The following is a 111,874-nucleotide window of genomic DNA, read 5'->3' as shown; positions in this document are numbered from 1 at the left end:
TCGCCGCCCGCTCGGCTGCATCTGGCCCGAGGGCGACCCCTCCGTCCACGAGGGACGGCTGATCCTGTGGGTCGGTGACAAGGACCTGTCCAAGACCATCGTGCGGTCTCCGCTCAAGCGGGCCAGCTCGCACGACGTGTTCAAGGGCGTCCCGTTCGGCAACGACCCGCGCGGACGCCTGGTCACGGTGCCGCTGATCCAGCACAACGTGCTGATCGGCTCCCAGCCAGGCCAGGGCAAGACCTCGTCCATCCGCGAGCTGGCCGCCGGCGTCGTGCTCGATCCCACGGTGGAGGCGTGGTTTCACGAGCTGAAGGGCACCGGCGACCTGGACCCATACGACAAGGTGTGCCACCGCTACGTCTCCGGCATCGAGGACGAGGCCATCGCCTACGCCGCCGACTCGCTCACCCTGCTGCGCAAGGAGGTCATGCGCCGCTCGGCCGCGCTCAAGGCCCTGCCCGCGGACCTGTGCCCGGACAAGCGCGTCACCCGTGCCATCGCCGACAAACGCTCGCTGGGCCTGCATCCGCTGATCTGCATCATCGACGAGTGCCAGAACCTGTTCGCCCACGCCGAGTACGGCGACAAGGCAGGCGATGACGCCGAGTTCATCATCAAGCTCGGCCGCGCCCTGGGCGTCGTCCTGATCCTGGCCACCCAGCGCCCGGACCGTGACAGCCTGCCCACCGGCATCTCCGCGAACGTCTCCATCCGGTTCTGCCTGCGGGTGGCCGGCCAGCTCGAAAACGACATGATCCTCGGCACCTCGGCGTACAAGAACGGCATACGCGCCACCGTCTTCGTCCCGGAGAAGGACGCCGGAACCGGCTACCTGGTCGGTGCGACGCCGATGCCCAAGGTGGTCAAGGCCGCCTACCTCAACACCCCGGAGACCCAGCTCATCGCCGACCGTGCGTACGCGCTGCGCAAGGCGCGCGGAACGCTCACCGGGTACGCCCTCGGCGAGACGCCCGAGCAGGCCGCGCCGAGCTTCGACCTGCTGGCCGACATCCTCGCCGTGGTCCTGCCGTCCGAGGCGAAGGTCTGGAACGAGACCGTCGTGGATCGCCTGGCCGAGCTGCGGCCGGACGCCTACGGCGCGTGGGCGGCCCTGGAGGGCGGCGCGAAGACGGCCCAGCTCACCACCGCGCTCAAGCCGTACGGCGTGCGCACGATACAGGTCTGGGGCACGCCGGCGAGCGGCGGCAAGGGAGCCAACCGCATCGGCATCGCCCGCGACGACATCGCCACCGCCATCACTCAGCGCGACAAGGGCAAGGCGTCGTAGCCCTCGCCGATCGCCTCTAGACCTAGAGGCGCACCCCTCTAGGTCTAGAGGCTCCCCTAGAGCCCGAAACCCTGTTCTACCTGGGCTCTAGCGTCTAGAGAACGACCTGCGCAAACCCTGGAAACGGCCCTGGAGGCCCTCATGGCCCACCTCATCGCCCTTCTAGCCACCTGCCTACCATTCGTCACTCTCAGTTACATCATCGTGTGCCTCGCGTCGCCCTGGGGCCGCTGCACCCGATGCCGCGAGGGCCGTAAGAGCCGCACCTGCCGCGCCTGCAACGGCACCGGCAAGCGGCCCCGCCTCGGCTGGCAGCTCTACGTCTACGTCCGCCGCCTGTACCGCGACGGCAACCACTGATGCCCGCTCAGGAGACCCGCATGCGCGACCTCACCCGCTACGCCCTGGCCGCCGCCGCTCGCGGCTGGCACGTCTTCCCGCTTGCCCCGTACGACAAGCGCCCGCTGCCCGGCTTCACCGCCTGGGAGGCCCACGCCACCACCGACACCGCACTCATCCGCCACATGTGGGTGCGCGGCCCGTTCAACATCGGCATCGCCTGCGGCCCGTCCAACCTGGTCGTCCTCGACCTGGACGTGCCCAAGCCCGGTGAGCACCCGCCCGCCGCCTGGGCCCGGCCCGGCATCAACGACGGCTCCGACGTCCTGGCCTCACTCTGCGAGGAGGCCAGCCAGCCACTGCCGCTGGAGACGTTCATGGTGCGCACCCGGCTCGGCGGCACCCACCTGTACTTCACCGCACCCGCCAGCCTCGACCTGCGCAACACCGCAGGCAAGCTCGGCTGGAAGATCGACACCCGAGCCCGCGGCGGCTACGTCGTCGCCCCCGGCAGCACCGTCACCCTGCCGGACGGCACCGGCTCCTACGACGTCCTGCACGACCCGCCACCGGCCCCGCTCCCGTCCTGGCTGGCCGCCCACCTCACCGCTCCACCACCGGCATCCACCACCTCGGCTGCAGCAGTACTGATCGTCTGCGGCGGAGACCGGGCAGCCGGTTACGCCTTGGCCGCGCTACGCGGCGAGATCCAACGCGTCCTGGACGCCGTCCCCGGCACCCGCAACACCACGCTCAACCTGGCCGCCTTCGCCCTCGGCCAGCTCATCGCGGCCGGCCTGCTCCCGCGTGCCCTCGCCGAAGCGTGCCTACTGAACGCCGCCGAGGCCACCGGCCTCGACTTCCGCGAAGCGTTCACCACCATCCGCTCCGGACTCGACAGCGGACTACGCCGACCCCGGAGGACAGCCGCTTGACCACCGCCACTACCGCTGAGGCCATCCTGAACACCTGCAACGCCACCCAACAGCTCACCGACCTGCACCACATATCCGCACCGTGGGAGACACCGGCCCCGCTCGGCCAGCGCGGCGAACTCCCACCCTTCCCGGTCCACGCCCTCCCGGCCTGGGTCGCCGACCACGTCAGCGCCGTCGCCGAGGAAACCCAGACCCCGACCGACCTGGCCGGCTGCGTCGCCCTGGCCGCCCTGTCCACGGCCGCCGGCGGACGCGCCGTCGTCAACGTCCGCGGCTCCTGGATCGAACCGGTCAACCTGTTCGTCCTGGTCGCCATGCCACCCGGCTCCCGCAAGTCCGCCGTCTTCCGCGCCATGACCGCACCACTCCTGCACGCCGAAAGCGTCCTGCTCAACCGGATCGGCCCGCAGATCACCGAAGCCGAGGTAGCCCGCCGCCTGGCCGAGGACCTCGCCGAGAAAGCCGCCCGAGCCGCCAGCTCGGCACACGGCGAAGCCGCCGCCGAAGCGATCGCCGAGGCCCAGAGCGCGGCCTTGGCCGTCGAAGACATCAAGGTCCCGGTCAAGCCCCGGCTCCTGGCCGACGACGTCACGCCCGAGACCGCCTCAACCATCCTCGTGGAACAGGGCGGACGCCTCGCCGTCCTGTCGGCCGAGGGTGGCATCTTCGCCACCCTCGCCGGCCGCTACTCCGGCACACCAAACCTGGACCTGTTCCTCAAAGGCCACGCCGGAGACCCGCTCATCATCGACCGCCGAGGCCGCAGCGAACGCGTCGACCAAGCCGTCCTCACCATGGGCCTGGCCGTCCAGCCCGAGATCGTCTCCGACATCGCCACCATGCCCGGCTTCCGCGGCAAGGGCCTGCTCGGCCGCATCCTCTACAGCCTCCCGAAATCCAACGTCGGCTACCGCAACGTGGATGCGCCCACCGTCCCTGACCACATCGCCGCCCGCTACGACGCCAACCTGCAACGCCTCACCATCGACATGCACGACTGGCACGACCCCGCCCGCCTCGTCCTCGCGCCCGACGCCGCCGACATCTTCACCGAACACCGCCGCACCACCGAACGCCGTCTGCGCCCGGACTCTGGCGACCTCGGCCACATCACCGACTGGGCCGGCAAGTTCGACGGCGCCGTCATGCGCATCGCCGGCCTCATTCACCTAGCCGGCCGCGTCGAAGACGGCTGGCGCCACCCGATCAGCGCCGACACCGTCAACGCCGCCATCGCCATCGGCCAGTACTTCATCGCCCATGCCCTGGCCACCTTCGACGCCATGGGCGCCGACCCCGACCTCGAAGCCGCCCGCGTCGTGCACGCCTGGCTCCACCGCACCGCCACGCAGCGCTTCACCGTCCGCGAAGCATTTACCGCCCTACCCCGCAACCGCTTCCGCAAGGTCACCGAGCTGGAACCCGCCCTCGACCTGCTGGAGCAACTCGGCTGGATCCGCCGCGAACCCGAACCACCCCGCACCGGCCCCGGCCGCCGCCCCTCACCCGCCTACGCCGTCCACCCGACCCTTCACCAGCAGACCGCCTGACAAGGAACCGCCCTTGAAGACAAACACCCGCACCGACGAAAAGCTCACCGTCACCGAAGTCTGCGCCGAACTCAAAATCGCCCGCTCCACCTTCTACGACTGGCGCGCCAAGAAACAGGGCCCGCGCTGCATCACCCTCGCCAACCGCGAACTCCGCATCCGCCGCTCCGAACTCGACCGCTGGCTCATCGAGCGAGAGGACGCCGCCTGATGCAGGACAACTGCTACGACGTACGTATTCACAGCATCGAGAAGCGCAAGAACGCCGACGGCGTGGTCACCTCATACCGCGTCTCGTGGAAGGTCAGCGGCAAGTCCTGGAAGGAACGCTTCTCGACCGCTGCCCAGGCCGACGCCTTCCGTTCAGAACTCATGACAGCCGCCCGGCGCGGTGAGCCCTTCTCACGCCGAACGGGCCAGCCGGTTGCCTGGAAACGGGAGCTACCGGTGATGTCCTGGTACGCCTTCACCCTGGCGTACGTGGATGCCAAGTGGCCTTACGCAGCTCGCAACCACCGGCGCGGAATTGCTGAGGCACTCACCGACGCGACCGAAGCACTACTGACCAACGACGAACATCCGCGAGAGAGCCTGCGCGCTGCCCTGCGCTGGTCCTACAGCGGCAGGATTCGAGACGCTGAGCAGCCTCCTCCAGGCTTGGCGGATACCGTCCGCTGGCTGCATACGCACACCACGCCAATTTCCGCCCTCACCGAGCCAGGCTCTGGGGCCGTGCTCACACGGGCGATCCTGGCCCGCGTCAGCCAGACCAAGGACGGCAACGCAGCCGCCGCCAACACCTCGAACCGGAAGCGCATGGTCCTCAACAACGCCATGGAGTACGCCGTCGAGATCGGAGCCCTTCCCGCCAATCCGCTTAAGGCTGTGAAATGGTCCAAGCCCCGAACCCTAACCACCGTCGACCCGCGTGTGGTCATCAACATCCACCAGGCACGCCGCTTCCTCAACGCCGTCGAAAAGCACAGCGAACGAGGCAGACGGATGAAGGCTTTCTTCGGCTGCATGTACTTCGCCGCCCTGCGCCCAGAAGAAGTAGTGGACCTACGCAAGGAACACCTGGTCAGCCTCCCCGAAAGCGATTGGGGAGAGATGCGGCTCACCAACGCCGAACCGCGCGCCGGCAGTCGCTGGACCAACAGCGGCAAGGTCCGTGAGCGTCGCGAACTCAAGCACCGGGCCAAAGGCGAAACCCGGTCGGTTCCCATCCACCCAGAACTTTGTGCAATGCTCCGCGAACACGTTCAACAGTTCGGCACCGGCCCCGATGGACGCATCTTCATCGGCCCACGCGGCGGTCAGATGACCGACCGCGCCTACCTCAAGATCTTTCACGAAGCAAGAACGCAGGCTTTCACCTCAGTGGAGGCGAAGTCCCCACTCATGGACGTCCCCTACTCCCTCCGACACGCATGCGTATCCACATGGCTAAACGCCGGAGTGCCTGCACCCCAGGTCGCCGAGTGGGCAGGACACAGCGTTGACGTCCTCTTGCGGGTCTACGCCAAGTGCATCTACGGTCAGCAGCGGGACGCCATGCGCCGAATCTGGGAAGCAACTCAATGATGCAACCACCTCTCCTTCGGCCCTCGTCTAATCAACGACAAACTCCGACATCCACATTTGCGCAGGTCACCGATATTTGCCCAGTTCAGCAAGTCTCCTCCCCACGCCCGTGGGGGTGATCCGACGGCGATGTCGCCGACCTCGATGCCCGCCGTCTCCTCCCCACGCCCGTGGGGGTGATCCGGTGCCGCCGGTGCCGTAGTGGCACTCCCACCTCTCCTCCCCACGCCCGTGGGGGTGATCCGTTCTCCAGATAGGGCCGCATCTCGGGGTCGTCCTCCTCCCCACGCCCGTGGGGGTGATCCGATCAGCTCCGTGCCGCTGGTGCCCGCGCTGCCCTCCTCCCCACGCCCGTGGGGGTGATCCGTCGCCGCCGGGCTTCATCTCGCCTTCCTCGATCTCCTCCCCACGCCCGTGGGGGTGATCCGGACGCACTGGACAGCCAGGCTGAAACCATCAGCTCCTCCCCACGCCCGTGGGGGTGATCCGTCGTTCCGTTTCGTTCACCGGCGCCCCGTCTCCTCCTCCCCACGCCCGTGGGGGTGATCCGGACGCACTGGACAGCCAGGCTGAAACCATCAGCTCCTCCCCACGCCCGTGGGGGTGATCCGTTCAACGAGGAGCTGGTCGAGGGCATGGGCGTCTCCTCCCCACGCCCGTGGGGGTGATCCGGAGATGCGCGGCTTCCGGGAGTGGGCGCGCACCTCCTCCCCACGCCCGTGGGGGTGATCCGTTCAAGGACGACGTCGAGAAGGGGTTCTCTGGGCTCCTCCCCACGCCCGTGGGGGTGATCCGCCGAACGCCGGATGCGCGCCATCTTGGCGTACCTCCTCCCCACGCCCGTGGGGGTGATCCGCCCGCGATCACATTGGCGGCCCTGACCCTGCGCTCCTCCCCACGCCCGTGGGGGTGATCCGAGAACAAGAAGGCCACGTACTGGGCCCAGCGCCTCCTCCCCACGCCCGTGGGGGTGATCCGACGGTCGGCATTGGCAAGCTGCTCAGGCTGCTCTCCTCCCCACGCCTGTGGGGGTGACCCGTCCCGCAGGTTACTCTCGCCGCTGGTGAGGTCCTCCTCCCCACGCCCGTGGAGGTGATCCGGCGCACGGCAAGTACCTGCGGGTCGGCGCACCCTCCTCCCCACGCCCGCGGGGGTGACCCGATCGCGATCATGGCTCAGGTGGTGGGCATCTCATCCTCCCCACGCCCGTGGGGGGTGACCCGATGAAGGAGTTTATGGACGCTTGCCACTGAGGCCGTCCCCACGCCCACAGGATCCACCCGTTCGAGCTTTGATCGAATGGGAACGCATTGGGAACGATCAGCCGTAGTCGGCTGGTGTCAGCCGTAGACAGCCGGACACAAAGCGAGAGGCCCGGCACCGCGTTTCCGCTGGTGACGGGCCTCTTGCCGCTGGTGTGGCAGGTGCAAGGTTCGAACTTGCGTAGGCTGAGCCGACGGTTTTACAGACCGCTCCCTTTGGCCACTCGGGCAACCTGCCGTGCCATCCGCTCTCGCGGCGACACACAGAAGGATAGCGGACTTCCGAGGTGTACGTGACACCGGTTTGTCCTGAGCCGGATCACTGGTGCGAGGCGTGCCGAAAGGGGGTTGGGCGGGGCGGGAGGGAGCGTCGTACAGGGGGGCGGTGGCCTGCGCGGCGGGCCGATGCTGGCTAGGCTCGTTCGCTGGGTCCCTCGCGTTCGCGTACGGCGGGGAAGCGGGGTCCGGGTAGTGCTTTCGCAGCTGAGAGGATGGGTGTTTTGGCCGATTCATCTTTCGACATCGTCAGCAAGATCGACCATCAAGAGGTCGACAACGCCCTGAACCAGACGGTCAAGGAGATCGGGCACCGCTTCGACTTCAAGGGCACCGGCGCCGCGATCAGTTGGTCTGGGCAGGAGAACATCGAGATCAGGGCGAACAGTGAGGAGCGGGCTAATGCCGCGCTCGACGTGTTCAAGGAGAAGGTGGTCAAGCGGGGTCTGTCGCTGAAGATCCTTGACCCGGGCGAGCCGAAGCTGTCGGGTAAGGAATATCGCATGCTGGTCAGCCTGAAGGAGGGCATCGACCAGGAGCACGCCAAGAAGATCTCCAAGATGATCCGCGACGAGGGTCCCAAGGGGGTCAAGGCGCAGATTCAGGGCGAGGAGCTTCGGGTCAGCTCGAAGAAGAAGGACGACCTTCAGGACGTCATCTCCCTGCTCAGGGGCAAGGATCTGGACATCGCCCTGCAGTTCGTGAATTATCGCTGACCGCGATATGGGGCTGTGGCCGGGCGCGCGTCGTCCTCGGGGACGCGGGCGACGCGCGGCTTGCCGGCGCCGGTGCGGGCCGGGTCCCGAACGTAGGCTTGGGCCGTGACGATGATCCCCGTGCGCCGGTTCACGGCGCGTGCGCTGCCCGTTGACGATCAAGGACGGGTGCTGTTGCTGCACGGCTTCGACCCAGCGAGGCCTGACCAGCCGTTCTGGTTCACGATCGGCGGGGCCAGGGAGGACGGCGAGACGTTGCAGGAGGCGGCGGCGCGCGAGCTGTTCGAGGAGGTCGGGATCCGGGCGGACGCGGCGCACTTCGCCGGCCCGTACGGCACCAGCGTGACCGAGTTCACCTGGGCCGAGTACGCCGTCACGCAGGATCAGACGTTCTTCGCGATCCGGGTGGGCAACGACGCGGTCGTGTCGTTCGAGCACATGGACCATCTGGAGAAGGACACGATTACGGCCTATCGGTGGTGGAGCGTGGCGGAGCTCGAAAGCACTGAGGAGATCGTGTATCCGGAGGATCTCGTGGCGATGCTGAGGAAGATCAACTCGAGCTCGACGGGTTTCGCTTAGAGCTCCCGTCCGCCGAAGGCGGTTGCCGTGCTCCCCTACTGGGGGCGGAGGACTCGTGTGGCGCCTGCTATGAGGGCTGTTGCCAGGATCCAGCCGGAAACGACCAGTCCGTACGCGAGCCACTGCGTCCACCCGCCCGGGTCGAACAACTCGCGCTGACCGAATGCCGGGATCGGGAGCAGAAGGTCAAAGGTGTAGGCGAAGGCGTTGAAGTCGGGGCTCTCGGTGGGTTTGAGTGGCCTGGGAGGGTTGGCGGCGAAGGCGATGGTGCCGATCGCCAGCAGCAGGGTGAACCACATGCCCGCCAGCCAGGGGCGGTACCCGTACCCGACCGCGACGTCGAGCAGCCGCCCCCACGCCTGGCTGCCCGGTCCCTGCGTCTGCCGTCTGGCGCGAAGTTTGGCGAGCTGGGTGCGGCGGGCGAGCGCGTCGTTGCCGTCGCTGAGGTACCAGGCGGCCAGTTGTTCGTACGGCTGCGGCCGGAAGCCCTCCGGGTCGCGCCGCACCCAGTCGATGCGCTGCGTCACGCCCGAGCCGCGCAGCCGCTGGTAGGTCAGGCCGTTGAGGCGGAGCTGCTCGGGCCAGGTGTCTGGATCGTCGTGCAGCGTGCCGAGTGTGGTGTGTGCGAGGGTGACGACGCCTTCGATGGGTTTCGCGGGCTTGAGGTAGAGCTCGCGGATTTCCATGTTGCTCGCGTGGATGGCGTAGTTCGTGTCCGGGCTTCGTACGGTGCCGTCGAGCGAGAGCGTGCCGTTGATGCGGGCGCCGCGTAACCGTAAGCAGCCCCATGCCTGGAATCCACCGGTGCAGCGCATGACGTTCTCGACGACCATGTTGTCGGCGGCCAGTGCGTTCTTGCCGGGATTGCGGAGAACCGCCCCGTCCAGGAAGAGTCCGCCGTTGAGGCGGGAGCCGATCAGTCCGACTCCTCCGGTGAAGTCGGCGTTGCGCATGTACGCGCCGGAGTCGACGACGGCGGCGTGCGCGTAGAACGCCCATTCCTCGCCGTCGGCCACCGTCACCTTGGTGCCGCCGAGCCACAGGCCGCTCTCGAACTGGGCCCGGCTGAGGCGGACCGGGCCGGTGATGTTGGAGCCGGACAGGCTGAGGTGACCGGCCACCCGCATGCCGCCGCCGTTGAGCCCGGGGAGGTGGCAGTCGGTCAGGCGTACGGTGCGAGTGGTGGAATCGGTGAAACGGACGGGTTCGTCGAAGTGGCAGCCACTCAGGTTGAGCTCGTACGGGATCGTCCCGCCGACCACCGCGAGCTGGCCGGTGATCCGCGCGCCGCGCAGCCGTACGGCCGGGACCGCGCCGCCGGCCGCGTCGCGGGCGCCGAGGAGCAACTGGGCGATCACCTCGGCCCTGATCGACCGTTCGGGGCCCCAGGTGTCGCCGTCGGCGGGCGCGTTCCCTCCGGCGGTGCGCGTGCGGTCGGCGTGGTACGGGCCCAGCTCCACGATCTCGCCGGTGGGGAACGCGTTCCAGAGCCTCCGCTCCGCCTTGGTCAGCCGGCGCATACGGCCTCAGGCCTCAGCGGCGGTAGCCGGCCATGCGCTCGAGGCGCGCGACCCGCTCGGACGTGGGCGGATGGGTGGAGAAGAGGCGGCCGAAGCCGGAGCCGCTGAACGGGTTGGCGATCATCATGTGGGAGGCGGAGGTCAGGCGGCTGTTCTCGGGAAGCGGAAGCCTGCGTGCGCCCATCTCGATCTTGCGGAGCGCCGAGGCCAGGGCCAGGGGGTCGCCCGTCAGCCGGGCGCCCGACTCGTCGGCCTGGAACTCTCTCGTACGGGAGATCGCCATCTGCACCATTCCGGCCGCCACCGGCCCGAGCACCATCATCAGCAACGCCCCGAGGAAGCCCGGCCCCTCGTCGTCGTCCGAGCCGCCGAAGAACACCGCCACGTAGCTGAGCCAGGTGATCATCGTGGCCAGCGCGCCGGCGACCGAGGAGACCAGGATGTCCCGGTTGTAGACGTGCGACAGCTCGTGCCCGATCACTCCGCGCAGCTCGGCCTCGTCGAGCAGCTTGGTCAGCCCGTACGTGACGCACACGGCCGCCTGGCGAGGGCTTCTGCCCGTCGCGAACGCGTTCGGCTGCACGGTGGGCGAGATGTAGAGGCGCGGCATCGGCTGGCGTGCCTCGGTGGAGAGCTCTCGCACGATCCGGTAGAGGGTCGGCTGCTCGACCTCGCTGACCGGCCTGGCCCGCATGGCGGACAGCGCGATGCGATCGGAGAAGAAGTAGGCGATGCCGTTGCTCGCCAGGGCGAGCACGAACGCGATCCGCACACCGGTGCCGCCGCCCAACCACGCGCCCACCGCGACAATCAGCGCCGACAGGCCGCCGAGCAGGACGGCGGTGCGCAGACCATTGTGGTGCAAGGTTCCCCCCTTCGTGGTCCGGGTTCCACCTGGTCCAACGACGATGACCCGGTGCTTCGTTCCCAACCGTCCCCTCACTCGTGTCCCCGCGTGCTCAAGTGAGGGCACAGCGCGACCTGGCCGCCCCTCGGCGGGTGGACCGGTCAGCCGAACGCGGTGAAGGAGGTCATGTCCAGAACCAGTTGCGGGGCGATCGAGAACAGGACGGCCGCCACCAGGGAGACGCCGATGGCCGGCCACGTCGCCGGCGGCGGGCGGCGCCGGACCGCGGCCACGCCCGGGGTGAAGAGGCGGGCCGCCCACACCGCGTAGTAGTAGAGGCCGATCACGGTGTTGACCGCCATGACCAGCGCCAGCCAGCCCCAGCCGCCCTCGACGATCTCACGGAAGACGAACACCTTCGCGAACAGCCCGGCCAGGCCGGGCGGCAGGCCGGCCAGGCAGACCAGGCAGAACGCCAGCGCCAGCCCCGCCGCGGGCTCCCGCAGCGCGAGGCCCCGGTAGTCGTCGAGCTCGTTGCGGGTGGCGGTTCTGGAGACGAGCATGACGACCGCGAACGCGCCGAGGTTCATGGCGGCGTAGATGACGAGGTACGCCATGGACGTGCCGATCGCGGTGGTATGCGAGGAGGTGTCCCCCGCGATGGCCAGGGGCGCCAGGATGTAGCCGGACTGGGCGACGGAGGACCAGGCCAGCAGGCGTACGGCGGAGCGTTGGCGCAGGGCGAGCAGGTTGCCCGCGGTCATGGTGAGCGCCGCGACGATCCCGACGATCGGCGCCCAGGTGGCGGCCTGCCCGGACAGCCCGGCGACCAGGATGAGGATCAACCCGGCGAACCCGGCCGCCTTGGAGATCACCGAGAGCAGCGCGGCCACGGGGACGGGCGCCCCCTGGTAGACGTCGGCCGCCCAGGAGTGGAACGGCACCGCCGCGATCTTGAACGCGAACCCCGCCACCACGAGGACGACGCCGACCGTGCCCACGGCGGGCAGGGTCTCCCACGCCATCCCGGGTGCCGGGCTCTGCCCGCTGAACACCGCCGCCAGGCGGGACAGGTGGACCGTGCCCGCGATGCCGTACAAAAGGGACACCCCGAACAGCATGACCGCCGTCGACACCACCGACACGACGAAGAGCTTCACCGCGGCCTCGGACGCGCGGCCGTCGTACCGCTTCATGGCGGTGAGCGCGAAGACCGGCAGCGAGACCAGCTCGAGCGCCACCACGAGCATGATCAGGTCTCGGGACGCGGGCAGGGTCACCGCGCCGACGAGGGTGCAGAGGAGCAGGAAGTACCACTCGCCGACCGGGATGCCCCCGGCCGCCAGTTCGGTCATCGACATCAGCACGACCACCACGCCCGCGACGAGCACCAGGCCCGCGAACACCAGCGTGAACCTGTCCGTCACGAAGGAGCACGCCCCGCCGGGACCGGCCAGATCGGGCGGCACGCAGAACGTCGACCGCGCCGGGGCGCCCCCGGCCGCCTGAGCGCCGACGAACCCCAGCGAGACCAGCACCCCCGCCAGCGCGACCAGCCCCAGCGCCGTCCTGGTGCGCGGGCGGGCCGGGAGGAACGCGTCCAGCAGCAGCACCAGGCCGGCCGCCAGGGCGAGCACGAGCGGAGGCGCGATCACGAAGTAGTCGATCTGCTGGATCATGAGACGGCTCCCAGCAGGGTCTGGACGGCCGGGGTGGTGAGGGTCAGAAGGAGGCCGGGCCAGAGCCCGAAGAGGAGGATCAGGGCCACCAGCGGGGTCCAGGCCAGCAGCTCGTGACGTCTGACGTCGTCCACGGCGCGACGTACTTCTTGGGGCTCTGCCTGGGGATCGTGGCCGTCGGACGGCTCGTCGCCGTGGCGCACCGGTGCCGGGCTCGGCTCCAACGTGGCCGTCGCCGAGCGTGCCTGCGGCGGGCCGAGAGGTACGACGGGGCGCTCGTCCGGGGTGACGCCCTCATCCGAGGTGACGTCCTCGTCGCGCGCGACCGCCCGTGGCCGGCCGTGGGTGACGCGGGACAGCATGAGCAGGAAGTACGCGGCCGTGAGGACGGCGCCCAGACCCCCGATCACCATGTACGTCAGGAAGAGCCCGCGCGGCAGCCCGTTCGCCGGCTGGAAGGCCCCGAACAGGGCCAGCATCTCGCCCCAGAACCCGGCCAGCCCCGGCAGCCCCAGCGAGGCGATCGCCGCGAACGTCAGCAGCGACCCCAGCCGGGGCAGCGTCGCCAGCATGCCGCCGCCCAGCGACGGCATGTCGGCGGTGTGGTAGCGGTCCTTCACCGCTCCGGCCAGGAAGAACAGCAGGCCGGTGATCAGGCCGTGGGCGACGTTCGCGAAGAGCGCGCCGTTGACGCCCACAGGGGTCAGCGTGGCGAACCCCAGCAGGACGAAGCCCATGTGACCGACCGACGAGTAGGCGATCATGCGTTTGAGGTCGCGCTGGGCGAGGCAGGCCAGCGCCCCGTAGATGATGCCGACCACGGCGAGCGCGCCCAGCCACGGCGCCACCGCCGCCGCTCCCTCGGGGAGGACGGGGAGGGCGATCCGGGCGAAGCCGTACGTACCCATCTTCAGCAGTACGCCGGCGAGCAGCACCGAGCCCACGGTCGGAGCCTCCGTGTGGGCGTCGGGCAACCAGGTGTGCAGCGGCCACATGGGAGTCTTCACCGCCAGACCGATGCCGATCGCTATGAAAGCGATGATCTGCACGGATCTGGACATCCCTGCGCCGTGGGCCGCGTTCAGGGCCTCGATGTCGAGCGTGCCGGTCTGCGCCCATACGAGGAGCAGGCCGATGAGCATCACGACCGAGCCGAGCAGCGTGTACAGGATGAACTTGATCGACGCCGCCCTGCGTCCCGTGCCGCCCCAGATGCCGATCAGGAAGTACATCGGGACGAGGACGATCTCGAAGAAGACGAAGAAGAGCAGCAGGTCGAGGGCGAGGAACGTACCGAGCATGCCTACTTCGAGGACGAGCAACGTGAAGACCAGCGCCCTCGGCCGCGCCCCCGCGAACCCCTTGCGGGCGCTCCCCCAGCACAGATAGACGAAGCAGAGGAACGTCAGCAGCGCGGTCAGCACGATCAGCGGCAGCGAGATGCCGTCGACGCCGAGGTGGAAGCGCAGGCCCAGCCCGGGGATCCACGCCTGGTCGACCTCGAACTGCGGGACCGCGCCCCGGCTGTGGTCGAAGGTGGCCGCCAGCAGCACCGCCAGTGCCAGGGTCAGGCCCGACAGGACCAGCCCGTACGTGTGCAGTCGCGGGTGGAGCGCCTGTGGCGCGAGGAGGAGCGGGAGCGTGCCGAGCAACGGCACGGCCAGCAGCACGACGGGAAGCCAGCCCATCTCCATCAGCCGCTCACCCCCGCCCTGATTCCGGAGCTCATGATCGCGATGAGGCGGGACCGGGCCGTCAAGCGGGCACCGCACCGTCGGGCCGTCATGCGGACACGGCACGGTCGGGCCGTCATGTGGCCACCTCGCCGCCGGGCCGTCATGTGAACGCCGCTCCGCCGAGCCGTCATGTGGCCGTCACGCTGTCGAGGCCAGTCGGCTGTCATGTGAGCATCACCGCCCCCACCGCGATCAACAGGACGCCGGCCAGCAGGCCGCTCACGTAGAGCTGGACGTTGCCGTTCTGGGCGAATCGCAGCACTCCGGACAGCCCGCGCGCCGACCTGCCGGAGCCGCGCACCGCCCCGTCCACGACCACGTCGTCGGTCCTGACCACGAGCCTGGAGAGCGCCAGGATCGGGCGTACGAACAGCGCGGCGTAGAGGGCGTCCACGTGGAACGCCTGCTCGCACGGCACCCTGAGAGGCCCCAGCAGGCGGGCCGGGTCGGCGAGGGGGTCGATGCGCCAGAACGCGTACACGATGCCGGCGCCGAGCACGGTCAGCACGACGCCGACGGCCGCCACCCCGAGCTCCAGGTGCAGCTCCCCCGCGAAGCCCAGCAGCAGGGCCGGGACGGCGAGGAGGACGACGGGCACGAGCATGGTGCGGGGGCCCTCGGCGACGTCCACGACGTGGGCCGTGCCGGGCGCCGGCTCGGGCAGCGCCACGGCCCGCGCATCGCCGAAGAAGGTGCGGAGCCAGGCCCTGGTGGCGTACGCGCCGGTGACGGCGACCGTCGCGAGCGCGCAGCCGTACAGGAGGAGGGCCGCCGCGTCCGTCAGGCTCCCGCTGGACAGGGCGCCGTCCATGGCCACCAGGACGCCGTCCTTGCTGAAGAAGCCGCTGGCTGGAGGGAGGCCCATCAGTGCGGCGAGCCCGATCGTCATCGCCCCGAACGTGACAGGCATCTCCCGGCGCAGGCCGCCCATCTGCGTCATCAGGTTGGAGCCGACGTGGTGGATCACCACGCCCGCGCACAGGAACAGCAGGGCCTTGAACGCGCCGTGAGTCAGCAGGTGGAAGACGGCCGCCGTGTCGGAGCCCGCCGCGAGGCCGCCCGCCATGTAGGCGAGCTGGCTGATCGTGGAGTAGGCGAGCACCCGTTTCAGGTCGTCCTGGGCCAGCGCGGCCAGGGCGGCGCCCAGCATGCCCAGGGCCGCGACGACGGCCAGCACGTCGAGCGTGGGCCCGGCGGCCAGGAACGCGGGGAACAGCCTGGCCACGATGAAGATCCCGGCGGCGACCATGGTCGCGGCATGGATCAGGGCGCTGATCGGCGTGGGGCCCGCCATGGCGTCAGGCAGCCACGTGTGCAGCGGCACCTGCGCGCTCTTGCCGGCCACCCCGGCCAGGAGCAGCATCGTGGCCGTCACCAGCGTGCCGGAGGACATCTCCGGCACTTTCCCCAGCACGTCACTGATCCGGAAACTTCCGGCGGCCAGGCCGAGTACGAAGATGCCGAAGAGGAAGCCGACGTCGCCCAGGCGGGTCACGAGGAACGCCTTGACCGCCGCGCGCGAATTGCCCCGGTCTTCCCACCAGTGGCCGATGAGGAGGTACGAGCAGAGGCCCATGATCTCCCAGCCCACGTAGAGGACCAGGAGGTCGCCCGCGTACACGACCAGGAGCATGGCGCTGGTGAACAGGCTGATGAACGCGCTGTAGGAGGGGTAGCGCGGGTCGTCCTTGAGGTAGCCGACCGAGTAGACCTGCACGGCCAGGGCGACGAGGGTCACCAGGACGCCGAGGACGCTCGACAGGTTGTCGGCCTGGAGGATGAGCGTGATCGGGACGCCGCCGGTGGTGATCGTGCCGTACGTCTGGCCTGTGGGAGGTCCGGTGGTGGCGCCGCCGTTGACGAACGCGAAGCCCGGACCCCAGGCGAGCCAGACCGCCAGGGCCGAGGAGAGGGCGGTCGGCAGGATCGCGATCCATGCGGCCCTGGCGTTGGCCCGCTTGCCCGCTGCCCTTGCGGCGTCGGTGTCGGTCTGTGCCAGGTCTGGGGTGGCTTCCGTATCGGGGGTGGGGTGCCTGTGGGGCCAGCGGGAGAGCAGCAGGCCGGCGGCCGCCGCGACGAACGGCAGGAGCACGGCGATGAGCGGGAACGTCGTCGTCATGGCGTGCCACCTCGCTTGACGGGCTGCTCACCCTTACGGCCGCCCTGCGTACGGCCGCTCTCCGCGTGGCCGTCTTCTGAATGGCCGTCCTCGGTCTGCGCCTGCTCGGATGCGGGTGCCTGGTCATTGGGCCGGCCTGTGAGGGGATCTTCGTGGCCGCCTGCCAACGCCAGGGGAGGCGAGGAAGGGATGTTGGCGGATGCGGGCTCAAGGCCGTTGGGTGATGGCTCGGCGAGGTCGCGGAGGTGGTCGATGTCGACGGTGCGGCGGTTGCGGTAGAGGGCCAGCACGATCGCGAGGCCGAGGCCCACTTCGGCGGCCGCTATGACGATGACGAAGAGCGTGAGGACCTGGCCGCTGTGCAGGCGGTCGGCCAGCCACACGTCGAACGCGACCAGGTTGAGGTTGACGGCGTTGAGCATCAGCTCGACCGACATCAGCACGAGGATCGTGTTGCGGCGGGCGAGCACGCCGTAGACGCCGATGGAGAAGAGGAGCGCGGAGACGATCGCCGGGTAGACGATGTGCACTAGTGACCCCCCGTCTGATCGGGCGGCGGATTATCCCCGGTCGGGCCGGACGTCGTGCCGTCCGGAGTGCTGGGCGACGGCTTGTCCGGAATGCTGTCAGGCGGCGCGTTGGACGCCGGTCGGCCGGGTGTCTGGTCCTTGTCGGTGCGGGAGCGGGGTGGGGAGCCTCCGGGGATGTCGGTGCGGGACAGGACGATCGCGCCGACGAGGGCGGCGAGCAGCAGGACCGACAGTGCCTCGAACGGCAGCACCCAGGTGGCGAACACGCTCGCGCCCAGTTCCTTGGCGGCTCCCGCGCCCGGACGCAGGGGCGTGTAGGCCGTACGGAAACCGTCGATCACCACCGTGACGAGCACCGCGGCGGTCGCGACCGCCACCACGGCGGAGGCGACGCGGTTGCCGCTGTCGAGGTCGGCGGAACGGCCGATGGGAGCACGGGTGAGCATGATGCCGAACAACATGAGCACGACCACCGCCCCCACGTAGATCAGCACCTGGACCCAGGCCACGAACTCGGCGGTCAGAACGAGGTAACCGCCGGCGAGGGCGCCGAAGCAGACCACGAGCCAGAGGGCGGCGTGGACCAGTTGTCTGGTCGTGACGACAAGCAGCGCCGATCCAACCGCTACCGCGCCCAGCAGCAAGAAGACGATCTCTTGCCCGGTGGGTGACAGGTAGGAGGGCACCGCCTCGGTCACGACTCCTCCTCGGACTCCCTTGTCTCGTCAGGACCGAGCCGCCCGGGTGGTCGGATGGACCGTGGATCGGCCATCCTGCGTCTGCGGGGGCTCGCGGGAGAAGTGTGCTCTCCCGGATCGGGCTCCGGTTGCGGTTGGCCCGAGGCTGTGGACAACTTTTCTGGGGACGGCCGGCCTGTGGATGACGCCGATCGGCCGGACGGCTGCGGGGGTGAGGTGTTCTCCCCGGTCCCTTCCGCGGAAGGCCGGGAAGTCGCTTCGTCCTGGCTGCCGGAGGGATCGGCAGCGGTCGCGTCGCCTTCGGAGGTCGTCGATCCGTTCTCGTCCGCGGAGGGAGAGGTGGTCGTCCGGCCGGCCTCGGTCGAGGGGGTTGAGGTCGGGGAGGGCTCCGTACGGGCGTCGGCGCTCGTCTCGCTCTTCCCGGATGCGGGGCCGATGGGGCGGTCGGCGGCGGCGGGGGCGTTGTCCTGAGGACGGGGCGGCAGGGCGCCTGGGGGGCGAATGCCGCGTACGTTCTGGATGGGCCGGCGAGGGCGTGCACGGCGGTCGCCCTGGGCGGAGGTGTCAGGGGCCTGGGCCTTGGATTCTGCGCTGTCGGAGTCGCCCGTTGTCGGGGAGGAGCGCGTCCCGGACGGTGTCTCGGAGGTGCCGGTCGTGGTGTCGGCGGCCGTGGCTCCTGCTGCGGGTCGCGGCTCCGTGGCTTCCGGCGATGGCTGCGATCCTGTGGACGCCGGTGCCGCGTGCGTGTTTGCGGCTTCTGCCTCGGGTTGCGGGGTCTTGGTGCCCGGTACGGAGGACGGTGCCGCGTCTTCTGTGCCTGACTGTACGGTGCCCGGCGCGGGGGGCGATGCTGCGGCTTCCGGGGCGGCCTTGGATTCTTGGGCAGGCCTGGGTTCTTGGGCGGTGGGCGTTCTCGGCTCGCGTGTGGGCCTTGGTGCCGGGCGCTCCGCCGTACCTCTGGCCGATTCCGGGGTGCGGCGAGTGGCGGGGCGGCGGGGGGCGGCGGTGAGTTCCTTGGGGGGTTCGGCGCCGGGGTCGTGGGGCGGAGGTGGTGGGACCGTTTGGGCCCAGGCACCCAGCGCGTCCTTCTCGTGGAGAAGGTTACGGATGTCGCCCTCGGCGTACTCGAACTCCGGCGACCAGAAGAGGGCGTCGAACGGGCACACCTCGATGCAGATCCCGCAGTACATGCACAGGGAGAAGTCGATGGCGAAGCGGTCGAGGACGTTTCGCTGGCGGGGACGGCCGCCCTCGGGGGCCGGGATCGTCTCCTTGTGGGAATCGATGTAGATGCACCAGTCGGGGCACTCCCGCGCACAGAGCATGCAAGAGGTGCAGTTCTCCTCAACCAGGGCGATGACGCCTCGGCTGCGAGGCGGGAGGGCGGGCTTGACCTCGGGATACTGCTGCGTTACCGATTTGCGCAGCATGTGACGAAGGGTTATGGACAACCCTTTCGCCAGCCCGACTCCCGGTATCCGCGCCATGTTCAACATCATGACGCAAGTGGCGCCGCACGTGAACGTGTGGGGGCGTTGTCCCCAGTTTTTCCACAGCCATCCACAGGTTGGCGGGGGGTTATCCACAAGCTGTGTGCATGCCCGGTATGGACGTCGGCGGGGCGATATTCTCTCGGCCATGCAGCAGAGCCATCAGGTCCGTCCCGGTGGCGGGGCGTGGGCGGCCGCCGTCGTGTGGGCCTGCCTGCCCCTGTTCACGTGCGGGCTGGCGACCCCGTTCACCATCGGGTTCGCCGCGTTCTGGCTGCGGAGCATCTGGCACGTCGTCGCCGCTTCGGTGTACATGGTGTGCATCGGTTCGTTCGTGATCGCGGCGCTGGCGTACAACGACTTCGAGGACGTCCCGCAGCCGCTGGCCGCGCTGGTCTCGCTGGGGCTGCTGGTCAGCTGGGGTGGCGGGGTGATCCACTCGGGCATCCTGGTGCCGACCATGGCCCGGGCACGGCTCCGGCCCTCCCTGGGCGGGCCGCCGCACATGAATCCGCACCGGCGGACCACGGTGCCCACCTATCAGCGGCACCCTCAGGAGCGCGCGCCCTATCAACGGCACCCCGGCGATCCTGCCGCCCATCAGCAGGGTCCCTATCCGCCGCGCCACGACGAGCCTCGTCGGCGGGCTTCCGGGGAGCAGGGGACGCCGCATCAGCGACGGCCCGGAGAGGCTGAGCGGAGCGGGCGGCGGCACAGCAGCGAGCCGGACGGGGTCGGACGGCGACCGGGAGAGCCCGGAGGTGTTTCAGGGGCTGCAGGGGCTGGAGCGGCTGGACGGCGGTCTGGGGAGACGGACTGGACCGGACGGCGCGCTGGCGAGACGGACTGGAGCGGGCGGCGTCCTGGTGAGCCTGGAGGGGCAGGACGGCGATCCGGCGAGACGGAATGGAGTGAGCGGCGTTCCGGAGAGCCCGGAGGAGCTGGACGGCGATCCGGCGAGACGGAATGGAGCGGGCGGCGGCACGGCGGCGAGCCGGACGGGGTCGGACGGCGGCCCGGAGAGCCTGGAGAGGGTGGGCGGCGACCTGGTGAGCCGGAGTGGATCGGGCATTATCGGGTGCTCAAATCGCTCGGGCGCGGCGGGCAGGGAGCGGTTTACCTGGCGGTGACGCCCGAAGGCGGGCGGGTGGCGGTGAAGGTGCTGCACGATCTCGTCAACGAGACGGCGCGGACCAGGTTCGCGCGGGAGGTGGACGCGGCCCGGCGCGTGGCGACGTTTTCCACAGCCCGGGTGCTGGACGTGAACATCTCCGGTCAGCACGCCTACATCGTCAGCGAATACGTGGACGGGCCGTCGCTGGAGCAGCTCGTCAAGAAGCATGGGCCGCGCGACGACGACAGCCTCACCCGGCTGGCGTTATCCACAGCCGGTGCGTTGGCGGCCATCCACAAGGCGGGGATCGTGCATCGCGATTTCAAGCCGAGCAATGTGCTGATCGGGAACGACGGGCCTCGGGTGATCGACTTCGGGATCGCGCGGGCGCTCGATCAGGTGACGATGGTGACGGCGGGGAAGATGGTCGGGACGCCGCCTTACATGTCGCCGGAGCAGCTCACCGGGGAGACGGTGGGTCCGGCCTCCGACGTGTTCAGCTGGGCTGTGACGATCATGTTCGCGGCTACGGGGCGGCCGGCGTTCGGGGAGGATACGGTGCCTGCGGTGTTCAACCGGGTGTTGACCTTTCATCCGGACTTATCGCCGCTGCCGGCTGCTCTGCGTGGTGTGGTGGGGGCCTGTCTGAGCAAGCGTCCTGAGGAACGGCCGTCGGCTTCCGATGCGATGGTGGCGATCGTGCATTGACCGGCGCTGTGGGACTGGCCGCTTGGTGATTTAGGGATAGGCGTGGCGGTGGCCTGCTGGTTGGCGGTGGCCTGCCGGTAGGTGGCGGTGGCCTGTGGGTGGCGGGGTGGGCGGTGCCGCTTGGGCGTTATGGGGTGGCGTCCTTGGCTGTCTCGGTGAGGGTGAGGTACTCCTCGCGGGACACCCGGTGCACTCCCAGCCCAAGGTTGTGGCGTTGGGCGAAGCGGTGGGCGTCCTCCGGTGGCCAGCGGCCCGGCAGGTGGTGAAGGGGTCGGCCGGCGCGGTCGAGGATGATGAGGCCGGTCAGGTCCTCGTAGCGATAGAGAAGCAGGCTGGACGCCCCGCCTCGCGACTCCCCGCCTCGCGACTCCTCCGTGTGGAGGGTGGCGATGGTGTCGTTGCCGTGGAATATGCGCAGACGCCCCATCGAGTCGAGGCCGAGGTACGGGCCGCCCGATGCTCCGAGCACAGCGCCCTTGCGGATGCGCCCGCGCTGGACCCTGGCCAGGATCGGCCGGATGACGAGCAGCGCGGGGCTGAAGGCCACCATCAACCACTTGGCCTCGACGACGTCGAGCAGCAGCCTGCCGATCGAGGACAGGCCGCGCCAGGCGAACCACATGCCGGTCGAGGCCAGGTAGATCATCAGCCCGATGCCCACGACTCCCGCGCAGATGGCCACCGGCTTGCGCCATGCGGCGAGGGTGGGGCGGGGCAGGCCGCGGAGGCGTTGCCAGCCGGGGGCGCGGCCGGCCAGGGCGGCGCGTACGCGGGCCGCCGGGTGGGAGCGGGCGTCCATCAGCGGGATGCCGGCTTCGCGGGCGAAGAGCTCCAGGTCCGGATCGTTCCAGTCGCCGGGCAGGTCGAGCAGGACCAGCCCGTCCTCGTCCAGGACCGCCACGCCCTGCACGGAACTGCCGTTGAAGTCGCACCGGTAGCGGTAGAGACCGGCGGCGGTGACGCGTACGGAATGGCCAAGGGCGTTGTCGAGCACGGTCAGCGTGCGACCGTCCGAGGTCAGTACGGTTTGCGGGCGTCGGCTGTCTGCGGTCGCGCCCGCCAGCGGAACGAGCTGATTCACTGGAAATCCTCCAGAGGCCCCCTGCTTTATATGACGAACGTGGCGAAGGGAAGGTTTCCCCCACGCCGCGCCGAATCTAGATGAGCACCTTGATGACGCCGGTCAGGGCCAGCTGGACCAGGGCGAGGGGGACGAGGATCGCCCAGGCGAGTTTCTGGAGCTGGTCCTCGCGCAGCCGCGGGTACGTGACGCGCAGCCAGATCACGACGAACGCCAGCAGGAAGACCTTGACCAGGGTCCACAACCAGCCGGGCAGTAAGGGTCCGTGCCAGCCGCCCAGGAAGAGCACGGTGGTGAGGAACGACAGGACCACGATCCCGGCGTACTCGGAGAGCATGAACAGCGCGAAGCGCATCCCGGTGTACTCGGTCATCGGGCCCATGATGATCTCGGACTCGGCGACCGGCATGTCGAACGGCGGGCGGCGCAGCTCGGCCAGCCCGGCCAGGAAGAACACGACGCCGCCGATCGCCTGCCACGGCAGCCACCACCACTGCCACGCCTCGACGATGCCGGGGATGGACAGCGTGCCCGCGGCCATCGCGACGGAGGAGGCTGCCAGGACGAGCGGCAGTTCGTACGACATGAGCTGGGCGGCCGCCCGCATGCCGCCGAGCACGGAGTACTTGTTGGCCGACGCCCACCCGGCCATGATCGCGCCGAGGACGCCGACGCCCATGACGGCGAGGACGAAGAAGAGGCCGAGGTCGAGGTGGACGGCCACGAGGTCCTGGTCGAGGGGGATGGCGATCAGCACGACCAGGTACGGGACGAGCGCCACGCCCGGGGCGATCATGAAGATGCGGCGGTCGGCCGCGGCCGGGATGACGTCCTCCTTCTGCGCGAACTTGACGCCGTCGGCGATGAGCTGCGCCCAGCCGTGGAAGCCGCCCGCGTACATGGGGCCGAGCCTCGACTGCATGTGAGCCATGACCTTGTGCTCGGTCTGCCCGACGATCAGCGGCAGCACCAGGAACACGATCAGGATGACGGCGAAGCTCAGCACCACGTCAAGCATCAGGCGGCCCCCAGTCGGCTGGAACTCCTGGCGGAAGCGTCTTGCGGCGGCTCGGCGCGCCGTGGCCGGACTCGCCGGGCTCCTTGGCGCCGGGCCACGGCTTGGCCACGCGGGCGGCGAGGATGAAGTCCTTGCGCAGCGGGTGGCCCTCGAACCCGTCGGGCAGCAGCAGCGGCACGAGGTGGGGGTGGCCGTCGAAGATCACCCCGAACATCTCGTACGTCTCGCGCTCGTGCCAGTTGGCGCCCCGGTAGACGCCGACGGCGCTGGGCAGGTGGGGGTGTTCGCGCGGCACGCGGGTGCGGAGGAGCAGGCGCTCATGGGCGGCCGGGTGGTAGACGTGGGCCACGACGACGAAGGCGTCCGGCGGGTCGTCGACGCCGGTCAGCCAGTCGAAGTAGGCGTAGCCGAGGTCGTCGCGGACGTACGTCAGGAGCTCGATCCAGTCGGCGGGGGCCACGTCGACGGTGGTGTCGCCGTACGACTCCGTGATCTCGGCCCGGTCGCCGCCGAAACGCCCGGACAGGCGGGCGCGGGCGGAGCCCTCGGTGGTCACGCCTCCTCCGCGTGGGAGCGGGACCACACGTAGCGGTCGCTGAGCTTCTCGCCGGCGATCTTCTCCTGGAGCTTCGTGATGCCGTACAGCAGGGCCTCGGGCCGGGGCGGGCAGCCGGGGACGTAGACGTCGACGGGGATGATCTGGTCGACGCCGTTGGTCACGCAGTAGGAGTCCCAGTACGGGCCGCCCGAGTTGGAGCAGGCGCCGAACGAGATGACGTATTTCGGGTCGGGCATCTGCTCGTAGAGGCGCTTCACGGCCGGGGCCATCTTGTCGGTGACCGTGCCGGAGACGATCATCAGGTCGGCCTGACGCGGGCCGTTCGCGAACGGGATCACGCCGAACCTGATGAAGTCGTGCCTGCTCGTCGAGGTCGCGATGAACTCGATGGCGCAGCAGGCCAGCCCGAAGTTGAACACCCACAGCGAATAGCGCCTGCCCCAGTTGAGCACGAAGCGCATCGGTCTGGGCGCCAGCCGGGAGACCGGCCCCACCGTGGGCATCGGGAGGTCTGTCGCTGCCATGTACTCCATTCTGGCCCGGATCGCAGGTCAGGCAAAGACACCTCCTGATCGCGATCAGACCGTCATCAGCTCATCAGTGGTGGAGCGCCGCCTGACACCGATCATCTCGTCAGTGGTAGAGCGCCGCCTGGGCCGTTTCCCTGAGGTCCTGCGCGACGCGGGCGGCCGCCGCCGCGAGCTCGCGCTCGATCGGCTCCATGTCGGGCGCCGGTACGCCGGGCCGCGCGTACGGGAGCCGCTCGGCGTGCTCGATGCGCAGGTGCGTCGGCGGGTGCGTGCTGTCCACCCGCAGGTCCGCGAGGCGGCCGGCGCGGCGGCGGCGCTCCAGCTCGGACGCCGGCACGGCCGCCACCTGGGCGCGCAGCGCCTCCCACAGGTCACCGGTGCCCGCGGCCACGGCGCCGGAGGTCAGGAACCTGGCGGCCGGGACGACCCACGTGGTGAACCCGTCCAGCAAATCGACGGTGGCCGCGACGCCTCCCACGCGGGCGGCCAGCTCGTCGGCCCGGTACTCGGCACGCTGGGACGAGCGGTAGAGCAGCAGTTCCATGACGAGGACGAGGCCCCGCACCGGGACGCCGACGACGGCCAGCGCGCAGTCGGCGAGCAGCTGCGACACGCCGTCGCCTGGCTGCCAGTTGAACCTGGCCACCCGCCGCAGCTCCAGGAGGGAGTGGAGCGCGCTGCCGACGACCAGCCCTTGGCGGCCGTCGCCGTTGCTCGAGTGGGCCATCTCGTGGGCGAGGAGCGAGACGCGCTCCTGGGGGCCGAGGAGGAGCCACAGGGGGTAGCCGATCTCGACCAGGCGGCGGCGCCGCCAGCCGTACGCGCGGAAGGACGCGTTCACGTCGCCGCTGATGGCCACCAGGTCGGTGGGCGGTGCTCCGACCTCGGTGCCGATCCGGTCGAGCAGGGCGTACAGGGCGGGGGCGTCGGCGCGGGCGAGAGCTTGGCCGCCTCGGGGGAAGGGGGCCGGGCGGGGGCGGAGGAGCCAGGCGAGGTCGAGGGCGACGAGGCCGAAGAGGATGCCGGCGACGGTCAGGCGGGTCAGCAGGTACGCGCCGGTGATCAGGAGCGCCGGGGCGAGGAGGTGGACGAGGCAGGCGAGCACGTAGCTCGCGATCCGGGCCGGCCCCGCCCGCCGCGCCGGAGCCTGGGAGGCCGCCCGGGGGGCGTCGGCCACGAGCTCCGCCCGGGTGTCGTCGGCAAGGAGCTCCGTCCGGGTGGCGTCGGCGAGGAGCTCCGCGTGCAGGCCGTGGACGAGTTTCGCCTGTAATCGCGCGAAGCGGGGCTTCGACGGGGCTGGGTCGCGGACGACGTTCCAGCCGCACTCCGGGCACCACGCCGGGTACGGCGGCTCGGGCTTGAGCGGCTGGTCACACTCGGGACAGATCGAGGGACAGGTTGACATGGCAGGGGAATCTGCCACGGCAGGGGCACGCCGGGATAACGGTCCGGGCCCGCGCGATTCCCAGGTCCAGGTCCCCAGCTCCAGGTCCCAGGTCCAGGTCCTAGGTCCAGGTGAGGACGCGCTTGCGCCAGGCGTACAGGATCCCGAGGGCGATGAACCCGAGGAAGACGAACATCTCCACGAGCGTCGTCAGCCCGTACCCGGGCGCGTCGAAGATCGTGGCCCAGGGGAAGAGGAAGACGGCGTCCACGGCGAACACGACATACAGGTACGTGAAGACGTAGTAGCGGACCTGCGACTGTGCCCAGCCCTCGCCCACCGGGTCGACCCCGCACTCGTACGTGGTCAGCTTCTCCGGCGTCGGCCGGGTCGGGCGGAGCAGGCGGTTGGCCATCAGGGCTCCGGCCACGATGGCGACGCCGATGGCCAGGAGCGCGGCGACGAGTACGTATGACCCGAAATAGCCATCCATGAACGGATCGTAACCCGAGACGGCAGGGATACCCAGCGTGGTCAAAGGCTATGGAGCGATCACGTCAAAACCGGGTAAACAGGAAGATCGCCGCAATAGCCTGACATTCATGCACCAAAAGCGATTCTCCTCCGGAATCGCTCTGCTGGCCCTCTCGGCCGCCGGCTGCGGGCTGGCCGGCGGCTCCCCCGAGCGGGACATCGTGGTCCCGGCAGAGCCGACGCTGATCGACTTCGCCGACCCCACCGCCGTCCCCGGTCTGACCACCAGGACGCTCATCGAGGAGCACGCCGTCGGCCGGTACGTGCACATCAGCTACCCCGAGCTCAAGAATGCCCCCGCGCTCAACCACGCCCTGCGCGCCGCGGTCGAGAAGCAGTGGCGCGACTTCCGCGGGCGCACCAAGGACGACTCCGCGAACCCGCGGCCCGAGCTGAACGTGGAGTGGCAGCTCGCCGCCGCCTCGCCCCAGGCGGTCGCGGTACGGCTGCGCACCGGCGAGTACCTGGGCGCGGGCTGGGCGAACTCCACCCGTACGTACTGGTTCGACCCCGGCACGGGCCGGACCATGGGGTCCGGCGGGCTGCTCGGCGGCGAGGACGCCATGCGGCGGCTCGCGGGCCTGGTGCGGGAGCAGCTCGGCGAGGAGCGCGGGCCGCAGGTCGACCGGGCCGAGGTGACGGCGAAGGGCGACCGGTTCGATTCGATGGCCTTCAACCGGGACGGGGACCTGGTGGTCGAGTTCGACGACTGCCAGATCGCGCCGTGTTCCCTGGGCCGGCTGGCCGTGGCGGTCCCCGAGCGGCAGGTGCGCCCGCTGCTGTCGGCGTTCGGGCGGCGGGCCCAGACGAGCGTCGCCCAGAAGAGCGTGGATCAGGAGAGCCTGGAGCAGGAGAGCGAGGACGAGTCGGGGGCCGGACACGAAGCCGGACACAAAGCCGGGCAGAAAGCCGGGCACAACCCGTTCGACGACCCCGGGACCGCTGTGGCCGTCGATCCGCGGGCGGTCAGCAACCGGGCCGGGACGGTGGACTGCGCCAGCGCCAAGTGCGTGGCGCTGACGTTCGACGACGGGCCCGGCCCGCACACCGGCGAGTTGCTCGACATCCTGCGCGAGGCGCGGGCGCGGGTCACGTTCTTCACGGTCGGCGTCAACGCCGCCGCCCAGCCCGAGCTGCTCGAAAGGATGAGCGCGGAAGGGCACCTGGTCGCCAACCACAGCTGGGCGCACAAGGACCTGTCGAAGCAGCCGTCCAGCAAGATCGCCGACTCGCTCGTACGCACGGCGGACGCGGTCGCGGCCGCCATCGGGCAGCGGCCCACGCTGGTGCGGCCGCCGTACGGGGCCGTGAGCCAGACCCTGCGCGACGTCGCGGCCGACGCGGGGCTGGCCCTCGTCAACTGGGACGTCGACGCCCGGGACCAGGTCGCGGAGAAAGCGGGCGACATCGTGGACCTTGTCGTGCGCCGGGTCCATCCAGGTGCGATCATTTTGATGCACGACATCAGACGGGAATCCGTCGACGCGGTCCCGGACATCCTCGAGAAGCTGCGCGGGAAGGGTTACAGGTTCGTCACCGTTCCAGAGTTGTACGGCTCGGCAGGGATGCAGGCCGGACGCCTGTACAGGTCAGGGATCGAGCTGCCGGGTAAGCAGCCCCTGACGTAACACATGCGGAGGAGGCACGTATAGTTGGCGTTCGTGACCCGAACCGTCCTGTACGCCCGCCTGCATGTGGACCTCTGCAGGCTCGCGTCCGGGCTGTGTCGTCGTTCTCCCGCCTGACCCTGACTCCGACCGCGTTTACCCGCTCGTTGCGGGATGCAAACGCGTGACCTTCCGAGGATCTAGCATGGAAACAGAGAACGCGCCCACGTCCAATCGCGCACCGGCGCGTCGAGGAGGACTGACGCTGTGAGCAAGCAGGTCCAGCAGCTCGACCGCGTGATCATCAGATTCGCCGGCGACTCCGGCGACGGCATGCAGCTCACCGGCGACCGCTTCACCGCGGGCACGGCGGAGTTCGGCAACGACCTGTCGACGCTGCCCAACTTCCCCGCCGAGATCCGCGCGCCCGCAGGCACCCTGCCCGGCGTGTCGAGCTTCCAGCTGCACTTCGCCGACCACGACATCCTCACGCCCGGCGACGCGCCCAACGTGCTCGTCGCGATGAACCCGGCCGCGCTCAAGGCCAACCTCGGCGACCTGCCCAGGGGCGCCGACATCATCGCCAACACCGACGAGTTCACCAAGCGCAACCTGCAGAAGGTCGGCTACGCGACCAGCCCGCTGGAGGACGACTCGCTCAGCGAGTGGCGCGTGCACGCGGTGCCGCTGACCTCGCTCACGGTCAAGGCCCTCGACGGCTTCGACCTGTCCAAGAAGGACGCCGAGCGCTCGAAGAACATGTTCGCCCTCGGCCTGCTCAGCTGGCTCTACCACCGGCCGACCGAGCAGACCGTCAAGTTCCTCGAGCAGAAGTTCGCCAAGAAGCCCGACCTCGCCAAGGCCAACATCGCGGCCTTCCAGGCGGGCTGGAACTACGGCGAGACCACCGAGTCGTTCTCGGTCTCCTACGAGGTCAAGCCCGCCCGCCTGGCGCCCGGCGTCTACCGCAACATCTCCGGCAACCAGGCGCTGGCCTACGGCCTGATCGCGGCGAGCGTGCAGGCCAAGCTGCCGCTGTTCCTGGGCTCCTACCCGATCACCCCGGCCAGCGACATCCTGCACGAGCTGAGCAAGCACAAGCACTTCGGCGTGCGCACCTTCCAGGCGGAGGACGAGATCGCGGGGGTCGGCGCGGCGCTCGGGGCCGCGTTCGGCGGCGCGCTCGGCGTGACGACCACCTCCGGCCCCGGCGTGGCGCTGAAGGCCGAGACGATCGGCCTGGCGGTCACCACCGAGCTGCCGCTGATCGTCGTGGACGTGCAGCGCGCAGGGCCGAGCACCGGCATGCCGACCAAGACCGAGCAGACCGACCTGCTGATGGCCATGTTCGGGCGCAACGGCGAGTCGCCGGTGCCGATCGTGGCGCCGATGTCGCCGAGCGACTGCTTCGACGCGGCCATCGAGGCGGCCAGGATCGCCGTCAAATACCGCACCCCGGTCATGCTGCTCTCGGACGGCTACCTCGCCAACGGCTCGGAGCCCTGGAAACTGCCCGAGGTCTCCGAGCTGCCGGACATCTCGCAGGCGTTCACCCAGGAGCCGAACGGCGCCGACGGCGAGTTCCTGCCGTTCAAGCGCGACCCCGAGACGCTGGCCCGCCCGTGGGCCATCCCCGGCACGGCCGGCCTGGAGCACCGCATCGGCGGCATCGAGAAGGCCGACGGCACCGGCAACATCTCCTACGATCCCGACAACCACGACTTCATGGTCCGCACGCGGGCCGCCAAGATCGCCGGGATCGACGTTCCCCCGCTGGAGGTCGACGACCCCGACGGCGACGCCAAGGTGCTGGTCATCGGCTGGGGCTCGACGTACGGGCCGATCGCCGCGGCCGCCCGGCGCATCAGGAAGAGCGGCGGGAAGGTCGCGCAGGCCCACCTGCGCCACCTCAACCCGCTGCCCGCCAACACCGGCGAGGTGCTCAAGCGCTACGACAAGGTGCTGCTGCCCGAGATCAACCTCGGCCAGCTCGCCCTGCTGCTGCGGGCCCGCTACCTCGTCGACGTGATCAGCTACAACCGTGTGCGCGGGCTCCCGTTCAAGGCCGAGGAGCTGGCCGGAGTGATCCAGGACGTGATCGAGAGTGACTGAGCTCGTCAACGGCAGGGGGCTGAGCCTGGTCCCCAAGACCGACGTGAAGCAGAGCCTGAAGGACTTCAAGTCCGACCAGGAGGTGCGCTGGTGCCCGGGCTGCGGCGACTACGCGATCCTGGCCGCGGTGCAGAGCTTCCTGCCCGAGCTGGGGCTCAAGCGCGAGAACATCGTGTTCGTCTCGGGCATCGGCTGCTCGTCGCGGTTCCCGTACTACCTCGACACGTACGGGTTCCACTCGATCCACGGCCGCGCGCCCGCGATCGCGACGGGGCTGGCCGCCTCCCGGCCCGACCTGAGCGTGTGGGTGATCACCGGTGACGGCGACGCGCTGTCGATCGGCGGCAACCACCTCATGCACGCCCTGCGGCGCAACGTCAACCTCAACATCCTGCTGTTCAACAACCGGATCTACGGGCTGACCAAGGGCCAGTACTCCCCCACCTCCGAGCTCGGCAAGATCACCAAGTCGACGCCGATGGGGTCGCTGGACAAGCCGTTCAACCCGATCTCGCTGGCCATCGGCGCCGAGGCGTCGTTCGTGGCCCGCACCATCGACTCCGACCGCAAGCACCTGCAGTCGGTGCTGCGCGAGGCCACCGCGCACCGCGGCGCGTCGCTGGTGGAGATCTACCAGAACTGCAACATCTTCAACGACAACGCCTTCGAGCAGCTCAAGGACCCGGCCGTACGCGACGACATCACGCTGCGCCTGGAGCACGGGCAGCCGATCGCCAGCGCGTCCAAGGCCGTGGTGCGGGCGGCGAACGGCGGCATCGAGGTGGTGGCGCGCGACAGCGTGAGCGCCGACCAGATCCTCGTGCACGACGCGCACAACCCCGACCCGTCCGTGGCCTTCGCGCTCAGCAGGCTCGACGAGCCGGCGTTCGAGCACGTGCCGATCGGCATCTTCCGCAGCGTCGACCGGCCCTCCTACGACGGGCTGATGGCCGAGCAGCTTGAGGACGCCGTCGCGCAGAAGGGCACGGGCGACCTGGGCGCGCTGCTCATGGGTGGAGACACCTGGCGCATCGGCTAGTTGATGTATTAGATGGAGCCGTCGGCACCGAACGGCTCCATCTTCTCCACGGAGCGGCGAACGTTCAGGCCCGAGAGCGGTAGCTCGCGTGACCAGCGAGGGCCACGTGAGCGCGACCATCAACACAGAGCGGCGAACGTTCAGGCCCGAGAGCGGTAGCTCGCGTGACCAGCGAGGGCCACGTGAGCGCGACCATCAACACGGAGGTCAATCCACGATGGCGTATTGGCCGGGAACCGTGGTGCTGGTGACCGGGGCGGCCGGGTTCATCGGCGCGCATCTGGTGAAGCGCCTGCGCGCGCTCGCCGCCGAGGTGCACGCCGTCAGCCGCCGCCCCCAGCGCTCCCGTGACGGCGAGATCTGGCACGTGGCCGACCTGGGCGACGCCGGGGCGACGAGCGGGCTCTTCCGGTCCGTACGGCCCCGCCTCGTGTTCCACCTCGCCGGCGAGGTCACCGGTTCGAGGGGCGACGAGGTCGTACGGGCCACGCTCGACAACAACGTCACCGGCACGGTCAACGTGCTGGCCGCCGCCCGCGAGCACGACGTCAGGGCCGTCCTCACCGGCTCCATCGAGGAGCCGCGCCCCGGCAACGAGTTCGCGCCGCCGTCGTCGGCGTACGCGATGTCGAAGTGGGCCGCCACCGGCTACGCGCGGCTCTACCACCGCCTCTGGGACCTGCCGGTCACCGTGCTGCGCCCCAGCATGGTCTACGGGCCGGCCCAGCCCGACACCACCAAGCTCGTCCCGTACGTGACGCTCTGCCTCCTGAGGGGCGAGCAGCCCCGGCTCACCAGGGGGACGAAGCTCGCGGACTGGATCTACGTGGACGACGTGGTCGACGCGTACGTCCTGGCCGGCGAATCGGACAAGGCCATCGGGCACGCGCTCGACATCGGCACCGGCGTCAGGACCCCGGCGTACGAGATCGTCGAGCGGCTCTATCGGATCACCGGCACGCGGACGTCGCCCGAATTCGGCGCGGCTCCCGATCGCCCCCACGATATTCCGCAGGTCGGCGACATCGCTCCGGCGGCGGACCGGCTCGGCTGGCATCCTGTCACGGAATTGCACGAAGGGTTGCGCAGGACGGTCAATTGGTACGCGTCCCAAGAATGTCACGAATAACCGCGCCCTTAGCCCGGTAGGCGAAATTCTGGGAGCATGGAGCCGATCAGCCGGCCGGCCCGAGGAGCCTTTCATGAGTCGCCTGAATGCCCTGCGCAGCCGTTTCGTCGACGCTCCCGACTCGCTGGGGGCCAGGGCGCGGGCGCGGCGCTGGCAGTGGTTCGCCGGCCGCTTCCCCGACCTCGACCAGATGGCCGTGCTCGACCTCGGCGGCACCGCCGGTGCCTGGATGCGCGCGCCCGTCAGGCCCGCGCACGTCCACATCGTCAACCTTGAGCAGCCGCCCGCCGACCTGCCGCCGTGGCTGCGCGCCGACGTCGCCGACGCCTGCGACCTGCCGGCCTCGATCCGCGGCACGGGGTACGACCTGGTGTTCTCCAACGCGGTGATCGAGCACGTCGGCGGCCACCAGCGCCGGCAGCGGTTCGCCGACACCGTGCACGAGCTGGCCGAGCGGCACTGGGTGCAGACGCCCTACCGCTATTTCCCGGTCGAGCCGCACTTCCTGTTCCCGGGGTTCCAGTTCCTGCCGCTCGCCGCGCGCACGACGATCCTCCGCCGCTGGCCGCTCGTCCACACCCCGACCTCCGACCGGGACGCCGCCCGCGAGATCGCCATGGAGGTCGAGCTGCTCAGCGTGACCGAGATGCGACACTACTTCCCCAAGTCCCAGATCCGCTTCGAGCGGCTGGCCGGGCTGGTGAAGTCGGTCATCGCGATCCGCGGCTAGTCGGCCATGACGCCGGCGCGGCCGTCCTCCCAGGTGTTGCCGCGCCAGACGTTGCCGGGGCCCTCCGGGTCCCAGTACGACACCGGGCCCGCGTACCCGCCCTTGGGCCACACGCGGCGGCTGAAGACGTTGTCGATCACCTTGATGTTCGAGGACAGGCCCTTCCTGCCGGCGCCCGCGTAGAGCGTCCAGCCGCCGCCGGCGAGCAGGTTGCCCTGCACGGTGACGTTGCGGGTCACCCCGAAGTCCTGGAAGAGCGCGATCGCGCCCGTCTGGTCGAGCGTGTTGATCACCGTGTTGTGCCGGATGACCAGCTCGGTGCCGGCGGCCGCGGTGCCGGTCGACATGATCATGTCGGTGTGGTCGCCCGAGTAGTACTTGGGGTCGTGCACGTACGAGTCCTCGACCAGGCCCTGGTCGGTGTGGATGCCGTTGGAGATCGTGTGGATGTCCACCCGGCGGACCGTGAGCAGCTTGCCCTGGTTGAGGATGCCGAACTGGGTGCGCTGCTTCCCGTTGCCGAAGATCTCGCTGTCCTCGACCGTCAGGCCGGTGTGCCCCTCGCGCTGGAGGATGCCCCAGTAGTCGGACTGGCCGCGGACCCGGGTGTTGCGGATGGTCACGTTGTCGGCCTCGACCGTGATGTCGCCGGTGATGTCCCAGCCGTCGATCACCTTGCCGTCTTCCTTGACGACGATCGAACCGGTCTTCTTGACCATCTCGGTGCCGGCGGGAACGCCCGTGTTGCCGGGTCCCGGCCATTCCCCCGAGGGCGGTGGCACGCTCGTCGGCGTCCTGGTCGGCGTCTTCGTGGGTGTCTTGGTGGGTGTCTCGGTCGGCGTCTTCGTGGGCGTCCTGGTCGAGGTCGCCGTCGGAGTCCCGGGCAGGGTCTTCGTCGGGGTCGCGGTCGGAGTGCGGGTGAAGGTCCTGGTGGGGGTGGGCGTCCGGGTAGGGGTCCTGGTGGGAGTGGGCGTCCGGGTCGCCGAGGAGGTCGCCGAAGGGGTCGCGGTGCGCGTCCTCGTGGATGTCGTGGAAGGCGCCGGCGTGGATGTCGTGGGGGGTGTCGGCGTCCTGGTCGTGGTTCTCGTCGGGGTCACGATGGGGGTCGCGGTCCGCGTCCTCGGAGGCGTCACGGTCGCCGGTTCGGACGGGTCCGGGGTACGGGACGGGCTCGCGATGGGTGTCGCCGTCCGCGTCCGGCCGCGCGTCGGCCGTACGGTCGGCTTCTTGGTGGGCCGCCTGGGCCACCACCACGGCCCCTTGGTCCGGGCGTTCCCCGGCCAGGTGCGGTCGGCGGTGTGGCGCGGGCGGGACCGCTGCCCGGCGGCGCCCTCCGGCGAGGCGGCGCTCTCAGGGGAGGCCGTGGCACCCGCCGCCTCCGTCAGGACCGCCCGAGGCTCCAGCACGTCGAGCGCGACGACGCCGTAGCCGCCCGCCACCACCGCCACGGAGATACCGGCCAGGGATAACCACCCGCGCCGGCTCTTGCTCCTTCGATGCCTTGACACAGGCGGCTCCTTCCGATCATGGCCGAGCGAGTCCCCCAGGGGGAGAGATTAGCCATGCCGGAAGCACCAAGAGAGGTTTTCTACAGAAAAGGACCCGCTTTCCCCTCAAATCATCAAAAACCTCAACCTGATCAAATACTACGAAAAAGCCGAAAAATGGCTGTTATCCAGGCGTTACCGTCCCGCCGCCCTCCCAGGTGTTCCCCCGCCACAGATTTCCGGGCCCTTCATGATCCCAATAAGAGACCGGCCCTGCCGCCCCGCCCTTCGGCCACACCCGGCGGCTGAAGACGTTGTCGATCACCTTGACGTTCGAGGACACCCCCTTGGCCCCGGCGCCCGCGTACAGCGTCCAGCCGCCCCCGGCCAGCAGGTTGCCCTGCACGGTGACGTCCCGGGTCACCCCGAAGTCCTGGAACAGGGCGATGGCGCCCGTCTGGTCGAGCGTGTTGATCGCCGTGTTGTGCCGGATGACCAGCTCGGTGCCCCGCGCGGGCGGCCCCGTCGACATGATCATGTCGGTGTGGTCGCCGTCGAAGTACTTCGGGTCGTGCACGTAAGAGTCCTCGACCAGCCCCTGGTTCGTGTGGATGCCGTTGGAGATCGTGTGGATGTCCACCCGGCGCACGGTGATCAGGTTGCCCTGGTTGAGGATGCCGAACTGGGTGCGCTGCTTCCCGTTGCCGAAGATCTCGCTGTCCTCGATCGTCAGCCCGGTGCGTCCCTCCCGCTGGAGGATGCCCCACCAGCCCTTGGTGCCGCGCACCCGCGTGTTGCGGATGGTCACGTCGTCGGCCTCGACCGTGATGTACCCGGTCACGTCGAGGCCGTCGATGACCTGGCCGTCCTTGGTCACCCGCAGCGACCCCGACTTGCGCAGCCGCACGCCGTCGGGCACGCCCGTGTTGTCCGGTCCCGGCCAGGTTCGCGCGGACGGCTTCGACGGCGCGGCGGAGGGGGACGCGGGCGCCGGCGCGGTCGTGGCGGGCGCCCGGGTGGCGGCCAGCGGCTCCCGTCCGCCGGGGCTCTGGCACCCGCTCAGCGACACGACCAGGCCCGAGATCAGACCCGAGACCAGACCCAGGCCGAGACGCCGGCCTCCGGCGTACGGCCTCACGCGTCCTTGGTCTTCCGGCCGCCGACGAGGTCGGCCAGCGCGGGCGGCGTCCAGCGCTTCGCGACCTGGCGCAGGTTGCTCTTCCACGCCTCGCCGGGCCGCTGCTTGAACAGCGTGGTGTGGTCGGCGGTGACCTCGTCCTCGGGCCTGCCGTTGGAGTAGTAGTAGAGCGCCATCGACCGCCGCGCCCGGTCCTCGGGGCAGGTGAGCGGGTCGGGGTGCCCGTGGTTGGCGTCATCGGTCGTGGCGAACAGCACGAACCGGTTGAAGACCGGCAGGATCTTGCCCTCGCACTCGGTCATGTCCTTGTTCCACAGCTGCAGGTGCCCGCCGTAGTCCTCCTCCCAGTCCTTGTTCAGGTAGAGGAGGCCGTTGAGCCGGCGGTCGAGGTTGAGCCGGCGGCTGCGGTTGAAGTCGGCGTGCACCTTGAGGAAGCCGCCGGGCCTGATCTGGTGCAGCCCGCCGCCCTCGAAGTGCGGGTCGGAGACGAGTTGCGTGATGCCGGTCAGCCGCTCCAGGAAGTCGATGAACACGCTCCCGTTGAACTCCGCCAGCAGGTGCCTGGTGGCGGGCCCCATGCGCTCGGTGTCGGCCAGCGCCAGCTTCACCTCGCGCGCGGTGTCGAACCGCTGCCAGGTGGCGTCGCGCGGCTCGGGGAACTCCTCCAGGACGGGCTCCAGCACCGCGGGCGGCAGGAAGTCGTCGATGATCACGTGCCGGAACGGCGAGGCCGTACGGAACTGGTCGGAGTACTTGTCCGCCAGCGCGAAGAGTTCGTCCCGGTGGAAGGTGAAAGCCTGCACATCCTGCATGAAACGCGTCTCCGTCCCTGCGACACGGGCCCCTACCCCTCCATATCGCCCCAGCAGTGCCTGCTGTTACCTGTAACGATCCAATGCCGCGGCGCGATGGGCGACATGTGACGCCCGGCTCCCCCCGGGTCGCGATCGTGATCGTGACCTACAACAGCGCTCCGGTCCTCGGCGGCTGCCTGGCCTCCCTGTCCGAGGGCGCGGAAGGAGTTCGGCTCGCCGCCGTCGTCGTGGCGGACAACGCCTCCAAGGACGACTCGCTGCGCCTCGCGGAGCAGGCCGCCGGCGAGCTGCCCGTCCGGCCCGTACGGGTCGGCAGGAACGCCGGTTACGCGGCGGCCATCAACGCCGGCATCGCGGCGCTCGACCTCGACGGGCTGGACGCCGTCTTCGTGATGAACCCCGACTGCCGCCTGCGCCCCGGCTCGCTGGCCGTGCTGGCCGGGGCGCTCGGCCGTCCCGGCACCGGCATCGCCGTGCCCCGGCTGGTCAGCACCGACGGCGTGCTCCATCACTCGCTGCGCCGCGCGCCCGCCGTGCGCCGCGCGCTGGCCGAGGCGCTGATCGGCGGGCGGCTGGCGGGCCGCATCGGCACGCTCGGCGAGGTGGTCGGCGACCCCGGCCGCTACGAGCGCCCGGGCCCCGCGGACTGGGCCACCGGCGCCGCCATGCTGGTGTCGGTCGCGGCGCTCACCGAGCTCGGCCCGTGGGACGAGTCCTTCCTGCTCTACAGCGAGGAGACCGAGTTCGCGCTGCGGGCCGGCGACCGGGGCTGGGCGCTCTGGTACGAGCCCGGCGCGGTGGTCGAGCACATCGGCGGCGAGGCGAAGACCAGCCCCATGCTGGCCGCGCTGCTCACGGTCAACCGGGTGCGGCTGTTCCGGCGGCGCCGGGGCAGGGTCGCGAGCGCCGGCTTCTATCTCGCCGTGCTGCTCGGCGAGGCGGTGCGGGCCGCCGCCGGCCGCCGTACGGCCAGGGCGTCGGTCGTGGCCCTGCTCAGGCCCTCCCGGCGGCTGCGGGCGTTACCCGGATGACGGGCGTTACCCGGATGAGAGGAACACCATGAGAGTCGAGCGGCCGGCGATCGAGGGCGTGCTGCTGTTCGTGCCGGAGCCGAGCCACGACGAGCGCGGCTTCTTCACCAGGACCTTCGACGCCGCGCTCGCCGCCGAGCACGGGCTCGACCACACGGCGTTCGTCCAGGACAGCCAGTCGCGCTCGCGCCTGGGCACGATCAGGGGCATGCACGGCCGCTCGGGACGCGGCGAGGCCAAGCTGGTGCGGGCGGCGCGCGGCGCCGTGCTCGACATCCTCGTGGACGCCCGGCCCGGCTCGCCGACGTTCGGCTCGCACCTCACCGTACGGCTCGACGACATCTCGTTCGCGAACCTGTACGTGCCTCCGGGGCTCCTGCACGGCTACCAGGCGCTGACCGAGCACGCCGACGTCTGCTACCGCATCGACAGGGAGCACGACCCCGCCGAGGACCTGGCCGTCCGCTACGACGACCCGGACCTCGCGCTGCCCTGGCCGTTGCCGGTCAGCACGATCAGCGAGCGCGACCGGTCCGCCGGGTCGTGGAAGGAGCTCAGGAGCAGCCTGCCGGCCTGATCCGCGCGCTCGAAGCGCATCAGCGCCCCCGCCGCTCCGACGAGCAGGAACAGCACGCTGGTGATGCCGGGGAAGGAGAGCAGGTCGAAGGTGGCCGCGCCGAGCAGCGGGACCACCAGGCCGGCGGCGATCGTCAGCGCCAGGTTGCGCACGTTCGGGTCGGTGCTCATGCGGCGGACCCGCAGGGCCACGACGATGCCGCACCCGATCACGCCGACGAAGCCGATCACCCCGATCAGCCCCGTCTCGACCAGCGACAGCAGGTACTGGTTGTCGAACACCTGGTGCTTGAAGGGGTACCAGGTGCCCGGCCCGCGGCCGAAGATCGGGCTCCTGGCGAACTCCCGCATCGCGAAGGGGTAGTCGTGGGTGCGGTAGATGATGCTGCTGTCGTCCCCGGCGCCGGCGAACAGGTTGTAGAACGTGCCAAGAAGGCCGGGCGCCAGGACCTTCATGAAGCCCAGGAACACCACGAACGCGCCGAGCGCGGCGATCCTGCGCCGGTTCGACCAGCCGAACAGGAGGATCAGCCCCGACCCCGCCATGCCGAGCACGGCGGTCCTGGAGACCGAGAACATCAGCCCCGCCGCGATGACGGCGGCGCAGATCCACCAGCGCACCGCGCCCTCGCCCCGGCTGCGCGCCTGGAAGCCGAGGTGCGCGGCCAGCGGCAGCAGCATCGCCGACAGCGCGCCGAACTCGATCGGGTGCCCGAGCGTGCCGGAGACCCGGCGCAGGTCCGACCGGGAGATCACGGTCGGCACCTCCTCGGCCGAGGAGTGGCGCAGGCCGGGGAGCTGCATGTACTGGGTGAGGTCGAAGTCGAGCCTGAACTGCATCAGGGCGACGGCCGCCGCGAACGTGCCGCCGATCACCGCCGCCTTGAGCACGAAGTCGAGGCGCTCGCGGGTGCCGATCCCGTCGCAGACCATCAGCACCAGGCTCACGTAGCCCACGTAGAGCACGAGCGTGTGGTCGGCCAGGTTGAGCTCGTCGGAGGGCAGGTAGAGGGAGGTCGTGTAGCCGTAGACGGCCAGCAGGAGCAGGCCGTACACGAAGATCGAGGTGCGGACCGGGTTGGTGCCCTTGGCCGCGCCCGTCGTACTGATCATCTGCGCGCAGATCCAGACCACGCCCAGCGACAGGGCCAGGATCTCGGCGGGCGTGAGCGACAGCGGGAGCCCGGCCACCGCCAGCCGGGCCGGCAGGAACAGCAGGACCACGACGAACAGGCAGACCAGCGTGGCGCCGTCGGCGCGCCGCGGCCGGGCGATCCCGAGGCTCGGGCCGGTCATCCTTCGCGTCCCACCAGCGACCGGGTGCCGTTGCTCGCGGCGGTCTCGTGGTGCGCGGGCACGGCCGGGCGGCGGGCCCGGCGGCGCCGGGCGAAGCTCTCGGCGGCGAACCCGGCGAACAGGCTCATGAAGAACGCCAGCGCCCCGGTGACCACCGCGCTCCGCATCCGGCTGCCCTTCTTCTCGTCGGGCTGGGTCGGCGGCACCACCACGGTGGCGCTCACGTACGTGGTGGGCGGCGCCTTGACCTGCTGCTGCCGGGCGCGCAACTGCTTCTTGGCCAGCTCGGTCATCCGCGACACGATGCCGTACGCCTGCTCGGCGCTCGGCGCCTCGCAGACGATGACGATGAACGGGGTCGCCGCCATCAGCTCGGGGTTGGTCCCCCCGGCGGTGACCTTGAGCGTGACGTCGCCGCCGGGCGGCACCCCGACCTCGGCCGCCGCCTCAGGGGCGTTCAGCGCCTGGATGAGGATCGACGAGGTCATGCTGAGCCCCTGGTCGAAGGAGACCAGGGGGTTGGTGCGCGGGTTGGGGAAGCGGGGGTCGCTCGGCACGCTGCCGCCGGTGACCGGCAGGGTGAGGACGATCGCCGAGTCGGAGATGAAGGTCTTGGGCGCCACGGCGTAGACGCCGAGTGCCGCCGCGATCGTGAGCAGGAAGGCCGGCACCGTCACGTACCAGCGCCTGAACAGCACCGTCACCGTCGCCCAGAAGTCCATGGCCGGGCCTCACCCCTCGCCGTCGTCCTGGCGCGCCTTCCCGAGCCCGGGCACGGGCGAGAGACCCTCTCCTCGGTAGGCGGGGAACTCCATGGTGGCCGAGCTGTCCTCGTCTGGCTCGTCCTCGCCGGGCTGCTGCACCACCGCCTGCGGCACCACGACCGGTTCGGGGGCCGGGGGCACGGGAACGGGGGCGGGCGCGGGAACAGGAACGGGGGCGGCGGGGGCGGGCTCGGGCTTGGGGGCGCGCCTGTGCACCACGCCGTACGCGATGCCGAGGCCCAGCACCAGGCAGAGCAGCCCGCCGCCGATCGCGCCCTGCCAGTTGAGGCTGCGGTCGGCCTCCGGCACGGACGGCGGCACGATGTCGGTCGAGGTGATGAAGGTGTTCGCCGGGGCGCCGAGCGCCGTCTGCCAGTCCGACAGCTCGGTCGCCACGCGCTTGCGCGCCGCCATGAGCACGGCCGTCGCCCGCTCGGGCGAGTCGCTCTCGACCCGGACGTAGATGTACGGGCCGTTGATGTCCAGGACGTTGGGGTTGCTGCGGCCGTCGTCGATCGTGATCTCCGTCGGGCCGTCCTTGGGCGCGCCGAGCTCCGTCCAGACGTCCTGCGTGTTCATGGCCAGGATGACGATGCTGGCCCCGGTCTTCAGGGCGTCGTTGAAGGAGAGGAACGGGTTGATGAGCCCCTGCTTGGTCTTGTCGTTGGGAATCGTGCCGCCGTTCACCGGCACGGCCAGGACCAGGGAGACGTCCGCCGTGTAGCTCACCGGGACCACGGCGTACACCGCGCCGCCCACCAGAAGGGACAGGAGGAGCAGCGGCGGGCCGATCAGAATTCTTCGGAGGAGAACAAGAATCGCCTTCCAGAACTCCATTTTGGTACGTTCCCCCGCATCGGCGACGCTTGCCTTATAGACGGCCATCGCGCAATCACGGCCTGGCGTTACACGCCTCCGGATCGGTTACGTCGCGCGCCTTCGGAGCGATAGACGTACGACTACGGCGACGGGGGCTTCAGGTGGGGCTGACAGCAGAGCGTGTGGCGACGCGGGGCAGGCTCGCCGGGCTCGACGGGTTACGCGGCCTGGCCGCGCTCTTCGTGGTCCTGCACCATTGCTGGCTGTTGTCCTTCCCCGGGTTCCCGCTCAACGACGCGCCCGCGTGGACGGGCTGGCTGCGGTACGGCCACTTCGCGGTCGTGGTGTTCATCGTGCTGTCCGGGTTCTCGCTGGCGGTCTCGCCCGCCCGCTCCGGCTGGCGGCTGGGCGGCGCCGGCACGTTCTTCAACCGGCGCGCGTGGCGGATCCTGCCACCGTACTGGGCGGCGCTGCTGTTCAGCCTGGTGATCGCGTGGACGGTCATCCCGCAGCCGGGCCAGGAGGTGCCCACCGGGAAATCCGTGGTGATCTACGGGCTGCTGCTGCAGGACGTCTTCGGCTCCCCCAGCCCCAACGGGGCCCTGTGGTCGATCGCCGTCGAGGCGCAGCTCTACCTCGTGTTCCCGCTGATGCTGCTGGTCGTGCGGAGGATGGGCGCGGCGGTGATGCTGGGCGCGGTGACCGCGGTCGTCGTGGCGGTGGGCGCGCTGGCGCCGGCCGTCCCGGCCGTGGACCTGCTGATGCGGCTCACCCCGCAGTTCGCCGCGCTCTTCGCCATGGGCGCGGTCTGCGCGGGCGTCGTACGGACGCCGGAGCCGGGGGAGGAACGTGCCAAGGAGCCCGGCCGCCTGCCCTGGCCCTGGCTCGCGGCTGCCGCCGCCCTCCCCGTGCTCCTGCTGATCGTGGTGGCGGGCCCGGTCTGGGTGGTCGAGAACTTCTTCTGGGTCGACCTGGCGGTGGGCCCGGCGGCGGGGCTGCTGCTGGCGGGCGTGGCCACGGGCCGGCCGGTCCGGCTCGTGCGGCTGCTCGACACCCGGCCGCTCCGGCGGCTCGGCTCCTTCTCCTACAGCCTCTACCTGATCCACGCGCCGCTCGTCGTCATGGTGAACCGGCTGGTCGTCGCGCCGCACGTGCCGCCGGGCATGCCGGTGTTCGTCCTCACGCTCGTCCTGGGGGTGCCGGTGAGCGTCGGGACGGCCTGGCTGTTCGCGTCGGTCTTCGAGCTGCCCTTCCAGCGGCACCGGAGCTGGAAGGGCCTGCGCGACGCCGTACGGGCCCGGTTCAGGTGAGTTTGGCCAGCGCTTCTGCCTCATACTGCGCGGCCAGTTCCTCCGGGATGCGGGTCAGGTCGTCGGCCCGGCGGAAGTCGCGCAGCGTGGTGCCGCGGCAGGTGGCGTCCACGTTGGGCGCCGCCGCGCGGGAGGTGACGTCGTCGATGTGGACGGTGCGGAAGTCGATGCTGAAGCGGGTCCTGCCGGAGGTGTTGGCCACGGTCGAGTGCAGGTGCGCTCCGGAGAAGAGCAGCATGCCGCCGGGCTCGGGCACCAGCCGGAGGTCGGTTTCGAGGTCGAGCGGCTGCTCGGGCTTGGGCTGGTCGCGGGTGTCGCGGTGGATGTGCTGCGCGGCGGTGGGCCGGCCGACCGCGGTCCACTCCGCGTAGTCGTAGCGGCCGCTGCCGTTGCGCACGGGGCGGTCGAAGTACTGCGGGTGCAGGGCGAACACGTTCTCGGGGACCACCTCGTAAACCGGGATCCACCAGTTGACCTGGCAGAACGGCGCGGAGTACCAGCAGTCGCGGTGCGCGTGGTAGGCGTACGAGATGCCGGAGTCGAGGTAGTGGTCGGCGGTGGAGGTGCGCAGCCTCGGCACGTCGAAGTAGGTCTTGTCCAGCGCCATGCCCAGCTCGCCCATCAGCGTGACGATGAGCTTCTTGCTGGTGGGGTGGTGGATGAAGCGCGGCTTGAGGTCCGCGAGCAGCGCGGCGAACTCCTCGACCGGCATCTCGTGCTGGGCGGTCTGGGGGTCGCGGCCCTCGAACGCCTCCTCGATCAGCTCGCGGGCGAAGCCGATCAGGGCGGTCGAGGCGGGGGTCGCGGAGTAGAGGAAGACGTCCCCGTGAAAGATCATCTGCCGCCGAAGATCATCATCGATTCGGCTGTTGGCTAGTATTACGGACATAGCGAGATTGCTCCCTCGCGTGGTGCTTTTCCCTTCTCTCGCCTACGTCCGCTACTTCGTTACACCGGAGACGGCGCGGGCGGCCAGCCCGGCGAGCTTGCGGCTCCGGTGCGCCACCGTCCGCCGCTGCCGGAGCCAGTACGTCCGCAGCAGCACGGCCCGCGCCCGGCGCCGCTGCGCGGGCGAGAGCTCGACGGTGTCCAGGGCTCGGTACATCGCCCTGAACTGCAGCGTGGTGGCGAAATGCGCGGTCCAGGCCGGCACGCCGAGCATCGCGGCGATCGCGGTCAGGCGCCGCTCGCGCAGGTGGCGGTGGGCCAGCGGCTCGGGCACGTGACCCCAGGGCGCGGTCAGCGCGAGCATGGCGGCGTAGACCTCGTCCTCGCGGATCATCAGCGGGCGCGGCACGGCGGCCACCCAGTCGCGCCGCAGCAGGCCGTAGAGGGGGTCGAGCCCGAGGTGCACGTTCGTGTTCAGGTCGCACAGCTCGTCGAGGCGGTCGACGGGGTCGTCGGAGAGCAGCCCGGTGCCGCGGTAGCGCGGCCGGTGCTGCGTCCCGTCCGCCCCCGTGTACGTCATGTCGGAGGTGACCAGGATCAGCCGCTCATCGGCCAGGAACGGCTCCAGGGTCCTGGACACGTACGTGGGTTCGAGCAGGTCGTCGTCGCCCATCCACCGGAAGAACTCCCCCCGCGCCCGCCGCAGCGCCTCCTCGAAGTTCGCCACCACGTGCACCCCGTGCGGCTGCCGGTGGTAGACGATCCGGCTGTCCTGCCTGGCCAGCTCGCGGCAGAGCTCCTGCGTGCCGTCGGTGGAGGCGTTGTCCGAGATCACCACCTCCAGGTCGGCGTGATCCTGGGCGAGGGCCGAGCGCACGGCCTTCTCCAGGAGGTCCGCACCGTTGCGGACCGGGATTCCGATGGACACCAGCATCGCTTCTCCTCGGGGTCACCGCGCGCGGGCGGGAAGCAGCCGTACCAGGCGGTCGGTCACGAAGTGGAGCTGGTCGCGGGTCACCACGACCAGCAGGTAGGCCAGCAGGCCGCCGCCGCCCGCCACGACGAGCTGCACGAACGGGCTGTCCTGGGTCGGCATGGACAGGCCCAGCATGACGGCGGCGCACACCAGCGCTCCCCCCACCGGGCGGATCAGCCCGGGCAGGACGGGCGCGAGCCGCACCCCCGCCCGCTGCACGGCCAGCATCGCCAGGGGTAGGGCGACCAGCAGCGCGGCGGCGGCCTGCCCGATGGCGGCGCCGCGGATGCCGTCGAGATGCGTGCCGGCGATGACCGCCGGGATCATCGCCGCCGCGTGCCCGAGGTTCATCCAGACCGTCGAGCGGGTGGCGCCCTGACCGTTCAGGATGTCGAGGGCGAAGGAGGTGAGCATGCGCACCACCATCAGGACCGCGAGGAAGCGCAGCACGCCGGCGGCCTGCTCCCACTGCGCGCCGTAGATGAAGATGATCAGCGAGTGCGCGAGCACCGCCATGAAGACGGCCAGCGGCAGGACCATGGTGATGAGCAGCGGCAGGCTCTTCTGCACGCCGAGCGACAGCGACTCGGCGTCGCGCTCGGCGAGCCGGGAGAACCCGGCGATCGACACCATGCGGATGGCGCTGCCGATCAGGCCGGGCACCCAGCTCGACACGTTGAACGCCATCAGGTAGAAGCCCAGCCAGTCCTCGCCCATGATGTTGCCGACGATGATGTAGCCCACGTTGAGCAGCAGCACCTCCAGCGCGATCCCGGCCGCCGAGGGGATGCCGAACCTCAGCAGCCTGGCCGCGATCCGCCGGTCGAACCCGAACCGGTAGGGCAGCCGCGCATAGATCAGCATGAAGACGCCGGTCACCACGGCCCCGGCGAGCTGCCCCCAGGCGAAGCTGTACGCGCCCGCCCCGCCGGCCGCGAGGACGATCGCCACCGGCGCGTTGACCAGGAAGCCGGCCAGCACCGCCTTGGCGTTCTTGCCGGTGCGGAACCAGCGCAGCAGGGCCGCGCTGCGCACCGCCGTCACCGCCTCGACGAGGATGACGGCGGTGAGGATCCGCACCACGGACGTGGCCTCCTCGCTGCCCGCCAGCGTCGAGAAGGCGGGAGCGCCGACCCAGAACACCGCGTACAGGCCCACCGCGGAGATCATGGTCAGCGTGGTGGCCGTGGGGGCGATGTCCTCCAGCCGCCCCCGCCACTGCACGACGGCCGACATGACGCCGACGTCCTTGACGACCATGACGAACTGCGTGGCCGCGAGCGCCACCGCGTACGTGCCGAAGTCCCCCGGCGCCAGGAGCCTCGCCAGCACCAGTCCGAGGACGAACGAGCCCGCGCGGGTGACGAGGGTGCCGATGAGGCTCCACACCGCCCCTCGCCCCGCCTTGCGCCCGATGTCGCTGATGTCAGGGCCTGGTTGCTCTCCCATGTGCCGTCTTTCCTAGCTCGGCTCGTCGATCCGCTCCAGCCAGATCTCCCGCCAGAACGGGATGAACGCGCGGGGGCAGTTGGATTTGTAGACGCCGTCGCAGATGATGCCGTCGAGCATGATGCAGGGGTTCTTCATCTCCAGCAGCTCGCCGGTCTTCTCGTCGATGCAGCGCTCGACGCGGGCGCTCACCCGTGCGACCCGCCCGCACGAGCGCTCCATGCTCTCCTCGAAGCCCAGGCCGCGGTTGAACCCCTTGGTGGTGAGCGTGGCGATGATCTCGTCCCTCGACTTGATCCGCACCAGCTCGCCGGGCTGGAGGTCGGTCGTGCCCGTGGGGGCCGGGCCCGTGTGCGGTCCCGGCCGTACGAACCCCCACTCCAGGCCGCCTCTGATCCGCAGCCAGGCCGGGAACTTCCTGGAGAGCCGCTGGTAGCGGTTGAACAGCCCGAAGAAGATCGTGCGGAGCGTCGCGGCGACCCCGGCGTTCCCCACCCGGACGTCCGTGACGTACTGCCCGAGGTCGCGGAACGGCAGCCGCTCGGGGGCGGCGCGCAGCAGCTCCGTCGCCTGGCACCGGAACCGCTCGCGGCCCTCGGGGCCCGGCTCCTTGCGCGTGTTGATCTCCAGGAGGGGCAGCGACGGCCGCTCGCGCCCGGACGGGGGCTGGGTGGGCGGCCCGTCCACCCGCCTGAGCCAGGAGGTCTTCCAGTAGAGCAGGCAGGCCGTCTGGCAGCCGCCGTGGGCCGAGCCGTCGCAGCGGGCGGCCGTCAGGTGCACGGCGTCCTCCATGCGACGCATTCCGGTCCTGGTCATCGTGTCGCAGAGCTTGTTGGCCACCTTGTGCACGGTCAGCCGCTGCCCGCAGAAGCGCAGCATCTCCGGCATGAAGGGGAGGCTGTCCAGCTCCCCGTTCTCATCGAGGGTGGCCAGGATCTCCTCAGCGCTGAGGACCTCGACCACGTCGCCGACTTTCAGCGCCAGACTCAACCCATCCACTCCTTAACCAGGCCCGCGCTCTGCAGGGAGTGTGCCGCGTCCGCCAGTGCCTGGAACGGCAGGTTCGACCGTTCCGCGATGTCCAGCAGGCTGTGCGTGCCGTCCGAGAGGTTCAGCACCCACAGCATCGCCATCTGCGCCTGTTTCGTGTCACTGCGCCCGCCGAGCGACCCGTAGAGGCCGCGGGCGCCCAGCTGCGGCTCGCCGTACGGGCTGAGGTTCTGGTAGCGGCGGTTGCCCTCCAGCACCTGTACGGCCGACCACAGCGTCTCCAGGGTGTGCTCCATCGCCTCCGGGCGCACGAAGTCCGGATTATCCGCCGACGTGTGATATTCCGGATAGCTCCCGTACGGGGTCCTCGTCAGCGAGCCGACGGCCAGGTCGAAGCCGGGCGAGCAGTACTGCCGCTCGTCGTAGCCGTACGGGGAGAAGTCGAGGAGGGTGTGCGGGGTGCCCTTCAGCACGTGCGCGAAGACCTGGTCGACCTCGGCGTCGCCGCGCCTGCTGCGCTTGTAGGTGATGTCGCCGGGGTCTCCCGCGCAGGCCAGGGTCACGCCGTGCCTGATCCGGTCGGTGCGCGCCCGGTTGAGGGCGAGCCAGGCGATCGCGCCGATGGTGCCGGGCGCGAAGACGAACCGGTAGGTGTACCGGGGGGCCGACAGCCGTCGCGCCAGCGCGACGGCCACCGCGACCCCGGCCAGGTTGTCGTTGGCCAGCGAGGGATGGCAGACGTGGCAGGAGATCAGCACCTCCTCCGCGCTGCTGCCGGGGATCACGTGCTCGCCGTAGGTCAGGTGCCCGTCGGCGAGCGTCGAGTCGATCCTGACCTCGTACGGGCCGTCGCCCAGCCCGTCCAGGGTGTTCTGGCTCAGGCAGAAGCCCCAGGTCTCGGCGTAGTAGCTGGTCCGGTACGGCACCAGGTCCGGCTGGTCGGGCAGGGTGTGCAGGTGCCCGCGCAGCTCCTCCAGGGACATGGTGGCCTCGACCGGCGCGCTGTAGCCGACGACGTGCAGGTTGGAGTCCTGGAAGTCGACCACCCTGTCGCCGGCGGCGTCCTTGATGTAGGCGTCGCGGATGTTCCATTCCCTGGGGATCGTCCAGTCGAGGACCTTCGTCCCCGTCGGCACCTGGGTGATCCGCAGCGGGATCGACTCGTCGATGATCTGCAGGGTGCGCCGCAGGCCCTCGCCGGTGATGCTCCGGCACAGCGGGTAGAGCCGCCGCACCAGGTCCTGCATCCCGGCACCGTTCATGGGCCCGTTCATGGTCGTAGGGTGTCGTCGACGGTGCCGGCCGCGCGGCGGTCGGCGAGCCGGGCCAGCCTGGTGTAGCGGCGCTCGAAGTCCTTCCTCGTCATCCCGTGCTCGCGGTAGGCGTCGATCAGCTCCACCGCGCCCGCCTTGACCGTCCAGCGCGCCTCGTAGCCCATCGCGGCCCTGATCCGGGAGAAGTCCACGCGGTACGAGCGCGGGTCGGCTCCCGTCTCGCCGGTGATGGCCAGCGTCGACCCCGGCACCGCGGCGACCACCTCGGCCGCGATCTCGGCGACCGTCACGTTGTTGACCTCGGTGCCCACGTTGAACGCCGTCGCGTGCACGGCCTCGCGCGGGGCGGTGAGAGCGGCGGCGAAGGCGTCGGCGATGTCCCTGGCGTGGACCAGCGGGCGCCACGGGGTGCCGTCGGACAGCACCCGGACCTCCCCGGTCAGGTAGGCGTGGCCCACCAGGTTGTTGAGCACGATGTCGGCGCGCGGCCTCGGGGAGAACCCGAAGGCGGTGGCGTTGCGCAGGAACACCGGCGTGAAGTCGCCGTCGGCCAGGTCCACCAGGTCGTCCTCGACACGCACCTTGGACTCGGCGTACGGCGTCACCGGTCGCAGCGGCGCGTCCTCGTCCAGCAGGTCCTCGCCGCCCGACGCCCCGTACACCGAGCAGGTGGAGGCGTACAGGAAGCGCCGCACGCCCGCCTCCTTGGCGAGCCTGGCCAGCCGGACGGAGGCATGGTGGTTGATGTCGTAGGTCAGGTCGGGCGCGAGCGCGCCGAGCGGGTCGTTGGACAGCGCGGCCAGGTGGATCACGGCGTCGCAGCCGGCCACGTGCTCCGGGCCCGCGTCACGCAGGTCCACGGCGTGCGCCTCGATCGGCTCGGGCTCGGGGCCGAGCACGCAGTCGGCGAACAGCCCGGAGTCCAGGCCGATCACCTCGTGCCCCGCCTCGGCCAGCACGGGGGCCATCACGCTGCCCAGGTAGCCCTGGTGGCCGGTCAGAAGTACCCGCATCAGTTCTCCAGATGGACGGTCAGCTTGGAAACGTGGAACGCCTCGGCGTAGCGCGTGTGGCACTCGATGCCCCGGATGCGGGCCAGGCCCAGGAACGCCTCGCGGTCGTACCAGGGCCGGTGCCGCTGGGAGGCGTAGTGGCGCTGGAGCAGGTCCGCCTTCAGCGCCGCCACCTCCTCCGTCAGCGGCTGGTAGACGGAGGGCGCGGCGAGGTCGCCGTCCCATTTGACGATCTCGTAGCCGAGCGTCAGGTGGTCGCGGAAGGCCGTGGGCACGATCTCGGCCAGCCCCCGGTGATCCTGGTGGGCGTCGCCCCGCCAGGGCGCGAGGATCAGTCCCGGATCCGTACGGGCGCGCAGCTCCTCCACCGCCGCCTTGGCCTCCTCCCACCGGGCCGGCAGGTGCCCGTCGGGCAGCTTCAGCACGGTGACCCGCAGCTCCGCCCCCGGGCAGAAGTCGGCCAGCGCCGCCCGCTCCTCGTCCTCGCGCTCGGTGCCGCCGCCCGACAGCACCAGCGCGTCCACGCGGAGCCCCGGACGGGCCGCGCAGATCGTCAGCAGGCTGCCGCCCGCCCCGATCGCCAGGTCGTCACAGTGAGCGGCGAGCGCCACGACGCCGGTGAGCCGCTCCGCGCGCAGCCCGATCACCGGGACCGTTCCCACAGCGCCCACGGCCGCTCGCCCCGGGAGTACGCCTCGTCCAGCTCCATGCGCTGGTTCACGGTGTCGGTCGGCCGCCAGTAGCCGCGATGGGGATAGGCCAGCAGGCGCCCGCGCTTGGCCAGCTCCACGCACCCGTCGGCGACCAGGTCACCGTTCTCCGGGATGTGCTGGAAGACCTCCTGGGTGAGCACGAAATAGCCGCCGTTGACCCACACCGGCATCTCGCTGACCGGCGAGATGCCGCCGACCAGCCCGTTCTCGCCCACGTCCACGCAGTGGAAGGTCTGGCTGGGCGGCACCACCATCATCGACGCCGCCGCGCCCGACCGGGCGAAGCGGTCGATGATGTCGGGCAGCGGCGCGTCGGTGAGCACGTCCGCGTAGTTCGCGAGGAACACCTCGTCGCCGTCCAGGTACGGGCGGACGCGGCGCAGCCGCTCGCCGATCGGGGAGTCGGCGCCGGTCTGCACGAACGCGATGGACCAGTCGGAGATGTCGCTCGACAGCAGCTCGACCTGGCCGCCGCGTAACACGAAGTCGTTGGACGTGGCCTCCTGGTAGCCGAGGAAGAAGTCCTTGATGTGGTGGGCGCCGTAGCCCAGGCAGAGGATGAACTCCTTGTGCCCGAAGTGCGCGTAGTACCGCATGACGTGCCAGAGCAGCGGTCGCGGGCCCACGAGCGCCATCGGCTTGGGCACCTCGCCCGGCACGCCCGTCCGCATGCGCGTGCCGAAACCTCCGCAGAACAGGACGACCTTCACACGACCTCCAGGTGTGGGATCGGGAAGACCAGCCGGCCTCCCCATTCGTGCACATAGGAGAGCTGAGCGGTGAGCTCTTCGCGCAGGTTCCAGGGCAGGACCAGCACATAGTCCGGGCGGTCCCGGGCGATGCGCTCGGGCTCGGCGATGGGGATCCTCGCACCCGGCGTGTACCTGCCGTGCTTGTAGGGGTTGCGGTCCACCGTGTAGGCGAGCAGGTCCGGGCGGATGCCGCAGTGGTTGAGCAGGGTGTTGCCCTTGCCGGGAGCCCCGTAGCCGACGACCGTCCTCCCCTCGTCGGCGGCGGTGATCAGGAAGCGGAGCAGGTCACGGCGGACGCGCGCGACCCGGTCGGCGAAGCCGGCGTAGCCGGACAGGTCGAGCAGCCCGGCGGCCTTCTCCCGGGCGAGCACGTCGAGCACCCGGTCCGACGGGTCCCCCGGCGCGCTCTCCGTCGGACGCGCCCACAGGCGGATGGACCCGCCGTGGGTGGGCAGCAGTTCGACGTCCACCAGCGCCAGCCCGCCGGCCGCCAGCGCCCGCTGGGCGGAGGCCACCGTGTAGTACTGGAAGTGCTCGTGGTAGATCGTGTCGTACTGGTTCAGCTCCATGAGGGTCAGCAGGTGCTGCACCTCGATCGAGACCCAGCCGCCGTCGGCCACCAGGGCGCGCAGCCCTTCGGTGAATCCGGCCACGTCGGGGATGTGCGCGTAGACGTTGTTGGCCACGACGAGGTCCGCGGGACCGTTCCCGGCCCGCACCTCGGCGCCCGTTTCCGGCGTCAGGAACGCGGTGAGCGTCGGCACGCCCTTGTCCCTGGCCGCCTGTCCCACGTTGGCCGACGGCTCGATGCCCAGGCACCTGACGCCGTGCTTCACCACGTGCTGCAACAGGTAGCCGTCGTTGCTGGCCACCTCCACCACGAATGACGGCTTGAACCGTTCCACGGCGGCGTCGGCGAACCGCCGCGCGTGCTCCACCCAGGAGGCGGAATAGGAGGCGAAGTAGGCGTATTCGGTAAATGTCTCTTCGGGTGTGATCAGCGGGGGTATCTGTGCCAGCCAGCACCCGGTGCACACCCGCAGATGCAGGGGATAGGTCGTCTCCGGCTCGTCGAGTTGTTCCGCGGTGAGGAAGAGCTCACAGGGCGGAGTCGCCCCGAGATCCACCACGCTGACCAGGTCGGCCGAGCCACACAGCCGGCAGGATGTCGTCAACAATGGGCCTCATCCGAAAATGACAAGATTTCCCCCTTTGGCTGACCCACAGCCGTACTTCGGGTGGGGGCCAAGGAGTGTTACAAGTATCTCCATGAAACGCCTGAGCATCGATGGAGCGCTGCTCTACATCCCCCGCATCCACAGCGACGCGCGGGGCGATTTCCTGGAAAGCTTCCGCGCCGCCGACCTGCGCGAGGCGCTGGGGCACTCGATCGAGCTGGCCCAGGTCAACTGCTCGGTCTCCCGGCGCGGTGTGCTGCGCGGCGTCCACTTCGCCGACGTGCCGCCCGGCCAGGCCAAATACGTCACGTGCGTGGCGGGCGAGGTGCTCGACGTCGTCGTGGACGTACGCGCCGGCTCCCCCACCTTCGGCCGGTGGGAGGCGGTGCGGCTGGACGACGTGTCGCGCCAGGCCGTCTACCTCGCCGAGGGCCTCGGGCACGCCTTCCTGGCGCTCAGCGCGTCGGCCACCGTCGTCTACCTCTGCTCCACGGCGTACGACCCGGCGCGCGAGCACGGCATCCACCCGCTGGACCCGGATCTCGGCATCGAGTGGCCGCTCGACGGGGAGCCCGTCCTGTCGCCCAAGGACGCGGCGGCGCCCACGCTCAAGCAGGCGCACGACGCGGGGATGCTGCCGACGTGGTGAGCGCCGTGGTGAGCATCGTGATACCGGCCCACAACGAGGCCAGGGTCATCGGCCGCCTGCTGGACGGCCTGCTGCGGGAGGCCCGGCCGGGCGAGTTCGACGTCGTGGTGGTGGCCAACGGCTGCACCGACGACACGGCCGCCGTGGCCGGGGCGTACGACGTGCGCGTGCTGGCTACGCCGGTGCCCTCCAAGCGCGAGGCGCTGCGGCTGGGCGACGAGGCGGCGCGCGGATACCCCCGGCTGTACGTGGACGCCGACATCGAGCTGACCACCGCCGGCGCCCGCGCCCTGGCCGCCGCGCTGACCACCCCGACCGGCCCGGACCCGAACGCGCCACACACCACCACGCCGGATGGGCCGCGTGCCGGTGCGCCGGGTGGGGTGCTGGCGGCCGCGCCCGAGCGGGAGCTGGCGCTGGGTGGGCGGCCGTGGCGGGTCCGCGCCTACTACGCGATCTGGACGCGCCTGCCCCACGTGCGCGCCGGGCTCTTCGGCCGGGGCGTCATCGCGGTGACCGAGGCGGGCAACGCGCGCATCCGCGCCCTCCCGCCCGCGATGGCCGACGACCTGGCCGCCTCGCTGGCCTTCTCACCCGACGAGCGCGTGATCGTGCCCGGCGCGAGAGCCGTGATCCAGACCCCCCGTACGGTCGCCGACCTCATGCGCCGAAGGGTCCGCGCCGCGACCAGCGTGGGCGAGCTGGAGCAGACCCAGGCCACGGCCGGAGACCGCACGGGCCCGCGCGACCTGCTGGCCATCGTGGCGGCGCGGCCGAGCCTGCTGGCCGCCGCGGTCGTCTTCGCCCTGGTGGCCGTGGTGGCCAGGCGGCGGGCCGCCCGCGCGATCCGCGCGGGCGACTTCACCACCTGGCTGCGCGACGAAAGCAGCCGGACCTGACCGGCCGCACCCGTGGACGGCGAGACCCGACCGGCCGCACCCGTGGACGGCGAGACCCGACCGGCCGCACCCGTGGACGGCGAGACCCGACCGGCCGCACCCGTGGACGGCAGAGAGTCAACCGGCCGCGCCCGTGGACAGCCAGGCGTACAACAGCCACCCCAGCTCGTACGGCCGGCACTCCCGGTCGACGGCGCGCGGCGGATAGACCCGGTCCAGCACGCCGAGCCGCAGCCCCCGGTGCACGCCGGTGGCCGCCGCCCGCAGGCCGCGGACCAGCTTGCGGGGATCCGCCCTGGCCTCCTTGCGCCACGTCAGGGCGAGGTCGTCGAGCACGAAGGCGGGCCGCTCGATCATCCAGTCGAGCCCCTTGGAGATCTCCGCGACGTGCGCGGCGCCTCCCACGTCGGCCAGGTCGAGCAGCGCCATGGGCGCCATCGCCAGCTGGTGCACGCTGTAGACGGGGTAGCCCTCGACCACCGCGCCGGTCCTGGCGTCGTAGTGCCACCACCACTCCCCGTGCGGCCCCTGGACGCGGCAGATCCTGCGCGCCACCCGCTCGGCCGCGTGCAGCGCCTCGGCGTCGCCGGTGGCGGCGTGCAGCCTGGCCAGCGCCTGCAGCGGATAGACCTGGTCCGCGAAGCAGCCCACGTGGGCGCGGTACCGGGGGACCAGCGGCCCCTTGCCCAGCGCGTGCGGGTAGAGCCGGTTGCCGGCCAGCCCGCCGAGCAGCCGCTCGCGGGCGCGCTCGGCCCGGCCGTCGGTGACGCCCGCCGCGACCAGGGCGGCCAGCGCCCATGCCGCCTCGACGGTGTAGGTCTGGGGCCGCGTGTCCAGCTCCGCCAGGCGGCTCAGCGCCAGGTCCACGTCGGAGTGCCCGGCCTGCGCCGCCGCCCAGCAGATCAGCGCGGCGTCGCCGTGCCCCGTCACCTCCGGCAGCCGCTTGACCAGGTGGCCGACCAGGTCGAGCAGGCTGTCACCGGCCAGCGCCGCCCGCTGCCGCTCCTCCTCCAGGGTCGCCACGCCGAGCGCGACGATGGCCGAGTAGCGGACGCTGCGCCCTTCCGGCACCGCCGTCCACGTGCCGTCGGCCGCCTGGCGCCCGCGCCGGGTGAACGCGAACTCGCCGCCGGCGTATCCGGGTGGCAGCCCGCGCACCGCCAGGTCCACCATGCCGGTCACGAACTCCTGGTGCCCGGAGCTCAGCAGAGCGATCCGGTGATCCGTCACGTCGTCTCCTCGATCCTGCGTCTGACACCGGCCCACTCCCGGACCACCAGGAGCAGGAATCTGCCGTTGGTCCGCACGTACCGCGGCCCGAGCCGTAACGGCTCCTGCAACATGCGGTAGAGCCATTCCAGGCCCAGGCGCTGCCAGCGCACCGGAGCCCTGCGGGTGCGCCCGGCCAGCACGTCGAACGAGCCGCCCACGCCGTGCACGACGCACGCCCCGGTGCTCTCGCCCCACTCGCGGATGAAGATCTCCTTCTTCGGCGAGGTGATGCCCAGGAACAGCAGGTCCGCCCCGGACGCGGCGATCTCGGCGGCGACCTCCGCCGAGTCCTCCACCGGGAAGTAGCCGTCGCGGGAGCCGGCGATGGCGAGGCCCGGATAGCGCCGCCGCACCTCGGCCAGCACCCCGGCCAGCACCTCCTCGGTCGCGCCGAGGAAGTAGGCGCGGTGGCCGCGGCGGGCGCCCTCGGCCATCAGCTCGGTGAACAGGTCGATGCCCGCCACCCGCTCGGGAATGCGGTGGCCGAGCATCCGCGCCGCCCAGACCACCGCCTGCCCGTCGGCCACGACGAGATCGCTGTCGAGGACCGACTGCCGCAGCGCGGCGTCCCCGCGCATGTTGACGATCTTGGCGGCGTTCACCACGCCGATGGTGAGCCGTCTGTGCTCCGCGACCGCGGCCACGCACCGCTCGATCACCTGGCTCATGGTGAGGGCGTCCAGCACGGTGCCGAACACCGTCTTCCTGCAGGTCTGCTGCTCCGGCAACCTCGTCATCCAACCCCCTGGGTGTCCATGACATATCGGCCTCAGGTCCGGAAACGTGACATCACGGGAGAACGAGCTCGGTGAGCGTGGCGCGGTGGTCCGTACGGGGCAGCCGCTGGGTCCGGAAGCTTCGGATCGCGATCCGGCGGTCGGCCAGCACGTGGTCGATGGCCACCTTCGGGAACAGCCGCGGCTGCTCGTAATAGGGCCAGGTCATCGAGAGCCCCTTTCCCGTGACGTCGGCGGCGTCCCGGTAGCCGGTCGCGATCAGGTCGCGCAGCACCGCGTGGTCGAGCGTGGAGTTGAAGTCCCCGGCCAGGATCCGCGGGCGCTCCCCGGCCGGCGGCAGCGCCCGGATGCTCGACGCCCAGCACGCCGTACGCCAGCCCTCGGACGGCGCGCACGCGTGCACGGCGACGACCTCGACCTCCCGCCCGCCTGGCAGCGTGACGACGGCGGGGAGGTGGCGAGGGCTCTTCCTGAAGACCGGCGCGGCGATCGGCGTGTCCGAGGGCCGCAGCGGGTACCGCGAGTAGATGGCCGCGCCCTCGGACTCCGTCCCCGGCAGCACGATCTCGTACGGCAGCAGCCGCGCCAGCCCCAGCGCCTCCACCCGCTCCCGCATCCGGTTGGTGAACTCCAGCAGGTGCAGCACGTCCGGCCGGTCCCGCTCGACCGCCTCCACCAGGGCGGACGGCGGCACGGACGAGTGCAGCAGGTTGACCGCCAGCACCCGCAGCACCGGACCGGCGGCGGGCGGGTTGCGCTCCGGCACCGCCCGCGGCAGGACGGTCACCGCGAAGGCGCCCGCCACGACCAGCGCGGCCACCAGCAGCGGCCGGGCCCGCAGGAAGGCCGCGCACCCGACCGGCACCAGCGACAGCGCGGCGGCGTACGGGGTGAACGACACCAGCTGCGACCAGAAGAACTTCGGCTCCCACCCGCACAGGCGCAGGCCCGCCCAGCCGGCGAGACCCGTCACCATGAACCACAGCACGAGCCAGAGCACCTGCCACGGCACCGAACGGCCTAGACGGCGCTGCACCGGCGCCCGCGGGTCAGCACCGGCCAGGCCGCGTGCAGCGCCTGCCGCCAGTGCCGGATCGGCTCCCCCCGGGTGTGGGCCAGCACGCTGTTGGCCGGCCGCCGGGCCGGACGGGGAAAGGCGCTCGCGGGCACCGGGCGCACCCGCGCCGGGTCCGCGCCGAGCAGCGTGAAGATCTCCTTGGCGAACCCGCACCATGTGGTCTCCCCCGCGCTGGTGCCGTGGTAGACGCCCGGCGGCAGCTCCGACTGCGCCAGGCGTACGAGATAGTCGGCCAGGTCGGCGCTCCACGTCGGCTGGCCGCGCTGGTCGTCCACCACGTCCACCGTGGGCCGCTCCTCGGCCAGCCTGATCATGGTTTGTACGAAGTTCGGGCCGCGCGCCCCGTACATCCACGCACTGCGCACCACGTAGTGCCCGTGCTCCAGCGCGGCCCGCTCGCCCGCGAGCTTGGTCCGCCCGTAGGCGTTGACCGGCCCCGGCGGCGCGTCCTCCGGGTACGGCGACGCGGCGGCCCCGTCGAAGACGTAGTCGGTGGAGACGTGCAGCAGTCGCGCGCCGGCCAGCCCGCACGCCTCGGCCAGCCCGCGCACGGCGTGCCCGTTGATCGCCAGCGCCTCCGCCTCGTGCGTCTCGGCGTCGTCCACCGCGGTCCAGGCGGCACAGTTGATCACCACCCTGGGCCGGTAGGCGGAGACGAAGTCGCGCACCGCCCGCCCGTCGCGCAGGTCGAGCTCGCCCCGGCCCAGCGCGAGCACCGGCTCGCCGGTCAGTGCCGCCCTGTCGAGGACGTCGGCGGCGAGCATGCCGCCGGCCCCCGTGATGAGCCACCTCATGCCGCCTCCTGGCCGGTGGGCCGCCCCGTGCCGGGTAACCCGTGGGTCATGCGGTCCACCAGTCGCGGTGCTCGGTGTACCAGCGGACGGTGTCCTTCAGCCCCTGCTCGAACGTGACCTCCGGCCGGTAGCCGAGCGCGCGCAGCTTGGCGTCGTCCAGGGAGTAGCGGCGGTCGTGCCCCTTGCGGTCCTCGACGTACTCGACCAGGTCCCAGTCGCGGCCGCAGGCCTCCAGCAGGCGGGTGGTCAGCTCCTTGTTGGTCAGCTCGGCGGTGCCCGCGATGTGGTAGACCTCGCCCGGCTCGCCCTTCTCCGCGACCACGCGGATGCCGGCGCAGTGGTCGCTCACGTGGATCCAGTCGCGCACGTTGCCGCCGTCGCCGTACAGCGGGACCTTCTCGCCGCGCAGCAGGTTGGTGATGAACAGCGGGATGACCTTCTCGGGGAACTGCCGCGGGCCGTAGTTGTTGCCGCACCTGGTGATCGACACGTCCAGCCCGTACGTGATCGCGTACGAGCGGGCCATCAGGTCGCCGCCCGCCTTCGACGCCGCGTACGGCGAGCGCGGGCGCAGCGGCGCGGCCTCGTCCCACGACCCGATGTCGATCGACCCGTACACCTCGTCGGTCGACACGTGGACCACCTTGGGCACCCCGGCGTCCAGGCACGCCTGGAGCAGCGTCTGCGTGCCCAGCACATTGGTGCGCACGAACTCGGCCGCGCCCTCGATCGAGCGGTCCACGTGCGTCTCCGCCGCGAAGTTGACCACCAGGTCGTGGCCGGGCACGACCTCGCGGAGCAGCCCGGCGTCGCAGATGTCGCCGTGCACGAACGCGTGCCGCGCCCCTTCGAGGTTGGCGCGGTGGCCGGCGTAGGTCAGCTTGTCGAGCACGGTCACGTACGCGTCGTGCAGGCTGTGGACGAAGTGGGAGCCGATGAAGCCGGCCCCGCCGGTCACCAGGATTCTCATCATGAACTGATCTGTACCTTGCTGTGATCGCCCAGCACCAGCCGGTGGGCCCTGGGCGTGTTGGGTGCCGGGGTGACCTCGACGTCGTGCCCGATGAGCGAGGACTCGATGCGGCCGACGCCGCGGATCGAGGCCCCGGGTAACACGATCGAGTACTCGATCTCGCTCTCGGTCACGGCGCAGCGGGCGCCGATGGAGGTGAAGGGGCCGACGTAGCTGTCGCGTACGCGCGCGTCGCCGCCGATGATGGCGGGGCCGACGATCCGGGAGCGCTCGACCACCGCGCCCCGCTCGACGACCACGCGGCCCACCAGCTCGCTCGCCCGGTCCACCCGCCCGCGCACCCGCGGCTCGACCGACTCCAGGACGAGCCGGTTGACCTCCAGCATGTCGGTGACGTTGCCGGTGTCCTTCCAGTAGCCGGAGATCACCGAAGACTCGACGCGCAGGCCGGCCTCGATCAGCCACTGGATGGCGTCGGTGATCTCCAGCTCGCCCCGCCAGGACGGCTTGAGCTCGGCCACCGCCGCGTGCACGGCGGGGCTGAACAGGTAGACGCCGACCAGCGCCAGGTCGCTCTTGGGCCGCGCGGGCTTCTCCTCCAGGCCCACCACGCGGCCCTTGGCGTCGAGCTCGGCCACCCCGAACTGGCGGGGGTCGCCGACCCTGGTGAGCATGATCTGGGCGGCGGGCCGCTCCCTGGCGAACCTGTCGACCAGGTCGTTGATGCCGCCCACGATGAAGTTGTCGCCGAGGTACATGACGAAGTCCTCGTCTCCGAGGAACTCGCGGGCGATCAGCACGCCGTGGGCGAGCCCGAGCGGCGCCTCCTGGCGCAGGTACGTGACCTGCAGCCCGAACGCCGAACCGTCGCCCACGGCCGCCTCGATCTCCGCCTGCGTGTCGCCGACCACCAGGCCGAGCTCCCTGATCCCGGCCGCGGCGATCGCCTCCAGGCCGTAGAACAGGACGGGTTTGTTGGCGACCGGGACGAGCTGCTTGGCCGACGTGTGGGTGATGGGCCGCAGCCGTGTGCCCGATCCCCCGGCGAGCACCAGTGCTTTCACCGTTAGTAAGCCCCTTCCCCACGGGTGACGACGGACCAGGTCTTCCAGAGGATCTGCAGGTCGAGGATGAGCGACCAGTTCTCCACGTAGCGCAGGTCGAGACGTACGGACTCCTCCCACGTCAGGTCGGAGCGGCCGCTGACCTGCCAGAGCCCGGTCATGCCCGGCTTGACCACCAGGCGGCGGCGGACGTCGGTGCCGTACTTGCCGACCTCCTCCGGCAGGGGCGGGCGGGGGCCGACCAGGGACATTTCTCCGCGAAGCACGTTCAGCAGCTGGGGGAGCTCGTCGAGCGAATATTTCCGCAGGAAAGCGCCTACCCGAGTGATTCTTGGATCGTTCCTAATCTTGAAGAGCACCCCGTCGAACTCGTTCGCTTCGAGCAGCGCTTCCTTGAGCCGCTCGGCGTCCACCACCATGGTCCGAAATTTCACCAGACGGAATTCTTCGCCGCCTTTGCCGACCCTGGTCTGGTAGAACAGCGCGGGCCCCCGGCTCGTGAGCCGGATCACCGCCGCGATGACCAGCAGCGGCAGCGCCAGCAGCAGCAGCGCGCCCGCCGCGCCGAGCCGGTCGAACACGGTCTTCACGACCTGCCGGGTGCCGTCGAACTCGGGATGCTCCACGTGCAGGAGCGGCATGCCCGCGACCGGCCTGATGCTGATGCGCGGCCCCGCCACGTCGAGCAACGCAGGGGCCACGAAGAGGTCGGTACGCGCGGTCTCCAGGCTCCAGGCCAGCCGGCGCAGCGCGGCGCCGTCCAGCTCGGGGCAGGCCAGCACGGCGACCGCGTCGGCCTGCTCGCGCTCGACCACAGCCGCCACGTCGCCGAACGAGCCGAGCACCGGGACGCCATCCAGATCGACGTCCATCGCGTTGCCCGGAAGGCAGGCCCCCACCACCCGCATTCCGTGGTACGGCTGGCGCCTGAACTGCATCACCAGGTCGAGGATCGACTCCCGGTGCCCGACCGCGACCACCTGGCGCATGTAGTCGCCCGCCGCGCGCTTGCGGTGAAGACGTTTACGCATCCGGTAGCGGTAGTAGAGCGTGACGAGCAGCGCCAGCGGCAGCATCGCCATCACGAAGCTGCGCGCGATGGCGGTCTGCGTGGCGTAGGCCATGATGGCGACCGCCGCCATGAGGCCGATGCCGCCGTTGAAGACGGCCTTGAACTCCTCCGTTCCCTCGCCGCTGGCGCGCTGACGGTACGCGCCGCCCATCATGAGCGCGACCGGCCAGGCCACGACCAGACCGAAGCCGAGCGCGAACTCCACCACCGGGATGAACGCGCCGGCCATCAGCCGGATGCCGAGCACGCACACGCAGGCCAGCAGCGCGCACATCGTGTCCCCACTTACCAGGAGCCGTAGGTACGCGCGCGTCCAGATGCTGGACGCGCGGCGTGGCACGGCCCCGAGGAGCACGACGGCGGACTCCTCAGTCCCCAGCCTCATGTCACCACCCTGACAACTCTGTGCACCGCGATTACAGGACGTTCCTTGAACCGCATGGGTTGACAGGTCCCACGCACAATCAAGGGCGGCGGCCCCCAATAAAGACTAAAGATCGATTCCGGTACGGGGAACAACGCCAAATGTCCACAACCGGACGCATGTCAGGTGGTTCTGGGGCTTGACGGAACGATCCAAAGATGCAACGGCTAACCAGAGAAATGTGAAGAAATATCTGATTTCCCGGTGAATGGAGGGCGTTAGTCGTACTCGAGGTCCGGCAGCGCGGACGGCGGGTCGGGACTGCGCCAGACGACCACGACGCCGTCATGGCCCGAGTCGGCGGCCAGGGTGAGCCGTTCGAGGTCGAAGTCGGGCAGGTAACGCAGGCGCGCGAGGAACGTGGCGTCCGTGGCCGAGCGCGGGACGACGCAGTTCTCGCCGTCGCGGTCGAGCAGGATGTAGAGGACGTCCTCCCCGGAGGCGGTGACGACACGGACCTCCACCACGTCCTCCCAGGCGAGAGCCTCGACGCTACCGTCCGCGTAGTGACGGGTGACGCCCTCTTCCGTGACATACACGTAGGAGTCCGGCATCGGATTGCCGTGCATGGGCGCGATTCTTGCGAGTTCCGGGGCAGTCCCGCAAGAGTTCGCGCGCATTGGAGCGCTCTGACCGCTCAGCCGCCATCTGGGGAGCCGCCCCAGGAGTGGCTGAGGTGCGCGGCCACCGCCGCCCTGGCCGCCTCTTCCGGCCCGCGCGCGATCGCGTCGAGCAGCTCGCGGTGCTCGCGCACCAGCACGTCCCTGTCGGTGTAGACCTCGCGCAGCCGCACCAGGCCGAGCCGCGTCTCGGCGGCCAGCACGCCGTAGAGCCGCTCCAGCCGCGGGCTGCCCACGGCCTCGATCAGCGCCTGGTGCAGGGCCATGTGCTCGGCCACGCTCTCCGACCAGGGCGCATCGGGGGGCAGCGCGGCCATCCGGCCCAGCGCGGACTCGGCCTCGGGCACCCGCCGCCCCGTCACGGCCCGCGCCATCAGGTCTTCGAGCGGGCGGCGTACGTACATGAGATCGTCGAGGTCCGAAAGCGTCACCTCGGGGACATAAGCGCTGCGGTTGCGCTCGCGCCTGAGCAGCCCTTCGTGCACGAGGCGCGCCAGGGCCTCCCTGACGGTCGGCCGGGCGACGCCGTACGACGCGGCGATCTCCTGCTCGGGCAGCGGCGTGCCGGGCGCGATCTCCCCGGAGAGCACCCTGCCGCGCAGGGCGTCGGCCAGCGCGCCCACGGCGGAGACGGGTCTGAGCGGCAACGTCACGGCTGCGACTCTAGCTCCCTTTCCCTCCTCGGTACGGTCGCCGCTTCCGGAAGGGCCACCACCACGAGGCTGAGCGCGAGCAGCACCAGCCCCGCGACCGAGACGGGCGCCAGCCGCTCGCCGAGCACCACCAGGCCGAGCAGGGCCGCGACGGCGGGCTCGGCCAGGGCCAGCGTGGCGGCCGTGGCCACCGGGGTGGTGCGCAGGCCCCGGCCGTACAGGAAGTAGGACAGGGCGGTCGTGCCGAGGCCGAGGTAGAGCACGGCGAGCAGCCCGCGCGGCTCCCCCGCCCAGCCGACGCCGTTCAGCAGCAGCACCGGCGCCATGAGCACGGCCGCCCCGCCGAACAGCACGCCCATCACCGCGCCGGAGCGGGCACCCTGGCCGATCGCCCGCGCGGCGGTCACCGCGTAGAAGGCGTAGAGCAGGCCGCCGAGCAGCGCGAGCAGCACCCCGGACACCACCTGCCCGCCCGCCCGCGCGCCGCCCCCGACGATCAGTGCCGCGCACCCGCAGATGGCCGCCGCCGTCGCCACGGCCCAGCGCCCGCTCGGCCGGCGGCCGTGCAGGGCCCAGGAGAGCAGCCCGGTGAAGACGGGCCCGCTCCCGATCGCCACCACGGTGCCGATGGCCACGCCGGTACGGCCGACGGCGGCGAAGAAGCACAGCTGGTAGGCGGCCACCGCGACGGCGCCCAGCAGCAGGCTCAGCCTGACCGCCGTCCTGACGTCCCTGCCGGCCAGGAGGGCGAGCGCGGTGCCGCCGACGACCAGCCGCGCGGCGGCCAGGGCGACGGAGTCGGCCGAGACGAGCAGTCCTGCCGTGCCGGCCGTGCCCCAGAGCACGGACGCGGCGACGACGGCGAGCGGTCCATCTTTCATGCTCGCCATTGTCTGACAATCAGACAATCTCGTCCAGTTGCTGGTCGATCAGCCGCAGCGCCGGAGCGATCACCTCCGCCGCGTAGTCGTCGAGCACGGCCAGGCCGTCACGGATGTCCGGGACGCTCTTGCGCGGCAGCTCCAGCAGCGTCTCCGCCTCCGCCGTGATCGACCCCTCGACGTGGAAGGCGTCACGGGAGGCCGCGATGGAGACCTCGAAACGCACCACGCGGCCGTCGGGCAACGTCAGATCGGCGCCGACGCGGGCGCCCGCGGGCGGGAGGAAATAGGAGAAGGGCTCGCTTCTGGCGAACGGATGATGTAAATCGGCGAGCATCGCCGACGCCCGGCTCAGGGTCTCGAGCAGGCCGGCCGCGGCCAGGCTCTCGCTGTCCACCAAGAAAGGGTAGATCAGCGAACCGCCCCGTGGCCATTCGGCCTGGCCCGCGGGCGGAGCCGCGAAGGACCCACCCCGTTCACTCCGCCGTCATCCGGGTCGTTCATCATTCAGTGGACAGGGACATTCCGTCGGCAGATATTGGATGAGAGCGGAGGTTTGCATGGACGTACGCCTGGACCATCTCGTGTGCTGGGTCTCCGACCAGCTCGGCTCCTTACATTTCTACGAGCAGGTGATCGGCCTGCCCGGCGTGCGGGCCGAGGAGTTCCGGGAGGGGAAGGCGGCCTTTCCCAGCGTGCGCGTCTCTCCCGACACGGTGCTCGACCTGATGGCGTACGACGATTCCAGGGGCGTGGAAGAGGGCACCGGGGTCGAGGGCAGCGCCGGGCATCCGGTGAACCATTTCTGCCTGGCCATGGGCAAGGAGGATTTCGACGCGCTGCAGGTGCGGCTGAAACAGCACGGCGTCGAGATCACCGGCACGGGGACGAACTCGTTCGGGGCGCAGGGCATCGCGCCGGAGACCGTCTATTTCCCCGATCCCGACGGCAACGTCATCGAGGTCCGCTACTACGAATGACGGCGGAGCCGGGCCCTGGCGGCGCGGCGGACCAGCGGGCCCATCTCGTCCAGCGCGCCGGCCAGCGCGACGAGCCCTTCCAGGGCGTCGAACGCCTGGCCCGCGCCCTCGGGATCGACGCCCTCGTAGAGCTCCAGCCCCACGAACGCGGCCGCCGTCGCCCTGGCCAGCCCCGGCACGTCCACGAACTCCGCCAGCGGCGACGTCGCCAGCACCCGCTCCAGCGCCTGGCGTACCTCCTCGATCCACAGGTTGAGGCCGACGGTGGTCGCCGGGGCGAGTTTCGGGTCCGTCTGGCCGCCCGCGAGGAGCTGGGCCAGCGCCGCCACGCTCCCTTCCGCGCGCTCCTCCGCGTGCAGCGAGCGGCCGAGGTCGAGAAGCTCGCGCAGGCTCGTCACGGAGGCGAAGCGGGCGCGGTAGAGGGCGACGCGCTGCCGCGAGCCGTGCTCGCAGGCGGCCACGAGCAGCTGGTCGACGCTGCCGAAGTGGTAGAAGACCAGCGCCTGGTTGACCCCCGCCTCGGCGGCGATCGTCCGCGCGGACGTGCCGGCGATGCCGTGCTTGCCGAGCGTCACGAGCGCGGCCTCGAGCAGCTTGGTACGTGTGTCGGCCACCGGCTTCCCTTACGCGTCAGCAGCGGGCGTCCTCCCGCCTCGGCCTCACGTTAGCGGGAACGCCGTGCTCGGCGACGTCCACGTACTCGGCGGTGAAGCTGCCCCAGTAGCCGAAGATCCGGCCCAGCCACGGGTTCGAGACCGTCACCGCGATCCTGAACCGCTCCGCCCGCTCGTCGAAGTGCTCGCTGACGATCGCCGTGCCCGTGGCGGCCTTCGGGATGGCGACGGCCAGCGGGCCCTCCAGGAACCGCTGGCGGCCCGAGCGGATGACCAGGCCGCCCCGGTCGTCGACGGCGAGGTCGAGCGGCGTGGCTATGTGCTGGTGCGTGCCCAGGTAGTCGACGATCCCGGCACGGGTGTCGTCGTAGATCATGGTGGCGTCGAAGCGGCCCCTCGGGAAGGTGCGCACGAACGTGACGGTCTCGCGGCCGTACGAGTCGAGGTAGGGGTAGTTCTCGATCCGGAAGGGGATGTCCGCTCCGGCATCCGGGACGAGGACGTTCCTGCGGCTGCCGAGAGCCAGGAACGGGCGGATGTGGGGGCCGGCGTTCCAGACACGGGTCATGACGCCGGTGCCTATGCAGGCCCGGCCGCTGTCGAGCCCGACCCCGAAACGGTGCTGGAGCTGGGGGTGGAGGCGGTTGAACGCGCGGCCGAGCGCGCGCTGGAAGATCGAGGGCATGGGGGCTCCCATCCGGGCTGTCGGGTTCTGTTCGGCGCCTTGGGAGCGCTCAGGTGGGGCGAGCCTCCTGTGGCGTCCGTGCGGTCGATCGCGGCGAGCGTCCGTGCGGGCGGGCGTCCCTGCGGGCGGGCGTCCGTGCGGGCGCGCGGCGCAGGCAGCGGCGTGCCGCCGGGGTGCGCGGTGACGGCGGGAGGAGCAGGACGGCCGCGAGGACGGCCAGCGCGGGCAGGGGCGGCAGCCAGATGGCCCCGGTCAGCGCAGCCGCCCCTCTCGCGGCCACCTCGGCCAGAGCCAGGCGCAGCGACCGCTCCGGCGGGCTCCCGGTCTCCAGCCACAGGCGCAGCCGGTCGAACGACCACGCCGTGGCCCACCACATCACCCGGCGCGGCAGCACGCGGGGCCGGTAGTCGTACGACGTGAGGAACCTGACCGCGTCGCCCACCGGGACGTAGCGCCAGTAGCCGGACCCCGACCGGATGGGCGAGAGCGGATGGCTCGACCCGAACCGCAGCGCCGACGTACGGCCGCCGTCGGGCCCGTTCCGGCTGCCCGTGCTGATCCCCACGCCGCTGACGCCCAGCGTGGAGTAGCGGAACGGCTGCCTGCCCCCGTGCGGCGCGAGGTGGTCGACGCGGTTGAAGCGCAGGTCCCAGCGCTGGTGCAGGCCAGGGTCCTGGGTGACTCGCCATACGTCCTCCAGGTCCGCGTTGATCCGGATCTCGATGTAGAGCCGCCGTCGCCGCACGCGCCACCTCTTTAAGCAGTCGCTCAATAAATTTAAGCACACGCTCAACCGCTCGGGAAGTGTCGGTCGCGTCTGGTACACAGGCGGGCATGGGTGTGAGCGTCGACGAGTTCCTCGACCTGCTGGAAGAGCTGCCTGAGGTGCGCATGAGCCATGGCGGCGAGTGGATCGGTCTCAAGGTGCGCGGCAAGGGGTTCGGCTATCTGTGGGAGGCCACGGAGACCGTCGGGCTCAAGGCCACGATCGAAGAGCAGATCGCGCTGGTGTCGGAGCGGCCGGAGGTGTTCGAGGTGCAGTTCACGGCCGGCAGGTTCGGCTGGGTGGTCGTGCACCTCGACAGGATCGACCGTGACGAGCTGTTCGAGCTGGTGGCCGAGGCGTGGTGCCTGACGGCGCCGAGGCCGATGGTCGCCGCGTTCGAGGCCGCCCATCACATCGGTCAGCAGGCCTTATAGCCGCATTTCAGGGTAATCTCCGCCAATATGGAGGTTAGGTTGCGGAAGTGGCGCGAGGACGACGCGCCGGCGGTGCTGCGGGCCTTCCAGGCGCCCGACCTCCGCAGCCAGGCGCCCTTCCCCGTGGTCACGCTCCAGGACGCCATCGGCTGGATCGCCGGGTGGACCGGCGTCGGCCACGCCTTCGCCGTGACGATCGACGGGCCGTCGGGCGAGCAGGTCGTCGGCAACGTCGCGGTGGCCCGCATCGACGACCACGACACCGGGTGGGTGTCCTACTGGGTCGTGCCCGAGGCCAGGGGGCGGGGCATCGCCGCGACGGCCACCGACCGGCTCGCGCGATGGGCGTTCGACGAGCGCGGGCTCTACCGGCTGGAGCTCGGGCACCGGACGAACAACCCGGCGTCGTGCCGGGTGGCCACCAAGGCGGGGTTCCGGGCGGAGGGCATCGAGCGCGGCAAGCTCTGTTACGAGGGCGTCCGCTACGACGTCGAGCGCCACGCCCGCCTGGCCGACGATCCCGTCTGAGCCCCTCGGCCGCCGACGGCCTACCCGTCCGTCCCGGGCCGGTGCTCCACGACGCGGGTGACGAGCTCGATGAGCTGCCGCCGTTCATCGGGCGACAGCGGTGCGAGCAGCTCGTCCTGTGCCCCGGTCAGCAGGCCGTCGAGCCTGTCCAGGTGCTGCCTGCCGGGCATGGTGATGCTGACGATGTTGCGGCGGCGGTCGGACGGGTCGGGGCTCCGCTCGACCAGCGCGCGTTCGGCCAGCTCGTTGAGTGCCGCCACCACGTCACTGCGGTCGATCCCGGTGCGGCGCCCGAGGTCGGCCTGGCTGGCCGACCCGAACTCCTCCAGCGACGCGAGCAGGGCATAGTGGTAGCGCCGCGCCCGCTCGGTGGCGAGCGTCCGATCGACCAGCCGGTTGGCTGACAGCGCCAGCTGGTTGATCAGCCGGCTCGGCAACCTCCGCAGCCGCTCCGGCAGTTTCCCCTCGCCGATCTCCACGACGGCAATCTAGCGCATCCGTTGACCCGGCCAACGAACTTGGCCAGGTGCTCGGCCAGGTGAGAGCGGAGCGCCCACCTCAGGTGGTGCCCGGACCACACCGCGCCCCGCGACAGCGCGCGGGCTCGCGTCAGCTCGCGGCGAGGTCGCGGGTGGTCCCGTCGGCGATGGCGTGGAGCTTGTCCGGGTTGGCGATGTTGTGGATGGTGGCGATGCGGCCGTCGGCGTCGAAGTCGAACGTGACGGTGGCGATCACGCGGTCCGGGCCGCTGAACACCACGCCGGGCCCGCCGTTGATCTCGACCAGCCTGACGGACATGTCGGCGGGCTCGATCCCCTGGTAGGTGACCTGGCCGATGGCTGCGAACCAGGCGGCCACCGTCTGCGCGCCCACGACCGGGCGCAGGGCCTGGCGGACCTTGCCGCCGCCGTCGGTCCACAGGGTGACGTCCGGGGACAGCAGTTCCATGAGGGTGTTGATGTCGCCCCCGGTCGCGGCGGCGAGGAAGCGTTCGGTGGCGTCGCGCTGCCGCGACCGGTCCGCGGCGAAGCGGGGCCGCCGGGCCCGTACGTGCTCGCGAGCGCGGTGCGCCGCCTGGCGGACCGCCACCTCGGAACGCTCCACCGCCTCAGCGATCTCGGCGTGGCTGAAGGCGAAGACCTCCTTCAGCACGAACACCGCGCGTTCGAGCGGGCTCAGGGTCTCCAGCACCACCAGCATCGCCGTCGAGACCGACTCGGCCCCCGTGATGTCGTCGGCGGTGTCGCCGCTGGTGAGGATGGGCTCGGGAAGCCACGGCCCCACGTACGTCTCGCGCTGGTACTGCGTGGAGCGCAGCCGCTGCAGCGCCAGGTTCGACACGATCCGCGCCAGGTACGCCTTGGGGTCGGCCACCTGCGAGCGGTCGGCGGCCGACCACTTGATCCAGGCGTCCTGGACCGCGTCCTCGGCGTCGGCCACGGTGCCGAGGACGCGGTAGGCGACCGAGAACAGCAGGTTGCGATGCCGGTTGAACACCTGCTGGTCGTCCTCGGCGAACGGCTCGGCCACCTGCCGGTCGTCGTCCGCGTGCGGCTCGGCCACCTGCCGGCCGTCGTCCGCGTACGGCTCGGCCACCTGCCGGTCGTCGTCCGCGTACGGCTCGGTCACCGTGCACCCCGGATCCGGGTGAAGCGGCCGCCGCGGGGCCAGAACGCGCCCGAGGCGGGCATCTTCTTCATGCGGCCGTAGGTCGGCCAGGGGGAGGCGGTCACCGTCTCCTTATACCGTGCCGCCAGCCGGCCGGTGAGATACACCCTCCGGGGGCTGTCGTCGGGGTGGGTGAACTGGACGACCGCGTCGTTCCGTCCCAGGCTCACCGGCGTGTGGTAGTAGCCGAAGCGGAACGGCCTGGGTCGCCTGCCGTCCAGCGCGCGCACGATCGACACCGCGGCGTGCACGCCGGTCGGCATGCCGCCCTGGCACGTGCCGTGCATGACGCCGTAGCCCTGGCGGATCGCCGCCGCGTCGCCCACGGCGTACACGTCGGGGTGCGACACCGACCGCAGCGTGGCGTCGGTGACGACGCGCCCGCGCTCGTCGACGGCCAGTCCGGCGGCGGCGGCCAGCGGCGACACCCGCGTGCCGCTGGTCCACAGCACCGCGTCGGCGGCGACGCTCTCCCCGCCGGCCAGTTCGACCGAGCCGGGCAGCACCTTCACCACCTCGACCCCGCTGCGCACCTTGACGCCGAGGCGTTCGAGCGCGGCCTGCAGGTAGGCCCTCGGCCTGGGGCCCATGGCCGCGCCGGGCTCCTGCCGGCTCAGCAGCACCACGTCGAGGTCGGGGTGCTGCTCGGCGATCTCCGCGGCTGACTCGACGCCGGTCAGCCCGCCGCCGCCGATCACGACCGTGCCGCGGCCCAGCCGGGCCAGCCGGTCGGCCAGCAGCTCGGCGTCCTGGGCGCTGTCGAGCGTGTACGCGTGGTCCTCCACGCCCGGCACCGTCGCGACGTCGGCCACGCTGCCCAGCCCGTAGACCAGCGTGTCGTAGGAAAGCACCCGGTCGTCGTCCACCCGCACGGTCTTCGCGTCCGCGTCCACCGCCGTCACCCAGCCGCGGACGAACCGGGCGTCCGTGCCCTCCAGCAGCTCGGGGATGTCGAGCTCGGCGACCTGCTGCCCGGTCGCCGACATGTGCAGCCGCAGCCGCTCGGTGAACCGCTCCTGCGGATTCACCAGCGTCACCCGTACGTCCTCGCGCCCCTTCGTCCGGGCCGCGAGCTGGATCGCCGCCGCCATGCCCGCGTACCCGGCCCCCAGGACCAGAACGTGGTGAGTTGTGGCTGTTTCGCGCTGTGTGGTCATCGCTGTGCCTTTCGTCGGTGCGTACGACCACGGGATGCAAGCTGATTGCCGATCCGTGACACGCCGCCGACGTGACACGCGTCACATGGCCTGGTCCCGGCCCGTGAGCGATTGGAAGCACGGGCGCAGCAGGTCGACGATCTCGTCCGGCGACGCGTCCGCCAGCCGGCCGAGCCGGAGCAGGTAGCGCTCCACGAGGACGCCGTTGATGATCGCGTTGAGCACGCTCGCGCGCAGCTCGGCGTCCGTGCCGGGGATGACCGCCGTCAGCTGCTCGAGCCGGCGGACGGCTGCCGCGCGGAAGTCCTCGGCGGCGTCGGCATGGGTGAGCATCGAGCGCAGCACCGCCAGGGACGCCACGGGCTCGTCGACCAGCCGCTTGCGCAGCAGCTCCAGCAGCGCGCCCGCCACCTCGTCGGGCGTCCCGGCCGCCACCTCGTCGGGAGCCAGTTTCGCGGCCCGCGAGAACAGCTCCTCCTTGCTCCCGAAGTAGTGCATGACCAGGCCGCCGTTGACCCCGGCCGCCGCGGCGACCGCCCGGATCGTGGTGCGCTCATAGCCGAGCTCGGCGAAGGAGCGGCGGGCCGCTTCGAGGATGCGCGTCTCGGTGCCGCGTCGTTGCTCGGCTCTGCTCGGCCGTCGGCTCGGTTCGTTCACCCCGTTCATTATACGTGCGTTGACCGAAACTCCCGCTTCGCTATACATTCGTTCAATAAACATGCGTACAACGAACGGAGCCTCTCCCATGCCCGAAACCCCGCGCCAGATCGTCGAACGGGTGCTCGCCGCGGGCCTCGCGCAGGACTACGAGACGCTCCTCGGCCTGATGGCCCCCGACGGCAGCATCGAGTGGCCCCACCGGCCGGCCGGCGTGCCGGGACGCCTGGAAGGCCACGAGGAGATCCGCCGCTACCTGTCCGCCGCCGCCAAGGCGCCGATCAGGTTCGACGAGTTCACCGACATGACCATCTACGAGACCGACGACCCCGGAACCGTCATCGCCGAGTACGAGGCCCACGGCAGCATCACGACCACGGGCGCGCCGTACCACCAGTCGATCATCGCCGTGTTCCGGATCTCGGGCGGCCGGATCACCTCCTACCGCGACTACCTCGACCCGCTCCCCCTCATGGAGGCCCGCGCCTCCGTGCCGGACACCGCCTCGGCGACGCGCTGACCGCCGACCCTCTCCCCGCGTCGTACCGGCGGGCACCGATGACTTGTCCCGCCATCGCTGGTCATAACAGTCATGACGACTTTCGCTCTTATTCACGGCGGCGGCGGGAGCTCCTTCGACTGGCACCTGCTGGAAGCGGAACTACGCGGTCGCGGGCACGACACGGTCGCGGTGGACCTGCCCATGTCCGATCCGCAGGCGACACTCTGGGACTACGCGGACGCCGTGGTCCGGGCGGTCGGCGAGCGCCCGCGCCCGGTCGTGGTGGCCCATTCCTGGGGCGGCTTCGTCGGCCCGCTCGTCTGCGCTCGCGTCAAGGCCGCCGCGCTGGTGCTGGTGACAGCCATGATCCCGAGCCCGGGCGAGCCGCCGGACGACTGGTGGGCACAGAGCGGCCGGCCCTCGTCCGGCATCGACGACAGCTACGAGCTCTGCCTGCATGACGTCCCGCGCGAGCTGGCCGAGCGGGTGCTGGCCCACGACGGCGCGCTCGCCGTGAACATGAGCATGGATCGCGCGTGTCGCGAGCCCTGGCCCCTGTCCGCCTGGCCCGACGTCCCGACGACGTACCTGCTCTGCCGGGACGACCGCCTCTTCCCCGCGGACTTCGTCCGCCGCCACGTCAAGGAGCGGCTCGGCATCGTCCCGGACGAGATGCCCGGCAGTCACATGGTGATGCTGTCGCGGCCGGGCGAACTCGCCGACCGCCTCGCGGCGATCGGCGCATAAGGGACGCAACCATGGGGCGGCCTCCGGGATAGAGAGGTAGTCAGCGCCTCGGACACGGAGGAACCGATCATGAAGCGACAGGCCGCCCCATGGCCACGGCCTGAGTGGTGAGTCGGCCCACGGAGCAGCTCGGCGACTCCGAAATCGTCGCGGCCTCTTCCACGGACCCTGAGGCGTTCGGCGAGCTGTTCCGCCGCCACGCGCCGCGCCTGCACGCCTACATCAAGCGCCGCCTCGGCCGTACGCTCGCCGACGACATCGTCGCGGAGGCGTTCGCCACCGCGTTCCGGCAGCGAGGGCGATTCGACGCGACCGACCCGCTGGGCCGCCCTGGGGTGGTGATCTCCCTGCCGTTGGAGACGACCGTCCCTCTCGGCCTCTCTACCGCGCCCGAGCAGCTCGGCACCTACCGGCGCCAGTGGATCATCGACCCCGGCACCGGAACGCTGCTGGCCATCCGCGATCTCGTGGCGACCCCGCCACGGGGCTCCCGCGACCTCCCGCCGGGGGACGACGGCAGGCCGCGCCGCCTGACGGCCGCGACCCAGCCTGACCGCTTCCACAAGCCGGGCGAGGTGTCGGAGTACGAGACGTACGAGGTCGCGGAGTGGACCGACACGGCACCGCAGTAGAGGCCGCCGCTCACGACCCGCCCCGTCACGCCGCCCATCATCCGGCGGTCGCGCGCTCACCCGCGCCACCGCCGGATGGCCCATTCGGCCACCACCAGATTGATCACCCACGCGGCGACCATCAGGAACATCCTCGGCAACTGACCCGGAGCCCCGAAGAAGAGCATCCAGGGCGCCTGCGTGAACGCCTGCGTACCGGCTCCCATGCCGATGGCATAACCCCGGATCATCCAGGCCCGATGCCGGGAGAAATCCCGCCGCCGGATCGCGGCGAATCCGAGCCCGATCGAGACGACCATCGCCGCACCGAAGAAGAGCCTGAAGCCGAGAAGGAGATCGCCGTCCACGGGGCGGCTGTGGAAATACGCCATCCACATTCCCGTGAGCCCCGCCAGCAGCCCGCACACAACGAGCAGCCGCCCCGCTCTCCGATGCCAGCCGTTCCTTCGGCGCCGCAGCCGAGGTACGAACTGAAAAGCTCCCAGAATGCTGTACGCGGTGACGCTGACAATGTGCAGCACCAGCGGCACAGGCGCCGCGAGGGCCGCGGTCCGCGGCAGGTTCACGGGACCGCCGGCCAGCTCGGTCATGCGTAAGGCACCGGCGACCACGGGAACGAGGCCGAGGGCGATCAACCCGGCCGGAACCCGCCACCCACCCCGGGCGCGGCCACGCGGTGAACGCGCGGATCGTACTGCCATGCTCTCGTCGCTCATGCCCTGATGGTGACGGCCGGCGCCATGCGAAATCCTCAGCCGAGAGGCCCGACCTGAGCCGCCCGATCGACCACCGATCTCTCGTACTTTCGGCTATCGCCGCCCTCCCACCCTTCCTCCGCAACGGCCGACCACGTTTCACCAGCCGGCCCGCCCCTGTAAGTCGTGCCGGCATGGGCGGCATGCTCTCGATCACCGTGTGCACCGAGGACGGCGGCCGGCATGTCCGGGTCGCCGCGGAAGAACTCCTGACCAGACCATCACCGTCACACCCCTGGATTGGCGCAAACGGCTCACCGGCTGAGAGAAACGCGGCAGCGTTCGCGACCATTGAATTACGCGAGGTCTATCGGAAGCTGTGCGGCCCGCCGGAACCGCGGTCCGGCGTCCGCCGTACCTATGACCTCACGATGGGCGACGTCAACGGTCGAACCAGCGTGCCGCCGAGGGCGTGAGCAGCAGGACGATGATCGCGAGCGGCAGGACCTGTCTGATCAGCGTCCCCCAATCGAGCGCGCCACCGACGGCGGCCGTGATGACGCCCATGCCCACCGCGACCACCTCGATGGCGATGGCGGACCAGCGCACCCACTTCCTGCGTGACCGCCACCGAAATATCAGCCACCCCAGAAGCGCCACGAGCAAGAGGCCAGGGATGAACTCCACGAGAAGCGCCGGATCGCCGGAGACAGCCACTGCGCCCGCCAGGAAAGTGGCTGCGAATAAAAGCCCCATGCCTACCTGCAAGGTCACGACGACCCTGGCGGCCAGTGCTGCGGTCGGCATCCGCTCAGCCGGAACGACCTTCGTCACACGATCACTCTGCCCCATGCAGGCGTTTGTCATCAACCGATGGGAACGGTCACGATCGACCCGATCCGAAATTACCTCGCCAATCTTCGGTCTTCATCAGATCTGCCGGAAATCCCTTGGACCACTCAGAAAGCCACTCAAGCCGGAGGCATGAGACGTCGGGTCAGCGTTCGGGGCCGCCGATGCCCTCGAGCAGAAGCATGACATGCCTGCGCCAGCCACCCGCGCCGGTCATGTTCGCCATGGCGCCCCGGGTGATGAGGACGAAGTCATCGGCGCGGAAGTCGTCACGGAGGCGGCCGGCATCGACGGCGCGCCGCACGATGCGTTCGGTGATGGCCGAGAAATCCGTCTTCTCGGCGACGATGTCGTTCCAGCTCGGCTCTTCCGGCCCGAGGAGCGCGAAGCGGAAGGCGGCGTCGGCCTGCGCCGACTCCAGGTAGCCGTAGAGCAGCGTCTCGAACGCCTCCCATGGATCCTCGGCCTCGGCGGCGGCGCGGGCGAGGGCGGTCATCGCCTCGAACCGGCGGCCGATGATCGCCGCGAGTAGCGCCTGCTTGTCGGCGAAGTGCCGGTAAAGGGTGCCGACGCCCAGGCCGGCGCGCTCGGCGATCTCGTCCATCTGCACGGCGTCGCCTCGCTGGGCGAACAGCTCGGCGGCGGCGGCGAGGACGGCCTCGCGGTTGCGCCGGGCGTCGGCGCGCAGCGAGCGTTCGGGAGCGGTCATGGTCACTCCACTGTAGTTGACGACGCATGAAAGCCGTCTCTATATTCGGAACCGGAGTTCATGTTCAGGTTAGAGGAGATTCGATGATCGTCGTCACCACACCAACCGGGCAGATCGGCAGCCGGCTGGTCCGCCAGTTGCTCGACCAGGACAAGGAGGTCCGCGTCGTCGTCCGTGACGCCTCGCGTCTGGAGGACGCCGTCCGCGAGCGGGTCGAGACCGTCGAGGGCTCCCACGACGATCCGGCCGTGCTCGACAAGGCACTGCCCGGAGCCGAGGCACTGTTCTGGCTCGTCCCGCCGAACCCGCAGGCGCCGAGCGCCGAGGAGCACTATCTGAGCTTCGCCCGGGCGGGCGCCGCCGCCATTGCCCGCCACGATGTCGGCCACGTCGTCGGAGTGTCCAGCGCCGGGCACGGCTGGCCGACCCCGGCGGGCGTCCTCTCGGCGGCCTTCGCGATGGACTCCGAACTCGGCAGGTCAGGTGCGGCGTACCGTGCGCTGTCCATGCCCTTCTACATAGAGAACTTCCTCGGGCAACTCGGCGCGATCTGCGGCCAGGGCGCGTTCTACCTGACCTGTGCGGGCGACCTGCCGCTGGCGTCGATCGCGACGCGGGACATCGCCGGCACCGCCGCCGACCTGCTCACCGACCTGTCCTGGACCGGCCAGGAGAACCTCCCCGTGTTCGGCCCCGACCGACTGACCCCTGACGGCATGGCCGAGGTGATCAGCCAGGAACTCGGGCGTCCGGTCACCTACCGTCGCATGAGCATGGACGACTACGCGTCGCTGCTCCGCTCGCGAGGCGCCAGCGACCAGGCGGTCAAGGACACGACCGAGGCATTCGCCGCACAGGACCTCGGCATCTACGACGCGGACTGGGCGATCGCCAAGCCCACATCGACAGACTTCCGCACCTGGTGCAGGGAGGTGCTCAAGCCCGCCGCGGATGCCTGGGCATCCTGACGCTGGTGACAGCGCTCCACTTCAAGCCGTACGAGTGCTGCTCGGCCGGACTTCGACGGGCACTCGGCCCACATGTCGACGGTCTCTTGGAGATCAAGCGCGGCCTCCCCATGGGAACAGACAAGTACTATCGTGACCGATATGGAAAACCGCCCCTCGCCCAGGGACGCTCAGCTGTCACATCTCCGCGCCTCCGACAGCAACAGGGAGCAGATCGCCGCCGTACTCGGTGAAGCCATGAGCACCGGCCAACTGAGCCACGATGAGTACTCCGAACGCCTGGACAAGCTCTACCAGGCCAAAACCGTCGGAGAACTCCAAGTCCTCACCCAAGACCTCCAGACCGACCAGCGCCAGCCGGTGACCGCGAACCTGGTCTCCAACTCGCCGGCCACGGAGTCCGCGCCCGAGAACGTCATCGCCATCTTCGGCGGCAGCGAGCGCAAGGGGCGCTGGCGCGTCCGACGCCGGACCACGGCGCTCGCCCTTTTCGGTGGCGTGAAGCTCGACATGACCAACGCCGAGTTCGAGGCGAGGGAAGTCGAAATCAGAATAAACGCGATCTTCGGCGGGGGCGAGATCATCGTGCCCGAGGGAATGGAGGTACGCAGCGAGGGCATCGGGATCTTCGGCGGCTTCGACGTGCACGGCAGCCCGGACGTCGATCCGTCGGCGCCGGTGCTCGTGGTGAAGGGCCTGGCGCTGTTCGGCGGGGTGACCGGCAAGCCACGCCGGCCCAAGCGCTGAGTGACCCGGGAACGCTCCGCGACATCAGGAGCGGCTCAGCGTTCCCAGACCCGCCACCCGGCAGACGTCTCCAGGTAGGAGGAGCGGTGTCGGTGGTAGCGCTTCAGGCGACGGAGGTGCCTCGATCGGCTGAGCGGCGCCACCTGAACCAATGCCGATGGTTCCGGACGAAGGTCACGACGAAGAGCGCCTGAATGGCACCCTCGATGAGGAGCAGCAACCCGGAGTCCAGCGCCGGCAGTACCGAGCCGCCGTTGAAACCGTCGACGATGGCACCCACCGCGCGGAACAGCGCGGAGATCGCGATCGGGGCGGCGAACAGCGCGAACGCGGTGAGCGAGACCGTGGCGCCGACGACCAGGAAGACGGAGTAGACACGGGTGGCCCGCCGCTCGTGAGGGGCGAGCTCGCGGGTCGGGTCCTCGACCGGGCAAGGGCGTCGGCGCAGGCGCGCGACAGTCCTCGCGCGCAGATAGCGGGCGAAGGCGAGTCCGTCGTCGAACAGGTTGCGCGTACGCAGGAGGTCGCGAAGGACGTAGTAGAGGTCCGTGCGCATGTAGACCTGGAGCTGGAAGGGGATGGTCATGAGCACGGCCACGACCAGCGCCTGGAAAAGGGCCTTCGTCAATGGGGGCAGGGCCACGTGTGCGACCAGCAGGGTCAGCGACGCCATGAGGAAGAGGTCCCATGCCACCCCCGCCAGGTAGACGCGGTACCGGGATCGCCTGGGCACGCCCCACACTCCGGTGACGTCGGTCTGCACGACGAGGTTGTGCAGCCGGGTGCCGAAACCGATGCGGCCCGGCACGCCGAGCGATCGGGCCGCCATGAGATGCATCATCTCGTGCGTGCTGAGCGTCAACGACACCATCAGGGTGTTGACCAGCACTGTGAGCCCGACGTACTCGCCCCAGAAGAAGTCCGCGTAGTGCGGCAGCAGATCGGGCCTGACCGCCAGCGTGACCAGCGCCGCTCCCACGACCAGCAGCCAGCCCAGCTTCATCGGCCGGCTGAAGATCCAGCTCACGTGCCGGTCGGTCAGCCACGGGAAGTGGCTGCGCGAGGCGTCCGCGCCGGGGTCCGGCAGCCGGTCCTGGTCCACCGAGTCGACGAAGCCCAGCTCTGTCAGCGCCTCGACGAGCTCGGTGACGTCGATCTCCACGTCCTGCTCGGCCGCCAGCCGCTCCTCCACGGCGCTGACCGGCAGCCCCTCGCGCAGGAGCCGGATCGCCTCGCCGTACACGGCGGGCAGCTCGATGAACTCACCGATCTCCGCCCTGCCCACCACCACGACATCCGGATCGTCGTCGTCCGGGCGAGCGATCAGCCGGTGGAAGCCGACGAGGCTGTCGGCGGTGATCAGCACGGCCACTACGACGGCCCGGTTCCGCAGGCCGGGCAGTCGTCGTAGTGCGGGATGTCGATGTAGTAGGAGTGGTCCCACATGCCGTAGTTCCAGTGGAAGACGCGGCCGCGGGCCTGTGTGGGCAGGCCTCCGAGGTGGTACATCACCTCGAGGGCGCACAGGTGCCCGCTGATGTTGGCGCTGGCCGCGATCACGGCGTTGGGCCGTTCCTCGGTGAGGGAGCGGCCGTGGGCCTTGAACTCCCGCTGGTCCTCCTGGCGCCGCAGGCACATCCAGCATCCGGTCCGGTGCGGGACAAGGGATCCGACGACGGCCATCGGCCCGGTGTAGAAGCTGACGAACCACGGCGTGCCTGTGCGCAGCGCCGCGTCGTTGGTCCAGAACATGATGTCCGGGTGAGGTTCGTCCGCGCACAGGATGAACACGTCACACTCGTCCATCAGCCGCGCGATGTCGTCGGATCCACCGGCCTTGACGGTACTTCCCGTAACGTTGACCAGGCTGTTCATCTGGCGCAGGCGCGCGACAGCGGTGTCGATCTTGGGCCGGCCGATGTCCGCCTCGGTGTAGAGGAGCTGGCGCGTGAGGTTGGCTTCCTCGATGGTGTCGAAGTCGGCCAGGTGGAGGGCGCCGATGCCGCTGGAGACAAGCCCCGCCGCCACCGCCGAGCCCGTGCCGCCGACGCCGAGCAGACAGACCGTGGCATCCTTGATCTTGGACTGGATCTCGTACGGCGAACTGCGCGGAACCGGGTCGATCCAGGCGAAGTAGTTCCTGGCCGGCTCGTAGCGCCTGGCTTCGCGTTCGGTGAGATTGGCCGGCAGCGGCGCGCCGGCCTCCTCGACGAACCCGTTGGCGATCAGCCCTTGGATGACCTCACGGACGTCCTGCTCATCGACGTCGGGATGGGTTTCGGCGAACGCGGCGCAAACCTCGTCGACCGTACGGGTGCCATCCATGAGGACGATCAGCCGGGCTATCGAGCCGTCCTCGTCATCCTGGATCTCGGAGGATATGCCCTGCTGCATGAGGCCGATCATGATGCGATCACCAGGCAGTGCCATGGGCTGGTGAACGCGCTTGATGCGGGGGACGCGCACGAGAACCTTCCAGGTCACAGGACATAGGAAGCCGGTCAGGAGTGCCCTGACCGGCCGGTTGAACTCTTAGAGATCAGCCACCCTCACGCAGCCCGGTGGTCTCGACCTTCTCAAGCCGCTTGATCTCGAGCTTGATCTTCTTGGTCGCCTTCTTGTCGTCGGTTACCTGATCACGCTTCTCCATGCTGCCTCCCATAAGGGTCGGAGGTCGGCCGTTGGTAAGTGATCTTACCTGCGCGATGATCCGGACGTAAGATCATATTTGACATGAATCGAACGCGTTCTGTCACTCGAACGGGCCCTCAAGCGGTCTTGACAGCGATCAGGATCCGGCCGAACCTCTCCGTACCGATCGGCGGATCGCGCGTACCACCCCGGCCCCCCAGACGACGAGCACGACCAGGCTCGCCGTGCCGAGCAGAGTGATCAGCAACCAGTCCGCGGAGCCGTTCCGCGGATAGACGTTGCGCCGGTTACCCGTCTCCGTCGCCGCGACGCGGTCTCCCACACCGGTCGGCTCCGCCCCCGGTGCCAGACCGACTCCGCGCCTGACAACCGAGCCGTCATCGGAGACGAAGTCCCCACGCCAGACGCAGTCGCGCCCGCCGCACTCGTGTTCGGTGGCGGTGAAGGTGCCAGGGATCCCGGTGCCGAACTGTGCGGTGTATGCGGGGACCACTTCGAGGCCGGCGGCGAGCAGGACGAGCCCGGCAAGCACCGGCGCGACCACCCACCAGAAAAAGCGCATCGGCCTTTGCTTCCTTCGCTCGGACACCCGACCCAAGCTCGAAGATCTCATGACACGCTGCTCGCCCGCGATCCGGGGAACGGCACGTCAGAAGTACAGCGTCCAGCCGGGGGCCGAAATCGGCGTTCCGTCCCCCGACGATCAGTGGAGCGGGCTCGACCTCGACTCCGAGGTTCGGCCATCTGCGCTGACGAGACGGCTTTCCTCCTGAGAAACTGATCCACTCATCTACCGACACGATGCCCACGGGGCAGGAGACGCCGGTGCCGCCGATGCTGCGTCCAATGCTTTAGGACGGCTACACGATTCCGTATAGCGGACGTCATTTGTGTTTAAAGGTGGTAATGGCCGAAGATGGGGTTCATGCCTGACCTTCGGCGAGGTGTGTGGTTCGGGGTCGCCGCCTACACCATGTGGGGACTTTTCCCTCTCTACTGGCCACTGCTCAAGCCCTCCGGGGCGGTGGAGATCCTGGCGCACCGGATGGCCTGGTCGCTGGTCGCGGTGCTCGCCGTGCTGGCCGTACGGCGGCACTGGTCGTGGGTCCGGACCCTGGCCAGGCAGCCGGCGAAGCTGGCGCTGCTGACGATCGCCGCCGTGGTGGTGACGGTCAACTGGGGGATGTACATCTACGCCGTCAACAGCGGGCACGTCGTCGAGAGCGCTCTGGGGTACTTCATCAACCCGCTCGTCAGCGTGGTGTTCGGGGTGGTGCTGCTGCGGGAGCGGCTGCGGCCGTTGCAGTGGACGGCGGTCGGGTTCGGGGCGCTGGCGGTGCTGGTGCTGACGCTCGACTACGGGCGGCTGCCGTGGATCGCGCTCACCCTGGCCATGAGCTTCGGGGTGTACGGGCTGGTCAAGAAGCGGGCGAACGTGCCGGCCACCGAGAGCCTCGCGGTGGAGACTCTCGTGCTGGTGGTGCCGGCGCTGGGCTACCTGTTCTTCCTGCACGGCAGCGGGCAGGGCACCTTCGGGCAGGAGGGCCTCGGGCATGCCGTGCTGCTGGTCGGCGCGGGGCTCGTCACGGCCGTGCCGCTGATCTGCTTCGGGGCGGCGGCGATCCGCGTGCCGCTGAGCACCATGGGGCTGCTGCAGTACATCGCGCCGCTCCTGCAGTTCGCCTGCGGCGTGCTCATCGTCAAGGAGACGATGCCGTCCAGCCGGTGGATCGGGTTCTCGATCGTCTGGCTGGCCCTGGCGATCTTCACGTACGACAGCTTCAGGACGGCCCGCGCGCAGGCGCGGATCAGGAAATCAGCCGGAACGCTCAACCACGTAGTCACATAGCGCCAAAAATGCGGACCTGGCGGGGATGTCGGGGAGGCTGGAAATGTCGGTACGAGCCCGGTCCACCCAGGACGTGAGCTCCGCCCGCGCCTGCCCCATCCCAGGGTGGGCGCGGAGCAAGGTCAGCGTCTCGTCGATGTCCGACTCCGCCACCGGGCCCGAGAGCAGGTCGCTGAGGCGCGACGACTCCCCCGAGGCCAGCGCGTACAGCACCGGAAGCGTCTTGACGCCCTCGCGCAGGTCGGTGCCCGGCGTCTTGCCGGACTGCGCGCCCGAGGAGGCCACGTCCAGCAGGTCGTCACCCAGCTGCCAGGCCACGCCGATCGCCTCGCACGCCCGGCTCAGCCGCTCCTCGACCTCTGCGGGGGCCCCGGACAGCAGCGCGCCGAAACGGCCGGAGGCGGCGATCAGGGAGCCGGTCTTGTCGGCCAGGACGCCCAGGTAGTGGGCGATCGCGTCCTCGCCCTCGCGCGGCCCGACCGTCTCGCGGATCTGCCCCTGAACGAGGCGGGAGAACGTCTGCGCCTGGATGCGGATCAGCTCGGGGCCGAGGTCCGCCAGGATGTCGGACGCCTGGGCGAACAGGTAGTCGCCGGTGAGGATGGCCACGGTGTTGTCCCACCGGGCGTTGGCGGACGGCGAGCCCCGGCGGACCGGGGCCTCGTCCATGACGTCGTCGTGATAGAGCGAGCCCAGGTGGGTCAGCTCGATCACGACCGCGCCGGGCACCACGCCCGGCGCGGACGGGTCGCCGAACTGGGCGGCCAGCAGCACCATCAAGCTGCGGAAGCGCTTGCCTCCGGCCTCGATGAGGTGCTTGGACGCCTCCGTGACGAAGGCGTCCTCGCTCTCCACCGACGAGCGCAGCAGCTTCTCCACCGCGGCCATTCCGTTGGCCACGTCCTGCGCCAACCGCTCGTCCTCGATGGGAAGGTCAACCACGGGAGGCGCGGACATACGGAAACCCCTATCTGATGAACAGGCTGCGAGCAGCGTCGTTGGCAATGCCGAGCACGGACTCCGGGTAGAGTCCCACCCCTACGGTAACCAGCAGGGAGACGGCGATGACCGCCACGGTCCCCATACTGGGCACCGCGATCGCCGGGCCGTCGGCCGCGGGCTCGCTGAAGAACATCAGCACGATGACCCGGACGTAGAAGAACGCGGCGATGGCCGAGGCCACCACGCCCAGCACGACCAGGCCGGCCATCCAGCCGCCCATGGAGTCGCCGGCCTGCGTCCCGCTGTCCAGGGCGGCGGCGAAGATGGCGTACTTGCCGAAGAAGCCGCTCGTCAGCGGGATGCCGGCGAAGGCCAGCAGGAAGAAGGCGAACGTCCCTGCCAGCACCGGGGAGCGCTTGCCGAGCCCGGCCCAGCGCGAAAGGTGCCAGGCCTCGCCGCCGGGGTCGCGCACGAGCGTGACGACCGCGAAGACGCCCACGGTGGTGATGCCGTAGACCGCGAGGTAGAACAGGATCGCCTTCAGGGAGACGGCGTTCTGGGCGGCGGTGCCGAACGTGGCCATCACGCCGACGAGCAGGAAGCCCGCGTGCGCGATGGACGAGTACGCGAGCATGCGCTTGATGTCGGTCTGCGTGATCGCCAGGATCGAGCCGACGATCATCGTCAGGGCGGCGACGCCCCAGATGACCGGCCGCCAGTTCCAGTCGAGGTTGCCCAGACCCACCCAGAGCACGCGCAGCACGGCCCCCACGGCCGCGACGAGCGTGCCGGAGGCCATGAGAGCGGTGATCGGGGTCGGGGCGCCCTGGTAGACGTCCGGCTTCCACGCCTGGAACGGCGCGGCGCCGACCTTGAACATCAGGCCCACGCCGAGCAGCGCCAGCCCCAGCATCAGGATCGGGTCGAGCGCGGTGCTCTTGGCCAGGGCGGCGTTGATGCCGGGCAGCGAGACGGTGCCGGCGAAGCCGTACACCATCGCGGTGCCGTACAGGAAGAACGCCGAGGAGAACGCGCCGAGCAGGAAGTACTTCATCGACGCCTCCTGCGAGAGCAGGCGGCGCCGACGGGCCAGGCCGCACAGCAGGTAGAGCGGCAGCGACATGACCTCGAGGCCGACGAACATCGTCAGCAGGTCGTGGGCGGCGGGGAAGAGCAGCATGCCGCCCACCGCGAACAGCACCAGCGGGTACACCTCGGTGTGCCCGCCGGCGCCCGCGGCCTCGGCCTCCTCCTCGTCGGCGCTGCCGGGCACGGCCGCGGCCGAGGCGACGAAGTGGCCCTCGTCGTTGATCAGCAGCACGCACACGAACGACAGGATGAGGATGACGCCCCAGATGAACAGGGCGGGCCCGTCCACCGCGACCGCGCCCATGGCGACCGCCGAGGTCGGCACGTCACCGCGCAGCACCTGCACGAGCACGAGCGCGAACGCGCCGATCAGGCTCAGCAGGGTGAGCGGGACGTGGATGGCCTTACGCAGGTATCGGGGCGCGAACGCCTCGACGAGCACGCCGATGATGGCCGCGCCGAAGACCACCAGCAGCGGCGCCAGCGTGCCGTACTCGATCGTCGGCGCTGGGATGGAGTTCACTGACCTGTCCCCTTCTCAGCGATGGTGGAGGTCGGTACGTGCACGTTGGTCAGCGTGGCCTGGACCGACGGGTTGATCACGTCGAGCAGCGGCTTGGGGAAGAAGCCGAACCCGATGATCAGGGCGACCAGCGGGGCCAGCACCCACACCTCGCGGGCGTTCAGGTCCTTGAACGCCTTGACCGGCTCGGCCGTCGGCCCGTTCAGGGTCCGCTGGACCATCCACAGGATGTAGACGGCGGCGAGGATGACGGCCAGCGCGGAGATCCCCGCGGCCACCGTCAGGGCGCCCGAGCCGTGGGCCTCGCTGGAGTACGTGCCGATCATGACCATGAACTCGCTCACGAACGACGACAGTCCGGGCAGCGAGAGTCCGGCCAGGCCGGCGATCAGGAAGAAGCCGGCGAGCAGCGGTGCGACCTTCTGCACGCCGCCGTAGTCCTTGATGTACGGCGAGCCGCGCCGGGCGATGAGGAAGCCCGCGGCCAGGAACAGCGCGCCGGTGGCGAAGCCGTGGTTGACCATGTAGAGGGCCGCACCGGACTGGGCGACGTCCGACATGGCGAACACGCCGAGCACGATGAAGCCGAAGTGCGAGATCGACGTGTACGCGATGAGCCGCTTCATGTCGGTCTGCCCGATGGCCACGATGGCGCCGTAGATGATGCTGATGACCGCCAGCACGACGATCGGCATCGTGAACGCCTTGGCGGCGTCGGGGAACAGCTCCAGGCAGAAGCGGAGCATCCCGAACGTGCCGACCTTGTCGAGCACGCCCACCAGCAGCACGGCGGCGCCGGCCGGGGCCTGCGCGGCCGCGTCGGGCAGCCAGGTGTGCACCGGCCAGAGCGGCGCCTTGATCGCGAAGGCGATGAAGAAGCCGCCGAACAGCCACTTCTGCATGGCCGGGTCCTGGATGGCCCCGACGAGCTCGGGGAACATGAACGTCTTGCTGCCCGCGAGGACGTAGAGCCCGATGACCGCGACCAGCATGAGCAGGCCGCCGAACAGGGAGTACAGCAGGAACTTGACGGCCGCGTAGGACCGCTGGGCGCCGCCGTACGACCCGATCATGAAGTACATCGGGATCAGCATCGCCTCGAAGAAGACGTAGAAGAGGAAGACGTCGGTCGCCGCGAAGACGCCGATCATCATCGTCTCCAGCACCAGCAGCAGCGAGAAGTACGTCTTCACCGACCGCTTGGGCGCGACGATCGTGCCGTCGGCCGTCTTGACGCCGTCGGCGTCGTTCCAGGAGGCCAGCACCACGATCGGCACCAGCACCACCGACAGGGCGATCAGCACGAGCGCCACGCCGTCGACGCCGACCCCGAACTTCACGCCGAAGCTCGGGATCCAGTCGTACTCGGCCGCGAACTGGAAACGGGGGCCCGTCGGCTTGTACCCGGCGGCCATGACGCCCGTGAGGACCAGCGTCAGCAGCGAGAACAGCAGGGTGAGCTGCTTGGCCAGCTTGTCACTGCCCTTGGGAAGCAGGGCCACCACGATGGCGCCCACCACGGGCACCGCCATGAGTATCGGAAGCCAGGGTGACATCAGATGTTCCCAACGAGGAGCAGGGCGCCGGTCAGCAGGGCGGCACCGATGAAGATGGACAGCGCGTACGTTCTGGCGAAGCCCGTCTGGACCCGCCGCAGGCGCCCCGACGTGCCCCCGATGCCCGCGGCCAGGCCGTTGACCAGCCCGTCGATGCCCCGGTTGTCGAAGAACACCGCGATGCGCGTCAGCCACTGGCCGGGGCGCATGAAGAGCGACTCGTTGAGCGCGTCACCGTACAGGTCACGCCGGGCGAACGTGGTGACGAACGACCCGCGCGGCTGCACGGCGGGAACCTCGGCCCGTCCGTACTTCACCCAGGCGATGGCCGCGCCGATGGCGACGAGCACCAGCGTGACCAGACCCGGCGTGCTGGCGAAGTCGAAGACCGGCGGGGTGGCCTCGCCGCCCACGGCGGGCCGCAGGAAGGTGTAGAGCGTGCCGCCCAGAACGAGGTACGCGCCCAGGCCCAGGGCCCCGAGCGAGAGGATCATCAGCGGCACGGTCATCACGGACGGCGACTCGTGCGGGTGGGCGTCATCGGCCCAGCGCTTCTGGCCGAAGAAGGTCATGAAGACCATCCGCGACATGTAGAAGCCGGTGATGCCCGCGCCGAGCACGGCCAGCCAGCCGAGCACCGGCTGGTGGTGCACCGCGGTCTCGATGATGCCGTCCTTGGTGAAGTAGCCGGACAGCAGCGGGAAGCCGATGATCGCGAGGTAGCCGATGAAGAACGTGGCGAAGGTGACCGGCATGTACTTGCGCAGACCGCCGTACTTGCGCATGTCCACTTCGTCGTTCATGCCGTGCATGATCGATCCGGCGCCGAGGAACAGGTCGGCCTTGAAGAAGCCGTGCGTGATCAGGTGGCCGATCGCGAACGCGTACCCCGCCGGGCCGAGGCCCGCGCCGAGCATCATGTAGCCGATCTGCGACATCGTCGAACCGGCCAGGCCCTTCTTGATGTCGTCCTTGGCGCAACCGATGATGGCACCGGCCAGCAGCGTGACCGCGCCGACGATGGCCGCGGCGAGCGCCGCGCCCGAGCCCTCGGGGAAGAAGAACGCGCCGGAGCGGACCACCAGGTAGACGCCGGCGGTGACCATGGTCGCGGCGTGGATCAGGGCCGAGACCGGGGTCGGGCCCTCCATGGCGTCCAGCAGCCAGGACTGCAGCGGCAGCTGCGCCGACTTGCCGCACGCCCCGAGGAGCAGCAGCAGGCCGATGGCCAGTGTGACGCCGTTCTCGGCGCCGCTCACCTTGGCCCCGAGGTCCTTGAACGCGAGCGTGCCGAACGAGGTCCAGATGACGAACATGCCGACCAGCAGGCCGAAGTCGCCGACGCGGTTGACCACGAACGCCTTCTTGGCGGCGACCGCCGCCGACGGCTTGAACTGCCAGAAGCCGATCAGCAGGTACGAGGCCAGGCCGACGCCCTCCCAGCCGATGAACAGGCCGACGTAGTTGTCGGCCAGCACCAGCAGGAGCATCGCGGCCACGAACAGGTTCAGGTAGGCGAAGAACCGGCGGCGGTGCTCGTCATGCGACATGTAGCCGATCGAGTAGATGTGGATCAGCGAGCCGACGCCGGTGATGAGCAGCGCGAAACTGATCGACAGGGGGTCGACCAGCAGCCCCATGTCGACCATGCCGGGGATGAACTCATAGAGATGGACGGCCTGCCGGCGCTGATCCTCCCCGAACCCGATGAGTTCCATGAACGCCAGCACTGCCACGACGAACGAGGCGAGGGACATGGCCACGCCCAGCAGATGGCCCCAGCGGTTGGTGAACCGGCCGAACACCAGGAGGATGAACGCTCCCACCAAGGGGAAGGCGATCATCAGCCAGGAGAGCCCGATCACTCCGTCGCCGGCGTACTGGGCGATCTGAGCGATTTCAGATTCCACCAGTCACCTCTTAGTACTTCAGCAGGTTCGCGTCGTCGACGGACGCGGACCTGCGGGTTCGGAAGATCGTCACGATGATGGCCAGGCCGACCACGACCTCGGCCGCGGCCACCACCATCACGAAGAACGCGATGATCTGACCCTCCAGGTTGCCGACCTGCCTGGAGAAGGTGACGAATGCGAGGTTGCAGGCGTTGAGCATGAGCTCCACGCACATGAACACCACGATCGCGTTGCGCCGGATCAGCACGCCGACCGCGCCGATGCCGAACAGCAGCGCGGACAGGACGAGGTAGTGCGTCGTCATTTCGTCACCTCGTTGGTGCTCTCTTCGGAGTCCTCCTCGGCCGTGTGCCTGATGGCCTCGGCGAGCTCCGGGTCCTCGGGCAGATGGCCGTGCTCGACGTCGTAGCGCGCGATGTAGCGGTTGACCGAGGACTCCGCGACCGAGCCGTCGGGCAGCCGCGCCGGCATGTCGATGGCGTTGTTCCTGGCGTACGTGCCGGGGCCCGGCAGCGGCGACGGGTGGTCGCCGAGGAACCGGGCGCGGGACAGGTCCTTCTGCGTGGGCTTCTCGGTGAGCCGCTCGCGGTGCGCCAGCACCATCGCGCCCAGCGCGGCCGTGATCAGCAGCGCCGACGTGATCTCGAACGCGAACACGTACTTGGTGAACAGCAGCAGCGCGATCGAGCGGATGTAGCCGCCCTGCGCCGTGGCCTGCGCCAGCCCGGCCTGGTCGGAGAAGGCCGCGTTGCCGATGGCCAGGATGATCAGCGCCAGGAAGCCGAGGCCGGCGACGATCGCCCAGAAGCGCTGCCCCTTCAGCGTCTCCACCAGGGAGTCGGAGGAGTCGACGCCCACCAGCATGAGCACGAACAGGAACAGCATCATGATGGCGCCGGTGTAGACGATGATCTGCACCGCGGCCAGGAAGGGCGCGTCCTGCACGGCGTACAGGACCGCGAGGCAGAGCATCACCGTGCCGAGCATCAGCGCGGAGTAGACGGCCTTCCTGTTGAAGACCATGCCGAGCGCCGCGCCAACGGACACCACGGCGAGCACCCAGAACGTGACGGTCTCACCCATTGGTCCGCCCCAGCCGGTAGTAGTCCTCCTCGGTCTCGCCGAGCCGCATGGGATGCGGTGGCTGCTCCATGCCCTGGGTCAGCGGCGCGAGAAGCATCTCCTTGGTGTAGATGAGGCTTTCGCGCGAGGTGTCGGCGAGCTCGTACTCGTTGGTCATCGTGAGCGCGCGGGTGGGGCACGCCTCGATGCACAGGCCGCACAGGATGCAGCGCAGGTAGTTGATCTGGTACGTGCGCCCGTACCGCTCACCCGGCGAGAAGCGCTCCTCGTCCGTGTTGTCCGCGCCCTCGACGTAGATCGCGTCGGCCGGACACGCCCAGGCGCACAGCTCGCACCCGACGCACTTCTCCAGCCCGTCAGGCCAGCGGTTGAGCTGGTGACGCCCGTGGAAGCGAGGAGCCGTCGGCCTCTTCTCCTCCGGGTAGTTCGTCGTGACGGGCTTCTTGAACATGGTGTGGAAGGTGACCCCGAAGCCCTTGACGGGGTTCAGCCAATCAGTTAGTCCCACTGGGAATCTCCTTGTGCTGCACCCCGTGGTAGTGCGGCAGATCGAGCGGCGGCACCGGGAAGCCGCCGGCCGTCGGCTCTTCGGACAGTTCCTCGAACTCGGCCTCGACCTGGGCCTTCTGCGCTTCCCTTCGCCGCTGGTTGACGGTGTCGAACCGCATCCAGATGGCCAGCGCCCCGATCACGATGACCGCGCCGAGCACGATGCCCAGCGTCCGGCTCTCCTCGTTGACCACGATGTTGCGCACGGCCGCCACGAGCAGGATCCACGCCAGGTTGACCGGGATCAGCACCTTCCAGCCCATGGACATGAGCTGGTCGTAGCGGACCCGGGGCAGCGAGGCCCGTACCCAGATGATGAAGCAGAAGGTGAGCACGAACTTGATGAAGAACCACAGCACCGGCCAGTAGCCCTCGTTGGCGCCGGCCCACCAGGAGATCGGGACCGGTGCCCGCCACCCGCCGAGGAACAGCGTCACGGCGATGCCGGAGGCGGTGAAGGTGTGCAGGTACTCGCCCATCATGATCAGAGCGAACTTCAGCGACGAGGAGTACTCGGTCTGGAAGCCGCCGACCAGCTCGCCCTCGCCCTCGGGGAGGTCGAACGGGATGCGCGCGGCCTCACCGAACATGCAGACCACGTAGACCAGGAACGACGGGATGAGCAGCACCACGAACCAGGTCTGCTCCTGCGCCTTGACGATCTCCGAGGTGGACAGCGTCCCGGCGAACAGGAAGATGGCCACGAACGACAGGCCCATGGCGATCTCGTACGAGACCACCTGGGCCGCCGAGCGCAGGCCGCCGAGCAGCGCGTACGGCGAGCGCGACGACCAGCCGGCCAGCACCACGCCGTAGACCGACACGGCGCCCATGGCCAGCATGAACAGCACCGCCACCGGCAGGTCGACCAGCTGCAGCGGCGTCCGCACGCCGAACAGGTTGACCATCGGCCCGAACGGCACGATCGAGAAGGCCAGGAACGCCGGCACGACCATGATGACCGGGGCCAGCAGGTAGAGCACCTTGTCCACGGTCCGCGGGAAGAGGTCCTCCTTCAGGCCCATCTTCAGGCCGTCGGCCACCGACTGCAGGAGGCCGAACTTGCCGGCCCGGTTGGGGCCGTACCGGTTCTGCATCCGCGAGATCAGCTTGCGCTCGAACCAGACGCCGAACAGGACGCTCAGCATCAGGAAGACGAACAGCAGCACGGCCTTGATGATCGTGATCCACAGCGGGTCCTTGCCGAAGTCGGCAAGCGTGGGATCGGCCGCGAGAACGTGGGTCATGACGCGCTCCCGATGGTGACGATGTCGCCGGCCACCGCGCGCAGGTCACGCGTGACCGAGCAGCCGCCGGAGTTGGACGGCACCCAGACCACCCGGTCCGGCAGGTCGGCGACGCGTACGGGCAGGGTGACGGTGTCGCCGACGACCAGCTTGTCGCCGTCGGACACCCCCAGCTCGGCCGCGGTGGCCTCGGAGACCAGTGCCTCGGCTGCGCGGGCGGTGCCCGCGAGGTACGGCTCGCCGTCCTGCAGCCTGCCCTCGTCGAGCAGCAGGTGCCAGGTCGCCAGCAGCGCCTTGCCCGCCTCCGGCACCTCGGGGGTGCGGGTCAGGGCGTTCGGCGCGCTGACGCGGCTGCCGCGCCAGGCGCCCAGCCCGGACAGCTCGCGCCGGGCGGCCTTGGCGTCCGGCAGGCCCAGGTGGACGTCCATCCGGTCGGCCAGGTTGCCGATCACGGCGAGGTCGGACTGCAGGCCCGGCACCTTGAGCGGCGCCTCGAACGAGCGGCCCCTGCCCTCCCAGTTGACGAACGTGCCGCTCTTCTCCTGGACGGCGGCGACGGGCAGGACCACGTCGGCGCGGTCGGTGACGGCGCTGGCGCGGATCTCCAGGCTGACGATGAACGGCGTGTGCTCGAGCGCTTCGAGCGCCGCCGCCGGGTCGGGCAGGTCGTAGGGGTCGACGCCGCCCACGACCAGGGCGTCCAGCTCGCCGTCGCGGGCGGCGGCGAGGATGCCGGCGGTGTCGCGGCCCGGCGTGGCGGGCAGCGAGGCCACGTTCCACGCCCTGGCGACCTCGGCCCTGGCGCTCTCGTCGTCGACCGGGCGGCCGATCGGCAGCAGCGCGGGCAGGGCACCGGCCTCGACCGCGCCGCGCTCGCCGGCCCTGCGCGGGACCCAGGCGAGCCTGGCGTCGGAGACGTTGGCCAGCCGTACGAGGGCGGACAGGGCGCCGGGCACGGTGGCCAGGCGCTCGCCCGCGAGCACGATCGTGCCCTCGGGCAGGGTGCCGAGCAGGTCGCCGAGGGCGTCGGCCTCGGCGCCGGGCGCGGTGCGGATGAGCGTGCCGCCCATCTTCGCGAGGCCGGGCGAGGCGAACGGGGCGATCGAGGTGACCTTGAGGCCCTTCTTCATCCACGCCTTGCGCAGGCGCAGGAAGACGATCGGCGACTCGTCCTCGGGCTCGAACCCGACGAGCAGCACGTGCGGGGCGTTCTCGAGGTCGGTGTAGCTGATCTCGATGCCCTTGCCGGCCACCGCGTGGGCCAGGAACTGCGCCTCCTCGGCGGAGTGCGGCCTGGCGCGGAAGTCGACGTCGTTGCTGTTCAGGGCGACCCGGGCGAACTTGGCGTACGCGTAGGCGTCCTCGACCGTGACCCGGCCGCCGACCAGCACGCCGGCCTTGCCGCGCGCCCTGGCCAGCCCCTGGGCGGCCACCGAGAGCGCCTCCGGCCACGAGGCGGGCACGAGCACGCCCTCCTCGTTGCGGACCAGCGGCGTCTTGAGCCGGTCGGGCTGCTGGGCGTAGGTGAAGGCCCAGCGGCCCTTGTCGCAGTTCCACTCCTCGTTGACCTGCGGGTCGTTGCCCGCCAGGCGGCGGGTGACCCGGCCGCGCCGGTGGTCGGTGCGCTGGGCGCAGCCGGCGGCGCAGTGCTCGCACGCGCTCGGCGTGGAGACCAGGTCGAACGGGCGGGCCCTGAACCGGTAGGCGGCGCCGGTCAGCGCGCCGACCGGGCAGATCTGCACCGTGTTGCCGGAGAAGTAGGAGTTGAACGGCTTGCCGTCGGCAACTCGCACCTGCTCCTTGGCCCCGCGCTCGAAGAAGTCGATGAGCGGGTCACCGGCGATCTGGTCCGAGAAGCGGATGCACCGGGCGCACTGCACGCAGCGCTCGCGGTCGAGCAGCACCTGCGTCGACAGCGGCAGCGGCTTGGGGAAGGTGCGCTTCTGCTCCTGGAACCTGGACTCGCCCCGCCCGTTGGACATGGCCTGGTTCTGCAGGGGGCACTCGCCGCCCTTGTCGCAGACCGGGCAGTCGAGCGGGTGGTTCAGCAGCAGGAACTCCATGGCCGCGCGCTGCGCCTTCTCGGCCACCGGCGAGGTGAGCTGCGTCTGCACGACCATGCCCTCGGCGACCTCGATCGCGCACGACGGCTGCGGCTTGGGGAAGCCGCGGCCGTTGCCCGCGTCGGGGATGTCGACCAGGCACTGGCGGCAGTTGGCCGCCGGGTCGAGCAGCGGGTGGTCACAGAACCGGGGGATCTGGATGCCCAGCAGCTCGGCTGCCCTGATGATCAGAGTGCCCTTGGGGACACTGACCTGGAACCCGTCGATGGTGAGGGTCACCAGGTTCGTCTCGGTCTCTACGACTGTCACTGCTCACCCCAGAGAGTGGACTTCTTCGGGTCGAACGGGCAGCCGCCGATCTCGAAGTGCTTGAGGTACTCGTCGCGGAAGTACTTCACGGAGGAGTGGATCGGGCTGGTCGCGCCGTCGCCCAGAGCGCAGAACGAGCGGCCCAGGATGTTGTCCGCGATGTCGGTGATCGTCGCCAGGTCCTCCTCGGTGCCCTGGCCCTTCTCCAGGCGCTTGAGCACCTGCTTGAGCCAGTACGTGCCCTCGCGGCAGGGCGTGCACTTGCCGCAGGACTCGTGGGCGTAGAACTCGGTCCAGCGCAGCACCGTGCGGACCACGCAGGTGGTCTCGTCGAAGATCTGCAGCGCGCGGGTGCCGAGCATGGAGCCCTTGGCGCCGACGCCCTCGAAGTCGAGCGGGACGTCGAGGTGCTCGTTGGTGAAGATCGGCGTGGAGGAGCCGCCCGGCGTCCAGAACTTGATCTCGTGGCCGGCCCTGACGCCGCCCGCCATGTCGAGGAGCTCGCGCAGCGTGATGCCGAGCGGCGCCTCGTACTGGCCGGGCCTGGTGACGTGGCCGCTCAGCGAGAAGATGCCGAAGCCCTTCGACTTCTCGGTGCCCATCCCGGCGAACCAGTCGGCGCCGTTGCCGATGATCGAGGGAACACTGGCGATCGACTCGACGTTGTTCACGACAGTAGGCGAGGCGTACAGGCCCGCCACGGCGGGGAACGGGGGCTTGAGTCGCGGTTGACCTCTGAAGCCCTCCAGCGAGTCGAGCAGCGCCGTCTCCTCGCCGCAGATGTAGGCGCCCGCGCCGCTGTGCACGACCAGCTCCAGGTCGAAGCCGGAGCCGAAGATGTCGGTGCCGAGATAGCCCTTCTCGTACGCCTCCCGCACGGCCGCGTGCAGCCGGCGGACGACGTGCAGCACCTCGCCGCGCACGTAGATGAAGGCGTGGTTGGCCCTGATCGCGTAGGACGTGATGATGATGCCCTCGACCAGCGCGTGCGGGTTGGCCAGCATCAGCGGGATGTCCTTGCAGGTGCCCGGCTCCGACTCGTCGGCGTTGACGACGAGATAGTGCGGCTTGCCGTCGCCCTGCGGGATGAAGCCCCACTTCATGCCGGTCGGGAAGCCCGCGCCGCCGCGGCCGCGCAGGCCGGAGTCCTTGACGGACTGGATGACGGCGTCGGGGTCCATGCCCAGCGCCTTCTTCGCCGCCGCGTACTCACCGTAGACGTCGATGGTGAAGGAGTTGGGCTGGTCCCAGTTCGCTGTCAGGACCGGTGTCAAAGTCGTGCTCATGCCTCGGGGGCCTTCCATCCATGGGCCTTGGCGACCCGCAGGCCCTCCAGCGAGGGGCCGGCGGCCGACGGGCCGTCACCCGCCTGGTCGTCGGGCAGGCCGGCGAGCACCCGCGAGGCCTCCTTGAAGGTGCACAGCCGCTTCGGGCCGCGGGTGGGCCGCACCTCCTTGCCGTCGCGCAGGTCGTCGACGAGCTGCTTGGCCGACTCGGGGGTCTGGTTGTCGAAGAACTCCCAGTTGACCATCATGACCGGGGCGAAGTCGCAGGCCGCGTTGCACTCGATGCGCTCCAGCGACACCTTGCCGTCGGAGGTCGTCTCCTCGTGGCCGGCGCCGACGTGCTCCGACAGCTCCTCCCAGATCTGGTCGCCGCCCATGACGGCGCACAGCGCGTTGATGCACACGCCGACGTGATAGTCGCCGGCGGGCTTGCGCTTGTACATCGTGTAGAAGGTCGCGACGCCCGTGACCTCGGCCTTGCTGACGCCGAGCATCTCGGCGCAGAACTCCTGGCCGTCGTCGCTGACGTAGCCGTCCTCCGACTGCACGAGGTGGAGCAGCGGCAGCAGGGCCGACCGCGTCTTCGGGTAGCGCCCGATGATCTCCTTGGCGTCCCGCTCCAGACGCTCACGGACTTCCGGTGAATACGTCACCGGTCCACACCTCCCATGACGGGGTCGATAGATGCCACCGCGGCGATCACGTCGGCGACCTGGCCGCCCTCCGCCATCGCGGGGAAGCCCTGCAGGTTGCAGAAGGACGGCTCGCGGAAGTGCACGCGGTAGGGGCGCGTGCCGCCGTCGCTGACCACGTGGGCGCCGAGCTCGCCCTTGGGCGACTCGATGCTGGCGTACGCCTGCCCGGCCGGCACCCGGAAGCCCTCGGTCACCAGCTTGAAGTGGTGGATCAGCGCCTCCATCGAGGTGCCCATGATGTGGGCGATGTGGTCGGGCGAGTTGCCGAACCCGTCGGGGCCGAGCGCCAGCTGCGCGGGCCAGCCGATCTTCTTGTCCTCGATCATGACCGGCTCGCCCTTGAGCGGGCCGGCGATGCGGTCGAGGGCCTGCTCGATGATCTTGAGCGACTCCTCCATCTCCTGCATGCGCACGAGGTAACGCGAGTAGACGTCACAGCCGCGCTCGGTGGCGACGTCGAACTCGTACGTCTCGTAGCCGCAGTAGGGCTGCGTCTTGCGCAGGTCCCACGGCAGGCCGGCGGCGCGCAGGATCGGCCCGGTGATGCCCAGGGCCATGCAGCCGGTCAGGTCGAGGTAGCCCACGTCCTTCGTGCGGCGCACGTAGACCGGGTTCTCGTCGAGCAGCTTGCGGATGTCCTTGATCCGCTTGGGCATCTCCTTGAGGAACTCGCCGACCTTGTCGACCGTGCCGGCGGGCAGGTCCACGCTCACGCCGCCGGGGCGGACGTAGGCGTGGTTCATGCGCAGGCCGGTGATGTACTCGAACAGGTCCATGACCAGCTCGCGGTCGCGGTAGCCGAACAGGAACGGCGTCGTCGCGCCCAGCTCCATGCCGAACGTGCCCATCGCGACCAGGTGCGAGGAGATGCGGTTGAGCTCCATCATCATCACGCGGATGGCCTGCGCCCGCTCGGGCACGCGGTCGGTGATGCCGAGCAGCTTCTCCACGCCCATGCAGTAGGCGGTCTCGTTGAAGATCGGCGAGAGGTAGTCCATGCGGGTCACGAACGTGGACCCCTGGGTCCAGGTCCGGAACTCCATGTTCTTCTCGATGCCGGTGTGCAGGTAGCCGATGACGCTGCGCGCCTCGGTCACCGTCTCGCCGTCGAGCGTCAGGACCAGGCGGAGCACGCCGTGCGTGGACGGGTGCTGCGGGCCCATGTTGACGACCAGGCGCTCCTCCTCGGAGTCGCGCACGCCGGTGACGACCTCGTCCCAGTCCGCGCCGTTGACCGAGTAGACCTTGCCCTCGGTCGCCTCGTCATAAGCGGTGCTCATGAGTAAGACCTCCTCTGGTCGGGCGAGGGGATGGTGGCGCCCCGGTATTCGACCGGGATGCCTCCGAGCGGGTAGTCCTTCCGCTGCGGGAATCCCTCCCAGTCGTCCGGCATCATGATGCGGGTGAGCGCGGGGTGACCGTCGAAGATGATCCCGAAGAAGTCGTACGCCTCGCGCTCGTGCCAGTCGTGACCAGGGTAAACGCCGACGGTGGATGGAATGTGCGGGTCGGCGTCGGGCGCGCTGGCCTCGACGCGCACGCGCCGGTTGTGGGTCATCGAGCACAGGTGGATGACCGCGTGCAGCTCCTCGCCGGCCAGGTGCGGGTAGTGCACGCCGGTGACGCCGAGCGAGAGCTCGAAGCGCAGCGCGGGATCGTCGCGCAGCTTCTGGCAGACCTCGACCAGCCGCTCCCGCTTCACATGCAGGGTCAGCTCGCCGCGGTCCACGACCACGCGCTCGATGGCGTCGTCGAGCCCGAGGGCGTCGACGAGCTCGTCGAAGTAGCCGCCGTACGGGCGGGGCGTCGAGATCTGCGGCGCCCGGCGCACGACGAGACCGCCGTAGCCGGAGGTGTCGCCGGTGTCCTGGGCGCCGAACATGCCACGCCTGGCGACCGGTGACTCGGGCACCGCGGGAACGGGGACCTCGGGGGTCTCGCCGCTGTCCGGGCTGCCGGGGAGGTTGTCGGGCGAGGTCACTTCGCGGCCCCCTGATCGATCAGCGGCAGCGGGCGCAGCGCCTGCAGCTCGAGCTCCTCGATCTGCTTGGCCCGGTGCGCGCCGAACTTCATGTTCTGGATCTTGTCGTGCAGCTTCACGATAGAGTCGATCAGCATCTCCGGCCGCGGCGGGCAGCCCGGCAGGTAGATGTCGACGGGCACGACGTGGTCGACGCCCTGCACGATCGCGTAGTTGTTGAACATGCCGCCGCTGGAGGCGCACACGCCCATGGAGATGACCCACTTGGGCTCGGCCATCTGGTCGTAGATCTGCCGCAGCACGGGCGCCATCTTCTGCGAGACGCGGCCGGCGACGATCATGAGGTCGGCCTGGCGCGGAGACGCCGAAGCGCGCTCCATGCCGAAGCGCGCGAGGTCGTAGTGGGGGCCACCGGTGGCCATCAGTTCAATGGCGCAGCACGCCAGGCCGAAGGTGGCCGGCCACACGGAGTTCTTTCGCGCCCATCCGGCCGCCGCCTCGACGGTGCTGAGGATGAACCCGCTGGGGAGTTTCTCTTCAAGTCCCATTTTCAGTCCCAGTCCAGACCCTTGCGGCGCCACACGTACGCGTAGGCGACGAGCACGGTGACGATGAACAGGAGCATCTCCACGAGCCCGAACAGGCCGAGGCCAGGGTTGAGCGTCTGGCCCGCGTCGTTCGTCTGCTTGGCGAACGAGACCGCCCACGGGTAGAGGAAGATGATCTCGATGTCGAACACGATGAAGAGCATCGCGGTGATCATGTATTTGAGCGGGAACCGTCCACCACCGACGGGCTGGGGCGTCGGCTCGATGCCGCATTCGTAGGCGTCAAGCTTGGCGCGGTTCCAGCGCTTGGGGCCGGTGAAGGGAGCGATGGCGACCGAGAAGATCGCGAAGCCCCCCGCGAGAACGGCGAGCACCAGGATGGGCACGTAAAGGTCCATCGCTACGCCTCCTCTGGAGTCGCCGCGCGCGCGGGCGCGCAGCCGGATCTGTCAGTTCTGAGATTCATGCTGGTGGGGCGACCTTTGAGAGTGCGTTGATGATCATGTCCGACGCATCGCCTCGCCGGTCGGTGAGATTACCAAGGAGTTTGATGGCGAAGCGCATCAGCCTCGGGTGAGGGAGCCCGTGCCTGGTGCCGAACCTCATCACCTCCGGCCTCCCGATGGCCTCGACGAACCACTTGCCCAGCGTGAAGTAGCCGCCGTAGGCGTCCTTCAGCACGCCGGGATAGGTCCGCAGGGTCCGCTCGCGCTGCGCGGGAGTGGTGCCCTTGAGGGCCTTGACGATGATTTCGGCGGCGATCTCGCCGGTCTCCATGGCGTAGGCGATGCCCTCGCCGTTGAACGGGTTGATCGACCCGCCCGAGTCGCCCACGAGCAGCAGGCCGCGCGTGTAGTGCGGCTGCCGGTTGAAGGCCATCGGGAGCGCGGCGCCGCGAATGGGGGCCGTCATGTTCTCCTCGGTGAAGCCCCACTCGGCGGGCATGGCCTTGCACCAGCGTCGCAGCAGGTCGCGGTAGTCGATGTTCTTGAACTGGGCGCTCGTGTTGAGCAGCCCGAGGCCCACGTTGGCGGTGCCGTCGCCGACGCCGAAGATCCACCCGTAACCGGGCAGCAGCCGGTCCTCGGCCCACAGCTCCAGCCAGATCTCGAGGTAGTCGTCGTCGTGGCGCGGGCTCTCGAAGTACGTCCGCACGGCCACGCCCATCGGCCGGTCTTCCCGCTTGTGCAGGCCCATGCCGAGGGCCAGCCTGGTGCTGTTGCCGTCGGCGGCCACCACCAGGCGGCTGCGGTATTCGGCGCCGTCCTTGGTCGTCACGCCCACGATGTGGCCGCTGCGGTCGTCGAGGATGGGCCCCGTGACGGTGACGCCCTCCATCACGCGCACGCCGCTGGCGGCCGCGTTGGCGGCGAGGATCTGGTCGAAGTCCTGGCGGGTGCGTACGAGCCCGAAGTCGGGGAACCGCTCCAGGTGGGGCCAGTCGAGGTCGAAGCGGAGCCCGCCGCCGACGACGCGCAGGCCCTTGTTCCTGACCCAGCCGGGCGCGTCGATGTCGATGCCCATCTGGAGCAGCTGCTTGACCGCGCGGGGGGTCAGGCCGTCGCCGCAGACCTTCTCGCGGGGGAACCTGGTCTTCTCCAGCAGCAGCACGTCGAGCCCGGACCGGGCGAGGTAAAAGGCGGTCGCGGAACCTGCGGGACCGGCGCCGACGACGATGACGTCGGCGTCGGTCTGCGTGGTTGTTGGCACCGTCACTGGACTGTCCTGTCCTTCGAAGGCCTTGGGGGTGGCTGCCTTCGTTCCTTTGTGAACCCCTTCACAAACTTGTCGGCCCGCAGTCTACTGCTTTTCCAGTACATAGTGGCAGTCGGGGGGCTGTTCTGTGATCCAAGGGGAACGGCGTGTCGCGTGTGGTCTCACGCCGGCTTGAACCCCCTGTGCATGGCCACGATCCCCATGGTGAGATCGCGCCAGGCCACCCGCTCCCAGCCGGCCCGCTGAATGATCCTCGCGAGGGTGCGCTGGTCGGGCCAATCCCTGATCGACTCGGCCAGATATTCGTAGGAATCGTCATTGGACCCGAAGACCTTGGCCACTTTCGGCAGCATCCGCATCAGATATTCGCGATAGACCAGATCGAACGGCGCGAACGTCACGTGCGAGAACTCCAGCACCACCAGCCGCCCGCCCGGCCTGGTCACGCGCGCCATCTCCCGCAGCGCCTGCTCGGTGTCGTGCACGTTGCGCAGCGCCACCGAGATCGTCACCGCGTCGAACACCTCGTCGGCGAACGGCAACCGCATCGCGTCGCCCGCGACGAACGGGACGCCCTCGCCCGTCAGCGCGTTGCCGCCGTGGCGGCGTACGCCGGTGCGGAGCATGCCCATAGAGAAGTCGGAGGCGATGGCGCGTGCGCCGAGCGTGGTGAACGAGTCGGTGGACGTGCCCGTGCCGGCCCCCAGGTCGAGCACGAGCTCACCCGGCCCCGCGTCGACCGCCGCGGCGACGGCCCTGCGCCAGAGCCTCACCTGGCCGAGGGAGATCACATCGTTGACCAGGTCGTAGCGCCGGGCGGTGCGGTCGAACATCGCGGCGACCTCGTCCGGCTGTTTGTCCAACTGAGCGCGCGTCATGCGCCAAGCCTATTGGGCGGTCCCGCCCGCGACTCTGCGCCTATTGGGTTTATGGACATTCAACGGAAAGTAGCCGCGAGACTACTGAACGTCTGCTAAAACTTGGCGAATGTTTGCCCGTGTCGCCCTTGCGGCGCTCCTCGCCTCGGCCCCCACGCCGCACACGCGCGTGGTCTCCGCCGACCCGGTCGACTACACGCCCCACGTGCTGGACGGCATCGTCAACGCCATCACCGTCATCGGCCGGACCGTCGTGGTCGGCGGCTCCTTCAGCGAGGTGAGCGACGCCGCCCGCGAGACCGTCTACCCGCGCGCCAACCTGTTCGCCTACGACCTGGCCACGGGCCGCATCGTGGAGAACTTCGCACCGGTCGTGCCCGGCCCGGTCCACGGCCTGGCCGCCGGCGACCTCGGCACCGTATACGTCGGCGGCGAGTTCGCCGGGGTCAACAGCACCCGGTCCAGGTCGCTGGCCAAGCTGAAGCTCTCCGACGGCTCGCTGGTGCCCGGCTTCACGCCGCGCATCCGCGGCGGCATGGTCAGCGCCCTGGTCAGGCAGGGCTCGAAGCTGTACGTCGGCGGCGACTTCATCGGCCCGCGCACCGCCCTGGCCGCCCTGGACGCCACCACGGGCGAGGCAGACCCGGCGTTCGACATCACGCCGGGCAAGGCGCTCACGCCCAGGGTCAAGGTCTACGCGCTCGCCGCCACCGGCCACCGGCTGGCCGTGGACGGCTCGTTCACCACGCTCGGCGGCCACAGCCGGCCGCAACTGGGCCTGATCGACATCAGCGGTCCCACCGCCGCGGTGGCCCCCTGGCGGACCGAGGCGTACGCCGGGAAGTGCATGAAGGCGTTCCCGTCGTACGTGCGCGGCCTCGACTTCTCGCCCGACGGGCGCTATTTCGCGGTCGTCACCACCGGCGGCCCCAGGGGCGGCATGTGCGACACCGCCGCCAGGTTCGAGACGTACGCCACCGGGACCCGCATCAAGCCCACCTGGGTCAACGCCACGGGCGGCGACTCGCTCTACTCGGTCAGCGTGACGGGAGCGGCGGTCTACGTCGGCGGGCATCAGCGCTGGCTGAACAACCCGAAGGGCCGCGACTCGGCCGGGCCGGGCGCGGTGTCACGACCGGGGATCGGGGCCATTCATCCGGTCACCGGAAAGGCCCTCAGTTGGAATCCCACGCGCGAGCGCGGCATCGGCGTGAAGGCGTTTTACGCGCATCGCAGCGGACTACTTGTCGGTAGCGACACAACCCGACTCGGACGGGAGTACCATGCCCGGATTGGCATGTTCCCTCAGCCCTAGTCCTGCGGCTTCGGCTGGTCGATCTTGTTGCTGATACGCGCGCTCACGGCATCTCGCTGCTTGCTGAGCAAGATGTAGCTGGCTATGCCGCTGACCAAGAAAGACGCCAAGATCAGCACGAAGAGGTTTATCGGCCAGATGATCCAGAGGACACCCAGTGTCACGAGAAACAGGCCGATCCGCGACGCGGTGTAAACGAGAACGGGACGCACACGTCGAGGTTACTTGCACCCGTGGACCGGTCGCTCTTCGCATCCGGCGCGAGCGCTGCTACTGTTCCCAGTCAGGGAGTTTCGTAAAGAAACACCCACGAGAGCCCCAAAGAGGCTCTATCATATAACAATCGGGCAGTCAGCTGATAACAACCCGTGATCTTTGTAGAAAACCACGGATAAATCAGGCTTCGCTCGACACACTGGTTACCTGTCCGCCCGCTGGCAGGAAGCGGGATGCGAGGGGGAGAGATTGGTGGAGAGTAGCAGCGAGCGTCTGCTGACCCCAGGAGAGGTTGCCGCCCTCTTCCGGGTAGACCCAAAGACGGTTACGCGCTGGGCTGCGGCAGGCCGCATCAGCAGTATCCGCACCCCCGGAGGGCACCGGCGCTTCCGCGAGTCGGAAGTGCACGCCCTTCTCCGAGGCGAGGACGTATTGACGGCCGACCGGCCGGCAGGTGAGTCCCCGCGCGTCTGACCGTGCAGACGGTGATCCTGCGACGGCAGGATCACCGCCGGCGCGACCACTGTTCACGTGCTTCCTGGCCACACTTCCGTCCGGCAGCATGAGGCGGCGCCAACCGCCGACCGTGGTTGGCGCCTGTCCGTCACCCGCTCGGGCCCCCTCCTGCCGAGGCGCTCTCCTGCCCCGCCTCAGGCGCCCTCCTGCTCCGCCTTGAACGCCAGGAACTCCCGCTCCAGGTCGTCGTTCTCCTCTTTCCAGCGCCTGCGCCGCTCGGCCGCCTCCTCCTCCGTCAGCGCCTCGGGCAGCAGGTCGTCGTAGCCGGGGTCACCAGGCCGCATCTCCACGTACGCGTTGCCGATCAGGCCCCCGTCCACGCTGGTCAGGCTCCGCGGCACGCGCAGGGTCCCGTCCGCGAGCCGGATGACGTACATGTCGGATCACCTAGATTCCGTAGCGCCGGTTGAAGTACAGCATGATGTCGAGCGCCATCCGCGTGTCGCCCCCGAGCATGTCGACGAGGGCGGGACGCTGGCGCGAGGCGATGGCGGCGAAGGCGTCGGCGAAGAACTCCTTGCGCCCGAGCCCGCCTCCCTGCCGGTGGAAGGTGGAGGCGAGCAGCGGCAGGGCCGCCTCGTAGAGACGGACGAACTCGGGCGAGTCGGAGACCCAGTCGCCGTGCGGCGCGTCGATGTCGTCAATGGCGTGGCCGACCTCGTGCATCATCACGTCCGGGGTGGGCGAGGGGCGGTCGCCCACGACGATCTTGCGGTCACCGTACGCGCCGGCGCAGATGTCCCACGTGGCGCGACCCGACGGGAGCGGGGCGCCGCGTAAGTAGCCCATGTCGTCGAGATCGGGCACGCCGCCGCGGCCCACGTAGATGCCCTCCAGGCCGGCCGCGAGCTGCTCCTTGAGCCGGTCGGGGAGCCTCGCCAGGCTCTCCACGGCGCGTACGGTGTCGGGCGAGGGCGGGCCCTGCCTGGCGTCCCACTGGCGGTGCAGGACGCTCTCCAGCTTGCCGCAGTGCCGCAGGCCGTCGCCCAGGGACGGGGCCCCCGGCCGGTTGGGCTGGGCCCTCGGCCGGTCGTCGAGCTCGAAGTCGTACCAGGTGTAGCCGGGACGTTCCACGACGGCGGCGGGCAGCCTCTCACGGCGTTCGCGCAGCGAGAACCCGTCCCAGCTCGTCCGTACCGGCCGCTCAGGCGGCTTGGGAGGCGCGTCCGCTCCCTTACGGCCCTTGGCCTCTGGACGGCCCTCAGCGGGCTTCTCACGGGCGCTGGACCAGAACGAGCGCTCGGCCTCGGGGGGCGCCTCCTGGCGCCGGGAGAAGAGATAGGACCCGCGCCGCCACCAACGGCCGCGCCGGTGCCGCCCCTTGTCGTGAGACGCCTTGTCCTGGGAAAAGGCCATCGCACCCCTCAACGCCCGGGAAGTCCGGCTGGACCGCCGCATCGGCTTCCACGGTACGACGTCGATCTTCCCCTAGTCACCCCAAAGGGGACATCGGGAAGCACGATCACGTCGCGGATGGCTTACAGTTCGGGCATGGCAGGTGTACTGATCGGCCTGGCGCTGCTGGCCTTCTGGCTGTTCTCCCTCTTCGACGTCATGACCACCCCCGATGACGAGGTCAGGAACGTACCAAAGACGTTGTGGATCTTCATCGTCGTGCTCATCCCGCTGCTCGGCGGGCTGCTCTGGATGGCGCGCGGCCGTCCGCGGGCCACGCGCGCCCCCTGGCCCGTCCCTCCGGGCCCGGGCATGCCGAAGGGGCCGGACGACGACCCCGACTTCCTGCGCGACCTCGACCGCCGCATGCGTGGCGACGACGTCTGACCCCCTCCGGCTCCGATCAGACGTCGGCGTAGCTGTGGAGCCCGCTGATGAAGACGTTGACGCCGATCAGGTTGAACATCAGGCAGGCGAACGCCACGAGCTGCACGATCGTCGAGGCCCTGCCCCGCCAGCCGGCCGTCACCTTGGCGTGCAGGTAGGCCGCGTAGGCCACCCAGGTGATGAACGACCAGACCTCCTTGGGGTCCCAGCCCCAGTAGCGGCCCCACGCCCGGTCCGCCCAGAGAGCGCCCGCGATCACCGCGAACGTCCACAGCGGGAACGCCAGCACGATCGCCCGGTGCGCCACCCGCTCCAGGTCGGCGCGGGACGGCAGGCGTGACACCCCGTCGCCGCGCACCAGGTAGAGCACGCCGGAGACGCCGGCCATCGTGAACAGGCCGCTGGAGATGATCGCGGCGGTGACGTGGATGGCGATCCAGTACGAGTTGAGCGCCGGCACGACCGGCCCCGCGGCCGTGTAGAAGAACTTGACGGCCAGGCCGAGGCCGAGGGCGGCCGCGACCATCACGAAGGCGCCGAGGAAGCGCACGTTGTAGCGGAGCTGCGTGCCGAGGAACGCGGTCACGGCGGCGAAGCAGATGGCCACCACGAACTCGTACATGTTGCCCCACGGCCACCGGTCCACGGCCAGGCCGCGCGTGGCGATGGCCGTGAGATGGGCGGCCCAGCCCACCCAGGCGAGCGCCAGGGCCACCTTCGCGGCCCGCGTGGCCGACCCCGTGGCCCCGGACCCGGCCACGGCCGCACCGCCGCCGGAAGGCGTCACGGCCGCGTGGTCATCTGAGGGAGCCGCGCTCGCGCGCTCGTCCGGAGGCGTCGCGGCCTCCGCGGCGGCGGTCGTGCCGCCTGCGGCGACGGCGACCGGCTTCCTGGCCTCCGCGCGCTCGGCGACGGCCTGCTCGGGCGCGGCCGACGAGGCGACGGCCGGCTTGTCGGCGCGGCCCTTGCCGAAGGCGAGCTCGATCGCGAAGGCGACCATGGCGAACACGTAGAGGAGGACGGCTGCGACGACGAGAAGGTCGCTCAGCTGGGCGAGTTGCTCAGCGGACATGCTTTTCTCCTGCTGATAGAGCCTTGACGATGTCGGCGAACTCCTCGGCGAAGCCCGCCGCGGAGCCCTCGGTGCGGGTCAGGCCGCCCACCTGGACCGCGCCGCCCTCGCCGATCCGCACGAACACCCTGCGGCGGCGGATGAGCAGCGACAGCGCGATGGCGACGACCGCCGTGCCCGCGGCGATCAACGCGGGCACCCGGCCCGGGTCGTACGCGATCTGGAGCGTGACCCACTCCTTGACCCCGGTGAACTGCAGCGTGCCCACCCCGTCGGGCAGCTCGACCGACTGCCCGACCGCGAGCGGCTTGGGCACGTCCTTGCCCATGACGATGGGGGTGAGCTTCTTCAGCACCTCGGGCGGGGCGAGCTCGTAGACCGACTGCGGCCGTCCGGAGCGCAGCCCGAGGTCGCCCTTGAAGGCGCCCAGAACCTGCACCTCGGGGTTGACCTCGCCGGGGAAGGCGGAGGCGTACGTGCCGTCGGTCAGCGGCACGCTGGTGGGCAGGAACCGCAGCAGGAACCCGAGCTGAGACGGCTGCGCGTCGGGCACCTTGACCACGCATCCGGACGTCATGGTGGCCTTGGCCTCGATCAGGCAGGGCACCGGGCCGTCGAACGCCACCTGGCCCTTGCCGTCGGTGACCTTGAAGACGGGGGCGTAGCCGTTGCCGATGAGGTAGGTCTGCGTGCCGTCGATCTCCAGCGGGTCGTTGACCTTCAGGTCGTAGTCGCGGGCCGGCGCGCCGGGCGACTCGGAGACCTTCAGGTGCGCGTCGTAGTCGAGCGCCTGCCCGCGCTTGTCGCCCGTGACCTGGTAGGCGACCTTGAAGTCGGCCAGCTGGAACGAGAACGGCTCCAGCGACTCGGCCGAGACCTGGCTGCCCGGGATGAACCGGTCATAGGCGGCCACGGTGTTGGCGAACCCGTCGCCCTCCACGACCAGGACGTTGCCGCGGTAGCCGAACAGCGAGCCGAAGCCGACCGCGAGCAGGATGCCCAGCAGGGCGATGTGGAAGAACAGGTTTCCCGTCTCGCGCAGGTAGCCCTTCTCCGCGGAGACCCAGCCGTCCCCGGTCACGACCCGGAAGCGCAGCCGGCGCAGCCGCCGGGCGGCCTCCTCGACGTCCAGGTCGCCCTCGAACGAGGCGGAGTGCGGCAGGCGGTCGAGGCGCCTGGGCGCGGCCGGCGGCTTCCTGCGCAGCTCCCGCGCGTACGTCGCGGTGCGCGGGATGATGCAGCCGATCAGCGACATGAACAGCAGCAGGTAGATCGCCGCGAACCAGGCCGAGGTGAACACCTCGAAGAGCTGGAACCGGTCGTACCACTCGGCCAGCGTGGGGCTCTGCTCGTAGAGCCGCGCCACCTTGTCGGGGTCGACGCCGCGCTGCGGTACGAGCGAGCCGGGCACCGAGGCCAGCGCGAGCAGGAACAGCAGGATGAGCGCCGTCTTCATCGAGGTGAGCGTGCGCCAGCCCCACCGCAGCCAGCCGACCGGCCCCAGGCCGACCTGCCTGGGGACGTGCTGCTCCGGCCGCTCCTCCGCCTGCTCCTTGACCTGGCCCTTCGCCGGCTCCTCCTGGACGCTCATCAGATCACCGGCTCGAAGGCGCCGATCAGGCCCTGCATGGCAGCGATCATCTCTCCCCACAGCCCGGTCACGAGCAGCACCCCGACCGCGACCATCATGCCGCCGCCGACCCGGGTGATCAGGCGCGAGTGCCTGCGGACGGCCCTGAAGGTGCGCAGGGCCTTGCTGTACGCGAGCGCCGCGCCGACGAACGGCAGCCCGAGGCCCAGGGCGTACGCGACGGCCAGGAGGGCGCCCCGTGCGGCGCTGCCCTCGTTGAGCCCCAAGGCCAGCACGACGGCGAGCGTCGGGCCGATGCACGGTGTCCAGCCCAGCCCGAACACCACCCCGAGCAGCGGCGCACCGGCGAGCCCCGCGGCCGGCACCCGGTGGATGCGCACGTCGCGCATCAGCCCGGGGACGACGCCGAGGAAGGCCAGCCCGAGCAGGATGGTCAGCACGCCGAGCACGCGCGTGATGACCTCGGCGTGGCCGAGCACAACCGAGCCGAGCCCGCCGAACAGCGCGCCGCTCAGCACGAACACCAGCCCGAAGCCGCTCACGAACAGCGCCGTGCCCAGCACCAGCCGCCCCCGCCCCGGGTGGGCGCTCATGCCGGTCACGTACGACAGGTAGCCGGGCACGAGCGGCAGCACGCACGGCGAGAGGAACGACACGACCCCGGCCAGCACCGCGATCGGCACGGCGAGCAGCAGCGAGCCCGAGGCCACGACGTCATTCATCGCGCACCTTGGTCACCGTGTCGAGCAGGTCGGTGTACTTGACCGCGCCGAGCGCCCTGGCGGCGATCCTGCCCTGCTTGTCGATGATCAGCGTGGACGGGATGGCCGCGGGCGGCACCGTGCCCTGGAAGGACAGCGCCACCTTGCCGGGCTGGTCGAAGATGTGCGGGTAGCCGGTCTTCTCGGTGCGCTCGAACGCCAGCGCGTCGGCCTGCCGGTCCTTGAAGTCGACGCCGAGGAACTGCACGCCCGTGTCCTTGGTCTTGGCCGCGACCTCCTTGAGCACCGGGGCCTCCGCCCGGCACGGGCCGCACCACGACGCCCAGAAGTTGAGCACCACGACCTCGCCCTTGTGGGCGGCGAGTGAGGCGGTGGACCCGTCGAGGGTCGGACCCTGGACGGCGGGCGCCGGCTTGCGCTCACCCGCGCCGAACACCTGCATCTTCCCGTCACCCGCCACGAAACGGGTGTCGCCCGCCTGCGGCTGGCCGCTCTGGTTGCCGGCACAGCCCGCGACCAGCAGGCCCACGAGAACAAGGGAGATGGGCCCGATAGATCTGTTGGCGCGCACGGAGGAAGATCTCCTTGTACTACAAGCGGTAGAGCTTGCAACTCTACCGGTGGCACCGCGAGCTCCGGACATCAGGCCCCGGGAACGGACGGACCCGTCTCGATCGACCCCGCCGGCTCGCTGTAGCCGATGCTGACGAGGCGGTCGCCGTCGAAGGAGAACGTGGTGAGGCTCGCCAGCGCGCACTGCCTGCGCCGCGGATCGTGCCAGAGCCTGCGGCCCTCGGCGGCCATGCGGATCGTCCAGATCGGCAGCTGGTGGCTGACGAGCACCGCCTCGTGGCCGCGCGCCGCGGCCCTGACGTCGTCGATCACCGACTTCATGCGCCGCACGATCAGCGGGTACGCCTCGCCCCAGGACGGGCGCAGCGGATTCCAGAAATAGCGGTAGTTGCGGGGGCTGCGGAAGATCGCCAGGCCCTGGCCCACGGGGCGGCCCTGGAGCATGTTGCCCGCCTCGATCAGGCGCTCGTCCTGGACGATGTCGAGGCCGAGCTTGTCGGCCAGCGGGGCCGCGGTCTCCAGCGCGCGCTCCAGCGGCGAGCTGCGGAGGGCGACGATGTCGCGCCCGCCCACGGCCTTGGCGACCGTCTCGGCCATGAGCTGACCCGTCTGGGACAGGTGGTAGCCGGGCAGCCTGCCGTAGAGGACGCCGGCGGGGTTGTGCACCTCACCGTGGCGCAGCAGGTGGACGACGGTGGTTTCAGCCATGGTGAGCCACAGCCTATCCGCTCCCCTCCACCGCCCAGCCGACCGGCCGGGTGTCGCGTCCCGGCCGTGTCCCGGCAGCGTCCCGGTCGTGTCCCGCTCAGGTGACGGCCCAGGCGTTCTCCTGTGTGCGGCTCGCCTCGGCCAGCGCGTCCACCATGGCCCTGATCGCGGGGCGGCGGGCGGCGTCCGTACGCCACACCGCGTAGATGCGCCGCGACTGGCGCGGCATGATCGGCACGATCCGGACGCCGTCCGGCACGCAGTCGCGGCCGAGGCGCGGCACGATCGCGCAGCCCAGCCCGGCGGCCACCAGCGCGAGCTGGGTCGGGTACTCGTCGGCCATGCACGCGATCACCGGCTCCACGGAGGCGTTGCGCAGCGTGAAGACGAGCCAGTCGTGGCAGACGGTGCCGGGGGACGAGCTGATCCAGGGCTCGCCGCGCAGCTGGGCCAGCTCCACCTCCCTGCTGTCCGCGAGCGGGTGCCCGGCGGGGACGGCGACGTCGGCCACGTCGTCGAGCAGCGGCGCCCTGGACAGGCCGTCGGGCAGCGCCATGGGCCGGTTGAGCCAGTCCTGGATCACGCCGAGGTCCAGCTCGCCCCTGGCCACCTCGCGGACCACCCGCTCCGGCTCGCGCTCGTTGAGCTGGACGGACAGGTCGGGATGGCGCTCCTTGAGCTGGATCAGCGCCTTCGGCATGAGCCCGCGCGCGGCGGTGGGGAAGGCCCCGGCGTTCAGGCGGCCGACGACCTCGCCGCGCAGCGCCTCGAAGTCGGCCTCGGCGGTCTCGACCAGGGCGAGGATGCGCTCGGCGTGCTCGGCGAGGAGGCCGGCCGCGTCGGTGAGCCGCACGCCGCGCCCGTTGCGCTCCATGAGCCTGGCCCCGGTCTCGCGCTCCAGCTTGGCGATCTGCTGGGACACCGCCGACGGGGTGACCATGAGCGCGTCGGCCGCCGCCCCGACGGACCCGTAGACGTGCACAGCGTGAAGGGCCTTGAGCCGGTTCAAGTCCAACATGTAAGCCACTCTAAATGGTTTAGCGTAGAAAGTCTCGCTTGTCGTTGAATCTGTAGCAGACGAAAATAGTTGCATGAGAATCCTTAAGTCGAAGAAGCAGCAGCAGTCAGGCACCGTCTCGTACCTCAAGGTGCTGGCGGAGCAGGCCCGCAGGCAGCGCGTCCACTACCAGAAGCCCGCGCGCTGACTTGCGCCCCCGCCATCTGGCCCTGGTCATCGGCCTAGCAGCCGTCTGGGGCTTCAACTTCGTCGTCATGCAGATCGGCCTGCGACACTTCCCTCCCCTGCTGTACGCGGGGCTCAGGTTCGCGCTGGCCGGCTTCCCCGCCCTGCTGTTCGTGGGGCGGCCCGGGGTCCCGTGGCGCTGGGTCGCGGGGGTGGCGGCGACCATCGGGGTCGGCCAGTTCGGGTTCCTGCTCGTGGGCATGCGGGCGGGCATGCCGGCCGGGCTGACCTCACTCGTCCTGCAGACGCAGGCGCTGTTCACCGTGGTGTTCGCGGTGACGCTGCTCGGTGAGCGGCTCACCGCCCGCCGCGTGTCAGGGCTGGCCGTCGCCTTCGGCGGCCTCGCCGTCGTCGCCCTCGGCTTCGGGCTGTCAGGCCCGATCGGCGCCTTCGCGCTCTGCCTGGCCGCCGCGGCCGCCTGGGGACTCGGCAACGTCGTCCAGCGCCGGGCCGCGCCGCCCGACTCCCTGCGCTTCATGGTCTGGGTCAGCGCCTTCTCCGCGCCGCCGCTCCTGCTCCTGTCGCTCCTGCTGGAGGGCGTGCCCGCGCTCAACGCGCCCGTGGAGGGCTGGCTGTCGCTGGGGTACGTCGCCTTCGTCTCCACGCTGGGCGGCTTCGGCGTCTGGGGGCTGCTGCTGCGGCGTTACGACGCCTCCACCGTGGCGCCGTACACGCTGCTGGTGCCGGTGTTCGGCATGTCGTCGGCCGCGCTGGTGACCGGCGAGCCGATCTCCTGGCTCGACCTCCTCGCGGCGGCGCTGATCGTCGCGGGCGTCCTTTACGCGGGCTCCCAGCCCCGCCGCGCGCCGGCCCCGGCCCCGCGAGCCGCCGACCCCCTCAGCGGGCCGACGGCATAAGGCGCGGCGGCCGGGAACGCTTTCACGGCCCGGTTCCGCCGCGGGGCCGGACTCGATCACGACGAGGAAGCGCCTGACTTGGGGTTCCCGCGTCGCACCCCTGCCAGCACGACCCCGACCACCGCGGTGACCACTCCGGCGATCAGCCAGCCGGGTGACCCGCCGGTGACGGGCCGGCAGTCGGCGACGCACAAGACGGGATCGATGTGGATCAGGTCGGCACCCTGGAGGATCCACAGCAGACCCAGCAGGATGAGGAGCATCCCGCCGACGATCCTCGCGACCCTGAGCCATCTCACGGTGTCATCCCTTCTTCGGCTATGCTGAAAGTATTCAGGAAGCTTTAGAAGGTTAGGTTATAAGGTGTCCGAACAATATTCAATCGGGGAACCGTTCCTCCCCCAGCTCATCGGTCAGACCTTCAACCTGGTCCTTGACGGGCTCCTCCAGCGCCTGGTCGAGAACGGCTACGACGATCTACGCCCCACTCACTACCTGAACGTGTTCCGGTTGCTCGACTGCGACGGCACCCGGCCCACCACGCTGGCGCGCAAGGCCGGGATGACCCCGCAAGCCATGAGCGAGCTGGTGGGCCACCTGGAACAACACGGCTACGTACGGCGCGTGCGTGACCCGGCCGACGGCCGGGGCAGGATCGTCGTCTTCGCCGACCGTGGCACCCGGGCCGCCGAGATCAGCGCCGGCTACTTCGCCGAACTGGAGGTCCGGTGGGCGGACGTCGTCGGGGCGGACGGTCTCCAGGCCGTCAGGTCCTCGCTTACGCAGATCCTCGCCGACCTGCCGGCCCGCAGGACCGCGATCGGAGGCGGTGACTGACCGTCCCGGTCGATCCACTCGGGCAGTGCCGTACTCGTGAGAAGGTTCGGCGAGCCGCGGGCGGCTCCGGGCCGGCGCGGCCGATCCCCTCAGCGGGCCGGCCGCCCGGCGCGGCGGCGGCTCAGTGGGCCGCCGCGGCGGCCTTGGCGGCGGCCGGGAGGGCGTCGGCGACGCGGTTGAGCGCCTCGTCGTCGTGCGAGGCCGACAGGAACCACGCCTCGTACGCCGACGGCGGAAGGTAGACCCCCTGGTCGAGCATGGCGTGGAAGAACGCGGTGAAGGCGGCGGTGTCCTGGGCCTTGGCCTCGGCGAAGTTCGTCACCTCCGCGTCGGTGAAGAAGATCGAGAACAGGCTGCCGGCCCGCTGGAGCCGGTGCGGCACCCCGGCCGCTGAGAGCGCCTCCGAGGCGGCCCGGCCGACGGCCATGGCGGCGGCGTCCACCCGCTCGTAGGCGGCGGCGTCGAGGGCGCGCAGCGTGGCCAGCCCGGCCGCGCAGGCCAGCGGGTTACCCGACAGCGTCCCCGCCTGGTAGACCGGCCCCTCGGGCGCGAGCTGGGCCATGACCTCGGCCCGGCCCCCGAAGGCCGCGGCGGGCAGGCCGCCGCCCATGACCTTGCCGAACGTCATCAGGTCGGCGTCCACGGGCTCCAGGCCGTACCAGCCGGAGGGCGAGACGCGGAAGCCGGTCAGCACCTCGTCGACGATGAGCAGCGCCCCGTTGGCCGTGCACAGCTCGCGCAGGCGGGCGTTGAAGCCGTCGCGCGGCGGGACGATCCCCATGTTCGCCGGGCACGCCTCGGTGATCACGCACGCGATCTCCGCCTCGGCGAAGGCCGCCTCGACGGCCTCGATCGCGTTGTACGGCAGCACGATCGTGTCGGCCGCCGACGCCCCGGTCACGCCCGGCGTGTCGGGCAGCCCGAACGTCGCCACGCCCGACCCTGCCGAGGCCAGCAGCGCGTCGACGTGCCCGTGGTAGCACCCCGCGAACTTGATCACCTTCGACCGCCCGGTGAACCCCCTGGCCAGCCGCACCGCGCTCATCGTCGCCTCGGTGCCCGAGCTGACCAGGCGCACCTTCTCGACCGGCGCCACCCTGGCCACGATCTCCTCGGCCAGCTCCACCTCGCCCGGCGTGGCGGTGCCGTAGGAGAACCCGTCGGCGACCGCCGCCGACACGGCCTCGACGACTGCGGGGTGGCGGTGCCCGAGGATCATGGGGCCCCAGGAGCACACCAGGTCGACGTACCGGTTGCCGTCGGCGTCGGTGATGTAGGGGCCCTGGCCGGAGACCATGAAGCGCGGCGTCCCGCCGACCGCGCCGAACGCGCGCACCGGCGAGTTGACGCCTCCCGGCACGATCTGGCGGGCGCGGGCGAACAGGCTCTCCGAGTTCGTTGTACGGCTCACCCGACCCAGGTTAGCCCCGCCCCCACGCGCCCCCTCCACACGGGCACGGCGGGAGGACCGTCAGCCGGCCGGCCACTCCAGGACGCGCAACGGGACCGTCAGTCGGCCGGCCACTCCAGGACGCGCAGCGGGACCGTCAGTCGGCCAGCCACTCCAGGATGCGCAGCGGGTCGGGCAGGGGCCGGCCGTTCGGCGGGCGCAGCCATGAGACGGCCTGGCCGCTGGGCAGGGTCGAGGGCGGCGCCAGCACGTAGCTGTCGCGGCAGTGCCAGCGCAGGCCTGGCGTGTCGTCGATCGTCGCGGGGTCGCAGTCGAGGTGGCACGACCACCACTCGTCCTCGTCCTCCGGGTTGCCACGGGTGGCCACATAAAACAGGACCCGGTCGCCGTGGGCGGCGACCGGGCCCGGGTCGGCTCCGGCGTTGTCGATCCTCGTGAGGGCCGACAGGCCGAGAGCGAGCGGTACGTCGAAGACGTCGAACACGCGTCCGGTGGGCAGGATCACGTTGGCCTCGGGCTCGGCC

Annotated in this window: 117 protein-coding genes, 1 tRNA gene, 1 pseudogene and 1 CRISPR repeat array (1 of these 120 cut by a window edge); of the genes and pseudogenes, 35 read left to right on the top strand and 84 right to left on the bottom strand. The window is 70.2% G+C overall.

The annotated features are described in order from the left end of the window. The 6 genes from FH608_RS34275 to FH608_RS34250 all read left to right on the top strand — a co-directional run. Positions 1-1,291 carry the 3' portion of an FtsK/SpoIIIE domain-containing protein gene (locus tag FH608_RS34275; protein ID WP_139634522.1) on the top strand. 926 nt of this gene lie to the left of the window's left edge, so 1,291 of the gene's 2,217 nt are visible here — the last part of the coding sequence; its start codon lies beyond the left edge, outside the window; the stop codon is at positions 1,289-1,291. Positions 1,292-1,432: 141 nt separating this feature from the next. Then, a complete protein-coding gene (locus FH608_RS34270) occupies positions 1,433-1,651 on the top strand; it encodes a hypothetical protein (protein WP_139634521.1) in 219 nt (72 codons plus the stop codon). Positions 1,652-1,671: 20 nt separating this feature from the next. Next, entirely contained in the window at positions 1,672-2,565 is an 894-nt protein-coding gene (locus FH608_RS34265) for a bifunctional DNA primase/polymerase (protein WP_139634520.1), read from the top strand. Next, a complete protein-coding gene (locus FH608_RS34260; protein WP_226900149.1) occupies positions 2,562-4,118 on the top strand; it encodes a YfjI family protein in 1,557 nt (518 codons plus the stop codon). The genes FH608_RS34265 and FH608_RS34260 overlap by 4 nt, the downstream gene beginning before the upstream one ends. A gap of 13 nt (positions 4,119-4,131) precedes the next feature. Further along, a complete protein-coding gene (locus FH608_RS34255) occupies positions 4,132-4,329 on the top strand; it encodes a helix-turn-helix transcriptional regulator (RefSeq protein WP_139634519.1) in 198 nt (65 codons plus the stop codon). After that, the gene (locus FH608_RS34250; RefSeq protein WP_139634518.1) at positions 4,329-5,702 is read left to right on the top strand and encodes a tyrosine-type recombinase/integrase; all 1,374 of its coding nucleotides are present in this window, start codon (positions 4,329-4,331) and stop codon (positions 5,700-5,702) included. Before FH608_RS34255 ends, FH608_RS34250 begins: the two co-directional genes overlap by 1 nt. 94 nt (positions 5,703-5,796) lie before the next feature. Further along, positions 5,797-6,863: direct repeats of the CRISPR family, unit length 29 nt; unit sequence CTCCTCCCCACGCCCGTGGGGGTGATCCG. 257 nt (positions 6,864-7,120) lie between these two features. Here the strand turns inward: FH608_RS34250 and FH608_RS34245 are convergent. Continuing rightward, positions 7,121-7,202 (bottom strand) — tRNA-Tyr (locus FH608_RS34245). 253 nt (positions 7,203-7,455) lie between these two features. Between FH608_RS34245 and FH608_RS34240 the strand changes: the two genes are divergently transcribed. Both FH608_RS34240 and FH608_RS34235 read left to right on the top strand, forming a co-directional pair. Beyond that, positions 7,456-7,956, top strand: coding sequence for a YajQ family cyclic di-GMP-binding protein (locus tag FH608_RS34240; protein WP_226900148.1), 501 nt, complete (start codon positions 7,456-7,458; stop codon positions 7,954-7,956). A 111-nt stretch (positions 7,957-8,067) separates the two neighbouring features. Next, positions 8,068-8,538 carry an NUDIX hydrolase gene (locus FH608_RS34235; RefSeq protein ID WP_226900169.1) on the top strand — a complete coding sequence of 157 codons (471 nt, stop codon included), beginning with the start codon at positions 8,068-8,070 and terminating at the stop codon, positions 8,536-8,538. A gap of 35 nt (positions 8,539-8,573) precedes the next feature. On the opposite strand, the gene FH608_RS34230 is transcribed toward FH608_RS34235, so the two are convergent. The 9 genes and pseudogenes from FH608_RS34230 to FH608_RS51800 all read right to left on the bottom strand — a co-directional run bounded on the left by FH608_RS34230 (position 8,574) and on the right by FH608_RS51800 (position 19,694). Continuing rightward, positions 8,574-10,058 carry a hypothetical protein gene (locus FH608_RS34230; RefSeq protein ID WP_139634516.1) on the bottom strand — a complete coding sequence of 495 codons (1,485 nt, stop codon included), beginning with the start codon at positions 10,056-10,058 and terminating at the stop codon, positions 8,574-8,576. A 13-nt stretch (positions 10,059-10,071) separates the two neighbouring features. Next, complete coding sequence (gene htpX / locus FH608_RS34225; RefSeq protein WP_139634515.1) at positions 10,072-10,923, bottom strand: zinc metalloprotease HtpX; 852 nt, start codon at positions 10,921-10,923, stop codon at positions 10,072-10,074. Positions 10,924-11,066: 143 nt separating this feature from the next. Further along, positions 11,067-12,584 (bottom strand): NADH-quinone oxidoreductase subunit N, encoded by a 1,518-nt coding sequence (locus FH608_RS34220; protein ID WP_139634514.1) that lies wholly within the window; start codon positions 12,582-12,584, stop codon positions 11,067-11,069. Further along, positions 12,581-14,272: a complex I subunit 4 family protein gene (locus tag FH608_RS34215; protein ID WP_139634671.1), complete on the bottom strand. Its 1,692-nt coding sequence runs from the start codon at positions 14,270-14,272 to the stop codon at positions 12,581-12,583. Before FH608_RS34215 ends, FH608_RS34220 begins: the two co-directional genes overlap by 4 nt. A gap of 211 nt (positions 14,273-14,483) precedes the next feature. Beyond that, positions 14,484-16,439 (bottom strand): NADH-quinone oxidoreductase subunit 5 family protein, encoded by a 1,956-nt coding sequence (locus FH608_RS34210; RefSeq protein WP_139634513.1) that lies wholly within the window; start codon positions 16,437-16,439, stop codon positions 14,484-14,486. A gap of 227 nt (positions 16,440-16,666) precedes the next feature. Further along, positions 16,667-16,969, bottom strand: a pseudogene (gene nuoK, locus FH608_RS34205) (NADH-quinone oxidoreductase subunit NuoK); the annotation flags it as partial. Next, positions 16,969-17,667, bottom strand: coding sequence for an NADH-quinone oxidoreductase subunit J family protein (locus FH608_RS34200; RefSeq protein ID WP_226900147.1), 699 nt, complete (start codon positions 17,665-17,667; stop codon positions 16,969-16,971). The pseudogene nuoK (FH608_RS34205) and the gene FH608_RS34200, both read right to left, overlap by 1 nt. After that, positions 17,664-18,992, bottom strand: coding sequence for a 4Fe-4S binding protein (locus tag FH608_RS53150; protein WP_226900168.1), 1,329 nt, complete (start codon positions 18,990-18,992; stop codon positions 17,664-17,666). The genes FH608_RS34200 and FH608_RS53150 overlap by 4 nt, the downstream gene beginning before the upstream one ends. A gap of 327 nt (positions 18,993-19,319) precedes the next feature. Further along, positions 19,320-19,694: a hypothetical protein gene (locus tag FH608_RS51800; RefSeq protein WP_193318785.1), complete on the bottom strand. Its 375-nt coding sequence runs from the start codon at positions 19,692-19,694 to the stop codon at positions 19,320-19,322. A 541-nt stretch (positions 19,695-20,235) separates the two neighbouring features. Here FH608_RS51800 and FH608_RS53940 point away from each other — a divergent pair. Further along, on the top strand, positions 20,236-20,979 hold the full coding sequence (locus tag FH608_RS53940; RefSeq protein WP_193318784.1) for a serine/threonine-protein kinase: 744 nt from the start codon (positions 20,236-20,238) through the stop codon (positions 20,977-20,979). Between the two features lie 127 nt (positions 20,980-21,106). Here FH608_RS53940 and FH608_RS34185 read toward each other — a convergent pair whose 3' ends face one another. From FH608_RS34185 to FH608_RS34160, 6 genes are all read right to left on the bottom strand, one after another. Further along, positions 21,107-22,060, bottom strand: coding sequence for a hypothetical protein (locus tag FH608_RS34185; protein ID WP_139634511.1), 954 nt, complete (start codon positions 22,058-22,060; stop codon positions 21,107-21,109). Positions 22,061-22,136: 76 nt separating this feature from the next. After that, entirely contained in the window at positions 22,137-23,078 is a 942-nt protein-coding gene (nuoH, locus tag FH608_RS34180) for an NADH-quinone oxidoreductase subunit NuoH (RefSeq protein WP_139634510.1), read from the bottom strand. Then, complete coding sequence (locus tag FH608_RS34175) at positions 23,071-23,634, bottom strand: NADH-quinone oxidoreductase subunit C (RefSeq protein ID WP_226900146.1); 564 nt, start codon at positions 23,632-23,634, stop codon at positions 23,071-23,073. The genes nuoH (FH608_RS34180) and FH608_RS34175 overlap by 8 nt, the downstream gene beginning before the upstream one ends. Further along, positions 23,631-24,161: an NADH-quinone oxidoreductase subunit B gene (locus FH608_RS34170; RefSeq protein ID WP_139634509.1), complete on the bottom strand. Its 531-nt coding sequence runs from the start codon at positions 24,159-24,161 to the stop codon at positions 23,631-23,633. Before FH608_RS34170 ends, FH608_RS34175 begins: the two co-directional genes overlap by 4 nt. A gap of 109 nt (positions 24,162-24,270) precedes the next feature. Then, the gene (locus tag FH608_RS34165) at positions 24,271-25,572 is read right to left on the bottom strand and encodes a M48 family metallopeptidase (protein ID WP_139634508.1); all 1,302 of its coding nucleotides are present in this window, start codon (positions 25,570-25,572) and stop codon (positions 24,271-24,273) included. Between the two features lie 100 nt (positions 25,573-25,672). Next, positions 25,673-26,044, bottom strand: a complete 372-nt coding sequence (locus FH608_RS34160) for an NADH-quinone oxidoreductase subunit A (RefSeq protein WP_139634507.1) — start codon at positions 26,042-26,044, stop codon at positions 25,673-25,675. A gap of 109 nt (positions 26,045-26,153) precedes the next feature. On the opposite strand from FH608_RS34160, the gene FH608_RS34155 reads away from it, so the two are divergent. The 6 genes from FH608_RS34155 to FH608_RS34135 all read left to right on the top strand — a co-directional run bounded on the left by FH608_RS34155 (position 26,154) and on the right by FH608_RS34135 (position 32,702). After that, a complete protein-coding gene (locus FH608_RS34155; protein ID WP_139634506.1) occupies positions 26,154-27,713 on the top strand; it encodes a polysaccharide deacetylase family protein in 1,560 nt (519 codons plus the stop codon). Positions 27,714-27,746: 33 nt separating this feature from the next. After that, positions 27,747-27,830: a putative leader peptide gene (locus tag FH608_RS54505; protein ID WP_394367718.1), complete on the top strand. Its 84-nt coding sequence runs from the start codon at positions 27,747-27,749 to the stop codon at positions 27,828-27,830. Between the two features lie 129 nt (positions 27,831-27,959). After that, entirely contained in the window at positions 27,960-29,804 is a 1,845-nt protein-coding gene (locus FH608_RS34150; protein ID WP_139634505.1) for a 2-oxoacid:acceptor oxidoreductase subunit alpha, read from the top strand. Continuing rightward, a complete protein-coding gene (locus tag FH608_RS34145) occupies positions 29,797-30,843 on the top strand; it encodes a 2-oxoacid:ferredoxin oxidoreductase subunit beta (protein WP_139634504.1) in 1,047 nt (348 codons plus the stop codon). The genes FH608_RS34150 and FH608_RS34145 overlap by 8 nt, the downstream gene beginning before the upstream one ends. Positions 30,844-31,060: 217 nt before the next feature. Continuing rightward, positions 31,061-31,972: an NAD-dependent epimerase/dehydratase family protein gene (locus FH608_RS34140; protein ID WP_139634503.1), complete on the top strand. Its 912-nt coding sequence runs from the start codon at positions 31,061-31,063 to the stop codon at positions 31,970-31,972. Positions 31,973-32,045: 73 nt separating this feature from the next. Then, complete coding sequence (locus FH608_RS34135) at positions 32,046-32,702, top strand: class I SAM-dependent methyltransferase (RefSeq protein WP_139634502.1); 657 nt, start codon at positions 32,046-32,048, stop codon at positions 32,700-32,702. On the opposite strand, the gene FH608_RS34130 is transcribed toward FH608_RS34135, so the two are convergent. Then, a complete protein-coding gene (locus tag FH608_RS34130; protein WP_193318783.1) occupies positions 32,699-33,484 on the bottom strand; it encodes a right-handed parallel beta-helix repeat-containing protein in 786 nt (261 codons plus the stop codon). The genes FH608_RS34135 and FH608_RS34130 overlap by 4 nt on opposite strands. Before the next feature lie 40 nt (positions 33,485-33,524). Between FH608_RS34130 and FH608_RS51790 the strand changes: the two genes are divergently transcribed. Further along, on the top strand, positions 33,525-34,130 hold the full coding sequence (locus tag FH608_RS51790; protein WP_193318782.1) for a hypothetical protein: 606 nt from the start codon (positions 33,525-33,527) through the stop codon (positions 34,128-34,130). Between the two features lie 243 nt (positions 34,131-34,373). Here FH608_RS51790 and FH608_RS34120 read toward each other — a convergent pair whose 3' ends face one another. Beyond that, positions 34,374-35,327, bottom strand: coding sequence for a right-handed parallel beta-helix repeat-containing protein (locus FH608_RS34120; RefSeq protein WP_193318781.1), 954 nt, complete (start codon positions 35,325-35,327; stop codon positions 34,374-34,376). After that, a complete protein-coding gene (locus FH608_RS34115) occupies positions 35,324-36,139 on the bottom strand; it encodes a 2OG-Fe(II) oxygenase (protein WP_139634499.1) in 816 nt (271 codons plus the stop codon). Before FH608_RS34115 ends, FH608_RS34120 begins: the two co-directional genes overlap by 4 nt. 83 nt (positions 36,140-36,222) lie before the next feature. Here FH608_RS34115 and FH608_RS34110 point away from each other — a divergent pair, with 83 nt between their 5' ends. Together FH608_RS34110 and FH608_RS34105 are read left to right on the top strand one after the other, a co-directional pair. After that, the gene (locus FH608_RS34110; protein ID WP_139634498.1) at positions 36,223-37,173 is read left to right on the top strand and encodes a glycosyltransferase family 2 protein; all 951 of its coding nucleotides are present in this window, start codon (positions 36,223-36,225) and stop codon (positions 37,171-37,173) included. A 28-nt stretch (positions 37,174-37,201) separates the two neighbouring features. After that, positions 37,202-37,750, top strand: a complete 549-nt coding sequence (locus tag FH608_RS34105; protein ID WP_139634497.1) for a dTDP-4-dehydrorhamnose 3,5-epimerase family protein — start codon at positions 37,202-37,204, stop codon at positions 37,748-37,750. Here the strand turns inward: FH608_RS34105 and FH608_RS34100 are convergent. The 3 genes from FH608_RS34100 to FH608_RS51785 are packed head-to-tail and all read right to left on the bottom strand — an operon-like array spanning position 37,639 to position 40,646. Further along, on the bottom strand, positions 37,639-39,045 hold the full coding sequence (locus FH608_RS34100; RefSeq protein ID WP_139634496.1) for an O-antigen ligase family protein: 1,407 nt from the start codon (positions 39,043-39,045) through the stop codon (positions 37,639-37,641). The two genes, FH608_RS34105 and FH608_RS34100, sit on opposite strands and share 112 nt — an antisense overlap. Further along, the gene (locus tag FH608_RS34095) at positions 39,042-39,767 is read right to left on the bottom strand and encodes a hypothetical protein (protein ID WP_139634495.1); all 726 of its coding nucleotides are present in this window, start codon (positions 39,765-39,767) and stop codon (positions 39,042-39,044) included. The genes FH608_RS34100 and FH608_RS34095 overlap by 4 nt, the downstream gene beginning before the upstream one ends. A 9-nt stretch (positions 39,768-39,776) precedes the next feature. Further along, the gene (locus tag FH608_RS51785) at positions 39,777-40,646 is read right to left on the bottom strand and encodes a hypothetical protein (RefSeq protein WP_193318780.1); all 870 of its coding nucleotides are present in this window, start codon (positions 40,644-40,646) and stop codon (positions 39,777-39,779) included. A 164-nt stretch (positions 40,647-40,810) separates the two neighbouring features. Between FH608_RS51785 and FH608_RS34080 the strand changes: the two genes are divergently transcribed. Continuing rightward, positions 40,811-41,938 carry an acyltransferase family protein gene (locus tag FH608_RS34080; protein ID WP_226900145.1) on the top strand — a complete coding sequence of 376 codons (1,128 nt, stop codon included), beginning with the start codon at positions 40,811-40,813 and terminating at the stop codon, positions 41,936-41,938. On the opposite strand, the gene FH608_RS34075 is transcribed toward FH608_RS34080, so the two are convergent. The 9 genes from FH608_RS34075 to FH608_RS34035 form a co-directional block, all read right to left on the bottom strand. Next, complete coding sequence (locus FH608_RS34075) at positions 41,931-42,776, bottom strand: hypothetical protein (RefSeq protein ID WP_226900144.1); 846 nt, start codon at positions 42,774-42,776, stop codon at positions 41,931-41,933. The genes FH608_RS34080 and FH608_RS34075 overlap by 8 nt on opposite strands. Before the next feature lie 102 nt (positions 42,777-42,878). Beyond that, positions 42,879-43,760 carry a glycosyltransferase family 2 protein gene (locus FH608_RS34070; RefSeq protein WP_139634491.1) on the bottom strand — a complete coding sequence of 294 codons (882 nt, stop codon included), beginning with the start codon at positions 43,758-43,760 and terminating at the stop codon, positions 42,879-42,881. A 15-nt stretch (positions 43,761-43,775) separates the two neighbouring features. Further along, positions 43,776-45,251 (bottom strand): oligosaccharide flippase family protein, encoded by a 1,476-nt coding sequence (locus tag FH608_RS34065; RefSeq protein WP_139634490.1) that lies wholly within the window; start codon positions 45,249-45,251, stop codon positions 43,776-43,778. Between the two features lie 12 nt (positions 45,252-45,263). Then, on the bottom strand, positions 45,264-46,241 hold the full coding sequence (locus tag FH608_RS34060; RefSeq protein WP_226900143.1) for a hypothetical protein: 978 nt from the start codon (positions 46,239-46,241) through the stop codon (positions 45,264-45,266). Then, positions 46,238-47,515 carry a DUF4910 domain-containing protein gene (locus FH608_RS34055; RefSeq protein WP_226900142.1) on the bottom strand — a complete coding sequence of 426 codons (1,278 nt, stop codon included), beginning with the start codon at positions 47,513-47,515 and terminating at the stop codon, positions 46,238-46,240. The genes FH608_RS34060 and FH608_RS34055 overlap by 4 nt, the downstream gene beginning before the upstream one ends. Then, positions 47,512-48,528: an NAD-dependent epimerase/dehydratase family protein gene (locus FH608_RS34050; protein WP_139634489.1), complete on the bottom strand. Its 1,017-nt coding sequence runs from the start codon at positions 48,526-48,528 to the stop codon at positions 47,512-47,514. Before FH608_RS34050 ends, FH608_RS34055 begins: the two co-directional genes overlap by 4 nt. Continuing rightward, on the bottom strand, positions 48,528-49,199 hold the full coding sequence (locus FH608_RS34045) for a PIG-L deacetylase family protein (RefSeq protein ID WP_226900141.1): 672 nt from the start codon (positions 49,197-49,199) through the stop codon (positions 48,528-48,530). Before FH608_RS34045 ends, FH608_RS34050 begins: the two co-directional genes overlap by 1 nt. After that, the gene (locus tag FH608_RS34040; protein WP_139634488.1) at positions 49,172-49,951 is read right to left on the bottom strand and encodes a glycosyltransferase family protein; all 780 of its coding nucleotides are present in this window, start codon (positions 49,949-49,951) and stop codon (positions 49,172-49,174) included. The genes FH608_RS34045 and FH608_RS34040 overlap by 28 nt, the downstream gene beginning before the upstream one ends. Then, positions 49,948-51,168, bottom strand: coding sequence for a class I SAM-dependent methyltransferase (locus tag FH608_RS34035; RefSeq protein ID WP_139634487.1), 1,221 nt, complete (start codon positions 51,166-51,168; stop codon positions 49,948-49,950). The genes FH608_RS34040 and FH608_RS34035 overlap by 4 nt, the downstream gene beginning before the upstream one ends. Before the next feature lie 94 nt (positions 51,169-51,262). Between FH608_RS34035 and rfbC the strand changes: the two genes are divergently transcribed. Both rfbC and FH608_RS34025 read left to right on the top strand, forming a co-directional pair. Beyond that, on the top strand, positions 51,263-51,820 hold the full coding sequence (rfbC, locus tag FH608_RS34030; protein WP_193318779.1) for a dTDP-4-dehydrorhamnose 3,5-epimerase: 558 nt from the start codon (positions 51,263-51,265) through the stop codon (positions 51,818-51,820). A gap of 8 nt (positions 51,821-51,828) precedes the next feature. Next, entirely contained in the window at positions 51,829-52,719 is an 891-nt protein-coding gene (locus tag FH608_RS34025; protein ID WP_226900140.1) for a glycosyltransferase family 2 protein, read from the top strand. A gap of 117 nt (positions 52,720-52,836) precedes the next feature. Here the strand turns inward: FH608_RS34025 and FH608_RS34020 are convergent, their stop codons facing one another. The 11 genes from FH608_RS34020 to FH608_RS33970 all read right to left on the bottom strand — a co-directional run bounded on the left by FH608_RS34020 (position 52,837) and on the right by FH608_RS33970 (position 62,684). Further along, the gene (locus FH608_RS34020; protein ID WP_139634486.1) at positions 52,837-53,949 is read right to left on the bottom strand and encodes a hypothetical protein; all 1,113 of its coding nucleotides are present in this window, start codon (positions 53,947-53,949) and stop codon (positions 52,837-52,839) included. Further along, positions 53,946-54,728 carry a WecB/TagA/CpsF family glycosyltransferase gene (locus FH608_RS34015; protein ID WP_139634485.1) on the bottom strand — a complete coding sequence of 261 codons (783 nt, stop codon included), beginning with the start codon at positions 54,726-54,728 and terminating at the stop codon, positions 53,946-53,948. The genes FH608_RS34020 and FH608_RS34015 overlap by 4 nt, the downstream gene beginning before the upstream one ends. Positions 54,729-54,780: 52 nt before the next feature. Further along, positions 54,781-55,740 (bottom strand): endonuclease/exonuclease/phosphatase family protein, encoded by a 960-nt coding sequence (locus FH608_RS34010; protein WP_139634484.1) that lies wholly within the window; start codon positions 55,738-55,740, stop codon positions 54,781-54,783. 8 nt (positions 55,741-55,748) lie between these two features. After that, a complete protein-coding gene (gene rfbD, locus FH608_RS34005; RefSeq protein WP_139634483.1) occupies positions 55,749-56,600 on the bottom strand; it encodes a dTDP-4-dehydrorhamnose reductase in 852 nt (283 codons plus the stop codon). A 46-nt stretch (positions 56,601-56,646) separates the two neighbouring features. Beyond that, the gene (rfbB, locus tag FH608_RS34000) at positions 56,647-57,570 is read right to left on the bottom strand and encodes a dTDP-glucose 4,6-dehydratase (RefSeq protein WP_139634663.1); all 924 of its coding nucleotides are present in this window, start codon (positions 57,568-57,570) and stop codon (positions 56,647-56,649) included. Next, positions 57,570-58,637: a glucose-1-phosphate thymidylyltransferase gene (locus FH608_RS33995; RefSeq protein ID WP_139634482.1), complete on the bottom strand. Its 1,068-nt coding sequence runs from the start codon at positions 58,635-58,637 to the stop codon at positions 57,570-57,572. The genes rfbB and FH608_RS33995 overlap by 1 nt, the downstream gene beginning before the upstream one ends. A gap of 2 nt (positions 58,638-58,639) precedes the next feature. Then, entirely contained in the window at positions 58,640-60,094 is a 1,455-nt protein-coding gene (locus tag FH608_RS33990) for a sugar transferase (protein WP_139634481.1), read from the bottom strand. 257 nt (positions 60,095-60,351) lie between these two features. Further along, positions 60,352-60,702 carry a hypothetical protein gene (locus tag FH608_RS33985; RefSeq protein ID WP_139634480.1) on the bottom strand — a complete coding sequence of 117 codons (351 nt, stop codon included), beginning with the start codon at positions 60,700-60,702 and terminating at the stop codon, positions 60,352-60,354. A 68-nt stretch (positions 60,703-60,770) separates the two neighbouring features. Further along, complete coding sequence (locus tag FH608_RS33980; RefSeq protein WP_139634479.1) at positions 60,771-61,406, bottom strand: GntR family transcriptional regulator; 636 nt, start codon at positions 61,404-61,406, stop codon at positions 60,771-60,773. Then, a complete protein-coding gene (locus FH608_RS33975) occupies positions 61,403-62,287 on the bottom strand; it encodes a DMT family transporter (protein WP_139634478.1) in 885 nt (294 codons plus the stop codon). Before FH608_RS33975 ends, FH608_RS33980 begins: the two co-directional genes overlap by 4 nt. Positions 62,288-62,306: 19 nt before the next feature. Continuing rightward, on the bottom strand, positions 62,307-62,684 hold the full coding sequence (locus tag FH608_RS33970) for a hypothetical protein (protein WP_139634477.1): 378 nt from the start codon (positions 62,682-62,684) through the stop codon (positions 62,307-62,309). 163 nt (positions 62,685-62,847) lie between these two features. On the opposite strand from FH608_RS33970, the gene FH608_RS33965 reads away from it, so the two are divergent. Further along, positions 62,848-63,267: a VOC family protein gene (locus FH608_RS33965; RefSeq protein ID WP_139634476.1), complete on the top strand. Its 420-nt coding sequence runs from the start codon at positions 62,848-62,850 to the stop codon at positions 63,265-63,267. On the opposite strand, the gene FH608_RS33960 is transcribed toward FH608_RS33965, so the two are convergent. From FH608_RS33960 to FH608_RS33950, 3 genes are read right to left on the bottom strand one after another with little or no spacing between them, the layout of a single operon-like run. Then, positions 63,258-63,881 (bottom strand): TetR/AcrR family transcriptional regulator, encoded by a 624-nt coding sequence (locus tag FH608_RS33960; RefSeq protein ID WP_139634475.1) that lies wholly within the window; start codon positions 63,879-63,881, stop codon positions 63,258-63,260. The two genes, FH608_RS33965 and FH608_RS33960, sit on opposite strands and share 10 nt — an antisense overlap. 16 nt (positions 63,882-63,897) lie before the next feature. Beyond that, entirely contained in the window at positions 63,898-64,566 is a 669-nt protein-coding gene (locus tag FH608_RS33955) for a DUF4166 domain-containing protein (protein WP_139634474.1), read from the bottom strand. A gap of 49 nt (positions 64,567-64,615) precedes the next feature. After that, the gene (locus FH608_RS33950) at positions 64,616-65,311 is read right to left on the bottom strand and encodes an SRPBCC family protein (RefSeq protein ID WP_139634473.1); all 696 of its coding nucleotides are present in this window, start codon (positions 65,309-65,311) and stop codon (positions 64,616-64,618) included. An 89-nt stretch (positions 65,312-65,400) separates the two neighbouring features. Between FH608_RS33950 and FH608_RS33945 the strand changes: the two genes are divergently transcribed. Continuing rightward, on the top strand, positions 65,401-65,766 hold the full coding sequence (locus FH608_RS33945) for an MmcQ/YjbR family DNA-binding protein (protein WP_139634472.1): 366 nt from the start codon (positions 65,401-65,403) through the stop codon (positions 65,764-65,766). A gap of 27 nt (positions 65,767-65,793) precedes the next feature. Beyond that, positions 65,794-66,294 (top strand): GNAT family N-acetyltransferase, encoded by a 501-nt coding sequence (locus tag FH608_RS33940; RefSeq protein ID WP_139634471.1) that lies wholly within the window; start codon positions 65,794-65,796, stop codon positions 66,292-66,294. A 20-nt stretch (positions 66,295-66,314) separates the two neighbouring features. Here FH608_RS33940 and FH608_RS33935 read toward each other — a convergent pair whose 3' ends face one another. The 4 genes from FH608_RS33935 to FH608_RS33920 form a co-directional block, all read right to left on the bottom strand. Then, on the bottom strand, positions 66,315-66,773 hold the full coding sequence (locus tag FH608_RS33935; RefSeq protein ID WP_139634470.1) for a MarR family winged helix-turn-helix transcriptional regulator: 459 nt from the start codon (positions 66,771-66,773) through the stop codon (positions 66,315-66,317). Positions 66,774-66,903: 130 nt separating this feature from the next. Beyond that, positions 66,904-67,923: an RNA polymerase sigma-70 factor gene (locus FH608_RS33930; RefSeq protein ID WP_317135597.1), complete on the bottom strand. Its 1,020-nt coding sequence runs from the start codon at positions 67,921-67,923 to the stop codon at positions 66,904-66,906. Next, on the bottom strand, positions 67,920-69,119 hold the full coding sequence (locus FH608_RS33925; RefSeq protein WP_139634469.1) for an NAD(P)/FAD-dependent oxidoreductase: 1,200 nt from the start codon (positions 69,117-69,119) through the stop codon (positions 67,920-67,922). The genes FH608_RS33930 and FH608_RS33925 overlap by 4 nt, the downstream gene beginning before the upstream one ends. A gap of 81 nt (positions 69,120-69,200) precedes the next feature. Continuing rightward, on the bottom strand, positions 69,201-69,776 hold the full coding sequence (locus tag FH608_RS33920; protein ID WP_226900139.1) for a TetR/AcrR family transcriptional regulator: 576 nt from the start codon (positions 69,774-69,776) through the stop codon (positions 69,201-69,203). Between the two features lie 88 nt (positions 69,777-69,864). On the opposite strand from FH608_RS33920, the gene FH608_RS33915 reads away from it, so the two are divergent. The 3 genes from FH608_RS33915 (at position 69,865) to FH608_RS51780 (ending at position 71,657) form a co-directional block, all read left to right on the top strand. After that, on the top strand, positions 69,865-70,296 hold the full coding sequence (locus FH608_RS33915) for a nuclear transport factor 2 family protein (RefSeq protein WP_139634467.1): 432 nt from the start codon (positions 69,865-69,867) through the stop codon (positions 70,294-70,296). Between the two features lie 72 nt (positions 70,297-70,368). Further along, positions 70,369-71,025 (top strand): alpha/beta fold hydrolase, encoded by a 657-nt coding sequence (locus FH608_RS33910; protein ID WP_139634466.1) that lies wholly within the window; start codon positions 70,369-70,371, stop codon positions 71,023-71,025. Positions 71,026-71,132: 107 nt separating this feature from the next. Continuing rightward, positions 71,133-71,657 (top strand): RNA polymerase sigma factor, encoded by a 525-nt coding sequence (locus tag FH608_RS51780; RefSeq protein WP_226900138.1) that lies wholly within the window; start codon positions 71,133-71,135, stop codon positions 71,655-71,657. 56 nt (positions 71,658-71,713) lie between these two features. Here the strand turns inward: FH608_RS51780 and FH608_RS33900 are convergent, their stop codons facing one another. The 3 genes from FH608_RS33900 to FH608_RS33890 form a co-directional block, all read right to left on the bottom strand. After that, a complete protein-coding gene (locus FH608_RS33900; RefSeq protein WP_139634465.1) occupies positions 71,714-72,373 on the bottom strand; it encodes a DUF2306 domain-containing protein in 660 nt (219 codons plus the stop codon). Between the two features lie 420 nt (positions 72,374-72,793). Further along, positions 72,794-73,186, bottom strand: coding sequence for a hypothetical protein (locus tag FH608_RS33895; protein ID WP_139634464.1), 393 nt, complete (start codon positions 73,184-73,186; stop codon positions 72,794-72,796). Between the two features lie 163 nt (positions 73,187-73,349). Continuing rightward, a complete protein-coding gene (locus FH608_RS33890) occupies positions 73,350-73,913 on the bottom strand; it encodes a TetR/AcrR family transcriptional regulator (protein ID WP_139634463.1) in 564 nt (187 codons plus the stop codon). An 83-nt stretch (positions 73,914-73,996) separates the two neighbouring features. Here FH608_RS33890 and FH608_RS33885 point away from each other — a divergent pair, with 83 nt between their 5' ends. Both FH608_RS33885 and FH608_RS33880 read left to right on the top strand, forming a co-directional pair. Further along, positions 73,997-74,881 carry an NAD(P)H-binding protein gene (locus FH608_RS33885; RefSeq protein ID WP_139634462.1) on the top strand — a complete coding sequence of 295 codons (885 nt, stop codon included), beginning with the start codon at positions 73,997-73,999 and terminating at the stop codon, positions 74,879-74,881. 72 nt (positions 74,882-74,953) lie between these two features. Then, positions 74,954-75,628, top strand: a complete 675-nt coding sequence (locus tag FH608_RS33880; protein ID WP_317135596.1) for a DUF1707 SHOCT-like domain-containing protein — start codon at positions 74,954-74,956, stop codon at positions 75,626-75,628. A gap of 103 nt (positions 75,629-75,731) precedes the next feature. On the opposite strand, the gene FH608_RS33875 is transcribed toward FH608_RS33880, so the two are convergent. From FH608_RS33875 to FH608_RS33865, 3 genes are all read right to left on the bottom strand, one after another. Next, positions 75,732-76,994, bottom strand: coding sequence for a hypothetical protein (locus FH608_RS33875; protein WP_139634461.1), 1,263 nt, complete (start codon positions 76,992-76,994; stop codon positions 75,732-75,734). Between the two features lie 5 nt (positions 76,995-76,999). Continuing rightward, positions 77,000-78,022, bottom strand: coding sequence for a PqqD family peptide modification chaperone (locus FH608_RS33870; RefSeq protein WP_139634460.1), 1,023 nt, complete (start codon positions 78,020-78,022; stop codon positions 77,000-77,002). Positions 78,023-78,416: 394 nt separating this feature from the next. Further along, complete coding sequence (locus tag FH608_RS33865) at positions 78,417-78,842, bottom strand: hypothetical protein (protein ID WP_139634459.1); 426 nt, start codon at positions 78,840-78,842, stop codon at positions 78,417-78,419. A gap of 363 nt (positions 78,843-79,205) precedes the next feature. On the opposite strand from FH608_RS33865, the gene rarD reads away from it, so the two are divergent. After that, complete coding sequence (gene rarD / locus FH608_RS33860) at positions 79,206-80,129, top strand: EamA family transporter RarD (protein ID WP_139634458.1); 924 nt, start codon at positions 79,206-79,208, stop codon at positions 80,127-80,129. On the opposite strand, the gene FH608_RS33855 is transcribed toward rarD, so the two are convergent. From FH608_RS33855 to FH608_RS33775, 17 genes are all read right to left on the bottom strand, one after another. Further along, positions 80,097-81,086: a polyprenyl synthetase family protein gene (locus FH608_RS33855; protein ID WP_139634457.1), complete on the bottom strand. Its 990-nt coding sequence runs from the start codon at positions 81,084-81,086 to the stop codon at positions 80,097-80,099. The two genes, rarD and FH608_RS33855, sit on opposite strands and share 33 nt — an antisense overlap. A gap of 10 nt (positions 81,087-81,096) precedes the next feature. Beyond that, complete coding sequence (nuoN, locus tag FH608_RS33850; RefSeq protein ID WP_139634456.1) at positions 81,097-82,683, bottom strand: NADH-quinone oxidoreductase subunit NuoN; 1,587 nt, start codon at positions 82,681-82,683, stop codon at positions 81,097-81,099. Further along, the gene (locus FH608_RS33845) at positions 82,680-84,239 is read right to left on the bottom strand and encodes an NADH-quinone oxidoreductase subunit M (protein ID WP_139634455.1); all 1,560 of its coding nucleotides are present in this window, start codon (positions 84,237-84,239) and stop codon (positions 82,680-82,682) included. Before FH608_RS33845 ends, nuoN begins: the two co-directional genes overlap by 4 nt. Continuing rightward, positions 84,239-86,083 (bottom strand): NADH-quinone oxidoreductase subunit L, encoded by a 1,845-nt coding sequence (gene nuoL, locus FH608_RS33840; RefSeq protein ID WP_193318802.1) that lies wholly within the window; start codon positions 86,081-86,083, stop codon positions 84,239-84,241. Before nuoL ends, FH608_RS33845 begins: the two co-directional genes overlap by 1 nt. A 76-nt stretch (positions 86,084-86,159) precedes the next feature. Continuing rightward, entirely contained in the window at positions 86,160-86,456 is a 297-nt protein-coding gene (nuoK, locus tag FH608_RS33835; RefSeq protein WP_139634454.1) for an NADH-quinone oxidoreductase subunit NuoK, read from the bottom strand. Further along, positions 86,453-87,235 (bottom strand): NADH-quinone oxidoreductase subunit J, encoded by a 783-nt coding sequence (locus tag FH608_RS33830; RefSeq protein WP_139634453.1) that lies wholly within the window; start codon positions 87,233-87,235, stop codon positions 86,453-86,455. The genes nuoK (FH608_RS33835) and FH608_RS33830 overlap by 4 nt, the downstream gene beginning before the upstream one ends. Further along, the gene (nuoI, locus tag FH608_RS33825) at positions 87,228-87,743 is read right to left on the bottom strand and encodes an NADH-quinone oxidoreductase subunit NuoI (RefSeq protein WP_139634452.1); all 516 of its coding nucleotides are present in this window, start codon (positions 87,741-87,743) and stop codon (positions 87,228-87,230) included. The genes FH608_RS33830 and nuoI overlap by 8 nt, the downstream gene beginning before the upstream one ends. Continuing rightward, positions 87,730-89,031, bottom strand: coding sequence for an NADH-quinone oxidoreductase subunit NuoH (nuoH, locus tag FH608_RS33820; protein ID WP_139634451.1), 1,302 nt, complete (start codon positions 89,029-89,031; stop codon positions 87,730-87,732). Before nuoH (FH608_RS33820) ends, nuoI begins: the two co-directional genes overlap by 14 nt. Next, positions 89,028-91,403 (bottom strand): NADH-quinone oxidoreductase subunit G, encoded by a 2,376-nt coding sequence (locus tag FH608_RS33815; RefSeq protein ID WP_139634450.1) that lies wholly within the window; start codon positions 91,401-91,403, stop codon positions 89,028-89,030. The genes nuoH (FH608_RS33820) and FH608_RS33815 overlap by 4 nt, the downstream gene beginning before the upstream one ends. Continuing rightward, a complete protein-coding gene (gene nuoF / locus FH608_RS33810) occupies positions 91,400-92,689 on the bottom strand; it encodes an NADH-quinone oxidoreductase subunit NuoF (RefSeq protein WP_139634449.1) in 1,290 nt (429 codons plus the stop codon). The genes FH608_RS33815 and nuoF overlap by 4 nt, the downstream gene beginning before the upstream one ends. Further along, entirely contained in the window at positions 92,686-93,342 is a 657-nt protein-coding gene (gene nuoE / locus FH608_RS33805) for an NADH-quinone oxidoreductase subunit NuoE (RefSeq protein ID WP_139634448.1), read from the bottom strand. The genes nuoF and nuoE overlap by 4 nt, the downstream gene beginning before the upstream one ends. Then, on the bottom strand, positions 93,339-94,664 hold the full coding sequence (locus FH608_RS33800; RefSeq protein WP_139634447.1) for an NADH-quinone oxidoreductase subunit D: 1,326 nt from the start codon (positions 94,662-94,664) through the stop codon (positions 93,339-93,341). Before FH608_RS33800 ends, nuoE begins: the two co-directional genes overlap by 4 nt. Further along, positions 94,661-95,365 carry an NADH-quinone oxidoreductase subunit C gene (locus FH608_RS33795; protein ID WP_139634446.1) on the bottom strand — a complete coding sequence of 235 codons (705 nt, stop codon included), beginning with the start codon at positions 95,363-95,365 and terminating at the stop codon, positions 94,661-94,663. Before FH608_RS33795 ends, FH608_RS33800 begins: the two co-directional genes overlap by 4 nt. Continuing rightward, positions 95,362-95,913: a NuoB/complex I 20 kDa subunit family protein gene (locus FH608_RS33790; protein ID WP_139634445.1), complete on the bottom strand. Its 552-nt coding sequence runs from the start codon at positions 95,911-95,913 to the stop codon at positions 95,362-95,364. Before FH608_RS33790 ends, FH608_RS33795 begins: the two co-directional genes overlap by 4 nt. Before the next feature lie 2 nt (positions 95,914-95,915). Continuing rightward, positions 95,916-96,311, bottom strand: coding sequence for an NADH-quinone oxidoreductase subunit A (locus FH608_RS33785; protein ID WP_139634444.1), 396 nt, complete (start codon positions 96,309-96,311; stop codon positions 95,916-95,918). A gap of 64 nt (positions 96,312-96,375) precedes the next feature. Then, on the bottom strand, positions 96,376-97,629 hold the full coding sequence (locus FH608_RS33780; RefSeq protein ID WP_139634443.1) for a geranylgeranyl reductase family protein: 1,254 nt from the start codon (positions 97,627-97,629) through the stop codon (positions 96,376-96,378). Positions 97,630-97,790: 161 nt separating this feature from the next. Then, positions 97,791-98,507: a demethylmenaquinone methyltransferase gene (locus FH608_RS33775; protein WP_139634442.1), complete on the bottom strand. Its 717-nt coding sequence runs from the start codon at positions 98,505-98,507 to the stop codon at positions 97,791-97,793. 109 nt (positions 98,508-98,616) lie between these two features. On the opposite strand from FH608_RS33775, the gene FH608_RS33770 reads away from it, so the two are divergent. Next, on the top strand, positions 98,617-99,822 hold the full coding sequence (locus tag FH608_RS33770; RefSeq protein ID WP_139634441.1) for a hypothetical protein: 1,206 nt from the start codon (positions 98,617-98,619) through the stop codon (positions 99,820-99,822). Here the strand turns inward: FH608_RS33770 and FH608_RS33765 are convergent. Beyond that, the gene (locus tag FH608_RS33765) at positions 99,819-100,034 is read right to left on the bottom strand and encodes a DUF4229 domain-containing protein (RefSeq protein WP_139634440.1); all 216 of its coding nucleotides are present in this window, start codon (positions 100,032-100,034) and stop codon (positions 99,819-99,821) included. The two genes, FH608_RS33770 and FH608_RS33765, sit on opposite strands and share 4 nt — an antisense overlap. A 256-nt stretch (positions 100,035-100,290) precedes the next feature. Between FH608_RS33765 and FH608_RS33760 the strand changes: the two genes are divergently transcribed. Beyond that, positions 100,291-100,512, top strand: a complete 222-nt coding sequence (locus tag FH608_RS33760) for a BldC family transcriptional regulator (protein ID WP_026214226.1) — start codon at positions 100,291-100,293, stop codon at positions 100,510-100,512. A gap of 176 nt (positions 100,513-100,688) precedes the next feature. Here FH608_RS33760 and FH608_RS33755 read toward each other — a convergent pair whose 3' ends face one another. Continuing rightward, positions 100,689-100,931: a hypothetical protein gene (locus tag FH608_RS33755; RefSeq protein ID WP_139634439.1), complete on the bottom strand. Its 243-nt coding sequence runs from the start codon at positions 100,929-100,931 to the stop codon at positions 100,689-100,691. Positions 100,932-100,941: 10 nt separating this feature from the next. Next, entirely contained in the window at positions 100,942-101,910 is a 969-nt protein-coding gene (locus FH608_RS33750; RefSeq protein ID WP_139634438.1) for a hypothetical protein, read from the bottom strand. Between the two features lie 135 nt (positions 101,911-102,045). On the opposite strand from FH608_RS33750, the gene FH608_RS33745 reads away from it, so the two are divergent. After that, a complete protein-coding gene (locus FH608_RS33745; RefSeq protein ID WP_139634437.1) occupies positions 102,046-102,336 on the top strand; it encodes a PLDc N-terminal domain-containing protein in 291 nt (96 codons plus the stop codon). A gap of 16 nt (positions 102,337-102,352) precedes the next feature. Here the strand turns inward: FH608_RS33745 and ccsB are convergent, their stop codons facing one another. From ccsB to FH608_RS33715, 6 genes are all read right to left on the bottom strand, one after another. Continuing rightward, the gene (gene ccsB / locus FH608_RS33740) at positions 102,353-103,408 is read right to left on the bottom strand and encodes a c-type cytochrome biogenesis protein CcsB (RefSeq protein ID WP_139634436.1); all 1,056 of its coding nucleotides are present in this window, start codon (positions 103,406-103,408) and stop codon (positions 102,353-102,355) included. Next, on the bottom strand, positions 103,398-104,999 hold the full coding sequence (gene resB / locus FH608_RS33735; protein WP_139634435.1) for a cytochrome c biogenesis protein ResB: 1,602 nt from the start codon (positions 104,997-104,999) through the stop codon (positions 103,398-103,400). The genes ccsB and resB overlap by 11 nt, the downstream gene beginning before the upstream one ends. Beyond that, entirely contained in the window at positions 104,999-105,721 is a 723-nt protein-coding gene (locus tag FH608_RS33730) for a cytochrome c biogenesis CcdA family protein (protein ID WP_139634434.1), read from the bottom strand. Before FH608_RS33730 ends, resB begins: the two co-directional genes overlap by 1 nt. Next, complete coding sequence (locus FH608_RS33725) at positions 105,714-106,292, bottom strand: TlpA family protein disulfide reductase (protein ID WP_226900137.1); 579 nt, start codon at positions 106,290-106,292, stop codon at positions 105,714-105,716. Before FH608_RS33725 ends, FH608_RS33730 begins: the two co-directional genes overlap by 8 nt. Before the next feature lie 71 nt (positions 106,293-106,363). Then, positions 106,364-107,002 (bottom strand): histidine phosphatase family protein, encoded by a 639-nt coding sequence (locus FH608_RS33720; RefSeq protein ID WP_139634432.1) that lies wholly within the window; start codon positions 107,000-107,002, stop codon positions 106,364-106,366. 97 nt (positions 107,003-107,099) lie between these two features. Next, the gene (locus FH608_RS33715; protein ID WP_139634431.1) at positions 107,100-108,020 is read right to left on the bottom strand and encodes a LysR family transcriptional regulator; all 921 of its coding nucleotides are present in this window, start codon (positions 108,018-108,020) and stop codon (positions 107,100-107,102) included. 188 nt (positions 108,021-108,208) lie between these two features. Between FH608_RS33715 and FH608_RS33710 the strand changes: the two genes are divergently transcribed. Beyond that, positions 108,209-109,102: an EamA family transporter gene (locus FH608_RS33710; protein WP_139634430.1), complete on the top strand. Its 894-nt coding sequence runs from the start codon at positions 108,209-108,211 to the stop codon at positions 109,100-109,102. 56 nt (positions 109,103-109,158) lie between these two features. Here the strand turns inward: FH608_RS33710 and FH608_RS33705 are convergent, their stop codons facing one another. Continuing rightward, a complete protein-coding gene (locus FH608_RS33705; RefSeq protein WP_226900136.1) occupies positions 109,159-109,401 on the bottom strand; it encodes a hypothetical protein in 243 nt (80 codons plus the stop codon). 64 nt (positions 109,402-109,465) lie between these two features. On the opposite strand from FH608_RS33705, the gene FH608_RS33700 reads away from it, so the two are divergent. Further along, complete coding sequence (locus FH608_RS33700; protein ID WP_139634429.1) at positions 109,466-109,939, top strand: MarR family winged helix-turn-helix transcriptional regulator; 474 nt, start codon at positions 109,466-109,468, stop codon at positions 109,937-109,939. 121 nt (positions 109,940-110,060) lie between these two features. Here FH608_RS33700 and hemL read toward each other — a convergent pair whose 3' ends face one another. Together hemL and FH608_RS33690 are read right to left on the bottom strand one after the other, a co-directional pair. Then, positions 110,061-111,350 (bottom strand): glutamate-1-semialdehyde 2,1-aminomutase, encoded by a 1,290-nt coding sequence (hemL, locus tag FH608_RS33695; RefSeq protein WP_139634428.1) that lies wholly within the window; start codon positions 111,348-111,350, stop codon positions 110,061-110,063. Positions 111,351-111,486: 136 nt separating this feature from the next. Then, the coding region (locus FH608_RS33690) for a bifunctional DNA primase/polymerase (protein ID WP_139634427.1) at positions 111,487-111,874 on the bottom strand (388 nt) is incomplete at its 5' end.

It is taken from the genome of Nonomuraea phyllanthi (assembly GCF_006334985.2).
Taxonomy (GTDB): domain Bacteria; phylum Actinomycetota; class Actinomycetes; order Streptosporangiales; family Streptosporangiaceae; genus Nonomuraea; species Nonomuraea phyllanthi.
The sequence above is the reverse complement of the archived record's forward strand: the minus strand, read 5'-3'. Positions and strand labels throughout refer to the sequence as shown.

Coding starts and splice junctions, on each gene's coding strand:
- FH608_RS34270 (WP_139634521.1), top strand. CDS start 1,433: ATGGCCCACCTCATCGCCCTTCTAGCCACCTGCCTACCATTCGTCACT.
- FH608_RS34265 (WP_139634520.1), top strand. CDS start 1,672: ATGCGCGACCTCACCCGCTACGCCCTGGCCGCCGCCGCTCGCGGCTGG.
- FH608_RS34250 (WP_139634518.1), top strand. CDS start 4,329: ATGCAGGACAACTGCTACGACGTACGTATTCACAGCATCGAGAAGCGC.
- FH608_RS34240 (WP_226900148.1), top strand. CDS start 7,456: ATGGGTGTTTTGGCCGATTCATCTTTCGACATCGTCAGCAAGATCGAC.
- FH608_RS34235 (WP_226900169.1), top strand. CDS start 8,068: ATGATCCCCGTGCGCCGGTTCACGGCGCGTGCGCTGCCCGTTGACGAT.
- FH608_RS34230 (WP_139634516.1), bottom strand. CDS start 10,058: ATGCGCCGGCTGACCAAGGCGGAGCGGAGGCTCTGGAACGCGTTCCCC.
- FH608_RS34220 (WP_139634514.1), bottom strand. CDS start 12,584: ATGATCCAGCAGATCGACTACTTCGTGATCGCGCCTCCGCTCGTGCTC.
- FH608_RS34215 (WP_139634671.1), bottom strand. CDS start 14,272: ATGGGCTGGCTTCCCGTCGTGCTGCTGGCCGTGCCGTTGCTCGGCACG.
- FH608_RS34210 (WP_139634513.1), bottom strand. CDS start 16,439: ATGACGACGACGTTCCCGCTCATCGCCGTGCTCCTGCCGTTCGTCGCG.
- FH608_RS53150 (WP_226900168.1), bottom strand. CDS start 18,992: ATGCTCTGTGCGCGGGAGTGCCCCGACTGGTGCATCTACATCGATTCC.
- nuoH (WP_139634510.1), bottom strand. CDS start 23,078: ATGCTTGACGTGGTGCTGAGCTTCGCCGTCATCCTGATCGTGTTCCTG.
- FH608_RS34170 (WP_139634509.1), bottom strand. CDS start 24,161: ATGGCAGCGACAGACCTCCCGATGCCCACGGTGGGGCCGGTCTCCCGG.
- FH608_RS34165 (WP_139634508.1), bottom strand. CDS start 25,572: ATGTCAACCTGTCCCTCGATCTGTCCCGAGTGTGACCAGCCGCTCAAG.
- FH608_RS34160 (WP_139634507.1), bottom strand. CDS start 26,044: ATGGATGGCTATTTCGGGTCATACGTACTCGTCGCCGCGCTCCTGGCC.
- FH608_RS34155 (WP_139634506.1), top strand. CDS start 26,154: ATGCACCAAAAGCGATTCTCCTCCGGAATCGCTCTGCTGGCCCTCTCG.
- FH608_RS34140 (WP_139634503.1), top strand. CDS start 31,061: ATGGCGTATTGGCCGGGAACCGTGGTGCTGGTGACCGGGGCGGCCGGG.
- FH608_RS34135 (WP_139634502.1), top strand. CDS start 32,046: ATGAGTCGCCTGAATGCCCTGCGCAGCCGTTTCGTCGACGCTCCCGAC.
- FH608_RS34115 (WP_139634499.1), bottom strand. CDS start 36,139: ATGCAGGATGTGCAGGCTTTCACCTTCCACCGGGACGAACTCTTCGCG.
- FH608_RS34110 (WP_139634498.1), top strand. CDS start 36,223: ATGCCGCGGCGCGATGGGCGACATGTGACGCCCGGCTCCCCCCGGGTC.
- FH608_RS34105 (WP_139634497.1), top strand. CDS start 37,202: ATGAGAGTCGAGCGGCCGGCGATCGAGGGCGTGCTGCTGTTCGTGCCG.
- FH608_RS34100 (WP_139634496.1), bottom strand. CDS start 39,045: ATGACCGGCCCGAGCCTCGGGATCGCCCGGCCGCGGCGCGCCGACGGC.
- FH608_RS34095 (WP_139634495.1), bottom strand. CDS start 39,767: ATGGACTTCTGGGCGACGGTGACGGTGCTGTTCAGGCGCTGGTACGTG.
- FH608_RS51785 (WP_193318780.1), bottom strand. CDS start 40,646: ATGGAGTTCTGGAAGGCGATTCTTGTTCTCCTCCGAAGAATTCTGATC.
- FH608_RS34075 (WP_226900144.1), bottom strand. CDS start 42,776: ATGATCTTTCACGGGGACGTCTTCCTCTACTCCGCGACCCCCGCCTCG.
- FH608_RS34070 (WP_139634491.1), bottom strand. CDS start 43,760: ATGCTGGTGTCCATCGGAATCCCGGTCCGCAACGGTGCGGACCTCCTG.
- FH608_RS34065 (WP_139634490.1), bottom strand. CDS start 45,251: ATGGGAGAGCAACCAGGCCCTGACATCAGCGACATCGGGCGCAAGGCG.
- FH608_RS34055 (WP_226900142.1), bottom strand. CDS start 47,515: ATGAACGGGCCCATGAACGGTGCCGGGATGCAGGACCTGGTGCGGCGG.
- FH608_RS34050 (WP_139634489.1), bottom strand. CDS start 48,528: ATGCGGGTACTTCTGACCGGCCACCAGGGCTACCTGGGCAGCGTGATG.
- rfbC (WP_193318779.1), top strand. CDS start 51,263: ATGAAACGCCTGAGCATCGATGGAGCGCTGCTCTACATCCCCCGCATC.
- FH608_RS34015 (WP_139634485.1), bottom strand. CDS start 54,728: ATGACGAGGTTGCCGGAGCAGCAGACCTGCAGGAAGACGGTGTTCGGC.
- rfbD (WP_139634483.1), bottom strand. CDS start 56,600: ATGAGGTGGCTCATCACGGGGGCCGGCGGCATGCTCGCCGCCGACGTC.
- rfbB (WP_139634663.1), bottom strand. CDS start 57,570: ATGAGAATCCTGGTGACCGGCGGGGCCGGCTTCATCGGCTCCCACTTC.
- FH608_RS33990 (WP_139634481.1), bottom strand. CDS start 60,094: ATGAGGCTGGGGACTGAGGAGTCCGCCGTCGTGCTCCTCGGGGCCGTG.
- FH608_RS33985 (WP_139634480.1), bottom strand. CDS start 60,702: ATGCACGGCAATCCGATGCCGGACTCCTACGTGTATGTCACGGAAGAG.
- FH608_RS33975 (WP_139634478.1), bottom strand. CDS start 62,287: ATGAAAGATGGACCGCTCGCCGTCGTCGCCGCGTCCGTGCTCTGGGGC.
- FH608_RS33965 (WP_139634476.1), top strand. CDS start 62,848: ATGGACGTACGCCTGGACCATCTCGTGTGCTGGGTCTCCGACCAGCTC.
- FH608_RS33955 (WP_139634474.1), bottom strand. CDS start 64,566: ATGCCCTCGATCTTCCAGCGCGCGCTCGGCCGCGCGTTCAACCGCCTC.
- FH608_RS33945 (WP_139634472.1), top strand. CDS start 65,401: ATGGGTGTGAGCGTCGACGAGTTCCTCGACCTGCTGGAAGAGCTGCCT.
- FH608_RS33940 (WP_139634471.1), top strand. CDS start 65,794: ATGGAGGTTAGGTTGCGGAAGTGGCGCGAGGACGACGCGCCGGCGGTG.
- FH608_RS33925 (WP_139634469.1), bottom strand. CDS start 69,119: ATGACCACACAGCGCGAAACAGCCACAACTCACCACGTTCTGGTCCTG.
- FH608_RS33915 (WP_139634467.1), top strand. CDS start 69,865: ATGCCCGAAACCCCGCGCCAGATCGTCGAACGGGTGCTCGCCGCGGGC.
- FH608_RS33910 (WP_139634466.1), top strand. CDS start 70,369: ATGACGACTTTCGCTCTTATTCACGGCGGCGGCGGGAGCTCCTTCGAC.
- FH608_RS33900 (WP_139634465.1), bottom strand. CDS start 72,373: ATGAGCGACGAGAGCATGGCAGTACGATCCGCGCGTTCACCGCGTGGC.
- FH608_RS33890 (WP_139634463.1), bottom strand. CDS start 73,913: ATGACCGCTCCCGAACGCTCGCTGCGCGCCGACGCCCGGCGCAACCGC.
- FH608_RS33885 (WP_139634462.1), top strand. CDS start 73,997: ATGATCGTCGTCACCACACCAACCGGGCAGATCGGCAGCCGGCTGGTC.
- FH608_RS33880 (WP_317135596.1), top strand. CDS start 74,954: ATGTCGACGGTCTCTTGGAGATCAAGCGCGGCCTCCCCATGGGAACAG.
- FH608_RS33870 (WP_139634460.1), bottom strand. CDS start 78,022: ATGCAGCAGGGCATATCCTCCGAGATCCAGGATGACGAGGACGGCTCG.
- FH608_RS33865 (WP_139634459.1), bottom strand. CDS start 78,842: ATGCGCTTTTTCTGGTGGGTGGTCGCGCCGGTGCTTGCCGGGCTCGTC.
- rarD (WP_139634458.1), top strand. CDS start 79,206: ATGCCTGACCTTCGGCGAGGTGTGTGGTTCGGGGTCGCCGCCTACACC.
- FH608_RS33855 (WP_139634457.1), bottom strand. CDS start 81,086: ATGTCCGCGCCTCCCGTGGTTGACCTTCCCATCGAGGACGAGCGGTTG.
- FH608_RS33845 (WP_139634455.1), bottom strand. CDS start 84,239: ATGTCACCCTGGCTTCCGATACTCATGGCGGTGCCCGTGGTGGGCGCC.
- nuoL (WP_193318802.1), bottom strand. CDS start 86,083: ATGATCGCCTTCCCCTTGGTGGGAGCGTTCATCCTCCTGGTGTTCGGC.
- nuoK (WP_139634454.1), bottom strand. CDS start 86,456: ATGACGACGCACTACCTCGTCCTGTCCGCGCTGCTGTTCGGCATCGGC.
- FH608_RS33830 (WP_139634453.1), bottom strand. CDS start 87,235: ATGGGTGAGACCGTCACGTTCTGGGTGCTCGCCGTGGTGTCCGTTGGC.
- nuoH (WP_139634451.1), bottom strand. CDS start 89,031: ATGACCCACGTTCTCGCGGCCGATCCCACGCTTGCCGACTTCGGCAAG.
- nuoF (WP_139634449.1), bottom strand. CDS start 92,689: ATGAGCACGACTTTGACACCGGTCCTGACAGCGAACTGGGACCAGCCC.
- FH608_RS33800 (WP_139634447.1), bottom strand. CDS start 94,664: ATGAGCACCGCTTATGACGAGGCGACCGAGGGCAAGGTCTACTCGGTC.
- FH608_RS33790 (WP_139634445.1), bottom strand. CDS start 95,913: ATGGGACTTGAAGAGAAACTCCCCAGCGGGTTCATCCTCAGCACCGTC.
- FH608_RS33785 (WP_139634444.1), bottom strand. CDS start 96,311: ATGGACCTTTACGTGCCCATCCTGGTGCTCGCCGTTCTCGCGGGGGGC.
- FH608_RS33775 (WP_139634442.1), bottom strand. CDS start 98,507: ATGACGCGCGCTCAGTTGGACAAACAGCCGGACGAGGTCGCCGCGATG.
- FH608_RS33770 (WP_139634441.1), top strand. CDS start 98,617: ATGTTTGCCCGTGTCGCCCTTGCGGCGCTCCTCGCCTCGGCCCCCACG.
- FH608_RS33755 (WP_139634439.1), bottom strand. CDS start 100,931: ATGTACGTCATCCGGCTCGCGGACGGGACCCTGCGCGTGCCGCGGAGC.
- FH608_RS33750 (WP_139634438.1), bottom strand. CDS start 101,910: ATGGCCTTTTCCCAGGACAAGGCGTCTCACGACAAGGGGCGGCACCGG.
- FH608_RS33745 (WP_139634437.1), top strand. CDS start 102,046: ATGGCAGGTGTACTGATCGGCCTGGCGCTGCTGGCCTTCTGGCTGTTC.
- ccsB (WP_139634436.1), bottom strand. CDS start 103,408: ATGTCCGCTGAGCAACTCGCCCAGCTGAGCGACCTTCTCGTCGTCGCA.
- resB (WP_139634435.1), bottom strand. CDS start 104,999: ATGAGCGTCCAGGAGGAGCCGGCGAAGGGCCAGGTCAAGGAGCAGGCG.
- FH608_RS33730 (WP_139634434.1), bottom strand. CDS start 105,721: ATGAATGACGTCGTGGCCTCGGGCTCGCTGCTGCTCGCCGTGCCGATC.
- FH608_RS33720 (WP_139634432.1), bottom strand. CDS start 107,002: ATGGCTGAAACCACCGTCGTCCACCTGCTGCGCCACGGTGAGGTGCAC.
- FH608_RS33715 (WP_139634431.1), bottom strand. CDS start 108,020: ATGTTGGACTTGAACCGGCTCAAGGCCCTTCACGCTGTGCACGTCTAC.